Genomic DNA, 115,343 nt, shown 5'->3' on the forward strand with positions numbered 1-115,343 from the left:
TATCGCAGCCGCTCTTCGCGCAGCAAACAAATCACTTGGACCAGTCAGGCGGCATCCACTCTGTCCCACTCCAAACGGCTGTATCTGAATGCTTTCACAAAAGAAAAAGGATTTTTAAACGGACGGCCATAGAGCTTAACCATGTAAAACAGCTTGGTAACAAACAGAGTCTTGGACAAAACCTTTATAATTTACAAAAATGCCGGATGATTTGAAAAAAATCGTCCGGCATTTTTGTTCCTGAGTACAAGCACACCATCTGCACACCGGCGTTTACCGCTGTCCAGCACTCTTTTTTGTGTAATCATAAAAAACTATGAAATAATGTGGTGGAATGTAAAGGTTATTTTAAGAATGTTGTTATAATTAATATACAGCTTACTCCTGCATCAGGAAGGAACGATAATCATGTGGAAAAAGGGACTGAAAGCCGTCATTATCTTTGTGCTGTGTTTTGCTGTGGTAACAGTTTGGTCTGTTGAAAAATGGTCTCAAACCATGCAGGGGGACCTGCCTTCCAAAACCGCCGTTATTTTACATGCCATCAATCATAATCTTGTCTCTCTGGATACGAATATTTCTGTGCCGGATTTTCTCACTCCCGAAAGCTCAACAGATGACGGAGTGACGATGAAACGAAAAGATACCACAATAGCTGCTGGAAGTAATACCGAGATTCCGGTGCGGGTGTACCGCTATTCCGATACCGAAAACGCTCCAGTCATTGTTTACTATCACGGCGGAGCTTTTTTAGAAGGGTACGGCAGTCTCGATACCCACGAGAATATCATCCGCTCCCTTGCGGCCAGAACCGGTGCTGTTGTAATCAGTCCGGAGTACCGTGTCGCTCCTGAATATGAATTCCCGACCGCTGTCGAAGATAGTTATAAAACACTGGAATGGGCCGGTCGTCATGCTGCTGAATACGGAGGAGACCCTGACAAAATTGCCGTTGCAGGGGACAGCGCTGGAGGAAACCTTGCGGCTGTAACGGCCATGAAAGCAAGAGATGAGGGTGGGCCGGATTTGTTTGCACAGCTGCTGTTTTATCCGCTGACCACATTCCAGGATGTTAACTTCGAATCGAGAGACACGTATGACAGTGGATATTATCTTCTTTCCCGGCAGGTGATGTTAAAAGCGAGAGAAGAATATACGCCGCAGCAGCAAATGTGGGATAACCCTTACACATCCCCGCTTCATGCGAAGAATTTAAGCGGCCTGCCTCCAGCCCGTATCATCACCGCAGAGTATGACCCACTGCGCGATGAAGGGGAAAAGTACGGGGAAAAGCTTCATAATGCAGAAGTTCCTGTCCAAACCGTGAGATACCAGGGAACAATGCACGGTTTTATTTCATTCTTTCAAATTATGGCCAGGGGAGACCGTGCGCTGAATCAATCTGCCGACTTCCTCGATAAAGCCTCCTCCGGCAATGTTTCCCACTCGGATACGTACACCGTCTCAAAGTATGACGGCCCCTCTGGACTGACATGGTTCCTCGAAGAAGCAGAAGCTCTTGCGATAGGGGCATTTCTAGTAGGAAAAAGCACATATAACAGGATGATGAATAAGTGATAAGGAAGAAGGTGTCTAAAATGACACCTTCTTTTTAATCCCCTTTCACTTCATTCTCAACAAAGAATAGAAAGCATTTAAAAGCCTGAATACCATTCAGGAAGGAAGAGAACCAAATACGTCAAAAATAGTATAAAAAACTTTTAAATACTCGGTTTTCTTTTTTATACTGGTATGATACACTCATTTTTGGAAATCGACAGAACGGTTTTGTAACCGCTGTGGCGGGTGTAGAGAAAATAAGAGTGGAGGGAGGCTTTCAAATGTTGAAGGCAGTAAAAGAAAAGGCAGCCCACCAAAATCTTGTCCGGGCAGAAGGAACAACTCAACGCATGGAAAAGTTCACAGAAAATCAGACACGCCTTAGAATCAAAGAAGAAGAAAAGTGGAACCATTTTCTTCATCAGGAAATAAAAATGTACCTTTATACCATTCATCCATCGTTTCTACTTCATCCTGATGCTGCCCGGGCTCTTCAAAATAGATTGCTTGCCCGTTCGGAAGGAAAACGGATGATTTCCCTGCACGTCAAAAGTGAAGTGTGCCTGGCCCTGGATTTTTATCAGTCTGATTTAGCTTTCTTTATCCAGGATCTTGAGACAAAAGGCTTTCAGCTTTCGGAAAACGAAGAACGTTTCATGAAGGCTCTGCATAATAAGTTGAGCGAGAACAATTATTACCTCTATTTTGAACGTTTTGGAGACTTTGCTGCACAGGCTGAAACCCTGGAAGAAGCCCTTCTGTGCTATCTGGAGACTGCCGGTTCTCAAAACAAATATGGAAGCGGGAGAATTGATTTTCTCCTGAAATATTTAATAAATAAAGAACTTCTCGTTCCTGAAATGAACCATAAAAAAATGAGAAAACTGATAAAGTCATTGGATCGCAGCTATTCTAAAAATACAAGGAAAATCCCTCAGGAAAAAGGAATAAGCCGTATCAGCTGATAAAACAGGAAGATCCGGGCCGCTTAGGGTCTTCTTTTTCAGTACAGAAATATCTTTTCGTCTAATCCGTGTTATGGGAAAATAAGATTAAATACGAAATACACTGGAGGAGGGAGAACCATGCAGCAGCCGTCGTCTGAATTTTTTGCGGAAAAACTCCAGCAGTCCAAAGAGCAGTTTGAGCGGACCATAGACTGTAAACACACGGAATTTGATGACCTGTACCCGTATATGAATGAGCAGCCTCAGTTCTTCTGGTATAAACGGTATGTCGCCTGGCAGGATCTTCTTACTATCGTCCGTATGGCAGAGGAGCTTGACATAGACTGGCAGTACCAATTTCAGAACAGCCAGATCTCTTTTATCAAAAATAAAGTTCTTGACGCTAAAGTACTCGATGAATGGTATGGTAAAAAACGAACAGAAGCGTAAAAAACCCGGATGCCGATGGAGGCATCCGGGTTTCGTTTAAAAGATAAGGTGGGCGCAGCCGATGATAATCGGCAGAGTAATGATGGTGCGTTCCAAAAAGATGAGCACCAGATCGGTAAAGCTGATCGGGAGTTTAGAAGCGAGCAGAAGACCGCCGACTTCCGACATGTAAATCAATTGCGTTACAGAAAGCGCAGCAATAACAAAACGTGTTAATTCGCTTTCGATGCCTGCTCCAAGAATGGAAGGAAGAAGCATGTCAGCAAAACCGACAAGCATTGTTTCAGACGCTTTCGCAGCTTCAGGAACCTGAAGAAGATCAAGAAGTGGAACAAACGGAGCCCCAATGATAGCGAAGAATGGTGTATTCTCTGCAATGACAACGGCTATGGTACCAAGAGCCATCACAACCGGAAGAACGCCGATCCACATATCAAGGACGTTTTTCACGCCTCCTGATAAAATCGAAGAAGCTTTATTCCGGGCCGCCTTACGGGAAGCCTCCATGAACCCGTACTGAAATACATTCATCGATTCCGGGCGCGTCTGCTCCTGTGAAACCGAACGTCCATCCGTATACAGATCTTTTTTCCGGGATAAAGGTGGTATTCTCGGCATGATCAAAGCCGCAACAAAACCTGCTGCCACGATCGTGGCGTAATAAGGGATGATATGGGAAGTCAGGTTCATATCGGACAGGATGACAATACTGAACGTAATGGACACAACAGAAAAGGTTGTTCCAATAACTGCGGCCTCCCGTTTCGAGTAATGTCCCTGTTCGTACTGCTTATTCGTTAATAAAACGCCGATTGTTCCATCGCCAAGCCATGATGCTGCGCAGTCAATGGAGGATCTTCCGGGCAGAGTGAACAACGGCCGCATAATTGGAGATAACACCGCTCCACAGAATTCCAGAAGACCGAATTGAAGAAGAAACGGCAGAAAAAGCCCGGCAAATAAAAATACGGTAATAAGCAGAGGAATAAGATCTTCAAGCATCAAACCGCCGGTAGCCCCTGATATAAGCCACTCCGGCCCTAAATCAAGCACCACAAGGACAGAAAGAATAAAACCAAGGATACGGATAAACAGCCAGGTGCGGTCGACAGCGAACAGGGATTTCATGAAATCCCTGTCCGGAGGCCGAACCGCTGCGATCAGAGAACCAACCACTGCAATTCCCATAAAGAGAGAAGCAGCGGCAGGAAGAACCGGGCCAGCCCAGGTCCCAAGAAGATCGGCTAAGAAAGCCACTGCGATGGTGATTTCCCCATCGATACGCATCGGAATCATAAACAGGAAAATGCCAACCGCTGAAAACAAAAGAAAGCGTAAAGATGACGTCTCTTTTGTTGTATGTGTATTATTGTTCATTTCATGTTCCACCTCTTACTCTAATATCGTTATGATTGTATAAATACATATCACAATGTATAAATTTACAAACGTAATTATATAGGAGGTGGGCACGGTATACAATAGGAAATATAAATTTCAAACAATTACCGGGCAACGTAACATCACAAGACAGTAGAAAGATCTGTTAGAGACTGAATTTCATGATCGAAATAAATACTATGCTCAGGTTCTTTTTCTGTGCGGTTGAGCCATATGCTTCGTATGCCCGCCTTATTGGCGCCGTCGATATCAGTCAGAAGATTGTCACCGATCATAACTGCATCTTCCGGTGCGGTATCGAGCAGTCTTAATGAGTGTTTGAAGATGGACGGATCGGGCTTGCCGAAACCAAACGCACCGGAGACGACGATGTAGTCAAAATACGGAACAAGCTGCGGGGTCATTTCCAGTTTGGTGTTCTGAAGCGAAGGCGCCCCGTTTGTAAGAAGCAGCAGGTGGTGGTCTTTTTTCAGTTCTTCCAGCATTTCAAATGTATCCGGATAAACGTAAGGAAGGTGCCTGCGGTGATACGGAAACCGCGCTGCAAGCCGGATTCCAAGTTCTACATCCTCGATACCGTGCCGGCGCAGGGATTCGATCCATGTCCGCTGCTGATAATCGGGCATTTCCCTGTTCATTTTGCGGAATCCTTTGTCTGTTTTATCTGGAAACGTTCCCCAGAGACCTTCAAATGGATTGATCCCGATTTTTTGAGTGAAGGGATAGAAATCGTATTCTGCATACAGCTGCCCTGCCGTTTCCCGTACCGTATTTTCAAATACTGCCGGATCTATGCCGGTTACTTCTCCGGCTTCCATGCAGACAGCCCTTAATGCTTCCTTTACGCTTTTTTTATCCCAGAGCAGGGTATCGTCCAAATCAAATAATAGAGCATTTGCCATGATAGATTCTCCTTTCTTATTCTTTTTGTTATTATAACCTCCGAAGTCTGCTCAAGCATCAAAGAATTTTGACAGGGGTCTTTTCATATAAAGGAAATGATGTACAATATGATTAGACATTTACCTGCTGCCGGATGTCTTATATTGTTAATGAAGCAGAAGGCGTTTATCCCGGTTGGCAGCGGCATTGGATTAACGGATGTGTATCCGGTTACCCCAAAAAATTTTTTATACAAAATTACACCTGGTTTCTTCATATTTATCTACTTGGTCAATGTGACCTTATTATTAACTGCACAGCTTTTGAGAAGCCTTTACCCGCATGTTAAAATAAATTGTAGCGTTAAAGAAAGCAATGAAGCAGGTTTGTAACCAGCGAGAGGGGGGAGTGGAAAACATCCGCCTTGTATACTGTCATCATGCCAAATCGTCTACATACTTTTCAAAATCCAACTATCACGTACCATTTGGAGGTAGAGCCAGATGAGCAAAAACGAAGCCAGGCAGGAACCATGGGAAGAATTTTTTGGTCCAAACCTGGGCTATTTAATGGACCTTTATGAACAATACAAAGAAAACCCGGAATCAGTTGAGGAAGAAACACGGAAATGGTTTGACACCTACGGGGCTCCTAAAGAACAGGGTATGCCTACGAATGGAGCAGCCATGCCGGCACCTTCTGAATCAACAGCGTCAGAAAGAGACATTATTAATAAAACAGCAGCGGCTGTAAGATTGGCCGATAATATCAGAATACACGGGCACCTTTCAGCTGATGTTAATCCACTTCAGGAGCCCGGCGGTGAAACATCATTTCTGAAAAGTGAAGAATACGGCTTATCAGAAGAAGATCTTGAGCGGATGCCTGCTGATTTATTCTGCCCGGATGCACCTGATCATATTGAAAATGGACTGGAAGCGGTGAACCACTTAAAGAGAATGTACACGAGATCGATTGCGTTTGAATTCGATCATGTCCATGACGTGGAAGAACATCAGTGGCTGAATAAGCAGGTGGAATCCGGCGGGATATACCAATCCCTTTCTGAGGAAAAGCGGAGAAAAGCGCTGCAGAGTCTCACTGATGTTGAAAGTTTTGAGCAGTTCGTCCACAAAACATTTACAGGACAGAAACGTTTTTCGATTGAAGGATTGGACACTCTCGTTCCGATGCTGGATGATTTTTCTGAGGATGCCATTAAGGACGGCGCCCGCGATGTGATGATCGGCATGGCGCACCGCGGCCGGCTGAGTGTACTTGCTCACGTGCTTGGTAAACCTTATGATCTTATCTTTTCGGAGTTTCAGCATGCACCGAATAAAGATCTTGTTCCATCCGAAGGGTCTATCGGAATCAATTACGGATGGACAGGGGATGTGAAATACCATCTCGGTGCTCACAAAAAAGTGGAGCAGGAAACATTTGAATCCCGAATCACTCTGGCGAACAATCCAAGCCACCTGGAATTTGTCAATCCGGTAGTTGAAGGTTACGCCCGGGCTTCCCAGGATGACAATTCCCGTCCCGGTTTCCCGCAGCAGGACACTTCCAGAGCGGCAGCTGTGCTGATTCACGGCGACGCTGCTTTTCCGGGAGAAGGTATTGTGACAGAAACACTGAATATGAGCCGTCTGAAGGGATACCAAACAGGAGGTACCCTCCACATTATTGCCAACAATCAGCTTGGTTTTACCACAGATACTCATGATTCCAGATCAACAACTTATGCAAGCGACCCTGCAAAAGGTTTTGAGATTCCTATCGTTCATGTCAATGCAGATGATCCTGACGCCTGTATGGCGGCTGTGAAGCTGGCTTATGAATACAGAGATCGTTTCAGCAAAGATTTTCTGATCGACTTGATCGGCTACCGCAGATTCGGCCACAATGAAATGGACGAGCCGACAGCGACACAGCCTCACATGTATGATGCGATTAAACAGCATCCAACCGTACGGAAAGTTTATGCAGATGAACTCGAAAAAGAAAACATCATGAGCAGTGAAGAATCCGACAAACTGAAAGAGGATGCACAGCAGTTCTTATCCTCTCAGTATGAAAAAGTAGCCGACGCCATGCAGGAAGAACCGGAGGAAGAAGAGATTCCGGAAGAAGTGGAACGCAGACTTCCTGCTGTTGATACCTCTTATGATGCTGACGAATTGAAACAAATCAATGAAGAACTGATAACCTGGCCGGAAGGATTCAGTGTCTTCCCGAAGCTGAAAAAAATACTGGAACGCCGCCATGGACAGTTTGAAGAAGGCGGAAAAATTGACTGGGCACATGCAGAAACACTTGCGTATGCCACTATCATTGCCGACGGGACGCCGGTACGCCTTACCGGACAGGATACTCAGCGGGGAACGTTTGCCCAGCGTCATCTCGTCCTGCATGACTATAAAAATGGAGATATTTATTCGCCGCTTCATACTCTCTCCAAAGCGGAGGCCTCCTTTGCCATTTACAACAGCCCGCTTTCCGAGGCTTCCATTGTTGGTTTTGAATACGGATATAATGTTCACGAACCGAGCACCCTTGTTTTGTGGGAAGCGCAGTTTGGGGACTTTGCCAATGCCGCTCAGGTAATTTTTGATCAGTTTATTTCCGCCGGCCGTGCGAAGTGGGGACAGAAATCCGGCATTGTATTTCTACTTCCGCATGCCTATGAAGGACAGGGACCGGAACACTCCAGCGCCCGCCTGGAACGTTTTCTGACACTGGCTGCTGAGAACAACTGGAATGTAGCAAACCTTACAAGTTCAGCCCAGTACTTTCATCTGCTGCGCCGGCAGGCTGCGACGCTCGGAACAGAAGAAATGAGACCACTTGTGCTTATGACACCAAAGAGCCTTCTTCGGAACCAGAATGTTGCGTCTGCTCCGGAAGAATTGACTAACGATTCCTTTCACCCGGTAATGGAAGAACCTCTTACCGGGAAAGAAAAAGACAATGTGACACGGATGCTTTTTGCTTCCGGTAAAATAGCTGTTGATCTTCATGAAGCAATAGATGAAGAGAGTGTCCCGGACTGGGTGCATATTATCCGGGTGGAAGAACTGTATCCTTTCCCGGAAGAAGAAATACAGCAGATTCTGGCGCAGTATCCAAATGTCGAGGAGATACGATGGGTACAGGAAGAACCAAAAAACATGGGAGCCTGGAGTTATATTCAGCCGCTGCTGCGCGGCATCGCACCGGAAAATGCAGAAACCGGGTATATTGGAAGAAGAAGACGCTCCAGCCCGTCTGAAGGCGATCCAAAAGCACACAAGAAAGAACAAAGCCGTATCATTAACAATGCCCTGACAGGAAAAGAATAAGGAGGACTCATTCATGGCGGAAATTAAAGTACCAGAGCTTGCGGAATCCATTACCGAAGGAACGATTGCAGAATGGTTGAAACAGCCGGGTGACGCAGTCGAAAAAGGCGAAAACATTGCTGAGCTTGAAACCGACAAAATTAATGTGGAGATAACATCCGAACATACCGGTGTCATCCAGGATTTGTCCAAAGAAGCTGGGGACACAGTGGAAGTCGGCGACGTTATCGGTCATATCGATGAAAACGGACAGGCATCCGGATCTGCCGGAAGCGGTGCGGCTTCTGCAGAGGAAAGTGCTCCGGAAAAAGCAGCGGAGCCGGCTGAAACAACGTCAGCAGAAGAAGAAAGCAGCGACGAACCGGATGATAATTCCGGTGAACGCCCTGTAGCATCTCCTGCAGCACGTAAAATGGCCAGAGAAAAAGGTCTGGATTTAAACGCAGTACCGACGAAAGATCCTATGGGACGGGTTAGAAAAGAAGACGTAGAAAACTATGAAAGCAATAAAGCCGCAGCTTCTGCTGCCAAGCAGCAGGCACCGGCCAAGGAAAGCGCCCCAGCACCAAAAGACGAATTTGACGGAAAACCGGTGGAGCGCAAAAGAATGTCAAGACGCCGCCAGACGATTGCAAACCGTCTTGTTGATGTCCAGCAGAATACAGCGATGCTTTCCACATTTAATGAAATTGATATGAGTGCCGTTATGGATGTCCGTAAGCGATGGAAAGAAACATTTCAGGAACAGCACGATGTCCGGCTCGGTTTCATGTCCTTTTTCACTAAAGCGGTCATTGCTGCACTCAAGCAGTTCCCGCTTCTCAATGCCGAAATTGACGGCAATGAGGTTATTGAAAAACAGTTCTATGACATTGGTATGGCTGTTTCCACCGAAGACGGTCTCGTTGTACCTGTTGTAAGAGAAGCCGACCGTAAATCGTTTGCTGAACTGGAACAGGAAGTCGTAGATCTTTCCCTGAAAGCGCGTGACAATAAACTTGGACTGAAAGACCTGCAGGGAGGTTCCTTTACGATTACAAACGGCGGTGTATTTGGATCGCTTCTCTCCACACCGATCCTGAATGCTCCGCAGGTTGGTATTCTCGGCATGCACAAAATCCAGTGGCGTCCTGTGGCAATCGATCAGGAAAACATGGAAAACCGGCCGATGATGTACATCGCGCTGTCCTATGACCACCGCATCGTAGACGGAAAAGAAGCTGTCAGCTTCCTTGTTAAAATCAAGGAACTTCTTGAAAATCCGGAATCCCTCATGCTCGAAGGCTGATATACTCCCCGGGAAAGTATGGGACAAAACTTTTAAAGCAGCAAAAATGCCGAACGATTTCCTGAAATCGTTCGGCATTTTTTATTCCTGCTTGATATCAACAATGGATTCTAAGGCACTTTAGGGTATCACGCAGCCTCTTAAACGTCGTCATGAATGATTCATAAGGCACTTTAGAGGTTTTCGTGTCCCCGTAAACGTCATCATGAGCAGATCGAGATGCGTTCAGCGGGGGAAACGTACGAGCTGACGCAGCAAAAAGCCCGCGTCGCTACGTGAAATGAGAGATGAATAGTCATAAGGTAACCAACGCTCCCCCCAAACGTCATTATCCTGTGGAAGTATGACACGTGCGGACGCCGTCCCTGACCGCACATCTGTACCGGGTGTAGAATGTTGTCCGACCCTCTTTTTGCTGGGTACTTTTTCTCTGCCTGGGAGGCGCAGCTAAGTGATGTTTAAACTATCTATAACTATCTTTTAATCTATATCAAGCTTCTATATGAGTGACATATATCGATGAAAAGTCACATTACTCGATGAATAGATAATATGTAAAAATAAATTAAAATTCCTCGTTGTATCTATTGATAAATAGGTGTATCTCTGTGTTATAATCATAGTACACAAAATAATTGTGACGATTTGCAAGGGGGAGGTCCTGAAAATGAACCGCATCAATCTGGACAAAAAATCGGCGGCGTGGATAAGTAAAAATGGTGGTGTCGTTTGTTTATATCCATTTTACCCTTTCAGTCATAATAAAGAGCGCGGACCTCTGGACGTTATGATGTCATTTGAAAGTCCTGTTACAGAAATGGATTATAAAGCAACTACCTGCCACAGCGGAGTCGTACTTTATATTCACCGTGACTTGGAGATTAAACGCGAGCTTCGAATCAGAATAAACGGGTTCGGACCGTTTCAACACCTCAGCTGCTCAGGAATTAAGCATTTTAAAAAGAAATCAGGAGCCTGAAAATTGTTAAAAAACAAACATTTCTGCTTTTTGGCGGAAATCAGAGAGGATTTCTTCTTAGTGATCCTCCCGTAAAAAAGACTGTTCCTGCCTGGGTGGGAAACAGTCTTTTTTTTACGCAGCTAAAAGCACCATGCAGCAAAGTGGTTCTGTACTGAATACGTCAAGACTTTATCTTTCCTCTATATTTGTATAAAATAAAAAAAGCGAACATATGATTTCCGTTGGTTTTACAATACCTCAAGAAATCGGGGGGAAGAATCATGACCATTCGTTTTTTTACAGGAAGAACGGGAACTGGAAAAACGTCCACCATCCAAAATGAGATGATTCATTCATTGCAGAACAAAGCGGCACCGGATACGTCGATTATTTATCTTGTGCCGGATCAAATGACCTTTCAGGCGGAACAGAGTCTCGTTTCAGCGCTGGGAACCGGATTTACCAATCTGAAAGTGTTGAGTTTTTCCCGTATGGCCTGGAACGTGCTGCAGGAGACCGGCGGAATTACCCGTACATATCTGCAGCAGCATGGGATTCATGTACTGATTCGTAAGATCATCGAAGAAAACAAAGAGAAATTTCGTCTGTATGAGTCCGCTGCCGGAAAATCCGGTTTTATCGAGCAGATGGAACAGTTTATTACCGAATGCAAACGACAGATGGTATCCATGCCGGGACTTCATGAAAAATTGGAGGAACTCGATAACAAGGAAGATAAATCCAGCCGGGACAACGTACTTTCCGATAAAATTCATGATATTGTGACCATCTGGGAAAACACCGAGGAAGTTCTCGAAGGGCAGTATGCCGGCGCCGAAGAATACCTGCAGCTGCTGGCTGAAAAGGTGAAAGACTCTGCCTTTCTGCAGAATGCTGAATTATACATCGATGGCTTTCATTCTTTTACACCGCAGGAATACAGCGTGCTGCAGGCCCTTTTTCAATGTTGTTCCCATGTGACCACTGCCTTGACGATGGACAGGCCTGAACCTGACCAGATGCCGTCAATGCTTGACTTATTTTATCAACCAGCGCGCACCTATCAAAAACTGTCGGCACTGGCGGGAGAGCTTACATCAGACGAAGGACAGACCATCCATTTTTCTGTAAACCAAAAACACCGCAGCGGAGGACTTTTGCATCTGGAACAGACATTTGAAAAAAGACCCGCACAGCAAGGTCCAGTGGATGATGACATTTATCTTGCGACGGCGGTGAACCGGCGGACAGAAATCGAAGCATCGGCCCGTGAAATTAATGAACTTGTCCGAAGCGGATACCGCTATAAAGACATTGCCGTTGTGACCCGCAACTCGATGGACTACAGCGAAATGCTGCAGTCTGTATTCCGTGATTACGGCATCCCTTTATTCATGGATGAAAAACGTCCGATGCTCAACCATCCGGTGGTGGAATTTCTTCGTTCCTCCCTGGAAGCTTTATCGCAAAGGTGGAGATACGAACCGTTGTTCCGGGCATGGAAAACGGATATGTTTTTTGATCTGGATGAAGATTGGAGAGCGGCGAAAGAAGAGCTTGATCGTCTCGAGAATTATGTCCTGGCATATGGTATTCAGGAAAAACACTGGAAACAAAAAGAAGATTGGTCCTATACAAAAACACACACCTCTGCCGAAGAAGGAACCAAAGCCGTACAGGACGTTTCCGCGGAAGAGCAGTTGAACCAATCCAGAAGACGCCTCACCTTCCCGCTTTTAAACCTTGAGAAGCAAATGAAAAAAGCCAAAACAGTAAAAGACTACTGTGCCGTTCTGTATACCTTTATGGAAGAGCTTTCGATTGCTGAAAAAATTGAAAAGATACGGGATGAAGATCTCGCAAAACAGAACCTGTCAAAAGCGGGCGAACATGATCAGGTCTGGAACGCGGTGATAGATTTACTCGAACAGATGGTAGAAATGGCAGGAGAGGAGAATGTTTCATTTGATACATTTTATCAAATGATGGAAACCGGCTTTGATTCCATGTCTTTTGCGATTGTTCCTCCTGCTGTCGACCAGGTGACGGCCGCTGATATGGAACGTTCCCGCGTAGGAGACGTCCGTGTATGCTTTATTCTCGGAGTAAATGAAGGGATTCTTCCCGCCTCCTTTGAAGAAGAAGGGCTATTATCGGATGAAGAGCGGCAGTGGTTTGCGCGCGAAGGAATAGAACTTGCCGATGACGCGGGGACAAGACTGTTGAATGAATCCTTTCTCATTTACCGGGCACTCACCCTCCCTCGTGAGAAACTGTATATCAGCCGGCCCCTGGCAGATGAAGAAGGGCAGTCGCTGCAGACATCGGGACTCATCACCCAGATTCAGAACCTGTTTCCAGAGCTTGAAGATAAGCTCCTTTACAATGAACCACAAGAGTACCCGGAAAAAGAACAGGAAGCTTTCGCCGGCGCCAACCGCAAAACCCGCTCCTTTTTGACGTACCAGCTGCAGCGCTGGAAACAGGGATATCCTGTTGCTCCTGTCTGGTGGGAGGTATACAACTGGTTCACTGCCAATGCCGACCGTCCTTCTTTGCAGATGATGGTCGACAGCCTGTTTTTTACGAACAAAGCAGAACCCGTTCCCCCGCATTTAACAAAGCAGCTCTACGGTGAGACACTGAAAACAAGTGTCTCAAGGTTCGAGCAGTTCGAGTCTTGTGCGTTTGCCCAATTTGCATCCTACGGTCTTCGGCTGCAGGAACGTGAACTGTACAAATTGGAAGCCCCTGATATCGGGCAGTTGTTTCATGGAGCGCTTAAGGAAATGAGCGAACAGGTCCAGGAATCCGGACAAGAATGGGGAAGGCTCTCAAGAGAAGAATGCCGCTCCTATGCAAAACAGTCTGTCGGACGTGTTGTACCATCGATACAAAAAGAAATTCTTTTAAGCAGCAGCCGCTACCGTTACCTGCAGCAAAAACTTGAAAATACAGTAGTCCGGGCAGCTGATATTCTGCGGCAGCAGGCTGGCGTTTCAGGGTTCACACCGATGGGACTGGAACTTGGATTTGGTCCTGGAGAAACACTGCCTCCGCTCAGCTTCATGTTATCAGACGGTACAAAGATGGAAGTCGCAGGCCGCATTGACCGGGTGGATGGTGCCGAAGGAGAAGACGGGTTCTACGTTCGTATTATCGACTATAAATCCGGAGCCAAGGATATACGTCTGTCTGAAGTGTATTACGGGCTGGCGCTGCAGATGCTTGTGTACCTCGATGTCGTGCTTTCCTTTTCAGAAGATTGGATCGGCAGGAAAGAACTGAAACCAGCAGGTGTGCTTTATTTTCATATTCACAATCCATTTCTGCAGGCTGCCGGGACGATGGATTCTGATGAGCTGGAACAGGAATTTTTTAAACGGTTTAAGATGAAAGGTCTTCTAATGGCTGAAGAAGAGCCGGTACGGCTGATGGACACTTCTCTTTCAACCGGATATTCGAATGTAGTACCGGCAGCAATCAAGAAAGATGGTTCGTTTTACAGCAATTCCTCTGTTCTTCAGGGCGGGGAGTTTGAAGCGATGCGAACGTTTATCCGTTCCAAACTCCAACAGGACGGCGAACAAATCATGGGAGGAGCTGTTGATATTCAACCATTCAAAAGCGGACAAACAACGGCCTGTGCGTATTGTTCCTTCCGGCCGGTCTGTCAGTTTGACACTTCGTTTGAATCGAACAGTTACCGCCAGCTGCGCACGAACCAGGAGGAGATTGTGTCTCACCTTTTCTCCCCGGAGAAGGAGGATGATGTAGAAAATGAATAGATCTGAAAAGCCGCTTCATTCCGGCTGGACTGATGCCCAGTGGGAAGCTGTGTCTGCATCTGGAGCGGACATGCTCGTTTCGGCAGCAGCCGGAAGTGGAAAAACCGCCGTACTCGTCGAGAGAATCGTTCATAAAGTCACCGATCCCGAACAGCTTGCCGATGTGGACCGGCTGCTTGTCGTTACCTTTACAAAAGCAGCAGCAGCAGAAATGAAAGGGCGGATTTCAACAGCACTGGGCCGGGAACTCAACAAATATCCCGGATCTCTTCACCTTCAGCGCCAGCTCTCCCTTATAAACAGGGCCCAGGTCTCCACTCTGCATTCATTTTGTATGAGTGTAATCCGCAAGTATTATTATAAAATAGACATCGATCCCCAGTTCCGCATCCTCGATGAAACCGAAGGCGAATTAATGCGGGATGAAATACTGGATGAAATACTGGAAGAAAAGTTCCAAGAAACAGAAAACGAACCATTTCTCGAGGCGGTGGAGCGGTTCAGCAGTGACCGGAGCGACGAAGGCGTGCGCCGTGTTATCCGCCAGCTCTTTCAGTTTTCAAGAGCTCACCCGGACCCGGAGGAGTGGCTCTTTCATACCGCCGAAAATTATAAGATTCCATCCGGAACCAGCCTGGAAGCGACAAAATGGGGCAGAGAGATACTCGAAGATGCTTCCATCCGCCTCCGCTCCTCTGTGGAAAAGCTTGAACAGGCGGAAACTCTCTGCCGGCAGGCGGGAGGACCTGAATCCTATCTTGCCAACCTGGAAGAGGACAGGCAGATACTTCAACGTCTCCTTGATACAACAGACTGGCCAGGTTTATATGAAGAACTTCAGGCTGTGGTATTTTCCAAACTGAAGACGATAAAGAAAAATGAAGATGTGGATGAAGACATCCAAAACCGAGTCAAAGCACTTCGCGATGAGGTAAAAAAAGAAATCCGTGCGCTGCAGAATGAAGCGTTCTCCCGACCGCCGGAAGATCTTCGCAAAGACATTCATGATATGGCCGGTTCCATTTCGGTTCTAACGGAAATGGTCAACGAGTTTTCCGAAAAATACCAGGAAGCAAAATCAGCGAAAAACGTCGTCGACTTTGCTGATCTGGAACATTTATGCCTCCGTATCCTCCGCATGGAAGGGTCAGAAGCAGCGGAGGAGTACCAGCACTGGTTTGACGAAATCATGGTCGACGAATACCAGGACACAAACCACACCCAGGAAGCCATTCTGCGGCTTATCGCAAAAGGAGACAATCTGTTTTATGTCGGGGATGTGAAACAGAGTGTCTACAGGTTTCGTCTGGCTGACCCCGGCCTGTTTCTGGAGAAATATAACTCTTATACACGCAGTGGAGACACCCCCGGCCGCCTCGTTCATCTGGATCAAAACTTCCGCAGCCGCAAAGAAGTCATTCAGGCTGTGAATTTTGTGTTCCGTCAGCTGATGGACGCATCCACTGGCGGAATGGATTATGATGAAACAGCGGAATTGAAAACAGGAAATCAAGATTACCCGGATACCGCAGCGGTACCGGAACTTGCCGTCATTAATAAAGGAACCCCTCTATCCGAAAATACAGAGACCGAAACAGATGACATGGAAGATCTCGAGACAGCCCAGCTTGAGGCAAGGTGGACCGCACAGAAAATCAAGAAGATGCTCGACGAAGGGTATCAGGTGCTCGATAAAGAGACCAAGCAGATGCGGAGCATGACATTCCGGGACATTGTTATATTGATGCGCTCCATGAGCTGGGCATCCACTTTTATGGAAGAATGCAGGCATGAAGGTCTTCCGGTTCATGCAGAACTGAGAGGCGGCTATTTTGAAGCAGTAGAAATTAATATCATGCTGTCGCTGTTAAAAGTGATTGATAATCCCAGACAAGACATTCCCCTCGCTTCGGTTCTTCGTTCGCCGATTGTCGGCATGAAGGAAGAAGATCTTGCTGCGGTGCGGACGATGGACAAACAGGGAAGTTTTTACGATGCCCTTACAAAATCCGCAGCTGCACCGGCGGCTTCGGTCTGGAAAGAAAAAGCAGCATCCTTCCTTGAAAAACTCCAGGACTGGAGAGAACGGGCCAGAAGTGAAGCATTGTCGGAATTCATCTGGGATTTGCTGCAGGAAACGGGATATTATGACTTTGCCGGCGGACTCCCGGGCGGCAGACAGCGTCAGGCCAATCTACTGGCCTTATATGACCGGGCCAGAACGTATGAAAAAACCTCGTTCCGCGGCCTTTTTCGGTTTCTCCGGTTTATCGAACGCATGCAGGAACGCGGGGATGATCTTGGAACAGCACGCGCTTTGAGTGAGCAGGAAGATGTCATACGGCTGATGACAATTCATAAAAGCAAAGGACTGGAGTTTCCAATTGTGATACTGGCGGGAATGAACAAAATGTTTAATTTCCAGGATTTGAATCAACCTGTTCTTTTTCACAAAGAGCTTGGGATCGGCACCCGTCATATTGACCCCGAAAACAGAGTCATGACAGAAGCTGTCCCCCGTTTGGCCGTTAAAATCAGAAATCACAAAGAAAGTATTGCCGAAGAAATGAGAATTCTCTATGTCGCGATGACACGAGCGCGGGAAAAGTTAATCATGACTGGCACATTGCGTAAAGCCGAAAAAACAATCGACGAATGGGCGGCGGGATACAATCATGATAAAACCGTTCTTCCGGAATGGAAACGGCGGAAGGCAAAATCCTTCCTGGACTGGGTCGGGCCGGCTGTTTTCCGGCACCGGGCTGCCGCAGACTATCATCCCGGACCATCAGAGGAAGCACACCAGGGACTGTATCACGACCCAGTCCCCTGGAACATTCAATTGGTAGAACGAGCAGAACTTCCATCGCAGGAAGAAAGCGCACCGGAAGCAGATCAAATCGTGGAAGATGCTCTTTTAAACATGGAAGCCGTGCCGATTTCATCAGGCGTCCGGCACCGGGTGGATGAACGTTTATCCTGGAAGTATCCGTACCAAAGTGCGCTCCAGACCCGTTCCAAACAGACAGTCAGTGAGTTCAAAAAATCCGTGCAGGATGAATACAGTGAACCGGTGTACCAACCGGCGTTTCATTCGCAGTACGCGCACCGCCCATCGTTTATGCAGGAGACTGACCTCCGGCCGGAAGAAAAAGGAACAGCGCTTCACACCTTGATGCAGCATCTTCCACTCGATAAAGAGTTAACCCCGGCATTGTGCCGCACATTCGCAGAACAGCTTGTTGAAAACGAGCTGTTAACCGAAGAACAGGCGGCTGTCATTAATACGGAAGAAGTGTCCGCCTTCTTTCAGACGGTTATCGGCCGGCGGATGCAGGAGGCAGCCCATGTTTTCCGGGAAACAGCTTTCACGTACGGTAAATATGGAACCCCGGAACACGATCTTGTTCTTTTGCAGGGGGCGGTAGACTGCATTTTTCAAGAAGAAGACGGCACAACGGTTCTGCTGGATTATAAAACAGACGCCCATGCGGGACGATTCCCCGGGGAACCTCAGAAAGCCAAAGCAAGGATGAAGCAAAAATATCAATCTCAGATAGACCTTTACCTTGAAGCCGTGTCGGCTATCTGGGAGACAACGATTCAGGAAGCATACATTTATGCCTTTGATGGAGGAGAATGGATCGATATGAAAGAACAGGAGTCCACTTTATGAGAATACTTCATACGGCAGACTGGCACATTGGGCGGATGCTGGAGGGAAGAAGCCGCCTGACAGAACATACCGCCTTTCTCGAAGAACTTGAAGTCATCATCCGGGAGGAAAAAGCAGACGTACTCCTCGTTGCCGGAGACGTGTTTGACTCGGTCAATCCGCCTGCCGACGCGGAAAGTCTGTTTTATGAAAAAATGGCGGCCATCAGCAGCCGATGCGGCATTCCTATCGCCGTCATCGCTGGAAATCACGATCATCCAGAACGGCTGGAAGCACCGCGCCAGCTGGCTGCCGCGCAGAATATCCATATTCTCGGCTATCCCGGCCGAAAACCGCTTATGATTCCAGTGAAGGAGGATATCCTTCAACTGGCGGCCCTGCCGTATCCATCTGAAGCCAGGATGAAAACGCTCTTCACAAGCGATCCAAAGGAGACGAAAATACGACAGGCCTATCAGAAGAAGGTGCGGGAACTGTTTGATGCGATGACGGCTTCTTTCCATCCCGGACACGTCCGTATGGCTGTCAGTCACTTATTTGCCGCCGGTGGAGCAGAAAGTGATTCCGAGCGGCCTATTGAAGTCGGAGGTGCTTATACCCTCTCTTCCACCAGTTTTCCCGCCGATATACAGTACATGGCGCTCGGTCATCTGCACCGTCCACAAAATATTCATCATCCCGATTATCCTGTTCGTTATTCCGGATCGCCGCTTGCCTTTAGTTTTTCCGAAGCCGGCCATCAAAAGTCGGTAACAGTGGTAGATGTTCAGGCGGACGATAAGATTGCAGATATTCGCGAGGTTCCAATCTCAAGCGGCAGCCCGCTCGTTCAATGGAAAGCCGAAGGGGGAATGGACCAGGTGAAAAAATGGATAGACGAGAAGAAAGACCGGAATGCATGGGTGGAACTGCAGCTTCATCTTGACGACTCCCCGTCTATGGAAGACATTCAGCTTATAAGGAAACATCATCCCGGCATCGTGCATATCTATCCTGTTTTCCCGGAAAAACAGATTGCTTTGTCAACTGAAAACAGAAGCAGCCTGCCGATAGATGCCCTGTTCCAGAAGTTTTATGAAAAACAGACAGGAGGAGCCTCGCCGGACGAGGAATTGGTTCAATTATTTATGGAACTGGTCGAGGAAGGAGACGAAGAGTAATGCGTCCGCTGGAATTATCACTAAAAGGTCTGCACAGTTTCAGAGAAAAACAGACCGTTGACTTCACCAGTCTTACCGAGGAAGGGATTTTTGGCATTTTCGGGCCTACCGGAAGTGGAAAATCCTCCATTCTGGATGCGATGACACTGGCATTATACGGAAATGTCGAAAGAGCTCCGAATAATACAAATGGAATCATCAATCAGGGAGAAGATGAGCTGTATGTCTCTTTCACGTTCCAGCTCGGGAACGGAGCTGATTACTCGGTATGGAAAGTAGAGCGGAGCTATAAACGCTCCGGCGGCCATCATGTCAAAACGGCTTCGGCGCGGCTGCATGATTTAACCGGCACTCCGTTAGTACTTGCCGATAAAGCCAGTGACGTGAATAAAGAAGTAGAAAAGCTGCTCGGACTATCCATCGATGATTTCACACGTGCCGTTGTGCTTCCTCAAGGAAAATTTTCCGACTTTCTGACGCTTCGGGGCAACGAACGGAGATTAATGCTGCAACGTATCTTTCAGCTCGAAAAGTATGGGGATCAGTTAATAAAGAAGGTAAAAACGGGATTACAGAATGCCGTCCACGGCAGGGAAAAAATAGAATCAGAACAGCAGGGACTCGGTATGGATGCGGCCGCTCTGAAAAGGGCGGAAAAGGAAACAGCTTACTGGGATGAGCGGATGCAGTCAGTACTCACAACAAGAGAAGTATTGGAAGAAAAGTGGAAGAAAAGCAGACAGCTCCGGGAATGGGAACAGGAGTGGAAAGAGAGCGCCCGGAATATCGAAAAACTTCTCGCCGAAAAAGAAGCAGTAGATCAGCAGCGCAGACAACTCGAACTTTCCGAACAAGCGGACATGCTGATGCCTTACGCAGATGGTGTGCTCGAGGCGGCTTCAGAAAAACAAAAGTGGATGTCAGAAGAAAAACAAACCCGCAGCCGCCGCGATCAAGCGCGCGTGCAGCATGAAAACGTATCTCAGGAAATGGAAACGTTCAAAACGAAAAAAAAGCAGGCAGAAGAACGGCTTCGTCAGCGCGAAAACGAAGTAGATAAAGCAGAAGAACTGCAACGAAACACAGCCGATTCTAAAAAACAGGAAGAGACCCTTCAAAAACAAAAAATGGGAATAGACGAACGGCTGCAAACCCACAGAACAGAAGAGCAGCAAATGCAGCAGGACCTGGGGAAATATGAACAGGCAGTGCGGCATTTTCAAAATGAGCTGGAGCAGCTGGACAAGACGATGGAAAACCTTTATACACTGATGGAAGCTAAAGATGCCAAACAGCATATTGTTCAGCTCGAGTATCAATACGAGACGGTGTCCAGCGAAAAGCAGGAGGAAAACAAACAGGAACTTTCTCTGAGCGGTGCATTAAAAGAGAAAAACCGAGAGACGATAAGCAGTCAGAATCGGCTTCTGGACCGATCCGGTCAGCTTCTCTACTGGTACAATAAATGCTCGGACGAACGCCAGTGGCTGGAACAGACGATCCATCGTCTCGGAAAGTGGTCCGATTCATGCCAAAGTGAAGCAGATTATATTCAAAAACAGGCGGCAGCGGCCGAGCTTGCGCTTCAGTTAGCGTCCGGTGAAGCCTGTCCGGTCTGCGGATCTGTTCATCACCCCGACCCGGAACATCAGGGAAATACCGAAAAGGATGTACAGCCTGTACTGGAACAAAAGAACAACCTGGATAACTGGATCCAGCGCTTAAAATCGATGGAAGTACAATGCAGAAGCCGGCAGCACGTGCTCCAGCAGTTATCCGAACAAACAGCCGGCATGGTTCTCACTCCGGTAAATGAAGCACAAACGCCGGGAAATCTGGAAGCAGACTGGTTTCTTCCGGTCATAGAACAAAATGACAACTGGGAGCAGGACCTACAAAAGAAGATGCAGGAGTGGGAACGGGAAGAAGACACGATAGAATACATCCAGCGGGATATTGAAGCGAAAAAAAGCCTGCTCCAGCAGCTTTCGGTGGAAAAAAAGGAACTCCGCCACCAGTGGATCACATCAGGTATGTCGCTTCAGGAAAAACTGGATCAGGCCAATACGCTTTGGGCTCAGATCCAGGAAAAGAAAAAAGAGTGGCATCAGATGTATTCCCGTTTTGACTATGAAACCGTGGAAGAAAAGCAGCGGGAACGAATGCAGCAGGATGAACAAAGACAAACGCTTCAAAAAAGAGTGGAAGAAGGTACCACCTACGTACAGAGCCACCAGCAGAAGCTTCAGGAAAAAAGAAACGCTATTCATACTGTCACAATAGAACAAAAAGAGACAGACACAAAGCTTGAACAGGTATCTTCGTATATCCGGCAGCAGGAACAACAGATTTATCAGTATCTGCAGGACGAATCTGTCAAAGATGCACGTGCGGCCCTTGAACAAGAAAAACAGACATGGGTGGAACAGGAACAAAGTCTCTCCAAGAGGCTCGAACAGACAGCTTCTGAAAAACAGGAAGCTGAACATGCTCATTCCATCGCTCTTCATGCCGTCCAGGAAGCAGAAAAAAGAGAAGAAAATAACATGCGGAAATGGAAAGAACAGACTGCGCTTTACGACGAAATGCCAAATGAACCATCCAGTATTAAAGAGTATGTGCTGCCCGAAGATGAAAAAACAAACATCCAGAGAAGAATCAAAAATCATGACCATTCGCTGCATTACTGGAGAAGAGCCAAGGAAGAGCTGGAACCGAAAATTTCCGGCCGGACCGTCTCCGACGAAAACTGGAGGAAACTTGATAACGCCAGAAACAGCGCGGTCGAATTGGTCGATTACACCCGGGAAAGACGTGCAGCCGCACACCAAACACTAAAAACAATTGAACAGAAAAAAGAACGTTATGAAGCATTGGAGAAAGAGCGGAAAGAATGGGAGAAGGAGGCGGAAAAATACCGTAAACTGGACCATGTTTTCCGTGGAAAAGGGTTCATTGATTTTCTGGCAGAAGAACAATTGGAGCAGGTAACCCGGACAGCGTCCGAGTGGCTGCGGCAGCTGACCAGGGGAAGGTACACTGTAGAACTTGACGAACAGGGCGGATTCATTATCCGGGATGAAACAAATGCCGGTTTAACACGACCTGTTTCCTCTTTATCCGGTGGCGAAACGTTTTTAACAAGCCTTGCGCTCGCTCTTGCATTATCATCTTCCATCCAATTAAAAGGGCGCTATCCGCTTGAGTTCTTCTTTCTGGATGAAGGATTTGGCACACTGGACCAGGAACTGCTGGACACAGTGATGACAGCACTGGAAAAACTTCAGATGAATAACCTGGCTGTCGGAATCATCAGCCACGTACCGGACATTCAGGAACGCCTTCTTCATAAATTGATAGTGAAAGAAGCACAGGCCGGCGGAGAGGGGAGCAGCATTGAAAAAGTATAATTCTCTGAAAGGAACGCACGATGTTAACTGTAATTTCATTATGTAAACCTGGAGATTGAAATCACCTTTTTTAGAAGCCGGCTGTATCTTCATGCAGCCGGTGATTCTGAAGGCGGGGAAATCACTTCATCACAAATGATGGGCGGATTGAATAATTTATACATGCAGAAGGGGAGAACACACACATGAATAATAACAAAGTAGAGAAGAGACTGGCCGTTGTCTGCCTTGTCGTCGCAGCTTTGCTGTTCATCTCCCTTGTCCGCAGCTTTCTGGGCTTTCTTTGAGATTTTTCTGAATGTGTAATAAGCACGAAAATGATGCTGTTCAGCCGTCTTATTCTGCGGAACGTTTTTGATGTTACTCAAAGTACAGAGAATAATGATACCGGCATCCGGGATTGAAAGGGGCACTGCAGGACGGGCACTGATAACCGCTTTCCAGATAATCTCGTATGGAAAGGTGTGCAGCACATATCCCGCACAGTACAGCTTCCAGATGAAACTCATCCTGCGGCCATCTCTTGGGGGGTGCGCCGCAGAGTTCCTTGTGACACTCATAACAGCAGTAATAAGACTTGCAGCAGTAGCACTTTACAGCGATCACATCGTGATGCTCGTGATAGTGGGTGCATCTTGTTTCATGATCCATGTTGATTCCATATACGACATCATCTTTTATCATGATTTTCATAAAAACCTCCTGAAAGCAAATGAATAAAAGGTTTAACGATGTAAAATCAGGGTAATATAATTGTGGAAAATATACAATCCCGGACGTTTTTTTCAGGTGAAATTTTATAAAAAAATTGTTGACCTTCTGGATTAAGTGAATTATCATGTAACAGTAGACACTTTTACCCCTTTGATGTGTGACAAAAGTTAGAATTTTTGTTCAATTAATCGACAATGTTTCTCAGCTGTGCTATAGTACAGATGTGAAGCGTTGTTCAGAGTTTACAAAACGCCCGTTTCAATCGCAGATATATCCGGTGTAACACAATAATTAAGGAGGGATACGATGCCTGTTAAAGAGAATCAGGAAACGCTCGTACGTACGAAAGCAAGAGAGCTCTGCAGTGCAATGGAGCTTAGAGGATGGGCAAGTACAAAGTTTGTACCGACTCCTCCTTATGGATATACACTGATAAGCACAACGGGATGCCGCGCATGGTTCGGTAAACGGTGGGGAATGATCTGTGATGATATGGAAGACCATCTCAAAGTTGTGCTGGATGTTCCACGGGGTAAAGTAACGGAAGCGGAGTTAAGCCAGAGAACCGCTTTACCGATCACCGGAGAAAAGGAAGGCATCAGTTCGGTTGAGATTATTGACAACAGAGACCGGGATACTATTGTCCTTTACCTTTACGTCTCTGAACTCAAAAATCTTGAGTTTAAAAATAGTGAAATAATGGAAATTGTCAGTGATGTACGCCGCTGGGCATGCCTTTGATCGTTTAAACCATGCGTCACCCTTCCATGGGTGCGCTTATTTTTTGTTACATGATGCTTCAAAAAACTTTCATCCTGTGAATGACAGGACATCAGAAGATATGATTCCCGGATCCGGATCACCCGTATGCCCGGAGGACCACATGCCGCATAAGTTATCAGCGGAAGCTCCTCCATTATACAGGCGGGCTTCAACTGTTCAGGGCACTCGCGTTTTTCTTATCAAAAGAGTAGGAAACTGTTTTTAAACATGTTACAATAATTTAAACTATATTTTTAGACAAAAATCGAAAGACGGGGTGCGGAATGAAAGCGTATCGTCGTAAATTTTTCTATTTAGGAATAAACAATAAAACACTGGAACCTATGAGCATGGATAGAATCCGCCAAGCCGGGTTTGATTTAACGGTCAGTAAAACGGATCTTCCTTACATGATCAGTTTCTGCAGAGAATGGCGCGGTTTTTTTGAAGAAGCTGCCCGCGGTGTCCATCCGTTGTACCGTCCTTATATTGAAGAGGCTGCTTCCTTTTTTGATGAACAGGTGGAGCAGATGACACTCTGTACAGCCCCTCACCATGATTCCACGTCATATATCCTTCCGTTCACCGACCTTGTGGCATCGCTTATGCTTGCCTATAACGTTTTTGACACGGTGCTGGAAGAATACGAAAACATGCCGGCTCATTTTGAAACAGCGTTGAAATACTACAGGCAGTTTGCTGTGAAGTCAGATTCCGACAAATCCCAATTTATCTTGAACAATCTGCCGGACCTTCGCCTGAGTGTCGAATAAGCAGCGGTCGGCCTCTGATATAATCAGAGGCTTTTTTTATAGGTAAAGGAATTTTAAAAAGATACGAAAGGGAGTCACGAGGTGTCTGTCTCAAAAATTAGGGCGCAGGCTGGAAGATGGAATCTTCCGTTTTTTATAGAATGAAAGAAATATCTACGAATTCATAAGAATTTCCCGGTTAATATTCCGTATCCCATACCAATTGCTTAAAATGGTGAAGTTTTCTTCCGTACCTTTTTCCTATACATTATTTACTTTTTCGTGGAAATTTGATAAGTTATCTATGTCCTTTCAAAAAGAGGGAAAGCGTTTCCTTATGCGGAGGGGATAATCAAAAAAGAGGGGTGAAACAATGAATTTTTTATGGGGACTCATGGGTATTGCTTTCATTCTATTTCTGGCATTCCTTTTTTCCGACCGTAAAAAATCAATAAGTCCGCGTACCATTCTCGGCGGACTGGCTTTCCAGGTTCTGTTTGCGTTTATTGTACTTCAGTGGGAATGGGGACGTAAAGCACTGGAAGCATTGACAAGAGGGGTTCAGGCTGTTATTGACAGCTCCTATGAGGGAATTAACTTTCTCGTAGGTGACCTTCTTGCGTTGGATAACGTCGGCAGTGTGTTCGCTTTTGAAGTGCTTCCTATCATTATATTCTTCTCATCCTTGATAGCAGTTCTCTATTATATTGGTGTTATGCAGATTTTAATCAAGATTATCGGAGGCTTTTTGTCTTATATTCTTGGAACAAGTAAGGCGGAATCCATGTCGGCGGCGGCGAACATTTTCGTCGGCCAGACGGAGGCTCCGCTTGTTGTACGGCCGTATCTTTCTGATATGACCCGTTCCGAAATTTTTGCAGTCATGACAGGAGGACTAGCATCCGTTGCCGGCTCTGTACTGTTCGGTTATTCCCAGCTCGGTATTCCGCTTGACAACCTGCTTGCCGCGAGTTTCATGGCAGCGCCGGGCGGGCTGATTATGGCAAAAACGATGATGCCTGAGACCGAAATTTCGGCAACGAGCGATACTATTACAATCGAAAAGGATACCGAGTCCCAGAACGTGATCGATGCCGCAGCACGCGGCGCTTCTACGGGTGTACAGCTCGCATTGAACGTCGGAGCGATGCTGCTTGCGTTTATCGGATTGATTGCGGTGATTAACTTGATTGTCGGCCTTCTCGGCAGCGCAGTCGGTATCGAAAGTTTGACACTGGAAATGATTCTCGGTTACATCTTTGCTCCTATCGCTTTTATGATCGGCGTGCCATGGGGAGAAGCCCTGCAGGCCGGAAGCTTTATCGGACAGAAACTGGTTGTGAACGAATTCGTTGCCTACGCCAGTTTCGCACCGGAAATTGAATCCTTTACTGAAAAATCCCGCGTCGTCATCACTTTTGCGTTGTGTGGGTTTGCGAATCTATCATCAATGGCTATTATCCTTGGCGGCTTTGGTTCTCTCGTACCGGAGAGACGAAATGAACTTGCCCAGCTGGGGCTTAAAGCGGTACTCGCAGGTGCCCTTACCTCCCTTCTCAGTGCCGCGATTGCCGGTATGTTTGTTGCCTGATAAGTGACCGCAGCAGCGCCTCTACGGAGAGCGCTGCTTTTCTTGCCAAAAGATTTGATTCCTGATATGCTTTTAGAAAATCGACTGGAGGGATCACCCTTTGGAAGAGCTTTTTGATGAAGAAGATGTGCGCAGCGTTTTCTTTCTTATCCGTCAGCTGCGTCCCCGGCTGCACGAAGAAGAGTACATAAAAGCAGTCCGCCGGATGCAGCAGGAAGGATACCGCCTTTTCGCATGGAAGGAAGAGGGAACGTTTACCGCAGCAGCTGGGCTCCGTTTTCAGGAAAATTTATATAACGGACGGCATGTGTGGCTTGACGATTTTGTCACAGATGAACGAAAGCGTTCCCAGGGTATCGGCAGAAAAGCTCTGTCGGACATCGAATCGTTTGCCGCATTACATGGAGCAGAGCGTGTCGTATTATCTTCAGGGCTTGAGCGGACGCAGGCTCATTCGTTTTACGAGAATAAGATGAATTACGGGAAGAAAAGCTTTGTTTTTACTTCCGCACGCTTGGACGAAAAGGGGGGACGACAGTAATGATCCATCTAAAATGGACTGAGACAGAAACGATAAAGCAATTGCGCTGCCGACACGTTAACGCAAAGAAATATCAAGTGCATAATGTCCTGACTCCTGGAGAGGTATATGATGTCAAAAATGAAACAGAAGAGTTTTATTTCATTATCGACGATACCGGAAAAATCGGGGGATTCGAAAAATACTATTTTGAAGAAATCTAAAACGATAAACAAAGGATGTTTTGAACAAACTTATAAATGAAAAAGGTTGATGTAGATGAGTGTCTGGTACAAAATCAGCAGAATCTTCAAACCAAGAGAAGAAACATCCGAAGAACCTAAACACCAAGGTTTGAAAACAAGATATTACGCCGCTGGTTTCACGAGAGTCTTCCGAAACCTGGAGCAGCTTCCGGAAACGAGCGGAAAAATCAACAAAGTCATTAAAGCAGACCAGGAGCGGGGGGAACTCTTTCTGGAAGCCGCTGAGGGGAGAGACCGATTTGATGTGATTATCACCATCGTACAGGTCGGTCCCAATGAAACGGCCGTGGATATTGTATCGTCCATCCAGAAAAAATCGGGGGACTGGGGAAAAAATTACCCTGTCATCCAGCATGTTCTTCAAAAGCTCGATCAGTCGTTTCCTTCCATCAAAAAGGCAAAATGAAAAGGTCCGATGAAAAACTGTCCTGTACCTACAGGGCAGTTTTTTTGTGTTTATCCTCAAAAACCCTTGTGCACCAACTGTTTCACAGGTGTGTATTCCTGACAAGGACACGTTTTTTAAAGTTAACTATTGTGGTATAACAATAATACTATAGAAATGATATATTAGTATAGAAATAAAGGCAGGTGTATGGACTACCTGTTATGTTGTATAGTGGAGACAGGGGAAGAATAAAGGAGAATGGCATGAAAAGAAGACATAAAGATACATTGGAAGAAATGCATGATGAAGCCTATGAAAATCTTTCCTATGAAGAATTTCAGGAGGCGCTTGAAGAAGAGCCGAAACAGCGTACGAAAGAAAAACGAAAGCGTAGAAAAAAGCGTAAAGGCATAAAATGGACGGCTTTTGTTATTGCAGCCATGCTCATTTTTCAGACATCCGCAATGTTATTTGATACATTCCGTCTTGATGTGTTCAGCTTCCTGCAGACGTCCTACCGGCTGTCGCAGGACGAACAGATTCAGGACTGGAAAGAATCGGTCGTAACAGTGCAGGGAGATGGGAAATATATCCGGACGCAGGGCACAGGGTTCTTTATTTCTGAAGACGGCCTGGCATTGACGAATCATCATGTGATTGAAAACCAGGATGCCATCGCGGTAAGTGCCCGGGGCGGGGAGATACACGAAGGGGAACTTCTGGCTGCTGATGCCAAAAAAGATCTCGCGCTTCTCGATATAGAAGGAAACGGATTTTCCCCGCTTCCTCTTCAGGAAAAAAACGATACTCCGGGAGACCATATCTATGTCATAGGGAACCCGCTGTCTTTTACAAAGATCGCGAATGAAGGAAAAGTGTTGAGTCGGGAGGAGACCGGTAGTGATGATATGGGGCTTTCCGCCCCTATTTATCAAGGGAACAGCGGAAGTCCAGTAATTACAGAAGAAGGCAGGGTAAGCGGGGTCGTGTACGCCAGAAGAACCGGATCCGGAACCGGGCAGGAAACAATCGGACTGGCGGTTTCTGCTGAGAAAGTACATGCTTTTCTTGAGCAACATGAAGAACACCTGGAATAAAAATGTGCAACCACTTAAAAGGCTGTCTATCCCGGTACCTGCGGGATAGACAGCCTTTTGACAGCAGTTATTTTTTTTGAAGCTTCTGGTCTTCAATATATTCATCATACGTCGTCTGCTTATCGATAACGCCGTCCGGAGTAAATTCGATAATCCGGTTGGCAATGGTCTGGACGAATTCGTGGTCGTGGGAGGAAAACAGAACCGCGCCGTTAAAATTGATGAGCCCGTTGTTCAAGGCCGTAATGGACTCCAGGTCCAAATGGTTGGTCGGTTCATCCATAATCAGTACATTGGCACCGCTCAGCATCATTTTGGAAAGCATACAGCGTACTTTTTCCCCGCCGGACAGTACTTTTGCTTTCTTGAATACTTCCTCGCCGGAAAACAGCATTCTGCCAAGAAAGCCGCGGATGAACGTTTCCGTTTGATCATTTGGGGAGTACTGACGAAGCCAGTCCGCAAGATTCAGATCCACTCCATCGAAAAATTCCGAGTTGTCTTTTGGGAAGTAGGAAATCGAGGTCGTTAGTCCCCACTTATAGGAACCGCTGTCCGGCTCCATCTCACCGGAGATGATTTTAAAAAGCGTTGTTTTCGCTATTTCCTGATCTCCAACAAAAGCGGCTTTTTCATTCCCCCGCAGCGTAAAATTGACGTTATCAAGAACCTTCACCCCGTCAATCGTTTTACTGAGGTTTTCCACGACAAGCAGATCTTTCCCGAGTTCACGATCCGGTTTGAACTGAATGAACGGGTAGCGTCTCGAAGAGGGCTTAAGATCATCAAGTGTGATGTTATCAAGCATTTTCTTTCTTGATGTCGCCTGCTTTGACTTTGACTTGTTCGCACTGAAACGCTCAATAAACTCTTTCAGCTCTTTAATCTTCTCTTCTTTTTTCTTGTTTTCTTCTTTGGCCATCTTCTGGGCAAGTTGGCTGGATTCATACCAGAAGTCATAGTTTCCGACATACAGCTCGATTTTACCGTAATCAATATCGGCAATATGGGTGCAGACCTGGTTTAAAAAGTGACGATCGTGGGAAACAACAATGACCGTGTTTTCAAAGTTGATTAGAAACTCTTCCAACCACTGCACTGCTGCGATGTCGAGGTTGTTGGTCGGCTCATCGAGCAAAAGGACGTCCGGGTTGCCAAACAGAGCTTGAGCCAGAAGGACTTTCACTTTTTCAGAGCCGGCCAGTTCCGACATTTTCTTTTCATGCAGATCTTCGCTTACACCGAGACCACGCAGCAGTTGAGCAGCTTCTGTTTCCGCTTCATAACCGCCGAGTTCGGCAAATTCACCTTCGAGTTCCGCCGCTTTCATTCCGTCTTCATCAGAAAAGTCAGGCTTCATGTAAATCGCATCTTTTTCCTCCATTACTTCATGAAGGCGGGAGTGTCCCATGATGACAACATCCATCACCCGTTCTGATTCATAAGCAAACTGATCCTGTTTCAGTACAGCGAGCCGTTTTCCCTTTTCCATTTGAACGTGGCCGCCCGTAGAATCAATTTCGCCGGAAAGTATCTTAAGAAACGTCGATTTTCCGGCTCCGTTTGCACCTATAATTCCGTAGCAGTTTCCGGGAGTAAACTTAATATTTACGTCTTCAAAAAGTTTTTTATCTCCAAAACGGAGCTCTACATTCTGACAGTTAATCAACAGCATTCATCCTTTTCATTAAACTAATTTTTATGATAACACATTTCCACCCGGGAATACGAAGGGGGGAACAAGATTACCTTTTTCTTTTTCAATCTCATGTTTTGACATGAGAAAAGTAGACCTATAGAATATAGTAGGTTGTTGAACTGATCAGTACTTAAATGACTAAACGGTCAGCGCAAGTAAGAAAGGGAGCAATGCGCAGATGGATAAGCATGAAGCCATTATACAGACAGCACTGCAGATGTTTTCGGAGAAGGGGTATTTTTCCACATCCGTCCAGGAAATTGTCTCCTCCTGCGGTATATCAAAAGGTAGTTTCTACAATTATTTTGCCTCTAAAGAGGATCTTTTAATGGAAGTGTTCCGCTACAATCACCAGCAGATTTTAAAAAAAGCGGAAAACCTTCATATGGATGAGACACTCTCCGTGAAGAAGCAGTTAATCAAAATGATCAGTATGGAACTGGAAGGGATGGCCGACAATCGAGAGTTTTTTCTTCTTCTTCAAAAGGTGGTATCCGTGCAGGAACACAAAAAGCTGATGCCTCTCATGAAAAGGACAAAAGCAGCCATGATCCGCCTTCATAAAGACTGGCTGCTGAAAGTTTACGGCGAAGATATCCGGACGCAGATATGGGACCATGTGCTGTTTCTGCAGGGAGCGATGAAAGAATATATTACACTGCTGAAAGAACACAATACGTCTGTCGATCCGGAAAAGTTTGCCGGCGGCATCATTGCAAAACTGGATGTTCTGGTTAAATACGGAAATCATCTCGATCCTATTTTAACTGATGAATGGATGAGCGAATACGAAAAGATAGCCGAGCATCCGGATATGAAGACATCAGAAGAAAAACGAGAAGACCAACTGGCCGCTGTGAAAACCCAGATCCATCACCTTTCTGAAAGCATAGGCATTAAAGAAGAACTGACAAACGCCATTCTTCTTCTCGAAGAAGAATGGAAGACCCCGGATCCCCGGTCCTTTTTGATGAACGCTCTTTTTGATTTTTTAACCCGGCCGGGGCTGGAGAAACAGGTGGAAACACTAAAAGACTTTTATTATCAAAAACAAAATGAGAGTAAAGAAGGAAGATAGTATGACGAATCAAAATGAAGAAAACAGTCAACAAGGAATTAAAAAAATCCCCATTATGGCCGTCCTTTTGGTCGGAGCCTTTGTGGCCATATTGAACCAGACGCTGCTTGCCACCGCTCTGCCTCCGATTATGGAGGATTTGAACATTACCGAGAGTACAGCACAGTGGCTGACGACCATTTTCATGCTTGTAAACGGGATTATGATTCCCGTCACCGCATTTTTAATTGAGACATTTACGACAAGGCGCTTGTTTATTACAGCCATTTCTACATTTGCTGTCGGTACACTGATCTGCGGCATTGCACCGAACTTTTCGATATTAATGGTCGGCCGGGTAGTTCAGGCTTCTGCTGCAGGTATCATGATGCCGTTGATGCAGACAGTTGTTCTGCTTATCTTCCCAATTGAAAAAAGAGGGCAGGCGATGGGATTTCTGGGGCTCGTTATTGCTTTTGCGCCCGCTATCGGCCCGACATTGTCCGGGTTCATGGTCGACCACTTCCACTGGCGGACGCTCTTTTATATTGTGTTCCCAATTGCTGTTATTGATATCTTCGTTGCATATTTTGTTCTGAAAAACGTCACTGAGCGCCACTTTCCGAAAGTGGACATTACATCCATTCTTTGGTCCACTCTTGGTTTTGGAGGCGTTTTGTACGGTTTCAGTACAGCCGGGAATACAGGCTGGGCGAGTGCTCCCGTTATTGTTTCCATGGCAGTCGGTGCAGTGGCATTGATCATTTTTGGTACCCGGCAGCTGAAACTTGAAGAACCAATCTTGGAAATCAGGGTTCTCCGGTACAAAATGTTTACGCTCACGACAGCGGTCGGTATGCTTGTCTTTATGGCCATGATCGGCGCAGCCACGGTTCTTCCGATTTATATGCAGAATTACCGTGATTTCACTGCTACCGAGTCCGGGTTGATGATGCTTCCCGGCGCTGTGTTGATGGGATTGATGTCTCCAATTACAGGGCGTATTTTTGACAAAGTGGGAGCAAAATGGCTTGCTGTTATCGGTCTTTTACTTGTCACAGTATCCAATGTAATGTACACCGTGCTTTCGACAGAAACGTCCTTTGTCTACATGACCACATTTTATGCCATGCGGATGTTTGGTGTGGCGATGGTTATGATGCCCGTTACAACAGCCGGATTAAATGTACTGCCAAGACATTTGATTCCTCACGGTACGGCAATGAATAATACTTTGAGGCAGGTAGCCGGTTCTATTGGCACCGCACTTCTTGTTACGGTCATGAGTACCGCAGCACTTAATCAAGGCGGTCCTGCACCGAATGTGGAAGGGTTGATTCATGGAGTGAATGTTGCGTTCTGGGTAGCTTCTATTCTTGGGGCTCTCGGTTTTGTCCTCAGTTTCTTTATTAAACACCAAACAGCTTCCGAATAAATACACCAATAAACAAAGAGCCGGCCCTGCAGAAGAGTCGGCTCTTTATTTATCAACATTTATAAACAAAAGAAAAAACCTGAAAAACGGCGATAAACTTCAGAATGCGGCTGTCTATATCAGCAAAAATGGTACAATAGAAACCAAAACCACCAAGCGTCCTGATAGTTATTTATCGTGACGTTTCCAACGTTTGATCGAGGAGGAGATACCATGGCGGAAAAACTGAAAGGCAGAAAAATCATGCTCGCCGCTTCCAGAAAAACAGAAGAAATGACGGCATTGATTGAAAAGCAGGGGGGAGAAGCAGTCGTCTGCCCGTTACAGGGAACAACATCTCCAGCAGAAGACGAAGTCAAGCCGGTGCTGCAGGAAGTAATCGAGAAAAAACCAGATTGGTTCATTTTCATGACTGGTATGGGAACCGATAGTCTGTTCGAATTCGCAGAGAAAGCGGGGGAGAGGGAGGCACTTGTTATCTCTGTAAAAAGAGCAAACGTTGCCGCAAGAGGATATAAAACAACTTCCGCCCTGAAACAGATACAGCTTGTCCCGGACGCACGGGATGATGATGGCACGATTGACGGACTGATCCGGGCGCTTGAACCAATGGATTTCCACGGTAAAACAGCCGCGGTTCAACTTCACGGCATCGCGTCGCCAAAACTGAATGCGTTTCTTTATGATAAAGGAGCAGCGGAGATCGTGGAATTATATCCATATAAATATTCCGCCCCGGAAGAAGCTGTCCTTGAGCCGGCACTCACCAGCATTTTGGCAGGATCTTATGATGCAGTTTGTTTTACGACACAGATGCAGGTGCACTCTCTGTTCCGCTACGCCAAACAGCAGTATAAAGAAAAGGAGCTCGCCGGGATGCTGATGAGCACTACCGCTGCAACAGCTGTTGGAAAAGTGACGGCAGAAGCGTTAAGAGAAGAAGGAGTGACAAGAATTGTGGCGCCTGAAAATGAACGAATGGGAGCAATGATCATGGAACTCGGCTCGTTCTATTCCTGAGAAGGGTTCCAGTCCGTTTTTCTGTTAATATTAATAAACACAGGTTCTGTGTCAGAAAAAGAAAGATAGAATGGACGGATCTGCTCAAGAAGCGGCAGCATGCTTCGCTCTCCTTCCTGCAGCACACACTCGGCCTGTGCATATACACTACGATGGTAAATACCGTGGACAGGGTGGATGCGTCCGCCCGATACAGGGATGAGGGCATTATAGTCCGGAATCCTGCGGGAAGCATGGCCAAGCATGTGCCTCACAAATCCGGTATGAACCCAGGGAACATCGGCGGGAAGCATAAAGATGGATTCAAACGCAGGAAGCATCTCTATCGAGCTGTACAGACCGTACAACGGTCCTTGATATTCCTCCTTTTCAACGAGAATGCGCGCTGCGGGTTCACGGAATTGGGAGGAAAGTATCCTGTTTGTCAATAGATACGCCGTAAGGTCCGCCGACAAAAAGGAATGCAGACTCCGTTCATACAAGTGCTGCCCTTGAAACGTCTCAAAGATCTTCTGCGTGCCGTAACGAGATGATTTCCCGCCGCACAATACCACACCAGCTGTTTTCATGAAGCTCCCTCCTTAGATGCTCCATTTCCTCAGTACAAACAACAGAGAAAAAGATAGAACCACCACCGACGCCACCCAGGCCCATGCCAGCGCCATTTGATTTGATTCCATTGCTGTAAACACGGCAATCGGTACGGTCCGGGTGACGCCGGGAAGGTTCCCGGCAAACATAAATGTCGCCCCGAATTCACCAAGCGCTCTCGTGAAACTGAGAATAACGCCGGAGAGAACCGCCCGGAAACTGAGTGGCAGAGATATATATAGAAATACCTTCCATTCATTGGCACCGTCGGTCCGTGCGGCATGTTCAATATTTTCATCGACCTGCTGAAGACCGGTTTTTACCGATTGATACATAAATGGAAAAGCTACCACAGCTGCTGCCAGTACCGCAGCCCACCACGTAAACATCAGGGACTGATTAAACAGCGTTTCAAAGATACGTCCGACCACATGCTGGTTTCCAAAAATAATGATAAGCAGAAACCCTGTTACTGTAGGGGGAAGGACCGTTGGCAGCAAAAAAATAGTTTCGAAAAACGTTTTTCCAAAAAATGTTCTGCCTTTCATGAGACCAGCTGCAGCAATGCCTCCAAGCAGCACAACGACCAGAGCAGCTGCTGCGGTTTGAACGGAAAGAAGTACGGGGTCCCAAAAAGAAATCGTATACAGCATTATTTAATCGTCTCCGTTTCAAACCCGTACTCCGAAACAATGTCCGGTATTTTATCACTGGTCAGAAAAGCAAGCAGTTCCTGCGACTCTTTTTTATGTTTTGTTCCTGTTACAATGCCTGCCGGATAAATAATCGGCGTGACAGCGCCCTCTTTTATTTCTTTCACTACCTGTACATTACCGGACACCAGGGCATCGGTTTTATAAACAAAACCGGCATCTACATTTCCATTTTCCACGTAGGTTAAAACTTGACGGACATTTTTTGCCCGCACAAGCTGGTTTTCGATCTCGTTCCATATTCCGTAATACTCGAGTGCCTCTTTAGCATAAGCACCAGCTGGAACACTTTCCGGAACACCGGCAGCCGTTTTCAACCCGACGGTCGTCAGATCCTCGACACGGGTAATAGATGAAGAAACCTCTGCCGGGGTGATGAGTACCAGCCGGTTTTTCATTATCTTTTGTGTATCTGCTTTTCTCATCCGTTCTTTTTGAATCAGCTCCTTGACGTGATCTTCAGAAGCCGATATAAACACATCGACAGGTGCTCCGCGCGCAATCTGCTGTTTCAGCGAGCCTGACGATCCAAAGTGAAAGGTAAGTTCTACATCGGGATGCTCTTTCTCAAACGTCTCTCTTATGTCTCTCATAACATCCTGAAGACTGCTTGCTGCTGCCACCACTAATTCCGTCTGATCATGACCTTGTGCCGGTTCCCCGGCCCGGCAGGCAGAAAGCATCAGCAGGATCCCCGGCAGAAACAGAGCATTCCTTAACAATCGTCTCCCAGCCAATAGCGGACCTTCTTTCCTCCGGATTTTTCTAAACGTTGCTCTACATCTAATCATATCTATCACCATGTTTCAACCCCCCAGCCCCGTTGAAAAGGCTTTACTGAACAAAAAAATCACAAATAGTGTGAGTATTTCTCAAATTTATCTACATTTTAGTCCGGGGATTTAGTATGATTTGAATATACATCGCAGGGAGGAGGGGAAGTAAAATGGCAAAAAAGTCTGTCATCATTATTTCTATCTTCCTTTTCAGTCTGCTTTGGACAGGCAGGATCGCAGCATCAGTTGAGCTGGAAGAGGGGAAACACCGCTACGAAATCCCGGAGAATATGGAAGTTCTCGAAGACGAGGACGGAGAGTGGACGGTGGAAGACGTCACCTCACCACCGGTTGCAAAGAGGTTTAAAAACAATTCGGCAGCCATACCAAACTACGGTTACACCGATTCAAATTACTGGGTTCGTTATGAGGTGTACAATACGTCCACGAAAACAGACTGGGTACTGGAAATCGCCTATCCTCCGCACGATTCCATCTCCCTGTACCAATCAGAAGGACGGGATTTCAAACTGATTGAAAAGGCAGGCGACCTTCATCCATTCCATGACCGTACCCGCAGCCACCGCAATTTTGCGTTTGATCTATCGGTTCCTTCCGGTTCCAGTGCCGTCTACTACCTGAAATTTGATACTCAAGGAGCAATGCAGCTTCCCATTACATTGTGGGAAAAGGACGCTTTCAGCGAGAAGAGCCAGATGGAATACCTGATTCTCGGGTTATATTACGGACTGGCCTTCGTCATGATTTTATATAACTTATTTTTATATTTTTCCCTTCGCTTTCACAGTTATTTATGGTATGTCCTGTTTATTTTAAGTCTTGTTTTTACTCATTTGACGCTGAACGGCACCGCCTATCAGTTTCTGTGGCCGGAAAGCAGCTGGTGGAACAACCGGGCCATCGTTTTTTTTATGGGAGCGTCGCAGGCGTTTGCTCTCCTGTTTGCTAAAAGCTTTCTCCATGTAAAAGGATCAATGCCCCGCCTCAACACACTGCTGTCGGTCACAGCTGTATCTCAGTTTATGATTCTCGGCCTGTTAATGATAAGTTATACGGCAGCGTTGAACCTCGTCATTTTCTCTGCGGTGCTGCTTGTGATTATCGTACTGACTACCACAGGATTACGCTGGAAGGACGGGTACCGTCCCGCCCGCTTCTTTTTTATCGGATGGGTCATTTTTTTGACAGGGGTGCTGACCTCTTCGCTTGCTGATGCCGGTCTGATACCCGTGACCTTTTATACGAAATATGCGTCCCAGATCGGAGCGGCGCTCGAAGTTGTGCTGTTCTCCCTTGCACTTGCCGATAAGTTCAATACGCTCCGCACGGAAAAAGAGAAGGCTGAACGAGAAGCCAGAGAAAGCCGGGAACAAGCTGTGGAACAGTTAAAAAAAGCGAATAAGCTGAAAGACGAATTTCTGGCTAATACGTCCCACGAGCTGCGAACCCCTCTGCACGGTATAATAGGAATTGCTGAATCGATTTACGAGGGGGCCGCCGATACTTCCACCACCGGACTGCAGCAGCATGTATCCATGATTATCCGAAGCGGGAGACGCTTGTCCAGTCTCGTTGACGATCTGCTGGATATGAGCAGGCTGCGGCATAAAGAAATGGAGATTCACCGCACGCCGGTTTCGTTATATGATACCGTACAAGTAGTACTTTCCATATCCGAACCTCTTCTGCAGGGAAAGCGCGTCTTTGTTATTCATCGTATTCCGGAACGTCTCCCACTCGTTTCTGCCGATGAGAACCGTCTGCAGCAGATTCTTCATAACATCATCGGCAATGCCGTGAAATTTACGGAACAAGGCACAATCACCATCAGTGCAGTAAGAAGCGGCAGCGAAATCAAGTTAACCGTTCAGGATACCGGAATCGGTATGACAAAAGAAGAGACATCTAATGTGTTTCAGGAATTCGAACAAGGGGCTTCAACCCGGGAACAATATCCCGGAGGCACCGGCCTGGGGCTTAGTATTACAAAAAAGCTGGTGGAACTGCACGACGGTTCGATCCATCTGGATTCAGAGAAAAACACAGGGACAACCGTTACGGTTTTTCTCCCGGTATCCCGTGAATCCGGATCCACATGCACTGTCCGTAAAACTCCTGCGCTGCTTGTGGGAGATACCGGCGCAGCCTCTTTTACAATGACACATTCTGTTTCACTGGAAAAGGGCCGCATTCTCATTGCCGATGATGAACCTGTTAACCTTCAAGTCCTTTGGAATCAGCTCACCTCAGACGGTTATCAGGTAACAGCAGTGAGCAACGGGCGGGAGGTCATGGAAATAATGGAAGTAGACAGCCGTTATGATTTACTTATTCTAGATGTCATGATGCCGGAACTATCCGGACTTGAAGTCACCCGCCGGCTGCGTGAACGTTTCACCCTGACTGAAATGCCGATTCTCATTCTTACTGCCCGCAACCAAATGGAGCATCTTGTCGCAACGTTTGCCGCGGGTGCCAATGATTATCTGGCCAAGCCGTATAATAAAGAAGAATTAGCGGCCAGAGCGGAAACACTGGTCGTTCTATCCCGGGTAATGAAAGAAGTGAAAGAGAAACAGGATTCTCTCAAACAGGTGAATGAAGAATTGGCTGTTCTGAATCTGGAACTGGAAGATCGTGTGAAACGAAGAACTGTCGAGCTGGAACATAAAACGGATGAACTACTGCGTATGGAACAGTCACGCCGCCATCTCTTAACCAATATTTCACATGAACTCGGAACACCGATGACGTCACTGCAGGGATATGTCAAAGCGATGATGGACGGGGTTATTGCTGCAGGGGACTTCCACTATTTACAGCTTATATATAAGAAAACCTTATTTCTTGACCGTTTAATTCAGGATTTATATGATTTATCAAAGCTGGAAGCCAGACAGGTCCGCTTTCACTGGGAATGGATCAGCATCCCGATATTTACGTCCAGGTTTTTATCAACATTCAAAGAAGAAGTGGAATCGCGCAGGTTGAGCTTTTCGCTCGAAGACAAAACGGATATTTTTAATAATAAGGAATACCTTTTCACTGACCTGGATCGTCTTGAACAGGTGATGCTCAATCTTATCCAAAACGCCGGTAACTATACAAACGAAGGGGATTCCGTTCACATTGAAATCATGCCATCGGTCTGTTTTATCAGCGGAAGTAGTGATACAAAACGGAGTCGGACTGGAGTGGAAAACCGGCACATTATCATTGGAATCCATGACAGTGGGAGCGGTATTGCACCGGAATCGCTTCCTTATATCTTTGAACGTTTTTTCCGCGGCGGATCGACCGGAAATAAAAGCAGTGAAAGCTCCGGCACCGGCCTTGGTCTAGCTATCTCCAAAGAAATCATCGAGTATCATAATGGAATGATCTGGGCCCGGAGCAGGGGTGGGGAAGGTAGTTCCTTTTTCTTCATGCTCCCTCTGTACCCCGGTCCGATGACAACATAAGCAAAGGATGGATAACGAGATGGAGAGGAAAAAGATACTGATTGTAGAAGACGAAGAGGATATCCGCAATTTAATAACACTGTATCTGGAAAGCCGGTATCAAATAATCAGCACTTCCAACGGCAGCGACGTTCTTTTGCTGCAAAAGGACCACCGTCCGGACCTGATCCTCCTGGATGTCATGCTTCCCGGCAAAAGCGGCATGGAAATCTGTGAAGAAATACGGGAACAGGATAAGGAAACGCCGATATTGTTTTTAAGTGCGAAACGGGAATTTGAAGATAAAATACAGGGCCTTGAAACCGGAGCCGATGATTACATTACCAAACCTTTTGATCCCGGAGAGTTAATGGCAAGAGTACAGGCCCATCTTCGCAGAAATGACATCAATAATCAGCAGGGCAGCCAGCCGGATAACATACTGAGCGCAGGGAATCTGGAAATTGATCTGGACAGTTTCACACTGAAACGCAAGGGAGAAGTCCTCCACCTTTTCGCAAAAGAAATGCAGCTTTTGCTTGTGCTCGCCCGGCACCCGAACCAGGTGTTCAGCATTGAACAATTGTATGACAACGTGTGGGGCGCCGACCGTTTCGGTGATTTAAAAACAGTCTCCGTCCATATAAGCAGGTTAAGAAAAAAAATTGAAGAAGATCCGTCCCGCCCCTTATATATTAAAACGGTCCGGGGATTTGGATACAAGTTCCATAAACCGTGAAGAAAATTTAAAATTTTTATTGCTGTTTTACCCCATTTTAACCTGTTTTCTTTATTATTAGAATGAGAGAAAAGAGAGCTTCGTGAAAAAAGCAGCAGGATAGAATTCAATCATTCGGAGGAGAATAGAAATGAGTCAATCACATTATCATACTCCTTTAGACAGGGAATGGGTGGAATTAATGAAAATGGCAAGAGACGCCGGTATTACGAAAGAAGAAGTACAGGACTTCCTGCAAAAACAAGGTGTCTCCCGGAAGACATCCACCGTCCGGTAACATAGCTTCCTGTTATTTTTCAGAACCCTTAAAGCTGCTGCATCAAGGGGTTTCTTGATGTCCGGGGAACGCTGGACGGGCCTGTCCCAGGCGTTATTTTTTTTGATTAATACAAAAGAGATCAGGGTATATTCCCTGTAATGAAAGGAGGAGTTCTCTCATGGCTGCAAGCATGCAGGCTTATTTTTTCACAGAGAATGACGCCGAAGATGTCCGGATGAAGCTGCAGAAATTAAAAGTTCAGCAAGTGAAGGTGGATGAAATCCCCGGGGATACGGATTATAATCTGCTCATTCCACTTCAGAGCGGAAGTACCGGTTCCGGGGGTCGAAGTATCATTCCGGGAGCTGTACCATTTAAAGAAGGCGGGGATGAAGAAACCGACCCCTCATCCGTCAGCGGGAAGTTGAACTATATCGTTGAATTTGAGGTGGATGACAGTGAAGTCGAAGACGCTTTGGCTCTCATTCAGGAAAACAACGGTTACATGGACAAAAACACAATGCCGGGCGCTGAATGATGTTTCAGCGCTTCTTTTTATTTACATTTGAACAGGAAGTAAAGAGTGATAAATGTGGAAAAGCAGAAGTTTACGCTGACAACAAAAGAGTGGAACGACTCCCTTGGGGGAGAAGAAAGGACCTTGCTGCAGGAGATAGGAAGAATTCCAAGCGAAAGCGGCAGCGAAAAGAGAATCCAGCTGTTTCTGGCAGATTACCTGGAAAACAAGCTTGGAATGGAGATGGCTGGGTCGATTTAAATACCGTGAAAGAAGTAAGAAAGAGAGCGGTAAATAACTTCCGCTCTCCTTTCTATTCTTCATGCCATATCTCCAGTAAAGGACCTTCTGTCCCAAATACAGGATCCTGATCAGGAAGCGTCACTTCTTCGATATCCTTCAGGACACCGGGGCGCTCTTCCGGTTCTCCGGTTTTCAGGTTGTAATCCATGCCGAATGGATAAGCTCCGACCATTTCAAACTCAAAACTCGAACTCATTTCTTTGTGCCCGGTTCCGGCCGGCAGAACAATTACATCTCCTTTTTCAAGATCAAATGTTGTTCCATCTCTGCCGCCAATTTTAATGGAAACTTGTCCGTTCAGTACACCAAGAACTTCATGGGCATTGCTGTGATAGTGGTGATAGTCAAATACGCCGCCGACCCAGCTGTTGGTCCAATTATGGCGTTCAAACGCGGGGCGGATGTCATTTGGGTCTTGAGCGAACACACCGGAATATAGAATGACGGGAAGGTTCTCATTGTTGGGGATTTCACCGTCATCTTTAAACCGCATCGGTGTTACTTTTTGGTGTTTCATCGTCTGCTCTCTCCTTTGGAAATAGTTTTTAGGGACTATTTCCTTTTTCTCCGTGCATCAAACGGATTATTTCTTCGTGTAACGGGATGCCGTGTGAGCAAGATCATCATTTCCATACAAAGAAAGCACACCAAATAAGGTATCGTCAGCAATTGTTTCGGATTCTTCTTTTGGAACGGTTAATTCCAATGCCTCTTTTAAGAGGGGATTATCTTTCTGCTTTGGATACGTCTTTGTATAGAGTTCAAAAGCATCGAGATCCTTATTGACACACCACTGGGCAAAGACAAGAATCATCATTTTTTCGTCCTGTTTGTAACTTTCTATTATCTGCTCTTCCATATCTTCACGTTTCATGATTTGACTCCTTTTTCTCCAGCATAACAGCTGCAGTCCTGTACCGCCAGCATCGATGAACAGCAACAAAAAAAGCAGCGCGGCCGCTGCTTTTTCTCTGTCGATCCTACACATGAGTGAATAAATGTTTGATGTCCTGCACGGCCTGTCTGGAATCGTGTCCAATGGCGCGGAGTGTCACATTCTCGGAAGGTCTCAAAAAAGAGGATAACCCTAAAATGCTTTTGCCGTTTACCGTTTTGCTCTCCGACTCCAGGACAATGTAACTTTCGTATCGATTGGCCCGTCTGGCTACCATTTTTAAGTTGTCGAAATACGTCTTTTCCTCCAGCTGGATGGTGGCCGTGGATTCCAGTTTATTGCTCATCGTATCACCCTTCTTTTGTATAATTTTTCAGGAAGGTCGATCCTTCCGTTTTGCAGGAAAATACCACCAAATACCGCAGGAAACGTTTCGACAATTACATAGTGATCCCCCCTTTATCTGCAGGCATACGACACACGATATGCTCCATGTTCGGCATGTAGAATCAAAAAGGAGAAGCATCCTTTTGCTGCTGTTATTATATAACAGCGTTTGTTCTTTATCTGCTCTGTTGTCACATAATCTTCTATAAAAAATGCGCAACTGTACGTTTTCTTTCGTGCAGACGTCCCTTTGAAGAGGTTATGTGACAAAAGTAAAACAGAAATAAACGAGAGCCGCTGCATTCATTTGGCGGAAGACTTTTTTTCTATGCTATGATCAAGAGGATGGGAGAGGAGAAAATGAAAAATAACCACGTTCTGTTTATAGACGGCATGGCTCTTTTGTTCCGAGGTTTTTACGCCACGTCGGTGTATGGAAATTATATGTATAACAACGAGAATGTACCGACTAATGCCGTTTTCGGCATGCTGAAACATTTCCTGAAAGCGGTGGATACGTTCCGGCCCAGTCATATCATCTGCTGCTGGGATATGGGGAGTACGACGTTTCGAACCTCCATGTATCCCGAATATAAGGCGAACCGTTCCAATCCGCCGGAAGAACTTATTCCACAATTTGATATGGCAAAACAGGCGATGTCCGCTTTTGATGTTCCAAACATCGGAGTTCATTCGTTTGAAGCCGATGACTGTATCGGGACGCTTGTCAAACAGGCTGCTCCTTCGTCTAAGGTTACCGTTCTAACAGGCGATCAGGATCTACTGCAGCTTATCGGCCCTTCTATCGATATTGCCGTTATGAAAAAAGGACAGGGACATTATGCCATGTTCAATGAGAACAATATGATGGAACAAAAAGGCTGCCACCCTGAACGTATCATTGAGATGAAAGCACTGATGGGAGATACTGCCGATAATTACCCGGGTGTGAAAGGAATCGGCGAAAAAACGGCTCTGAAACTTCTGAACGAATATGGTACACTTGATGCCCTGCTCGAACAGATGGATGAACTGCCTCAAGGAATCAGAAACAAAGTAGAAACTCATCTGGACATGCTTCACCTTTCGAGAGAACTGGCCTCGATTCGTACGGATGCTCCGGTGGAATACAAAGAAAATGAAGCCCTCTGGACGGCAGAAAAGGATCAGGCTGTTGCCATTTTAACAAGACTGGGAATAAACCTATCCGTGGATGCTGCCTTTCAGAAGGACGAAGAAAGCAGGTTGAATATTGATGAAACATGGAACCATCGCAAAAGCTTACGTAAACAGAAAACAACATAACGGGTACCTTGTGGAATTGGAGGGAACCACGCTTGAACTTCCCGCTGCGCAAGCGGTGCGCAGTCTTTCTGTTGGAGAACATACAGACATTTTTATTTATACCGATAAAAAAGGGCAGCCGGCAGCCACCATGAACCTCCCGGAGGTCACTGCGGACACGTATGGTTGGGCTGCAGCGGCCGAGGTGGTGCCGGAGCTGGGAGTATTTATAAACTTAAATCTCCCTCATGATATTCTTGTGCCAAAAGATGATCTTCCCTTCATGAAGAATGTATGGCCGGAGCCCGGGGATCAGCTGTATGTCATACTGAGCACGGATAAGCAGGGAAGGCTCCTGGCCAGAACCGCAGGAGAAGAAACAATGCTCGAAACAGCCGTCCCGGCGCCGGCATCTCTTATCCATCATAACCTTACCGGATGGGTGTATCGTGCGGGCAAAGCAGGTTCTTTCATCCGCACCGAAAACGGACACCGTGCGTTTCTCCATCCAAGCCAGCGGATAAAAGAACCAAGAATGGGGGAACGGGTGGACGTCCGGGTCGTTGACGTAAAAGAGGATGGAACCATTAATGTGTCCATGTTTCCTTCTGCAGCAGAAAGCATGGACAAAGATGCCCATGCCATTATGCTGTATTTATCCAGAAACCGGGGAGAGATATCTTTCAGTGATAAAAGCAGTCCAGAAGATATACAAAACACGTTTCACATCAGCAAAGCGGCGTTTAAACGCGCCCTCGGGCAGCTGATGAAAAAAGATTTGATTGAACAAACCGATCGGGGCACCATCCGAACCAAAGAATGAAGCTCCGGCGTATTTCATAAAATTCCCCACGTATCAAATACTGACTACAAAGAGTATTTGGAGGGATACGTATGAGGATTGCTATTATGGGCGCGGGGCTGTCCGGTTTATCCTGTGCCCTCATGCTGGAGAAACACGGCATCAGCGCCGATATTTTTGAAAAACGAAGCCGTGTTGGTGACCGATTCGTAAACGGAGAAGCATTTATGTCTTTTCTGACAAAACCGATTGATGACGTTGTCCGGTATTTATCTGAAGAATTTCATCTGTATGTGAAGCCGGCTTCGGCTATAAGTTGTTTAACTTTTTATTCCGGGAGACAGAAGGCTGTGATTGAAGCGCACAGCGGATTTATTACGCTGCGCGGCAGACACCGGCATGCTCTTGAACAGCAGCTTGCAGAACAGGTGAGCTCCCCGGTGCATTATCACTCCGAGCGAACGTATGAATCACTGCAGCAGGACTATACCCACGTCATTCTCGCTACAGGAGATGCTTCCTATGCAGCGAACCTCCGTAATTTCCAGGAGTATTTGTCGGTATCTTTAAAAGGAGCCATCATAGAGGGGAATTTTGAACGGGACCACGTTCGGATCTGGCTTGATAACAATATAGCACCGCAGGGATATGCTTATCTTCTGCCGATTTCGTCAACAAAGGCCAATCTTGTCATGGCTTATCCGGATACCTCTGCCGGATCGAAAGAACAGACAGAAAAACGGTGGCAGCTGCTTCTGGAAGCTGCCTCACAAGCATTGCAGCAATCCCTGCCCATTAACGACCAATTTCAGATTAAAAACTACAAAATAGGGATGTGCTGCTCACCACGAATTGGCAATACGTTTTTTACCGGTAACTGCTTTGGTTCCATTATGCCGTTTTTAGGTTTCGGACAGCTTGAATCCATTCTCACCGGTATATACGCGGCCTTCGATTTATGTGGATACGGAAGATATGAGGAGTTCACGAAGCCGTTACGGAAAAGTTTTCACGACTCTATGGTCCTCCGGCAGGGGATGGAGACATTAAATAACGACGGCTTCAGTTTTATCGTGAAACAATTGAATACCAGCGTAGGAAAACGGCTGTTCTCCTCCAACGTCAATGTTATGCGGGCTGGAAGTATGCTGCTTCGTCCATTCACCGGTGAACGAATGCGCAGGTGAACCTGCATTTCCTGCTCTGCATACATCAAATAAGGCACCTCGAAACCAAGGTGCCGTCATACAGGTTAATACCCGGAATTCTCACTGGTCAAATTGTCGAGCATCGTATGAGGATGCTTTTGCAGCGGTTTTTCAGCAGGGCCCTCGATAACTTCGCCGGTGCAGGAAAAACGCGAGCCGTGACAGGGACAGTCCCACGTGCGGTCCCCGTGGTTCCATTCTACTTCACAACCCATGTGCGTACACGTTGTATCCACGATGAAAAGCTCCCCATCTTTATCTTTGTAGGCCCCTTTACGCTGCCCGTCTGCCATAAATACGGCAGCATCATCCCTTTCCAGCCCCTCGATGGAAGCATGAGGCATCTCCAGTTTTCCCTTTATTAAATGTTTGGCAACGTCAACGTTTTCTTTCAGAAAGTGTTTGATACTTGGATCAGCGTAAAACCGTGCCGGAGTATACAGTTCACTGTAGGGATTTTCTTTTTTCAGCACGAGATCCCTCAGAAGAAGAGCGGCACAGGTGCTGTTGGTCATACCCCATTTGTTGAATCCGGAGGCGATGTACACATCAGGCCGGGAGGTTGTCACTTCACCAACGTAAGGAACTTTATCTATCGTCGTTAAATCCTGGGCAGACCATCGGTACAGAATTTCAGGGCGGCCGAAAAGATTGCCGGCAAACTGCTGGAGGGCCCGGTAATGATCGAGAGTGTTTCTGCCTTGGCCGCTTTTATGGTTTTCACCGCCGATCAAAACAATTTCTTTTCCGTCCATAGAGGCAGAGCGCAGCGAGCGGACAGGATCTCCGGCACTTAAATACATACCTCCGGGGTACGTTATATCGGTTTGAACAGCGAGGACGTAGGAGCGGTCCGCATGCATCCGTCCCGAATAAAAGCCTGTTCCTTCATAAAAAGGGAAGTGGGAGCAGCATACAATCGAATCAGCTGTAACCCGGCAGTCATTTTCTGTTAACACTGCTTCCTTATGCTTTTGTCGTGCAATATTGACAGCTGTCGTTTGTTCGTAAATCCGGCCGCCATGCTTCACAATCTCCTGAACAAGGTGCTCCACGTACTGCAAAGGATGAAACCGGCCCTGTCCCGGCATGGCGAGAGCACTTTGCACGTTTATGGATAACGGGATGCTGTCTTTCATTTCCGTATCGATATGAAGACTCTGACAGGCTTCGTATTCTTTTTCAAGTGTGCGTGCGTCCTGATCGGTTTCGGCATACAAGTACGCAGTCTCTGTCTGAAAATCGCAGGTGATCTGCTGCTCTTTTATATTCTGTTTGATGAATTGCAGCGCCTCGATCTGGGATTCATAATACAGCCGGGCTTTCGTTTTACCCATGTGTTGAATCAGTTCGTCATAAATCATTCCATGCTGGGCGGTAATCTTGGCCGTCGTGCGGCCGGTTGTACCATTTAATAAATAACCGGCTTCCAGTACAACAACATCCAGTCCTTCCTTTATTAATAGAGAAGCCGTAGTTAGTCCGGTTATTCCACCACCGACGACCACCACATCCGCTGCGGTATCTTCCTCCAGTTTCCCGAACGAAGGAAGATCGGTATCATCTCTCCAGTAAGACTTTGTATGTTCCGGCAGCTGTGCAGCCATGTTTCATCCCTCCAATTTCTTTACTGCATTTAGTTTGGCAGAGAGAGGAATGTTTTATGCCGGATGCCCTTATGTTAACTAATTAAAAGCCGGATACCGCCAAATACGGTCAACAGCATAATAATAACTCGAAACACCTGCTGTGGAATAAGCGGCAGAAACTTGATACCAAGGTACGTTCCGATAAGAATAGGGGGAACAAGCCAAAGGTTAAAGGTGAGCGACTCAACCGTGATCAATCCAAGAGCAGCATACATAGGAACTTTAATCAGATTCACTGATATGAAAAACCATGCACCAGTCCCGATAAATTCCTGCTTCGGCAGGGCAAGCGCCAGTAAAAATATCGCCATTACAGGGCCCGAGGCATTACCAATCATCGTCGTGAAACCAGCCAGGGTTCCCATAACCGCAACAAACCAGGTCGACTGCGGTATTTTTTCCGCCCAGGAGGTTTTCTGTCTGTCCCCGTAAAGCTGGAGACTGATTAACAATAGAATAAGAATGCCGAGTACGATTTCAATCGGACGGCTTGCCTGCACATAAAACAGCATAATAAAGCCTGCTGCAAGTCCTCCCAGCACCCACGGAAACATGAATAACAGTGTTCGCCAATTAACGCTCCGCCTGTAATACATCACCGCTATGACATCAGCGGTGATCAGCATCGGCAGCACGATGCCGAGTGATTCCCTCGCAGGGAAAATAGAGGCCATTACAGCCACGACAAAAATCCCCATCGTCGGAAGTCCCGTTTTAGAAATTCCGATAAAAATGGAACAAATAACCACAAATATGATAGCTGCTACACTCAAGTCAAACATATGTATCCTCCTTCGACCATTAATTGTACTACTGCAGCAGAGAACCGGAAAGCAAAAAGGGTGAAACAGGGAGTAAATTCGATTTGATAGCCCTTTCATTTGTTGGAATATTTAAAATCTGTTGTTTGGTATTTACCGTACGCCGGGTACATGAAAGTAGACTATATCAGCGAAGGAGGCTGCACATAATGAGCAACGATCGTAAGTCGACCAGCAACCGTAAAGATGAGCAGCTTGAACAGTACCGTACCTATGACCAGGGGAAAAAGATGACGACCAACCAGGGACAGAAGGTATCCGAAGATGAATTTTCGCTCAAAGCAGGTGAACGCGGACCAACGTTGATGGAAGACTTCCATTTCCGTGAAAAAATGACCCACTTTGATCATGAGCGGATACCGGAGCGGATTGTTCACGCGAGGGGATATGGTGCGTATGGTGATTTTCATGTGTATGATGATTCCATGAAAAAGTATACGAAGGCCGACTTTTTAACGGACCCTCAAAAAACGACGCCCGTATTCGTCCGTTTTTCTACGGTGCAGGGATCAAAAGGTTCCCCGGATACGGTCAGGGATGTGCGCGGCTTCGCGACGAAATTCTATACCGATGAAGGAAACTTTGACCTTGTCGGTAATAACATCCCGATTTTCTTCATTCAGGACGCTATGAAATTCCCCGACCTGGTTCATGCCGTAAAACCCGAACCCCATAATGAGATGCCGCAGGGAGGTTCTGCGCATGACACGTTCTGGGATTTTGTTGCGAATAATCAGGAAGCGGCACACATGTCGATGTGGGCAATGTCAGACCGCGGCATTCCGCGGAGCTTTCGCATGATGGAAGGATTCGGCGTCCACACCTTCCGCCTGGTAAACGAAAAAGGGGAAGCACATTTTGTGAAGTTCCATTGGAAACCGAAACTCGGTGTTCATTCGCTTGTATGGGATGAAGCACAAAAACTTTCCGGAAAAGATATAGACTTCCACCGCCGCGATTTATATGAAGCGATTGAAAACGGTGATTATCCGGAATGGGAACTCGGATTTCAGATCATCCGGGAAGACGAGGAATTCAACTTTGATTTTGACATTCTCGACCCAACAAAAGTGTGGCCGGAAGAAGAAGTGCCGGTGCAGATTGTCGGCAAGTTAACCTTGAATCGGAATGTAGATAACGTGTTTGCAGAAACAGAGCAGGCAGCGTTTCATCCAGGACATGTAGTCTCCGGTATTGATTTTTCGAACGATCCGCTGCTGCAGGGAAGACTTTTCTCGTATACAGATACCCAGATATCAAGACTTGGCGGACCGAACTTCCACGAACTTCCGGTCAATCGTCCGGTCTGTCCGTTTCATAACAATCAGCGGGATGCCATGCACCGTACGACGATTAATACCGGACAGGTCAGTTATCACAAAAATTCGCTTGCAGACAATACACCGGAACCGGCCAGTGAAGAAGAAGGCGGTTATGTTCATTATCAGGAGAAAGTGGAAGGGCACAAAATCCGGGCCCGGAGTGAAAGTTTCAAAGACCACTTTTCACAGGCAGCACTATTCTGGAACAGCTTGAGCGATGTAGAGAAAGAACACACGATTAACGGCTACAGTTTTGAGCTGGGTAAATGTGAAAGTCGTTCGGTACAGCAGCAGATTGTTGATATGCTGAGCAGCATTTCTCTGAATCTGGCCCAGCCGGTGGCAGAAAATCTGGGTATAGAAGTTCCGCAGGAAGGCGGATCAAACATCACAAAATCATCCCCGGCCTTGAGCCAGAAGAATACCTCGTTTAAAGCGGAAACACGGAAAGTCGGTGTTATTGTTGGTGATGGCTTTAACGGAAAAGAAGTGAACGATGTCATTGCCGGCCTGAGAAAAGAAGGACTCCATCCGGAGATTATCAGCAGTACACTCGGCACCTGTAAGGCGGTCGACGGTCCTGAACTGGAGGTGCAGCACACCTTCCTGACAGCAGATTCTCTGTTGTTTGATGCATTGTACTGCGCAGGCGGCCAAAATACAGATGAAGCGTTCCGTAAAAAAGCAAAAGACTTCATTGATGAAACATTCTTCCACTGTAAACCAATCGGTGCTACCCATGAAGGAAAAGCCTGGGTTGAGGAGCAGGGAATCGACACGGCGCCCGGGGTGATAAAAGGAGAGGACCCCGATGCCTTTACCCCGGCCTTTATTGAAGCTGTCGCCTGTCACCGTTTCTGGGACAGACAAGTCATCTAATAAAAAAATATGTAGGAACACCGCTCCTGCAGGCGGTGTTCCTTTTTATCGAAATGTGTTATCCTTCATAAAGCAACCTGATAGCATCTGCTAGCAATTTGCTAGCTTTAACAGGGAAAGAAGGTGAAGACTGTGCCGGAGGACAATAGAATCCAGTTGAACGTACGGGTGGAAAAAGATACGGCCGCAAAATTAGATGAGCTGACCGCGTACTATCAGAAACACACAAAGTACGGAAAAGTTTATAAAGGAGATGTAATAACCGACATCATCGAAAAATCCTATGAAATGATGGAAAAACAGGTTTCCATGGAGAAACGTTACAAATAACAGCGAATCTTAACATTTAAAAGAAGCAGCGAAGGAGGGTCCTTATATCCCGCTCATCTATATCATCGGAGCTGGTGCTGTGCTGTGGTTCTTTAACTGGTTATCAGGGTACCGGAAAAATGTGATATCGTTCACCCTGAATCACCGTTATGATCAGTTGGATGAATACGGTACAGCAGTGGAACAAGAACTCACCGCCAGAGGATATGATGCGGTGTATGAAGGAGATAGATATTTTCTTATAGACGGCCGAAGCTATCTGCTCCAGGGGTATACCCTGCCGATGGGTGGAGTTCCCATGCAGCGAACTGTTTTAAAACCAATGTAAGGAGCTGTATCAAAAGTCTACTACCAGCCAGTAAATGTTTCACTAACGTGCTGGGCATGCGCTACAGGCGGACGCTTTCCGCTTCTGCCCGTTGCCCGTGATTATATTCTTTTTATCACAGACAGAGTCTGGAATAAAAGTAAAATAGGTGGAGGACAACACGAATGTCCTGCATCGTTGCTCAACAGTCGAATGGCAGCGGAGCCAAAATGCTTCGACTCCTGCTCAGAACAGCACGAGTCTCGGGGACCCCGCAGGAAGCGGTTTTCTTCCGAGGAGGCTTGAGCCGTGCCCGCGGCAAAGAAGACACGATGAGCCCCGGCGAATCGATGTCGCCCTTGTGCTCTGGAGTAAAAGCGAAGCATTTTGGCGTAGCGGTTTGTCTCAGCAATGAAAAATGCCGAACGATTTTAAAAAATCGTTCGGCATTTTTCTATCTTATACAGGTTTTGTCCCAGACTCATAGCTGCTAATAAAGATAATCCTGATATCGTTTATATGATATGGATGTTTCATTGTGCTGGATGACGATAACAGAAGGTTTTTGAATCCAGCTGTTGTTTCGGACCGTTGTTTGTGAACGTCTGTAGAGACGGCGGGTGTCAGCTCTGGTGACGACGTTGGTGATATAAGCACTCTGATCACTGCCTGGTTGACGCAGCTCATTTAAGACTCGGATCATCTCGTTTGCTGTTGTTATCCCTATACCGTGCCCGAAAAACAAATCATTCATTAATACGACAGCATTTTCACCCTGCCACTGCGGAGAATCGGAATGAAAATCCGGATTGTTAAAATACACGACGTCGCCCGGGATGTAGAAATCCGTTTGTATGGACTGCAGCCCAAGATCTGTGTCCATATGCCAGCTGTACAAATAAAGATTCGGGAAAAGCCGGTTAAACGCCGTCTGTCCGATTGTCTGCAGCGCAGCATAATAAAAAACGATGATCATGGCTGTCGCACATTCAAATCCATAGGCACTGCCGTTGCGGTAAATATCCTGAAGAGCTTCAGCAGGGGAAGTGCCGTACCGCAGACGGAGACCGCCGGCACTGGTCACATTCCAGTAATTTGGATCAGCGTAAGTATCCGCGAAAATCTCAAACGATGCCCCGCTCTTCTGTAATGCTTCAGCTGCTTCAATGGCGTGCCTGCGGTAACGAAGATCAAATTGTAACTCTTCATAGGAGTTGTAAGAATGAGAGACAGCATCCTGCTGAAGGTATTCGAGAATCTTTTGTTCTACTTCGTCCAACACCCACCCGGCAGGAGGGTGGAACGGCTCACCGGAAATAACAATCATTCCGTTCCCTCTTTTCTCCGACCCAATTACTACATTCTATGGAACACCTTGACCCCGCATGCACAAAAGCAGAAAAAATGTCCGGGTGACTCCGGACTCCGTTCCTTTACTGCGGTGTAAATAAAGGCAGTTTTTCTAAAAAGGTAATGCCGGGCATGTCTGCTGCATTTCCTTCGGCAAGAATAGCTGCTTTCGTCTTCACGTCACCGCCTGCTTTCTCTACAAGGGTTTCAAGTGCCTGCAGCGATTCTCCGGTACTGATCACATCATCGACAAGAGCAATACGTTTTCCGTCCAGCAGGGCAGCATCGTTTTCATCAAGCACAAGCTGCTGTTCTTTTTGTGTTGTAATCGAGGTGGTGGAGGTGATAAGCGGTTCATTCATATATGGTTTCACACTTTTTCTTGCGACTACACAGCGGCTCATTCCAAGTTGCTTGGAAAGCTCGTGAACAAAAGGGATCCCTTTTGCCTCTGCTGTGACAAGCATATCCACCTCTGGAAGTTTTGCGGCCAGAAGCGGCGCTGCTGCCGTGATTATTTCCGTATCCCCCAAAACGACAAAACTCGCGATACTCACCTCAGGCGAAACCTGAATGACAGGAAGTTCCCTCGTCAAACCGGCCACCTGCAGGGTATACGTAGACATAAAATCTCCTCCTTAAAAGCCGAATATTCCAATCAAAAACTCCATAATGATACCTGCCAGCATACCAAGAAATGGATCGGTTACCGCTGTAACAACCATCGTCATTCCCCCGACAACACCGGTTCCGGCTCCTTCTCCGGCAAGCGCAGCTGCTGCATTGGAAGGCAGCGTAACAATAGCGCCAAGAACAAATAAAAATCCTGAAATAGAAGCACTGGGAACGTATCGTCCTATTTTTGGAAGCCATCCGGCAAATAGAATAACAGCCATCAGTCCCATCATGAGAACCCCCGACCAAACAGCGTGAGGGGCGCTTGCTGTTGCCGAAATAATCACTTCCACCGGAGCTCCCCCAAACAGAGAGGACGCCATATCAGCAAGGCTGCTGATGATCGTAAGCGTATCAATATCAACGTCCATGCCGGAGATGTCCTGATTAATCCGTCCGAACGCGATATTGGCTCCAATATTCAGACAAACCATGGCGAGCGCTCCGCGGAGAACCATGGGACTGAAGATGATCTTCTGCATGGCAAATCTTTCACTTGGAAGTGCTTCTTCTTTCGGACCGGCTGCATTCCGTTTTTGAAAATGCGAAGCGATACTGGCGAGAATGACAGAAACGGTAATCGTATACACTAAATCCTGAAGCGCCATGTACACGATCAGTGCACTGACAAATGAAACAATTCCTGCGAGGCGGTCGTTCTTGGCCATGTCCCAGGCTACTTTGGAAAGCATAATGCCGACTCCGGCCATCATTCCATTGGTAATCACCGGACCGATCCAGTCGATCACCCATTCGAGCACACCCAACAGTCCAATGACAAGCAGAATGAAAGCTCCTATAAAAATCATGGACAGCCTCTCCCGCATACTGCGGCCCATTGTACCTGCGACTGCAATTGACTCCGCCTGGTAGGAAATGACGGCGGCATTGCCGGCGGCAGGACTTCCGGCAGCTCCAACGACAAATGCCAGAGCCGTGGGCACAGAGGCAAATCCAAACGCCAGGGCGAGCAGACCCTGCGGCAGACCATTCAGCACTCCGCTGACTGCAGCCAAGATATCCTTGAAAATCTCCAGCATATTAAATCTCCTTCCCCTGCAATAAATGTTCGGTTTTCACGGAACATTTATTGCAATATATAAATAAAAGTACGTCATTTGATAAAGTATCACACTTTCACTCGTTCGACAATATTCGCAGAAAGAAATACGGAATTGTCTATGAGTAATTCTTGAAAAGAAACGTCTTATTTATTATAATATACTTAATTAAAGATATTTTAATTTGAAATATTATTAAAGGTGATGGTACGAATGAGTCACCCCGAAAACAACGTTGACGTTTCGTTAAAAATGATGGTTGTGTTATCCAAAGCTTACCACTCGATAGAGAAGACCCTGGTCCAGGATATGAAAAACCATGGGTTGAATCCCAATGCCTTTGCAGTGCTTGAACTGCTGTATCACAAGGGGAGTCAGCCGATTCAGCATATCGGCAAGCGTATCTTAATGACAAGCGGCAGTATGACGTATGTCATCGATAAACTTGAAAAACAGGATCTTCTAACGAGAGAGCGCTGCCCAAACGACCGACGGGTTATTTATGCCGTGATTACACAGGAAGGGAAAGCACTGATGGACCACATTTTCCCAAAACACGCGGCACGCATCCAGGAATTGTTTTCTGTTTTATCCGACGAAGAAAAGGAACAGCTTATCCCGATGCTGAAAAAATTGGGAATTGCTGCGGAAGATTATTCTGCATAGGAGGTGATACGTACTATACCGGTTGTAAGAAGAATGTAAAGTATTCCATTGAGGAGGACACAAACATTTACCATGGGATTATTTGATATGTTTAAAACGAAAAGGAGCGATGAATCAATGACAGCAGTTAACATAGCAATCGTGTATTACAGTTCCACAGGTACAAACTACCGGATGGCCAAATGGGCCGAAGAAGCCGCTAAAGAAGCCGGCGCCAACGTTTACGTGGCCCGTACAGCGGAACTTGCACCGCAGGAAGCCATTGAATCCAATCCAGCATGGAAAGCACACCTGGAAGAAACCAAAGACATACCGGAAGCAAAACCGGAAGACCTCGACTGGGCGGATGCGATTCTTTTCAGCATGCCTACCCGTTTTGGGAACGTACCGGGACAAATGAAACAGTTTCTTGATCAGACCGGCGGACTCTGGGGAGAAGGAAAACTCGTCAATAAAGTCGTCAGCGGCATGAGTTCTGCCATGAACGACCACGGTGGACAGGAAGCTACCGTGAAAAGCCTGTACACGACGATGATGCACTGGGGTGCGATTATCGCAGCGCCTGGTTACAGTGATCCTGTCACATTCAGTACCGGCGGCAACCCGTACGGCACATCGGTCACTGTTGATGGAGAAGGTCAGATGAAAATGGATATTGAACCTGCTGTAAAACACCAGACGAAGAGAACCATCCAGGTGGCATCCTGGGTAAAAAACGGACAGGAACAATAAACTCCGAACCACCGCTTTCCTGAGGGATTGTGGTGGTTTTTTATGTTGGTAAAAAAGGCGGTTTACGATTTATTATCTTTTGTTATAAGTTTATTTATAACTTTAAATAGAAGGAATTTCGGCAAAGCCCGAAAACCAACTTGACAGATAGGGATAATGAATATAGCATGAACACTAATCAAATTGCTTCTATCATGGTATTTCCCCCTTTCATATATACATAGTGAAAGAAAAACTGGATTATCCGTTAATCCTTTGTGAGGTGTATAATCATTGGATCTTCAAGTGAACAACAGTCCGTTCAACCAAGATCAAATCGATCTTTTAAACCGTCTGCTGCCAACACTTACTGAACAGCAGAAAATCTGGCTCAGCGGTTATATAGCAGCTTCGCCTGCCGCGTTGTCCACCGAAACTGCCGCTGCAACGCAGGCACCAGCCGCCGAGGCGATTCTGCAGGCCGAGGCACAGGGGTCTGAAGTGTCAAAAGAGGCGACTATTTTGTTTGGTTCCCAGACCGGTAACGGGCAGGGGATTGCGGAAGAACTTTCCAAAAAGCTGGAAGACCGGGACTTTACTGTCACTCTTTCTGCGATGGATCAGTTTAAAACCAATGCCCTGAAAAAGGTGGAAAATCTCTTTATCATTGTCAGTACACATGGAGAAGGAGATCCACCTGACAACGCCATTTCGTTTCATGAATTCCTGAACGGCCGGAAAGCGCCGAAACTGGAAAATGTTCATTATTCGGTTCTTGCGCTCGGCGACACATCGTATGAGCATTTCTGTCAGACCGGCAGGGAATTTGATAAACGCCTCGAGGAACTTGGCGGAGACAGGCTGTATGACCGGGTCGAGTGCGACGTGGATTTTGATGAAGATGCTGCGGAATGGGTCGATGGTGTCGTTGAAACGTTAATCAAAGAAGTGGAACAGAGTAAAGCCCAGGTTTCCCAGGCAGCACCCCAGCCGGTGGGCGTAGGTGCTCCGGCGCCGGCTGAATCAAAACCAGCCCATTCCAGAACCAACCCTTTTCAGGCAGAACTTCTTGAAAATATCAATCTAAGCGGCAGAGGATCCAATAAAGAAACGAGACATCTGGAACTGTCACTCGAAGATTCCGGTCTTGCATTCGCTCCCGGCGACAGCGTCGGGTTGTATCCGGAGAATGAACCGGAGCTCGTGGAAAAGCTCATGGATGAAATGAGCTGGGATCCGGACGAACTTGTGGTTGTCAACAAAAAAGGAGATACAAAAACCGTACGGGAAGCTCTTACAGGCACGTATGAAATTACCGTCCTCACGAAACCGCTTCTTGAAAAAGCAGCTCCGCTTTCAGATAATGAAAAGCTGCATGAATTGGTAAAAGAAGGAAATGAAGATGAATTACGTGAGTACATTTATGGAAGAGATTTAATAGACCTCGGACGGGATTTTATGCCTTGGAATGTACCAGTCAGCGAATTCCTTCCGATCCTCCGTAAAATTCCTCCGCGCCTTTATTCCATTGCAAGCAGCAGTGCGGCCAATCCGGAGGAAGTGCATTTGACAATTGGAACTGTACGGTATGATGCCCACGGCCGCAGCAGGACAGGAGTCTGCTCTGGTCAATGTGCGGAGAGAGCTGAAATCGGAGAAAAACTCCCGGTTTTCATCCAAAAAAACCCGAATTTCAAACTTCCGGAAGATACAGATACGCCTATTATTATGATCGGTCCGGGAACTGGAGCGGCACCGTTCCGTGCATTTCTTGAAGAACGGGAGGAACAGGAAGCCAAAGGGAAATCATGGTTCTTTTTTGGAGAACAGCATTTTTCAACTGATTTTCTGTATCAGGTAGAGTGGCAGCGCTGGTTGAAGGAAGGCGTACTGTCGAAAATGGACATGGCATTCTCCCGTGATACGGAGGAAAAAGTTTATGTGCAGCACCGCATGCTTGAAAAGAGCCGGGACTTCTATGCCTGGCTCATGGAAGGCGCGATTGTATACGTATGTGGAGATGAGGAATATATGGCAAGTGACGTGCACGAGGCGATGAAAACCATTCTGCAGCAGGAAGGCAGCATGAGTGAAGAGGATGCAGATGCCTATCTGGAAGATCTGCAGCAGCAAAAACGCTATCAGCGTGATGTGTATTAATCAGTGAGGGAAGGAGAACCATCATGGAAAACAAACAGACAACTCCGGCCAAACAAGGCCCGCCCAGTGACAATGAACGAATTAAACGGGAAAGTAATTACCTCCGCGGTACGATCGAAGAGTCTCTGGCCGATCCTCTCACGGCTGATATATCGGCTGATGATGCCCAGTTAACAAAGTTTCACGGCAGTTACATGCAGGATGACCGGGACCTCCGAAACGAAAGGCGTAGACAAAAGCTCGAACCAGCCTATTCCTTTATGGTGAGAGTACGGCTTCCAGGGGGAACGGCCACACCGGAACAGTGGCTTACAATGGACCGTATTGCACATGACTACGGAAATGGTACGCTTCGGCTGACTACAAGGCAAACCTTTCAGATGCATGGTATTATGAAGTGGAATATGAAAAAAAACATGCAGGCCATGAATGAAGCCATGCTCGATACGATTGCGGCCTGCGGCGACGTAAACCGTAATGTGATGGCTGCTCCTAATCCATATGAGTCAGACATTCATGAAGAAGTACAGGAAGCTGCCAAAAACATCAGTGAACATCTTCTTCCGCAGACGAAAGCCTACCATGAAATCTGGCTCAACGAAGAGAAAGTAGTGGACAGCTCAGAAGAAACGGAACCATTATACAAAGACGTTTACCTGCCGCGTAAATTTAAAATCGGCATTGCTGTACCGCCTTCCAATGATATTGATGTATTTTCTCAGGATATCGGGCTGATTGCGATTGTGGAAAACAATACACTGCAGGGCTTTAACATTGCTGTCGGAGGCGGTCTTGGTATGACGCACGGAGAAACAGACACCTACCCGCAGCTGGGACGGGTGATTGGATTCTGTCCGGTGGACCATATCGTGGAGGCATGCGAAAAACTACTGACGATCCAGCGCGATTACGGCAACCGGTCCAACCGCAAAAATGCGCGCTTTAAATACACGATTGACGCCCACGGGATTGACTGGCTGAAAAACGAATTAAAAGAACGTCTCGGCTGGGATCTTGAAGAAGAACGCAAGTACCATTTTGATTCAAATGGGGACCGCTACGGCTGGATGAAAGGAAGTAACAACCGCTGGCACTTGACGCTCTTCATTGAAAACGGTCGTATTAAAGACACAGAAGAGTATCAGCTCATGACGGCCCTTCGGGAAATCGCCAAGGTTCACACCGGTGAATTCCGTCTCAGTCCCAACCAGAACCTTATCATCGGGAACGTGACGAGCCAGAAAAAGAAAAAAATTAATGAACTCGTCGAGCAGTACGGTCTATCCGACGGAGAGAGAGACTCAGCTCTGCGTCGTAACGCCATGGCATGTGTAGCATTCCCGACATGCGGACTTGCAATGGCCGAATCCGAACGGTATCTCCCGTCCCTTCTTGAAAAACTGGAAACGACGATGGATGAAGCCGGGATCAGGGATAATGAAATCACGATCCGCATGACCGGCTGTCCGAACGGCTGCGCCCGGTCCACCCTTGGAGAAATCGGCTTTATCGGGAAAGGACCCGGCAAATACAATTTGTATCTCGGCGGCGGTTTTGCCGGGGAACGTCTAAATAAACTGTACCGGGAAAATATCGGCGAAGAAGAGATACTAAACATTCTTCAGCCTATGCTGCATGAATATGCCAGAGAACGGCAGGAAGGTGAACCATTCGGCGATTACGTCATCCGTGCCGCATACATTGACGCTGTGCACGACGGACGCGAATTTCACGTATCCACTTAAAAAATGGATCAATGCAGGGTTCCAGATGGAGCCCTGTTTTTTTGTATAGGAAAACCTAAAACGAACAAATCTAAAACGAAAGGAGGTATCAACATGACTAGAGGACAGTCACGAAATAACCAGCATAAACCAAAGGATAAATTATCCCAGACCCCCGAAAAAGACATTCAACGGGAGGGAATGGATGTGGAATTTGCGGAAGATACCGCTGATCTGGAGGATAAAGAAGCTCAATCAAGGTCCCGTGCTGCAGATAAGCGCGCTCACGAGCACGATCAATCGTAAGACTGTACCAAAAGCGGGAGAACCCGTCCATGGGAATATAAGGTATGATAATCCCGCAGATGTCTGTTCAAACTACAGATGTGGGGACCTATTCTCCATGCTTCATTTCGAAGAAAAAGGGGAATAAAAGGATGAATAACTTTCGCTGGAATGTTCCTTTCATGCAGATGGGCCGCCGACGAGGCTTTATGGGATGGAACAATAGAAGAAATCAGAACTGGGGAAGATGGAGTATGTTCATGACATTGCTCGGAGCTGGTGCAGGGGCAACCTGGTTCGGTCTGACCCGGCAGGATCAGGGCAATGGTGAAAAAACAGTTCGGGAACGATTCACAGACGTTCCTGACCGTACAGAAACGGCTTTTGCACGCGAATTCCTGACAGATGAATCAGAGTGATACGGCAAAAAGAACAGAGATCAGGACTGACTTCCTGGTCTCTGTTTGTTACCCATCATTTTATTATGTTAACTAAAACGTGACACATCATTAATGTATAAAAGTGGAATCAAAAAACATAATAACGACAAGGAAGGAGGAAGGAGAAATGAAAAATAGTGCTGTCGGATGGGTTTTTTATATAACAATTGGTATTTTGGTTTTGGCAGTGATTCTGGGAGCTTCCGCACCCCATGTACTTGAAGGTGTAACAGCAGCAGTCCAGGCTTTTATATCTCAGCGGTTCGGCTGGTATTATTTAATTGTTGTTTCTCTCTTTGTCCTTGTTTGCCTGTATATAATAGTCAGTCCCTACGGACGAGTAAAGCTTGGAAAACCGGATGATAAACCGGATTATAATATGTTCACGTGGTTTGCGATGCTATTCAGTGCAGGGATGGGGATAGGGCTTGTTTTTTGGGGAGCAGCAGAACCTATACACCACTATGCAGTGAACTCACCTACAAGCGATGTGAAAACGCCCGAAGCCATTAAAGAGGCGATGCGGTACACTTTTTTTCACTGGGGCATTCATGCGTGGGCTATTTACGCGATTATTGCCTTATGTCTTGCGTATTTTAAATTCAGACGGGGGGCAAGTGGAACCGTGAGCTCCTCATTAAATGTTTTGATGAATACAGACGGAGCACTTGGTAAAACCATTGATATTATCGCTGTTACAGCAACAGTAACAGGTGTAGCAACGACACTTGGTTTCGGAGCCGTGCAGATTAATGGAGGGCTGTCGTTTATCACCGATCTTGGCATCGGATTTTGGAATCAGTTTGCGATTATTGCTGTTGTCACTGTTTTGTTTCTGATCTCGGCTTCGACCGGCCTGAACAAAGGAATACGGATATTAAGCAACACCAACATGGTTCTTGCCCTGTTGTTATTCATCTTTATTCTCATCGTCGGTCCGACATTATATATGCTGAACTTATTCACCAATACGCTTGGAAAATACATTCAAACCCTGCCTGCTATGAGTTTCCGAATTGCACCGCTTACAGAGAACGCAAGGGAATGGATAAACGACTGGACGATTTTTTACTGGGCGTGGTGGATTGCCTGGTCCCCCTTTGTAGGTACGTTTATTGCACGGGTTTCAAAAGGCAGGACCCTGCGGCAGTTTACCGCCGGGGTATTGGTCGTACCTCCCCTTGTCAGCTTTTTATGGTTCTCGGTATTTGGAGGTGCTTCAATTTTACTGGAAGCAGAAGGCACAGCGGCCATTTCAAAGTTGTCTGAAGAGGAAGCATTATTCGGTGTTTTCGAGCATTATCCATACGGCTTGGCAATGTCCATACTGGCGATGGGGTTGATCAGCGTCTTTTTTATCACGTCAGCTGATTCGGCTACATTTGTACTCGGAATGCAGACTTCAAACGGAACAATGAATCCCGCCGTGAAAGTGAAATTCACCTGGGGGGTTATGCTTTCTGCCACTGCTGTCATTCTACTTTATTCCGGTGGACTGCAGGCGCTTGAAAATACAATGATTGTTGCTGCTTTCCCGTTCTCCATTATTATGATTATGATGGTGTTCGCGCTGCTTAAGGCATTAAAAGAAGAAAAGCCCGCGTTGCAGGCTGAAAAAGAATCTAAAAGAAGTAAGAAGAAATGAAAGGGATAACAATAAAAAAGAATATCCTTTATTATAAGGCTCGTACATTTATCCTTTCCTTCTTCAAATAACAGGGTTGAAGGAAGAAAGGCGGAGAAAAAATGGAAGATAAAAAATGGGACTTAATGGCGCTGGCTTCCATTCCTTTAATGATGACGCTGGGAAATTCAATGTTTATCCCCGTTCTGCCGGTCATTGAGCGCGAAATCAATATTACTTCGTTTCAATCCAGTTTAATCATATCGGCATATTCTATTACAGCTATTCTGTGTATTCCGGTATCGGGATACCTTTCGGATAAATGGGGCAGGAAAAAAATAATAGTTACCAGTCTGATGATGGTTGCTGCAGGAGGCGCGGTGTCGGCTGTTGCTGCCTGGCAGCTGGATAAACCTTATCTACTTATTCTACTCGGCCGGATAGTCCAGGGAATTGGTTCAGCCGGCGCATTCCCGGTCGTTTTACCTACTGTCGGGGATATGTTCAAGCAGGAAGAGGAAGTAAGCCACGGACTGGGGATCATTGAAACAGCGAATACGCTCGGAAAAGTATTAAGTCCTATCATCGGAGCGCTGCTGGCTGTCTTGGTGTGGTATATGCCATTTATGGCTGTGCCGGTGCTTTCGTTGATGTCGATGCTTCTCGTATGGTTTCTGGTAAAAGTTCCCCGAACGGATCAAAAAAAGATAAATCCTTTTCTGTTTTTCTCACAGGTATTAAAAAAACTTTTCATTTTAACGGACGCTGGCTGTATGCTGTTTTTTTCATCGGCGGTATATTGATGTTTGTTTTATTTGGCGTACTGTTTCACTTATCTTCTCTTTTGGAAGATCAATATCACATAAAAGGATATATCAAAGGCCTGCTGTTAGCCGTACCGCTTCTTTTCCTATGTTCGACTTCGTATTTAAGTGGAAAACTAATTGGAGAAAACAAACAAAAAATGAGACGATTTATCCTTATCGGCGCTGCTCTTACTACCATTTCTCTCGTTTTTGTAAGAGAGGATGTGACCTTGATATGGCTTTTGACACTGTTATCTTCTGCCGGCATCGGCATTGGATTGGCTTTGCCTTGTCTTGACGCGCTTATCACCGAAGGGATTGAAAAAGAAGAAAGAGGCCTGGTCACTTCCTTTTACAGCAGTATGCGGTTTGTTGGAGTAGCTGCCGGCCCTCCAGTGACCGCCTTACTGATGAAGCATCAATCTTCTATCATTTATTTTGTTCTAGCCGCTGCTTCCTTCCTTATCATTGCTGCTGCTTTTGCCGGGATTAAACCCTCAAAAACTTCATAACGTCCATGCCAGGGGAACACGATAAATGCCGTTCACATTCAGCCGGATTCGTTTCACAATATGGCCGATCCTCAGCTTATGGGTTCTTAACGAACAGCAGAGCGTATAAAAAAATGTAAGACTTACTTCTTATTTCTGTTTCTAAAGCCGAATTCATGTTTATGAATAAAGAAAAAAGGGGGATAGGTTATCGAAGGAGGTTGATGATATGAAAAAAATCATTTCTACAGGTTGGACTCTTTTGTTTTTATTCGTTTTTGTTCCGCAGGCGGCAGCACAGGAAGATTTATTGCAGCAAGAGGAAGAAGGTCCAGAAGTGAAGGAGCTGCAGCAGTCATTGGTTCATATGGGATATTTACATACTAATCCGACCAGCTATTACGGTCCCTTAACAAACAACGCGGTTCAGGAGTTTCAAGCTGACTTCGGTCTGGCTGTCGATGGGAAGGCTGGAGAGAATACCCTTCACAAATTAAAGGAAGTCGATAAGCTGGCCCGGGTCGTTCACGGGGAAGCCAGAGGAGAAACGTTTGAAGGACAGGTGGCTGTGGCTGCTGTCATTCATAACCGGCTTCAATCTTCTGAATTTCCAGGAACGGTAGAAGAAGTGATCAAAGAAAAAAACGCGTTCACGGCTGTACAGGATGGCCAGTATCATTTAGCACCCGGACAAAGCGCCTATCGTGCCGTGAAGAAAGCTTGGAACGGGTATGACCCATCCAAAGGATCGCATTACTATTACAACCCTGTACTGGCTACATCAGATTGGATTTGGACGCGGTCGACGAACCTGCAAATTGGAAAACACGTGTTTGCTGATTAAAACTAAGACACAGGAAAGGAATGAAAAACACACCTTCCCTGTGTCTTTCCCTTTGTGCGCGAAAAATCAGAGCATATATATTTACATGTAAAAAAGTAGTCGTACAAGCTTCTATCCATAAATATACTCTAAATAAACACTGTATAGAGTAGGAGATGCTCCAATGAGTGTATTCTTTAGTTATATTTTATTAGGGATAACGCTGGCGGCTCCTATCGGCCCGGTAAATGCAGCTCAATTAGACAAAGGGATTAAAAATGGGTTCTGGCACGCCTGGGTTGTCGGAGTTGGGGCTATGATCGCCGATGGATTTTACATGCTTCTTGTGTATCTCGGTGTTGTTCACTTTCTGGAAGTCCCGCTGGTGAAAACATTTCTCTGGTTGTTTGGATTTTTTATTTTGGTCTATATCGGAGCGGATAGCTTAAAAGCAGGAAGCGGAGCGCTCACGGTTACCACCCGGCGCAGTAATCCGCCCTTGATCCATTCTTTCAGTTCTGGTTTTTTTATGTGTTTGTGCAACCCATTATCCATCGTTTTCTGGATTGGAATTTATGGTTCCATTGTAGCAAAATCGTCAGCTCATCAAAGCATAGAACAACTGTGGCTGTACAGTGCTGCCATTTTCATCGGTGTATCCTTATGGGATGTCACAATGGCGGGAATGGCAAGTGGTTTTCGAAAATACTTATCAGAACGTATGCTGCATTTGATTTCGACCGCCTCGGGCATATGCTTGATTTTGTTCGGTATTTATTTTGGGTGGGAAGGCGTGAAAGCCTTGCTGGAATTTCGTCGTTATTAAAATGGTGGAGGAGATTGACGGGTCCAGATTCTTTTCATGATTAGTACCACTACGGCAAGAATGATAAGGAACCCCACACTGACAAAAAAACCAGGCCGGCTGGATTTATCCAGCAGCGTTCCGGTGACTGCGCAAAGGATGAGAGCAAGTCCGCCCAAACGCTGTACATGGCTGAACCCTTTTATAACAACCAAGCGGTTTGCATACAGCAGAATGAAAAACCAGTTGTATAGAAGCATCAACCCGGCGGCAGTGGTCATATATTCGTATATTTTTTCAGGCAGAAGTAGAGAGAAAAAAATGGATACAAGCATCCCGGCGACAGTCAATCCCAGGGCAGGCAGATGAAGATCTATCATATTCTGCCCCTTTTTTTGAAAGAAAGAAGGGGCATCACCATCCTCTGCAAGGGTGACAAGCATGCTCGTTACGGCAAACAGGGAGGCAGCCATAGTGGAAAAGCCTGCTATGATTAACGCGCCGTTAAACACATCTGCAACGTACAAAAAATCATACTGATTCAGCGCCGTAACAAATGGACTTTCATCGGCATGGAACGCTTCCGACGAAGCTAAAAGAAGAGCCATTCCCAGGGAAATGATATAAATAGAAGTGATAACAGCGAGCATAATTTTCCCTGATTTAGGAGCATCTTTTTTATCATTCAGCCTGACGCCCATCATACTCATTATTTCTATACCTCCAAACGCATAAAAAGCATAAATCAGAGATGCCCAGAGACCTTTTCCTCCATGCGGGATAAATTGCTGCCCTGTTTGAGGAAAGAAAAGCGGGTCGCGAGGACTGTGAAATGAGCTGAATATCGCAATCGCAGCCACAACAATAAACATGAGAATCGCTGCAATCTTCACCACGCCAAAGATATTTTCAATCCGGTCAAATCCTTTCGCTCCCGTTAGGACGACAAGAATTCCAAGAAGAGAGTAACCCGCGGCAAATATCCATAATGGAACTCCAGGAAACCAGTATCTCGAGAAAATAGATACAGCGGTCATCTGACTTCCCATGATCAGCATTTCCGCTCCCCAATACACCCATCCTGAACTGAATCCCGCCCAGCGCCCATAAGCTTTTCTTGCATATGTATGAAAGGCTCCTTTTTGCGGATCCTTTCTCATAAGTGCCGCCAGAAAATGATACACCGAATACGTTCCAAAGCCAGCCAGTACAAAACTAATAAGGACTGCCTGTCCTGCCATGGATACAGCCAGACTTGCTCCTAGAAAAAAACCTGTTCCAATGGTGCAGCCCACACCAATCAGTGACAGCTGCCACCATGTCAGTCCGCTGTCTTCTTTGTTCTTCATTGTCATGTTTCCTCCTTACCCGTCCACTGATATTAGTGTTGATGTTTTGTGATTCTTTATTCGATTTTGTTTAGAATAAGAGAAGCAGCACCATTTCATTGTTTTCACACATAAATTTGCTGTTTTAGAGTCAATCTAGTAAAGGAACGACATTCATTTTTCATCTTGAAGCTGATGTAAAAGGTGGTTGTATGCTTTCTTTTATTGGATCCCTGCTATTTTTATTTTTTACAGCGATTCTCGTTGTCCGACTTATGGGAAAAACAGCGCTTGCCCAATTCACGCCTCATGATTTCACAGCTATATTTTTCATCATTGCTATGGCGATGAACCCAATTGATGCTGACAGTATAGGAAAAGCCCTTGTTGGTATTCTGCTCATCATCACCCTTCATCTTTCTTTTGCGAGGTTGAGTTTATACAACCACCTTAACCGTTTTCTCATCGGAGAACCTGCGATATTAATCAAGCACGGGAAGCTGAATCGTTCGAATCTAAAAAAAAGCCGATTTTCCCTTGCTGAACTGCTTTCGAGTGTAAGAAGTCAGGGGTACAAGGATTTAACTACTATTCAATACGCCATTCTTGAGCCAAACGGTGCCATCAGCGTGCTGCCAAAAGAAAGTACAATCCCCGTTACAAAACACGACGCAGGTATCGAACCTTATTACCAAGGTTTTCCTGTTGCTGTTATCGTAGAAGGAGATATTCAGCATGAACATTTAAAAATGATTGATAAAGACGAAACATGGCTGAAGCACGCGGTGCAAAAAGCAGGTTTTGGCAGTATCCGACACGTGTTTTTTGCCGTCGTTAAGGATCCGGAACATTCCTTAATTATAGATAATGGACACGGAGCGATCCGGGAGTATTAATCATGCTGAAATAAGGACCTCCATGCACCCTCCCTGGGCGTGCAGCATATGATATAGAGACTGCCGAAAAGGGAGGGATCAAGTATGTACTCTTATAGAGATACGCACGATTATGGATCCAATCCATATATCGTTAATATCAAAGAAGCAGCGATACAAAATCGGACATTCCGGACAGCATTGTGGACAGGGAATCATCTACAGGTAACGGTCATGAGTATTCCTGCAGGAAGCGATATCGGGCTGGAAGTACATCCTGATGTGGATCAGTTTTTACGGATTGAAGGCGGAGAAGGCCTTGTCCGGATGGGGAATTCAGAAAATAATATTTTTTTCCAGAAGAGAGTGTTTGATGATGACGCTGTCATGGTACCAGCCGGGATATGGCATAATTTAATTAATACAGGAGATAAGCCGTTAAAACTCTATACCATTTATGCACCGCCGGAACATCCATTCGGAACCATTCATCACACGAAAAACGATGCCGCAGCAGACGAAAACAAATATGACTGAAAAACTCAGGGCAGGAGTGTTATATAAAATCGACTCCTGCCGTTCAATAAAATGATAAATGTTATAGGGAGGCAGGGGAGTTCAAAGAACAAAGCAAATATCTTAAAGATCTATTTTTAGTTTACATAATATATATTATAGGAAGTCGCGGAGTGTGTTTTATTATTGTATCAAAAGTTAAGTTTACTTCAGTTTTTGAGACGGAACGAAATAATATGGATTCATTAATTTTATTTTTTATTCAACCAGCCATCTGGCTTCAAATATAACTACTTTTTCATCCTTGTTAATGATACGCTTTCGATGTTCTTCTTTATACCAGTTGTTTGATATTTGATCCCCTGATCTCATAATGGCCAGTGGCGATACGCCGCCTGCTTCAATGGGAATGTTTTTCACATTCGTATAAGTAGTCGAATCAAACACGAATGGCAGGTTCACTATATTCTGCGCCATCCCTTGAGATACCGTTTCCTTTTCTTTCACTTTTTTATCTCCTATGATCAGCTTCAGCGGAGTAACCTCTTCTTCCCTGCTCTGTTCCCGGTCTATACCAAAAACGATTTCCTCTAATTCCTCCTCTTCCCTGTTCATTAACCCGTACTTGAAACCACTCGTGGATGCTTCATCCAGTTTTTCTCCATTCCTGTAAACATTCATAACGAGCTCTACTGCCTGAATCTGTTCAGGAAACGTTCCCGATACATTATACGCCTCGGAATAGTTCAGCCCCATGTCAAGGTATCTTTGTTCATCACCTGTCAGCTCCTTATGTTTGAGCTCCGGCTCTGACTGTGTTCCGCCTGCACTGCAGGCTGCCAAAAAAACTGCCAGCAATGCAGCAGTAAAAACGCCTCGTTTCATCTCCAAAACTCTCCTCTTTTTTTATCTATTTCTTCCACTTATTAGAATAACAGGAATGGAGTAAAAGCATAAACACTTTCTTTTAAAAAAGCAGTAAGGTTGATCAGCTGCATTCCCGTGCGGACACTTCAAACGTCATCATGAACGGCTTTGCGTGACGTTTATCCGGCAATCTGTTGTAAAAAAATACGTAAGCGCCCACGCCTGTTGATTTACCATATAAAGGAATGGGAAAGGGTTCTATGAGGAGGGTGCATCTGTGATCAAAGCATGTATCCCCCTTTCTTTTTCGTTGGACGGAGCCGTCTGCCCGACTCCAGCGGGAGAAGCGTCAGCCGAAGATCACCGGGTGATTTTCCCGGTAGCTGAGGCGACGCCCGCGGAAAGCGGGCAGGAAAGGCGGAGTCCAACGAAACGCTACCTATATTTGGATAATCAACAGCCGTGGTAAGCGCCGGGTCCCGTTGTCCGCGGCAAAAACCAGGTGGGCACTGACGGAGCAATACCTCTCCCGCACGCTGGAATTCAAGGTACAATAAAAATTCCGAACCATACATGGAAGAATGGTTCGGAATTTTATTATCTATTCCTGGCGGTAAACCGGTATTAGATAAAATGTACACCGAAATACACAATCCAGCAGAGCATGAGAAAGGAAACAGCTCCCTCGCCTGTTTTCGACCCAGTTTTTGTCGTCAGGGGAAAAGAAATTTTCTGTTTCACCGGATAGAGGAGATGGATGCCCTGCGGGGTCATCATATCGAGAAGCAGATGACTGACTGCACCGATTGTGAGCCCGTACTGAACAGCCATGCCCCAGTCGTAGGGAATTAAACCGGAGCAGAAATAAAGGAACACCATAAAGAGTATGCTGTGTGTGATGCTCCGGTGCCCGAATAATTTCTGTATCATCGTAGATACCGGACGGGTCCTTCTTCCAATCCATGAAAACGGCTGACAGATATCTGGTAACAGCCCTCCGATCAGAACGGCAGCTGTATATACAGCTGCTTCCGGGCCGGCCAAAGAAAAGGATCCAGCCCAGTATACCGCAGTTCCTGCAGCTAATGCGCCTATAGTGTGTGTACCTGCATTCATGATGTCGTATCCTTCCATTGTTGTATTGCGGTATTTTGTTTTTAGTTATTCGACTCTTTATTCCCTTCGTTTGCTTTCTGCAGGGATTGATAATCCAGAGCCGGCCAGGCATCGGTGACTGTCCCGAGTTCTTTGGTGTCGATAACAAACGAACCATTACTGTACCGGTCACTTCGCCGCATACTTCCGACGTCTTCGGTCTTTAAAGCGCCCGTTTCCGTTTGAATCCGCAGTCCATTTTCCTTTCCATCCCACGGCTGCAGGCTTGAAATAAGATGCGGATTCTGTTTCAATTCACGAAGCATAACAAGGCCCCGCTTCGCACGGCTGGATGTATCAAATTCTTTCAGCGGCATCTTCTTCACCGCACCACGATGCGTAACAATTACTGTTTCGGGCGGACCATCCGGGGATATCGAGAATCCGTTCACCACAGAATCTCCGGTTTTCAGATCGATTCCTTTTACCCCGGCGGCACGCTGTCCTACCGGTGTCACTTCTTCCTCTGCAAAGCGAAGGCCGTAACCAAAATTTGTAGCAATAAATATCTCTTTTGATCCATCCGTAATATCTACATTTACAAGTCTGTCGTTTTCTTTCAGCTTCACAGCCACAAGGGCTCTGGAATAACGCTGTGCCTGGTAAGCGGAAAGCACTGTCTTTTTCACCACGCCGTTTTTTGTGAAGAATGTGAGATAATGCTCATCGGAGAATTCAGAGACCGGGATTACCCTGACAAGCGAATCATCCGCTTCAAGTGGTACAATATTGCCGATATGCTGACCGTTGTCTTTCCAGCGGATATCAGAAAGCTCATGAACCGGCATGTAAACATACTGTCCTTTTTCCGTGAACAGCAGCAATGTATCTGTCGTATTCCGCTCCGCCGCATACAAAAGATCATCCGATTCCTTCATCCCGGGCGGTTCCTCATTAGAGGCGGAATAAGACCGGTAGCTGGTTCGTTTAATATATCCTTCTTTTGTGGCACTGACAATGACATTCTCTGACGGTACTATGACTTCCAGATCTATTTTGAGTTCTTCAATTTCCTCTTCAATGACACTGCGCCGTTCCTCATTATATGTTTTTTTCACGTAGGCAAGCTTGTCTTTAATGACGTTAAGCAGTTTCGATTCACTCGCTAAAATGCCCCGCAGTTTCTCGATTTGTTCTGCCAGGTCTTCCGCCTCTTTTTCCAGCGTCGTAATGTCTGTGTTTGTCAGCCTGTAAAGCTGCAGCGTGACAATTGCTTCGGCCTGTTCTTCGGTGAAATCAAAGGACGCTGTCAGGTTTGTTTTGGCATCCCGTTTATCATTGGATCCTCTAATAATTTCAATAACCTGATCGAGAACCGAAATGGCCTTTTTCAGTCCTTCCACGATATGCTGCCGTCGTTCCGCTTTATTGAGTTCATATTGGGAACGATTGGTGACAACCTCTTTTTGGTGGGAGATATAGGCCTGCAGTAATTGTTTCAAGCCGAGCAGCTGCGGCGTTTTATTGTGGATGGCTACCATGTTGAAGTTGTAGGATACCTGCAGATCGGTGTTTTTATATAAGTAATTCAACACTCCCTGCGGATCTGCTTCCTTCTTCAGCTCAATCACGATACGAAGGCCGGTCCGATCCGTATCATCCCGGACTTCCGCAATCCCTTCCACCTTTTTGTCAAAACGAATTTCATCCATCCGCTTTACCAGGTTGGATTTCACGACTTCATACGGAAGTTCTGTTACAGCAATCTGCTTTCTTCCGCCTTTCAGCGTTTCAATCTCGGTTTTCGAGCGTACGACCACTTTTCCTCTGCCTGTTTCATACGCTTTTTTGATACCGTCGGTTCCCTGAACAATACCGCCTGTCGGGAAATCCGGTCCTTTCATTACTGTCATCAGATCATCCACTGTACAGGCTGGATTATTAATTTCCATCAGCGCAGCATCGATGACTTCTCCCAGCTGATGAGGCGGGATATCCGTCGCATAGCCCGATGATATTCCCGTGGATCCATTTACAAGCAGGTTCGGATACATCGCAGGAAGAACAACAGGCTCTTCAATCGAATCATCAAAGTTCGGAATGTATTCCACCGTATTTTTTTCGATATCCTGCAGCATTTCCACTGATATGGAAGAAAGTCTTGCTTCAGTATAACGCATCGCCGCCGGCGGATCTCCATCAATGGAACCATTGTTTCCGTGCATTTCGACAAGCGGATGACGGCCCTTCCAGTCCTGACTCATCCGCACCATCGCTTCATACACAGACGAATCTCCGTGCGGATGATAATTCCCGATAACATTTCCTACTGTTTTTGCCGCTTTCCGGAACGGTTTATCAGCAGTATTGCCGTCCTGCAGCATCGCATAAAGAATACGACGCTGCACCGGCTTCAGTCCGTCTCTTGCATCAGGAAGCGCCCGCTCCTGAATAATGTATTTACTATAACGGCCGAAACGGTCGCCGAGCACTTCCTCCAGTGGTAAATCCAGGTGTTTTTCTGCCTCAGTCACGATTTACTCCTCCTCCGTCACATGAAGGTTCTCATTTTCCAATATATTTTCGTTTTCCTGCATGCCGAATTCAACATGGGATTCAATCCATTTACGTCTTGGTTCTACTTTATCCCCCATGAGTGTGGTGACACGTTTATCAGCACGTGCAAGATCATCCACCGTAACCCGGACGAGCGTTCTCGTTTCCGGATTCATCGTTGTCTCCCAGAGCTGAGTGGCATCCATTTCCCCCAGCCCTTTATAACGCTGAATAGCATAGCCTTTGCCGACGTTTGATATGGCTTCGGCCAGACCTTCTTCGTCCCATGCATATTCAATTTTTTCTTTCGCTCCGCTGCCTTTGCTGACTTTATATAATGGCGGCAGAGCAATGAATACTTTGCCGGCTTCCACAAGCGGCCGCATGTAACGGTAGAAAAAGGTGAGAAGCAGCACCTGGATGTGAGCCCCGTCCGTATCCGCGTCGGTCATGATTACAACTTTATCATAATTACTGTCTTCCAGAGAGAAATCCGTGCCTACACCGGAGCCGAGTGCATAAATAATTGTCCGGATTTCTTCGTTTTTCATAATGTCATCGAGCTTTGCTTTCTCCGTATTGATGACTTTCCCGCGAAGCGGAAGAACCGCCTGAAACTTCCGGTCCCTTCCCTGTTTCGCTGACCCGCCGGCAGAGTCCCCTTCGACGAGATACAGCTCATTGTTTTCGGTATTTCTGGACTGGGCCGGCGTCAACTTACCGCTCAGCAGTTCTTTTTTGCGGCTTTTTTTGCCGTTGCGGGCTTCTTCTCTTGCTTTGCGCGCAGCCTCTCTCGCCTGAGCGGCTTTCATCGCTTTTTTGATCAGCATCGCACTGGTGGTTGGATTTTCTTCAAAGAAATACGTCAGTTTTTCCGAAAAAATCTGGTCTACGGCGGATCTTGCTTCGGGTGTACCGAGTTTACTTTTTGTCTGTCCCTCGAACTGAAGCTTCGCCTCCGGAACACGGATCGCAATAACCGCCGTGAAACCTTCCCTGATATCCGAGCCATCAAGGTTTTTATCTTTTTCTTTCAGGAAGTTCATTTTTCTCGCATATTCATTAAACGCCCTCGTGAGAGCTGTTTTCGCGCCGGATTCATGGGTCCCGCCGTCTTTGGTGCGTACGTTGTTTACAAAAGACAATATGTTATCTGTGTAGGCATCGTTAAACTGAAAAGAAAGTTCGAGCTCGATGTCCTGGCTAACTCCCTCAAAGTATACAACGGGATGGAGCACTTCCTTATCTTCATTCAAATATTCGGTGAATGCTTTAATCCCCGTCTCATAGACAAATGTCTCCGATACCGGTTCCGCTTCACGCTCATCGGTCAAACGGATGGAAACGCCGTTAAGCAGAAAAGCAGCTTCCCGCAGACGTTCGGCAAGCATTTCATATTGATAGGAAGTGGTTGTAAAAATCGACCGGTCCGGCTTAAAGCGAATCGATGTTCCGCTCTTTTTCGTTGTCCCCTCTTCTTTCAAAGTACTTACCGGTTTCCCGCCGTCTGCGAATTCCTGCCGGTACACACCGCCGTCTTTGTGAATAATGACGGTGAGCCATTCTGATAGTGCGTTGACAACAGAGGCTCCTACACCGTGAAGGCCGCCGCTTGTCACGTATCCTCCCTGTCCGAACTTCCCGCCTGCGTGAAGCACGGTAAAGATGACTTCCGGGGTGGATTTACCGGTCCGGTGCATTCCGGTGGGAATTCCCCTTCCGTAATCGGTGATGGAAACACTGTGATCAGCGTGAAGGGTGACATCTATCACGTTTCCGAAGCCTGCCAGTGCTTCGTCCACGGAATTATCCAGGATTTCAAATACCAGGTGGTGCAGACCGCGGCTGTCGGTACTCCCAATATACATCCCCGGCCTTTTACGGACCGCTTCGAGTCCTTCAAGAACCTGTATCGCATCATCATTATAATCAAAGGTCTGTGTCAATGACATGTTCCCCTTTCTCTCCAAGCAAACCTGTATTCTACACTATAACACATAAATCCAGAACGTACGTTTTATTTTTTTATAATCTGAAAATAAAACCCCCGGCGGAAAACGTAATCTATCCACCGGTATATTATTCTTTTTCCGCTGTGCAATGAGAAACGCTCATCTGCAAAAAGGATGAGCGTTTGTCCATCATCAAGATAACCGCGCAAGTTCAACCTTGATACACTTATCCATAATGACCATCATCCCGGCCTGCTCAGCAGTACGCGCAGCTTCCTCGCTCACCAGTTCCAGCTGGGTCCAGAAAACATCCGGAACATCAGGCATCGCAGCAGCTTCAGCCGCAACTTCCGGAAGATGCTCTCTACGCCGGAACACATTGACGATATCAACGTGTTCCTCAATATCACCAAGGCGGGCAGCTGCTTTTTCTCCGAGCACTTCGCGGGCGTTGGGATTGACGGGGATAATGCGGTACCCCGCTTCCTGTGCCGCCTTACTGACCTGCCAGGAGGTCCGGGAGGGTTTATCGGAAAGGCCGACAACTGCAATGGTGGTGCTTTTGTTCAATATAGCAGCTGTTCTGTCTTCGGAAGGATTCTGAAATGTAACCATTTCTTATCTTCTCCTTTTCTATAGATTAGTCAAAAAATCCATTATCCGTCAAGTACTCTCTAGCAACAATGCTTGGATCCGCGTCATTATAATCGACCATATAGTTCATCTGCTGCATTTCTTCATTGGTGATTTCACCGGAAAGCTGGTTTAAAATACGATCCAGTTCCGGATGGGCATCCAGAGTTTTCTGTTTCATAAGCGGAGCACCTTGGTAAGGCGGGAACAGATTTTCATTATCTTCGAGAACGCGCATGTTGTATTCCACGATGTCGGCACTGGTGAAATAGGCGTCAATAATATCGACTTCTCCTGCTTCCAGCGCACGGGCGCGCAGTCCTGCATCCATCGTTTCCACATTCTCAAACGTTAAACCATACACGTCCTGAATACCCAGATACCCATCTTGGCGGTCGGCGAATTCAAACGTGAATCCCGGCGTTAACTGATCCGTATACGGTCCTAAATCTGAAATGGTTTCAATGTCCAGTTCCTGTGCCTGCTGTTCTCTCATAGCAAGAGCATACGTATTGTTGAACTGCATCGGTTCAAGGTATGCCATATTGTATTCCCGGGCCATGCCCTTGGCAGCACGTTCATATACTTCCTCTTCCGTACTTCCCGATGAAGCAGTCTGATCCAGCAGGGCTGCCATGGCAGTGCCGGTGAATTCGGGGTAGATATCTATTTCATCAACCTGCAGTGCATTAAAGGCAGCATCGGTACTGCCAAAGCCGGACTGCACTTCTACATTCAAATCTGTCTCATTTTCTATCAAATGATGGTACATATTGGCGATAATCTCCGGTTCTGCCCCCATCTTACCACCGATGACAAGATCGGGTTTTTGATTAAAGGAAAAAAGCGGGACCGCGACAACAAGAAGAGACGCACCGAGCACAGCGGCAACCGGGGTCAAGGCTTTACCCTTGGACGTTTTTTCAGTTACCCGGAGTATAAAATCAAAAAACAGTGCAAGTAAAGCAGCAGGTATAGCTCCAAGCAGAATATAAGCGTTATCCGCCCGATCGATGCCGGTCATAATAAAGTCACCGAGTCCTCCCGCGCTGATCAGTGCAGCCAGGGTGGCGGTTCCAACGATAAGCACCATGGATGTTCGGATACCAGCCATAATAACCGGGATCGCCATCGGGAGCTCTACTTTGCGCAAGCGGCGGAAGGAAGACATTCCCATACCGGTGGCTGCTTCTTTAATCGCGGGGTCGACTTCGCTGATTCCCGTATACGTATTTCGCAGAATAGGCAGGAGTGCATAAGCCGTCAGAGCAACAACGGCCGGCAGCGTACCGATTTCATTAAGAATAAGAATCATAAAGCCTAGCAATGCAAGACTTGGAATTGTCTGAAGTACCGCAGCAGCACCGATAACCGGTTCTGCCACCCGTTTTTTCCTGGATAGGTAGATACCGAGTGGCACCGATATAAAAACAGCACATAACAAAGCAAGCAGTGACATATGTATGTGCTCCCAAAGCAGTGTCCAGAACATGTTCTGCCGGTTCTGGAAAAGGTCCAGCATCTCCTGGAAAATTCCCATCTATACAGACTCCTTTCCTGATTCCATATGAAACTGCTGCATGTACCGTACGATATCTTTATAACTCAGCACACCGATCAACTTCCCGTTTTCGATAACCGGAAGTGCATCGACATCGCTTGTTTCAAAGTACTCTACCGCTTTTTTCAGCACCGTCTCCGGTGACACTGTGATGGAGTGATCTTCTATTTTCCCTTCTCTGCTGCGTCCAAGAAATTGGTGATCGCTGTCGAAAATATAAAGCGGAGCCGGGTATAGTGGGATGTTCGGAAGATCGGCCACATTTGCGCTGTGTTCGCTTTCCCGGCTCATCATCCTTTTGACAGGCGTATCCCACTCATTGGTCCGGTCTCCAATAAAGTCCCGGACAAAGTCATTGACAGGATGATGAGTGAGCTCATGCGGTGTCCCTGTCTGAATGATCCGGCCTGATTCCATCAGGCAGATACGATCCCCGATTGCCAGAGCTTCGTCCATATCGTGGGTGACAAAGACAATGGTTTTCTGGATCCGGGATTGAAGATCCTTAATATCTTTTTGAAGCTGTTCTCTGGTTATTGGATCAAGTGCACTGAAAGGCTCGTCCATGATTAAAATTCCGGGGTCGGCTGCCAATGCGCGGGCAACCCCGACACGCTGCTGTTCCCCGCCGGATAATTCCTTTGGCATCCGGCGCCTGTAAACGGATGGATCGAGTTCCACCATGTTCATCAGTTCGTCCACCCGCTCGGAAATCTCATTTTTGCTCCACTTACGCATTTCCGGAACGACAGCGATATTTTCTTCGATTGTCATCGTCGGAAACAACGCAATCTGCTGGAGGACGTATCCGATATTCCAGCGCAGTTCCTGCAGGTTCCAATCTTTTAACTCGTTTTCCTCGATGTAGAGCGTACCCGATGACGGTTCTATCAACCGATTGATCATTTTCAGCGTCGTTGTTTTCCCGCATCCGCTGGGACCGATTAAGACAAACAGTTCCCCTTTGTTTATTTCAGCCGTGAAATGATCAACAGCTTTTGTTCCATCTGGAAAAGATTTTGTAATGTTTTCAAACGTAATCATCATACCGTTCCCCTCTTGTCAACAATAAGTAATCCGTGATACCTGTTCATATCACGTTTTTGGATTTTTTAAACCCGCTGCCGTACAGGCAGGTGAAATATACAGCTGCTTTCCGGCAGCTCATGCTTACAGCGAATACAGGTTTCGGTATTTTGTTTCAAGGTAATCAAGCAGGTAATCCGGATTAATGGATTCACCTGTTGCCTCTTTTATGATTTCGGCCGGTGTCTTCTTTTTTCCGTATTGGTGTACGTGATTTGTCATCCACTGTTTAACCGGGGCAAGGTTTCCTTCACGCAGATGTGTATCAAACTCAGGAATATCACGGCGGACAGCATGATAAAATTGAGCGGCGTACATATAGCCGAGCGCATAAGAAGGAAAATAACCAAATGCACCAAACGACCAGTGTACATCCTGCAGCACGCCGCTGCTGTGGTCGGGCGGTGTGATACCGAGATATTTCTGCATCTTTTCGTTCCATATCTCTGGCAGATCCTTCACTTCAATGTCTCCGTTTATCAGTTGTTTTTCTATTTCATAACGAAGCATAATGTGGAGCGTGTACGTGAGTTCATCGGCTTCAATTCGAATGAGGGAAGGTCCTGCTGTGTTAACCGCGCGATAGAATGCATCCAGTGTCACACCGTCAAATGCTTGGCCTGCTTCTTCCCGGAGCATCTCGTAATTATTTTCCCAGAAGGCTTTGGAACGCCCGACAATGTTTTCCCAAAACAACGACTGCGATTCATGAATACCCATGGAAGCACCATCACTGAGTACCGTAGACTTCCATTGCTGCGGAAGATTCTGTTCATATAAAGCATGACCGCCTTCATGAATGGTTCCAAAAAGCGCAGTTCTAAAATCCCTTTCGTCATAGCTTGTCGTCACACGGACGTCTGAAGGATTCAGGCCGAGAGCAAACGGATGGGCCGTTTCATCGAGCCTTCCTGCTTCAAAGTCATACGTCATCTGCCGCAGAATGTTACTGCTGACAGCCGTCTGCTTCTCTTTGGAAAACGGTTCAAACAGAAAGGATGTATCCGGTTTGACCGGTGAAGAAGCAACCTCATCCACAAGCGGCTGCAGCCGTTTGTGCAGGCGGCTGAACACATCATCGAGCACCTGGGTTGTCATATCCGGTTCATAATCTACCAGAAGAGCATCATAAGGGTGCTTCTCGTATCCCCAATATTCGGCAAATCTTCGGTTGAAATCCACCAGTTTTTCAAGGTACGGGCGAAGCATCTCAAAGTCATTGGCTTCTTTTGCTTTTTCCCATACCGCTTCGGATTTCGCTGTTAAAATACTGTATTCCCGATACTCTTCCGACGGAATCTGGACGGAACGATCATACTGTTTTTTTAGTTCCTCCGCAGCTTTGCGGATCCAGGGCGTTACTTCTTCCTCGTTACAGGCCAGAATATTTTCGAGAAAGTACGCAGTTTTATCAGAAGTCGTTAATTGAAAAAGCTCCGTCGACAGTCTGCCGACGGCTTCTGCGCGGTCGTCTGCACCTTTATCCGGGATTTTTGTCCTCGCATCCCATTCCATCAAGCCGAGAGCTTGTTCATAAGCATTCATTGTATACATGTGTTCCAGAAACTGCTGTTCGAGTTGATCGTTGGTTTCACTCATTATGCCATGGCTCCTTTTTCCTTGTGTTACGGTAAGCGTATCATAAACCTTTATCGTTATCATTTTTGAAAGACCACGGATTCCGTGTTATAACAGACAAGGAAAGGGAGGAGATATGTAGTGGCCTCGTTTACGGTAAAAAAAGAAGCAGCCCGGTTGTACAAACAGGAAATGGAACTAGAAGAAGGGGATTATGTGCGGCTCTTTGTGAGGGTTGGAGGCGTAGGGTCAGGAGGTTACTCCATGGGGGTTGCCAAAGAAAAACCTGAAGCAGGATCCGATGTGCTTCAGGCAGATGGCATTTATTTTTTTGTGAATCCGCAGGATCAGTGGTATATGAACGGAATGGTGATATCCTATGATCCACAGATCGACTTACTGACATTTGAAAATCCCAATATACAGGATGTCACCAATCCGCGTTAACATCATGACCATCTTCGGTGCAGGTGGTAATTCCACGCTCGGTCAAGCTGTTTTTTCGCCTGGTTGATGGCCTGTTCCTTCGGTTCAGGCGACGCAGGTTCTTCCGGAACGTTCAACACTTTTTCGGCGTTTCCGATCGCCTGTTCAATCTTCAATAACGATTGCAGCTCCTCTGCGTTCTGAATATAATGCAATCCTGTTCCCCTCCCTGAAACATACTACTCTATAAGCATATACAAAGAAGGGGCCGATTATGCTATTCTTTTGGCGGACGCTGTCCCCAGAATTGATAATAGTCGGTCTTGATTTTCCCGTTATACAGCTTTCTCTTTTTTGTGGCACTGCTTCCGTAAAAACTTTCAAAAGCTTCGTTGGAAGTCAGAATGTAAACAGACCAGGTATCGAGTGGACGAAATACTCTTCCAATGTCTTCGTATAACGTTTCCACTTCTTCCTTTCCGCTGAGGCGTTCTCCATACGGCGGATTGGATACAAGACAGCCGTATGGTTTGTCCGCTGTGAAGTCAACAGCCTGCATCTGTTTGAAATTCACTACCCCGTAAAGCCCTGCTTCCATGGCATTTTCCCGGGCCAGTTCCACAATACGATGGTCTATATCTGATCCCTGTATGTCGAGCGGCTGATCATAATCTGCTTTGTCTTCGGCCTCTTCCCGCGCCTCTTTCCACATATCCGCCCCAAGCCACTGCCAGGACTCAGCGGCAAATTCCCGGTTGAATCCAGGTGCAATCTGCTGGCCGATCAAAGCGGCTTCAATCGGTATTGTTCCCGACCCGCAGAATGGGTCGGCAAACGGACGATCCGGATGCCAGTTTGTCAGCATGACAAGGGATGCCGCCAATGTCTCCTTCAGCGGGGCGGTGTTTTGAACACTGCGGTATCCGCGTTTATGCAGACCTGCTCCGGAGGTGTCAATGGTAAGGGTGACGGTATCTTTATGGAGTGCAGCTTCCATTTTATATAAGCCGCCGTTTTCGGGAAACCATTCTTTTTGATACGTTTGCTTCAACCGTTCGACCACGGCTTTTTTGACGATGGACTGACAGTCCGGCACACTATACAATGTTGATTTTACCGAACGGCCGACGACCGGAAATTCCGCATTTGCCGGAAGAAAGGTTTCCCATGGAACGGCTTTTGTTTTTTCAAACAGTTCATCAAACGACACGGCTGTAAATTCGGCTGCTTTCAGTTTCACCCGGTCCGCTGTCCGAAGCCACATGTTTGTTCTTGCTATCGCTTGGAGCGGGGCCTGAAATTCAATCCGGCCGTTCTCCACCTGAACGTCTGTATAACCGAGCGCCTTCACTTCCCGCGCAACCAAAGCCTCAAGCCCCATTGTTGCGGTTGCTATTAAGGTGACGTGTTCACTCATTGCATCTGCTCCTCTATTTTACGGCTTTTCTCATCTCGTTTTTCTGTTCCTGTTATAAAGAAAAAACCCCTGTAACAGGGGTTGACCAATGCCGTGACATTCATATAAGCCATGTTCTGTCCCGTTGTGCTTCATGCGGTTGTTCACCTCGCACGCCGGTGGCAGTCATCTATCTGCAGGGAGGTTATCCCTGCCCTTTCGTTCCGTTGCATTCCTTCTGAAAGGTTCCCCTACCAATATTTGGGTTTCCCGCTCGAGGGGTTTACCGCGTTCCACTCTGTTTGTTTCCAAACAGACTACGTCACTGTGGCACTTTAAAGGTAATACGGCCATATCCAGTCAGGACACAGGCCGGTTCCCCGCCATCGGTCCGGAACGCCGGACCGTCCCGGCTTATTTTTTCGCCGGGCACGAACACTACAGCCGTCTCAGGCTGTGCGAGCATGGACTTTCCTCTACGCATGTCAGCGCAGCGACTGCCCGAATGTCATCAGCATCATTTTACGGCACAGATTATTATATCCTTTTATGTCCGGTTTGACAAGCCATATCAGTAAAATTCAGAAGGAACTGTTATTCATCCGTACCGCTTCTTTGGACAACCGGTCGGCGGTACGGTTACGGGTGGATGGAATCCATTTAACAAAACAGAGGCTGCACTGCTCAAATAGTTCCAGCACTTCTCCCAGCAGCGGCCTGTAAAGCGGATGTCTGGTGTGCTGCTTTTCCACTGCTTCATCCACGAGCTGGGAATCCGTATGAATCGATACACCAGTCCATTCTCTTTCCACACATATTCTCAAAGCTTCCCGTAATGCAGCAAACTCGGCTTCGTGATTAGTCATTGTTTCAAGCGGCAGGACGTGATGTTCGCTGTCTTCTCCCGGACGTACAATAAAAATGCCGGCACCGGACGGACCGGGATTTCCTGCACTGGCTCCATCAATGAAAAGTTTAATCAAACCTGATCCCCCGCCGCTTCCTTATTCATATGATTTTTTTCCGAAGACCTCTTTTTCAAGATTTGAAAGACGCTTTAAAATATCATAATTCGTGCCGCCAGCCTGGGCCATTCCCTGGGCAGATGTTTCTTCCTGGGACTGCCCGTTACCGCGGGTTTCACGACGGGAACCGGAGCGGGCCTGTTCCAGCTGCTGTTCCAGATCCCTCACCCGTTGTTCATACGCTTCATAATCCTGAATAACGGTGTCAAGAAACTGATCCACTTCATCTTTATTATAGCCCTTCATGCTGCTTTTAAAATCCTGATCCAAAATATCTTTTCCGGTTAATTGTATATTACTCATTATATCCTTCACCCCGAATACCATAGCATTTTGATAGAAGTTGATATTCTACATTTTTTCAAACCTTCACTGAAAAGTCAATTTTCATTCGTTTTACTATTCCATGTCATCAGACATCCGCAGCATTTCTTCTTCCACTGTCTGCTGCAGATCATCCGGAGTGATGCGGTACACAAGATAATGTCCGGAGGCTGCCTTACGCTCTGCCGCTTCCAGATAATATTCCGGACTGCCCGGCTGTTCTTCTGTGTATAACACAAGCAGTCCATCGGTTTTCCTAATGATAAAGTCGTTTTTGGCGCGGAGCTGTCCTGGGTTTTCATATTCTTTTTTCGAAACGGCTTCAACATAGTCAGCCTTGGCAATGATTTTTTGATACCGCTCCCGGGCGTGGTCGGGCCATATGCTGTCCTGGTGAAGAAACGGCGGCAGGACAGCAAGGCGGATGTTTTGCCCTTCTTCTTTCAACTCTATCACCACTTCCGCTGTCCATTGTTCCACTCCTGGCTGACCGGATACCACAACCCATTCCAGCCCTTCTTCCAGGAAGCCGCCGATTTTTGCCTGTATGGTTTTCTTTATATAAGTAATTTCGTCGGCATCCGGGCTGAAAATTCCCAGTTCACGTGGTTTATACCCGCTTACCGCAAGCACCTTCATTCTTATTTCCCCCCGTTTGTCATCCTGCCACAGCGGAATGTTTTCTTTTTCGACAATACTTTTCACAATCGGCGGAGTAAAGAGAGAGCGGCATTGTCCAACAATGCCGATTCAGCACGGATAACAGAAGTTTATGCGCTTGCCCGGGAAATAATCAAATGAACGATTTCCCCGGACGTATTTTCCCGCTGAGCCGTCTTCTTCGTTTCTCCAGATCATCCCGAAGGTCCGTGTTCCGGGAAAGAGTGTATGCTTCCTCGGTATAATGAAAAGCTTTCTCTGCGTCTTTAAGCTCATGTTCCATATATTTGGCCAGTTCCACCGCTGCATCGGCAGCATGTTTGCCCCGGTTCTGCCATACGCTCACCAGATAAGGCAGAGCTTCAGCCATCTGTTTCTGTTTTTTCAGAACAAGAGCAAGAGCGTACACATAGACCGCATTCCACTCCCTTGAAGTACGGATCGCTTTGTGATAGCACCAGGATGCTTTATTCCACTCTTTCATCTGTTCAAACCAGCGTCCGATTTCATATGTTTCCTCCGGGGTCGTCCCTCCTTCGAGAACACGTTCGGACAATTCGATATAAAGTGAAATGAGAGAGAGCACATCCTGCTCGTTATGTCCGATAACACCTTTAATAAAGACAGGGTTCTGTTCTTTTAGGTAATCGAAGTACAACATGGGAGCAAGGTAGCCCGGCGTATCATTTTCCCGGTGGAGACCAAGAATTTCTTCTTCCACGACAGACAAACGGCAGGACGGGAGCACACGCTTAAACAGGCGGCGTGCGGCATGGAGCAGGTCAAAATGCCCGAATTCAGGAAGCTTCGGTACTTCATGACGGACGAATGTATGCCTTGTTTTTACCTGCGGCCAGTCGAAGGCCTTTCCATTATAGGTAGCGAGATGGTGAATGGAATGTTCCATCTCTGTTAAAAAGTGATAGTAAAAAGCGGCTTCTGACTCCGGTCCGGGCAGAAAATACTGCGTCACATGCACGCAGTCCTCTGAAAGCCATGCGCCGCCGAGCAGATATATCATATTCCCGGCACCGCTGTTCAGCCCCGTCGTTTCGGTATCAAAAAAAAGAAGATCCTGAGGCCGGCGCCCGTCCGGCTTCAGAGGATGATCCGCTGTTTCCTGCGCCCACCGTCTAAACACCTGAAAAATGTCACCAAGACGGCGGCTGCCGTACCGGTAATCAAGACTGTACTGTATCTCCCGGCGAAGCACGTACTGGTCATCGAGATACAACGGGACAGCATTCATTTCCTCCCATTCAGCTTGAAACGGAATGTCCTGCCGGCCCTCCTGCTGCTGGTTCTTTTCCTGTTCAGGCTCTGCCGATGTCTCTGCCCCGTCATGGCTCATATGATGCTTCATACGTTTCAGCTTATGCTTTTGCTTCAATCTGCTGTTCCTCCTCTAAGATACGGATCAGGCGCAGCGACAGCCATTTGGCTTCTTCATCAAGGTTCAGATCAGAACCAACACAGGACGGACATCCGGAAGTACACGGACAGGAGCGAATCAGCTTTCTGCAGTCGTTCAGAATGTTTTTCATGTCTTTGTAGACAGCCGAAGACAAACCGACCCCTCCTGGATACCTGTCATATAAAAAGATAGTGGGACGTTCAGAATGGGTCGCTTTCATCTGCGGAACAACATGAAGGTCACTTCGGTCGCACATGACGTGGATAGGGGCAGTATGACGGAGCACGTTGGCGCATCCTATCAAGGCCTGTTCAAGAGAATTCCTCCCAAACTCCTTTACTGTCTCCCCGGGAAAGCTGATCCAGCATGCGTTGGTATGCAGTTCTTCTTCCGGAAGATGAATCGGACCGGACCCGACGTTTTCAAAGGTCGTCATTTTGATTTTTTTGAAGACTATGGCTTTCGCATTGACCATGACATCCCCAAAGGCTGTCGTGAAAGACGTGTGTTCAGATTTTCTGTCTTCTTCCAGCACTTTCAGATCAACAGCAAGGTTGGCATCGGTGTAGTATTCCACCTCCACCTCTTCCACGTAAGCCTTCTTTTCCTCCCAGTCAAGTTCCCGGACCTGGTACTGAATGCCCTGATGCAGGTAAATGGCGTTGTCATGAAGAAGCGTCATTGCGCTGAACCGGTCCATTTCTCCAATCACTTTGGCTGATCCGGCTTGTGTCTGGTCTATAATGACCACATTTTCCTGGGAAGCCGAACGAAGGCTGACGCCATGAGCCGGAAAGGCATCATTCATCCAGTACCATTTATGTCCCCGCGGGTGAAGCACTTGTTCCTCGGATAGATAATCCAGCACCTCCCGTATATCAACGCCGTCGAATGTTTCTCCATCTTGAAACGGCAGTTCAAATGCAGCACATTTCACATGATCGACGAGAATAATGAGGTTGTCCGGATCAATCCGTGCTGACTCCGGATTCTGTTCCAGAAAGAAATCCGGCTGCTGGATCATATACTGATCGACCGGAGTGGAATTTGCCACCATTACTATCAAAGACTCGTCCTGTCTTCTGCCGGCACGTCCGGCCTGCTGCCAGGCACTTGCAACAGACCCCGGGTACCCCGTCATAAGACATACCTGCAGCTGGCCGATATCTACGCCAAGCTCCAGTGCGTTGGTGCTCACAACACCCATCACATCACCTGTGCGGAGCCCGTTTTCAATCTCGCGGCGCTGTTTTGGCAGATAGCCGCCGCGGTATCCCTGTATCGATTTTGGGCCAAGTTCCCTTTTTACAAGCTCCTGCAGATGGGTTAAAATCACTTCCACCGTCACTCTGCTTCTTGCGAACACAATCGTCTGAATGTTCTCTTTTAGAAAGCGGGAAGCAAGAGCATGGACTTCCGATACCGCCCCTTTTCTGATATTCAGTGCTTCATGAACCACAGGGGGGTTATAGAATACAAAATGTTTTCTGCCGCGGGGTGCCCCGTTTTCATCAATTAAGTGAAACGGTTCTCCAGTCAGCGTTTCAGCCAGTTCGCGCGGGTTCGCAATGGTAGCGGACGTGCAGATAAACACCGGGGAGCTTCCGTAATACTCGGCGATCCGTTTCAGACGGCGGATGACATTGGCGGTATGACTTCCAAACACACCCCGGTACGTGTGGATTTCGTCTATAACAATGTATTTCAGATTTTCAAAGAGGGATACCCATTTTGTATGATGCGGAAGCACTGCCGAATGAAGCATATCCGGGTTGGTCATGACCACGTGTCCTGCTTTTCGGATCACCTGTCTGATACCCGCATCGGTGTCCCCGTCATACGTATAGCTTCTGATATCTTCCCCCATGTCCGCGATTAATTCATTCATCTCACTCTTCTGGTCCTGGGCAAGTGCTTTTGTCGGGAATAAATACAGCGCCCGGCTCTCTTTGTCCTGAAGAATAGACTGAAGTACAGGAAGGTTGTAGCAGAGCGTTTTGCCTGATGCGGTGGGAGTAACCGCCACAGTATTCCGGTCCTGCGTGCCACTTTTTTGCAGCGCCTGCGCCTGATGAATATACATCTCAGATATACCACGCTGTTCAAGCGCCTTTTTCAGTCTGCTATCCAGTGTGTCCGGAAACGGCGACGTTCTGGGCGGTTTTTCTTCTATTGTATGCCAGTATTCGATCCGGCTGCTGATCTCCGGGTCGTTTTTCATCCAGTTCATTACTTGTTGAAGGTTCTGCTTCTGCATTCATTCGTTCACCTCTATCATTACATTATACCGAATATACGTTTGATTTCCAACGCATCCACCCCACTAAAGGAATATTTATATAAAAACCGTTCTTTTTCAAATCATTTGTTCTGTATTAGTACAGTGAATAAAAAAACAATAACGGGCGCCCGTTATTGTAGAAGATTGTATCTTGGTTTTATCTAAGGGTGTGATAGTCGTTGATCATCTCGAGAACGGTTTCTTCCTCTTCCTGAACTTTTTCTTCCTGTTGTTTCATCCTTCTCTCCATCCGTTGCATCACGCTCATCACGCCTCCATCTTTTATAATTGTTATAGTGTACTTCTCATTATACAAAGTTGTTATAAAACAGTCAACTTATTTTTCAGAAATTTTCTACTATACATAGAGGGATTGTTTTATGTTGGTTATTCCATGATGCTTCGTATGAAAACACCCTGCAGCGGTATGCTGCAGGGTGTTTTCATACGAATAATTTATTCTTCACTCAAAATCATGGAATCAATATGGTCTACCAGATTTACAATTTCCGGTTTGCTTATCTGGGCATCTGCTCCGACTTTTTCTCCTTTATGATAAAGATCATCTGTGATCAGAGAGGAGAAAATGACAACGGGCAGCTGTTTTAGAGCCGGGTGATTTTTTATTTTGTATGTTAAATGATGTCCGTCCATTTTGGGCATTTCAAGATCTGTAATTATAAGATCCGGAAGGGCTGGTGCATTTTCCTGCATCGATTCAATAAAGTCCCAGGCTTCTTTGCCGTCTTCATAGATATGGGAATTCACGTAACCGGACTCTTCCAGAACATCTTCAAGCATCTGCCTGAGTATCGGGGAGTCTTCTACAATCATCAGCTGCTTCTGGGTCCGGTCTTTGTATTGAATGCTTTTCGCCTTAGGCATACTGATGCCGGATTCCGGTGCAATATCCATTACGATTTTTTCATAGTCCAACAGCAGAGATATGTTATCTTCCATCTTCACGATACCGATTGTATTAGCGTCATGACCTTGGGACAGTTCACCCGGTTTTTCAATCTGTTCCCATGAAATCCGGTGAATCCTGGAGACAGAATGCACATGAAAAGCTACTTTCAGCTGATTCAGCTCCGAAATAATAAATTTATCATTTTCAGGATCTTCCGACGGAGGATACCCGAGCACTTTGGCCAGGTCCACCACTGGAATGACTTCATCCCGCAGACGTGCTACCCCCTCGAGGTGTGCGTGACGGTTCGGCGTTTCGGTTACTTCCACCGGCTGTATAATCTCTCTCACCTTTAAAACATTAATCCCGAACATGCCGCTTCCTACGTTGAACATCACAATTTCCAGCTCATTCGTTCCGCTTTCGAGCAGAATGTCGGTTTGATTTGTAAGTGCCATGCTTTTACCCCCAACTGTTCATACAGCATTAGTACTTTTGTCTCTATTTTACCGGATTGACAGCGAACTGCAAGATATATTTTTATTTTCTTTAGTAAAATAGAACTTTTCTACTGATTTTTCAGCACTAAAAAAGTGTTCAGGGGCTGAATTTTATTTTAACTGATTGTCAGGAGAACTGGTTTCTTATAAGAAGCCAGGGGCGCTCTTCTTCCCAATGCACTCTGCCGTTCACTTCAAAGGTGTTTTTGATATTCCTGTCATTCAACACCGTTTTTTTCTCCCCTTTTTGAACGATTTCAGCATTTTTTAATAATATGATGTTGTCCACGGAAGCGGGTATTTCCTCTATATGGTGAGTGACATATAAAAGGGCTGGAGCGTCTTCAAGGGACATGAGGGCCTCAACAGAGGATAAAAACTCTTCCCGTCCTTTGACATCGAGTCCGGTACAGGGTTCATCAAGCAGTAACAATTTTGGTTCAGCCATCCATGCTCTGGCAAGCATCGTTCTTCGTTTTTCACCTTGTGACAGGCTGGAAAACGCTCGTTGCTGCAAACCTTCAATTCCGAAAAAAGACATCCAGGAAACTGCTTTTTCCCTATCTTCTTCCGTTGTTTTTTCAAAAAGGCCGACCGAAGCATAAAGACCGCTCAGCACAACATCAAGCGCGCTGTCGCTTGAACGGGTCCGGTAACGATCATCCAGTGCGTCGCTGACCCATCCGATGTCACGGCGTAAAGCGGGAATATTTATTCTGCCGTACTGTCCTTTCCAGCTTGTCACCGTTCCTGATGTCGGCCACACGTAACCTGCGATAATCTGGAGCAATGTTGTTTTACCAGAACCATTCAGTCCAAGCAGCCCCCACTGTTCTCCTTTGTTCATTTCAAATGTTATGTTCTTGAGTCTGGATTTGCCTCCGGAGGTGACATCGACGTGGTCGAAGGTTAGAAGCGGTGAAGAATCATTCATAGTATCCCTGCCTTATTGATTGCTGATTTTTTTCTAAGCGTAACAAATTCAAGTGTTGATTTACAGAACAACCCTCTTTGAATAAGAATTAAAATTTTTCTATACTCTATCATGAAGGAACTGAGAATCTATTTCCCTTGTACATCTATTTGACTTTTATTGAAATCGTGTTAAATTAAAAGTGTTAAAAAAATATTTAATTAATCTAACAATCTTAACAACAGGAAAGGGTGAAATGTTAACAGATGTGTTAAGATTATCATTTCCGGGTGATTGTTTAGACATCACACTGTCAACTATTGTATTTTGCTGCACTATGTACATCACCAAATTGAAGGAGGATCCATAAATATGTGGAAACGTACTATGCAATCTGTAACAGCTGCATTGATGCTGACTGGACTGGCTGCCTGTGGCAGTGATAGTTCAAGCGGCGAAAATGAAAATACAAATGAAAGTGCAAATGAAAGTGCAAATGAAAGTGAAAGTACAAATGAGAGCGCAAATGAAAGTGAAAATAATCAATCCAGTTCGGAAACGGAAAACAGCAGTGAAACCCTGCAGATGGGCCAGATCAACTGGGCTGAAAATATAGCCGTTACGAATATGTGGAAAGTTATTCTGGAAAACAGAGGATACGACGTGACATTCAATAACCTGAATATGGGGACAACCATGAAAAGCGTGTCTGAGGGAAGTCTTGATATCAGTCTTGAAGTATGGCTTCCTGTTCAGGATCAAAATTACGTGGAAGAATACGACGATCAAATTAACTTTGCTGATGTGTCCTGGTATGATAACGCCAAAGTCGGTCTCGTCGTTCCAGAATACATGGAAGACATAAACAGTATCGAAGATCTTAATGCAAATGTGGAAAAATTCGAGGGTGAGATTGTTGGTTTTGACCCGGGTGCCGGTACAATGGAAGTAACAGAAGAAATGATTAACGAATATAACCTGGACTTTGAACTGTTCCCAAGTTCAGAGCCTGCCATGCTGGAAGAAATCAATCAGGCAATTTCCAGCGAAGCACCTATCGTTGCTCCACTATGGAAGCCTCACCGGGTTTTTTCCCAGCATGATCTGAAATTCCTTGAGGATCCAAAGAACGTGTACGGCGAATCCGAACAGATTTATCATGCGACCAGACAAGGGTTTGCGGAAGATTATCCAAAACTGGATCAATGGTTTAAAAACTGGAAAATGAACGATGAGGATATAGGTACACTGATGACGGCGGTAAATGAGGCGGAAAAACCGCTTGACGGCGCCGAAAATTGGGTGGAGAATAACCAGGATCTCGTTAAAGAGTGGGTGGAAGAATAATAAAACGGGCCAGGCGGTACGAATACTCCGCCGGGGCCGTTTTTATTGATTAACAGCAGTCGCTGCCGGGAGCGCCGCTCATAACAAGCCCAGGTTCCCCATCTTCAGACGATTCTATATCGAGGGTGACACCCTCCACGTGGGAAAGAATCTGCTGCTCAATTGCTACCTGGATGCCATTAATTTCTCTTTTTTCGTCGTCTTCTGCCGGCTCATCCAGAGCCAGACCAATATTCGGACCGCTTCAGCCCATCCCGGAGAATACGACACGAATCGCATCCATGTCATGTTCTTCCATAACACCTTCGAGAAATTGTTTTGCTTGATCAGAAATCTGCATGTGTACTCACCTCTTTCTTGCTCCCATTGTAGAGGAAACGCACCCGTTTGAAAAGAACAACGCCTATAAAGCGCGCCGGTGCCGGAAACGGTTAAAATTAACTCCTGCTATCCCTTTTACCGTGTCCTCATCAAAACGCTGCAGCAGCCATTCCAAAAGAGCAGGAAAACCGGCTGGAGATTCCATGCCGCTCACCGTTTTGGCAATACCGTCAAAATCAGAACCAAAACCGGTAATAGAATCTGCCCCTAAACTGCAAAGATGTTCCACCTGCCTGCCAACATCTGAAAAATCAGCCTGGTCTGTTCCATTAATAAAATACGGATAAAATGTGAGACCAATAAATCCTTCCTGATGTACAAGGGCACGGATCTGCTCATCCGTGAGATTGCGGGGATGGTCATGCAGGGATCTGACGTTCGTATGACTGACTGCTGTTTTACCTGCATATTCAAGAGCCTGCCAGAAACTCTGTTCATTCAGGTGGGCTGCATCCAGTACAATAGCGTGATGATTCATCCATTCAATGATGTTTTTACCTTTATCCGTCAGTCCAAATTTATTGGACTGTTCACTGCCGGCTGCAAGCTGATTTTTTTCATTCCAGGTCAGCCCGGCCATCTCCAGTCCGGCCTCCTTCAATCTGGCCCACTCTTTCAGATCGTCTTCAATAAGGGAAGCTCCTTCAAGAGACAGCATATAATCCGGATTCTGGTCATTCGAGTTCTGTTCCGGCTGTGTCATTTGCTGAAAAATCCGGAGTTCTTTATTCAACAGAGCATACTGTCTGTTCTTCGGCAGAGAAGGAGGAACAAACAGAGCGGCATTCTGGAGATTCACTCCTCCTTGACGAAGAGTGTCCACGTTGACAACAGAAGCAGCATTCTCCGCTGCTTTCCAAAGCACATCACAATGCGTGTCTGCAGTAAACATCATTTATCGAATCCTTTTTTAGTCATGGTATGCAGAGAGGACTCAAACCTTTCTTATCACTTTCAGGCCTGCTGCCACCACTTCGTTCTTATTTTTCACCATCCAGCCGAGTGTTGGGTGATACTCAAGAAACGGCTCCGGTTTAAGGTGAAACAAAGAAGCTTCATCCGTAAAAGCATATACCGGCGTTGATGTGTCACTTTGTGCTGGTTCTTCCAGAACCAGGCGTACATCTACGTCACCAGCTCACGAGCCGGACCACGCTGCCTCGATTCTTATGGCAGCCGGAACACAGAATGCTGCTGCAGCATGCTCCGCTCTGTCTGTCATATTCATACGTATCATCTTTCATCTCCTCCTTCGTGCAACAGGAATAAAAAAGCCGCCTGCAGTGCAGACAGCTTTTCTGCATTTATGAAAATGTCAACGGCAAAGGTCTTAACGTTACTTTTACCCTTTCAGGTAAGGTGCCTTTTCTTTTTCCTTCGAGTAAGTGCTGGTACATTTTTTTCCCAGCGGCAGCATTCGCTGAATGTATTGTAATTCGATCTGGGTATTGATTATTTTCCAGCAGATATAAAACAACTTCAAATCCATTACTTTTCTTACTGCCAAGATCATGGTCAAGTGACAGATGAGAAACATGCTGGTCATCCTCGAGCAGCAGTATACATTCTTCCGCTATTTTAACAAGAATATGGTCTTCAGGTCCAGGCCTCACATCGTCAAGGAAAATGTTACGTCGTTCCATTTCAATCATCCTTTACTACCTTGATAACCCTGGGAACGGACCGATAATGATACCTTTTCTCTTTATTCTATCAAAATTCCGACGTAAATCCAACCAGCCTATAACAATTTCTGGAGACCTTCGACGGCTTTTGTCAACTGTTTTTGCATGTTGGCGTCCTGCTTCTCATAAAACGACTGGTAAAGGTCATCTGCCAATCGTTCATACCATTTCAAAGCATCTTCCCACTCCAATGTCATCCAGTCTGCATAACGCTTTTTCAGTTCATCCTGATATTTTTTTATATATGCATCTCCGTGGGGGCGCAGCGCCTGTTCCAGTTCATCCTTAAGCTGTTTGTACTCTCCCTGGGTGAAAAAATCACGGTAAGAACGGTATTTCTGTATAAACGAAAAATTCTTCACGGCATCAGGAGGAAAAGAGTGAACATCTGCTTCTGGTATCTGCTGCTCTTTGTCTTTTTTTACAAAGGCTTCTGCAAGCTCTTTCGGAAATGCGTGGGCAGCGTCTTCCTGCAGACTCTTCCATTTGCGGTTCAGGAAGTATTCCATGCGTATCATCGTCGCACGTACTTCCTCAGCAAAAAGATGGAATAACAAAGTAATGAGCTCGTTGACATAACGGTGGAGCTGCGAGGAGAAATATTCTTTCTGAAAACGGCCTGCATGCAGCAGTTCCTTATATTCATCAAAATACCTGTAAAATACGCGCTGCTTTACGTAAAACATCAATTCATCCAGTTCCTGCTCCACTTCTTTCCTGTCAATCGATATATCATATTGCTGGATCCACGTTTGAAAGGATAGGGTTTTCTTCCTTACCTTTTCTTTTTCGATCTCCTTTTCGTTCTCTTTCTGCTGGAGAAAGAGCTGATGATTTTTCAGGGCTCCTGCAGCAGATTCTATTTCCCCGTACAGCTCGTTCTGCAGCGTTTCCTGCAGACGTTCTTCAGTGAAAGCGTGGAATAAGTCGAGAAAATGCCGCAGACCGGATGTCCGCTGTTCTCCCCGGACGGCTTTTCCTGCCGAAACCGGGTAGACCCGCGGGGAAGCAATTCCCAGCCGTTCGAGCTGATTGAAGGCATAGTTCAGCACATCCTGCAACTCCCTTTCAGAAGAAGCAAGGTCCGCTGCATTAACGAGAAAAAACATTTTATCATAAGAGAAATATTCTTTCGTCCGGCCGATCTGTTTTAAAAATTCCTGATCCGCCTTAGAAAAGGCATGGTTGTAATAACTGACGTAAAGGAGAGCATCTGCTTCTTTCAGTTCACGAAATGCGGTCTCTGAATGTCGTCTGTAAACCGATCCAATGCCTGGGGTATCTGTCAGTATGCAGCCGGAGCGGGTAAATTCACAGTCGTAATATATCGTAGCCGAATCAATGAGCAGTAGTTCTTCCTGCCTCCCAATTATGTTCCTGTATGTTTCTTCATCCGTTACCTGATGCAGGCCCATCCGGCTCCTGTTCATCAAAGCCGTATGGTGATACATATCGAGCAGCTCTATTTCATCGGGATCTAACAGGTCCAGTACAGAAGCGGTTTCCACTGTTTCATGCTTTTTTTCTTTCTCATTCTCCTCAAAAAGCCGGCTGTTCCTCATATTTTCCTTTTGCTCCGGCCAGTCCTGGAATGTTTGCAGTTTATATCCGGCTCCGCCCAGAATATCATTCATGTCGTTCGTGATTCCGTCCGTTGACTTGTATACGAGTTCAACACTTCGATGAGGATGCTCACGGTCCGGGAATTGAATCCGCTGCACACAGGCTGTCGTAGGATTCGCGGCGACACCCAGCACCTGCTCACCCAGGATGGCATTGGCAAGTGTGGATTTGCCCGCACTGAAACTTCCGAAAAGGGAGACACGCCAGTCTTTTTCCCGCATCCGTTCCGCTTTTTTATGCAGAGAATGCGTCCGCTGCTGCATCTGCGGCATGTCCTGTATAAGGGATACGGCCTGATCTGCCAGATGCGCTGTTCCAAGACTGGATTGCCGGTGGAAAAGACCGGTTCCACCTGAAACAGCCGGGTATAATGCCCCGATGTTAATGGAGGGAGCGTCGTAAAACGTTGAAACAAAACGACTGTCTTCCTTCTCTAATGTATCATAAGAAACAGCCGCCCGCGGCACGGCACTGCTTAACAGCCGATTTAGATAATAACCCGATCTGTCTTCAAGCCATGATATCTTTTGGTCGATTCGAATGCGCATTTCCCGGGCTTCAAGCCAAAGTCTGTATTCTGTTTGCAAACGTTCTGTTTCTATCTTTTGGATTGTACCAAGAGCGTGTTTCCATTCGGGTATCCATTCCCGCAGCATTGCTTTATAATTTTTTCTCACCTGCTCCGCAAGGCTCCGGCAGAATACGGCGCTGTAGTTTTCCCCGTGGCGGGATCCGCTGCGGCGCGCTTCGGTGATTAACGTTTCATCCGGTTCCCAGTATAAGGAGAACAACGTTTTTTTATGCTTCTGCTCTTGCAGATTGTAATGCTGCATAATCTTTTGCATTTCCTGCTGAAGCGGAATATCGATATAGCTCTGTACATTTTCCCGGAGGTTATCCAGCAGCCGTTTTTTGGCTTCTTCGAGTGCTGCATTCACTCGTTTGGGCTGCAGCCATTTTCTCCATACAGAGGTTTCCTGAAGAGAAGTGAGATAATCTTTTGCTGCATCTCTCGTATGATATGGAGTGATTTTGGCATTTTCGAAGAGACGGTCCACCATCTTCATGACATAATATTCGAACTGCTGCGCCCAGAAAGGCACCGATTGAATCCGGGTATCCAAGTCCGTTATCACCTGATCGATTTCACGTGCGCTGTGTTTGGCTCTCTCGTTTTCATGATGCGAGGTTTCTTTTGATTTGTGATAATGGACTGCCTCTTCCACAATGCGGTATGTTTCAAGGGCAGCGCGCTGGTTCATCAAATATCCGGCTTCTTCCTCACCAGGATGAAAAAGCCGGCAGAGAGAAGCCCATTCCCCGGGTGAAGCATCGGGAAATTTGGCGGAAACGTAATACACTCCTGACACGTAAACCCGGCGCCTGCTCCACGAATCCATAATGTTTTGGTGAAACGTTTCAAAAGACTGCTCCTGCTCATCGTGCTTATCCACTTGGTTCACGATCAGCTTGGGAGACATGCCGCGTTCATTGATTTCTTTTAAAAGATCTTCGTTGCCGGCGGATTCCACATGCTGATAATCAGTGACACAGCAGACGATATCTGCCTGGCTGAGCGAAGAGAGGGCTTTTCTGCGGTGCAGTGGGTCTGTTGAATCCATACCGGGCGTATCCATGATTTTGACATGTTCCGGGAGGTGGACATGTGGTGATTGAATGGACAATTCCTCCACGTGATCTGAAAGAAACCAGGTGTCAAGATCATCACCAGGCGGGATCTCATTCCAATGCCGTGTTTCTGTATCACGATATTGATAGAGTGTTTTGGTGCTGTATTGCAGATGAACGATATTTGCACTCGTCGGCACAGGATGGGAGGGCAGAATGTCCGAGTTCATGATTTGGTTAAGAAGCGTGGATTTGCCGGCGGAAAAATGCCCGCAGCAAGCAATCGTCAAAAAGGAAGCAGAAAGTTTCTCCACGGCCGACGCTGCCTGCTGTTTCAGTGCCGGTATGTGCTGAATGAGCGGATCATGCGGCAGTTCATAAAGCAGGCTGATTAAAACGTCTTTTGGAAATTGACAGCGTTCAAAGTAATCCATGCGTTCCTTTTTTCCCATCCACTTTTCTTTTCGCGTCATCGATTTGACCCCTCCTGCTGTCTGCGTTCTGACAATAGTAAAACCGGCTTGTGCTGCACGCCGGTTTTACAGTAAAAAATCTTTTTCAAAGAGGTAGGAATAGGGGATATCAACAAACACATACAGATTTTCATTGATTGGATAGGAATAGGTGCGTATACGCTCTTCCTTATGAATGTCTGTATAAAGGTCTGACAGAATCCCCTTTTTCTCAATGTTCATCCGTACGATATTTTCAAGAAAATAAGGGCGCCAGCTCCAGTTCCGGTTCTTTTCTTCAAACTGATACTGCCACGCTCCTTCTTCATCGAGAAATGCATTCCCTGACTGCTGGAACCCTTCATAATTACACAGGTATACCCGAAACGAAAGGTCCTTTAACCCCTCAGCGATATGAAGGGTTAATTCATCAATGTCTTCCGGGTTCTGTTTATCATGTACCGCCTGCTTCAGGCGTTTGGATAATGTATCCGTCAATTCTATCTGTGCTTCGATTTTCTTTTTTTCAAAGAATAGAAAATCATTAAAATGTTTTCTCAATGTTTCAGCAAATGTCATTTTATCAAGAAATGAAGATGCCGGACGTCCGAGGTAGGAACCTTGAAAATAACGGGCTCCATGCTTCCATGCAAAATGCAGCTGATTGAATTCATTGATATTTTCAAAAAGAAGCGATGCACCGATTTTTCCGGAAAGGACAGAAAGAGAATGCAGGGCTTCCCTGTACATTTCAGGAAAGGATTGATCAGCAAGAAAACCGAGATCCACCTTTACAATATCGGGGTTCAGATAAGCAATCTCTTCAAGCGGCGTACTGCTCCCCCCTACATCATCAAGAGCTGTACGTATTCCCATGCTTTGTACGTATTGGATAAAATGCTTCAGCCGGGAGAGATCTCCTTCGAACTCGTGTTCTTTACATTCAAGGACGAGCCGTGAGAAAGATAAGCCATGTTCTTTGTAGGAGGAAAGTCTTTCAAAGAAGTGCTCGCCGCCATCGGCCAGAATCAAGTCTACATCTATGTTCAGAAAAATTAATTCGCTGCGGTGCTCTTCCAGAAAATAAGTGAGAGCCTGATGATGAATCTGTTCTTCTATTTCCCGTCGATATTCTTCGGGTATCGATTTATCCTGAAAAAATGGACGGAGACTCACCGTGCTTTCTTCGTCCTGATAACGTCCAAGGACTTCATATCCTGTAATTTCCTGCCTGTCCGCACTTATAATGGGCTGCAGGTAAGGTATGACGTTCTGTTTATTCATAACAATATCAAGTGCATCCATCTTGATCACCTTTACTTTTTGTACAATCTGTCAATCTGAAAAACAGAAAGGTCTGTATAATCGTGCTGTTATACAGACCAAAGGAGAAACAAGTCACGCAAAATCATACGGAGTCTGCTGGTACACAAAGTAGTTCAGCCAATTTAAAAATAATAAATTGGAATGCGCACGCCAGCGCAGCGGTGGATGCATCAGATGATTGTCTTCCGGGAAATAATTGTCAGGAAGTTTGGTGGAAATACCCCGCCTTGCATCTCTTTCAAATTCGTCCCGAAGCGTCTCTGCATCATATTCGCTGTGCCCCGTAATAAAAATCTGCCTGCCATCCTTGGAAGCGGCCAGATAAACTCCTGCTTCATCGGATTCAGATAAAATGTCAAGCTCGGGAACCTGCTCCACATCTTCTCTTCTCGTTTCGGTATAACGGGAGTGCGGGGCGTTGAATATATCATCAAACCCCCGCATCAGACTGTGATACGGTTTGTTTATATGATGCTGGAAGACGCCGAACAGTTTTTTATCCATCGGATGTTTTGGAATTCCGTAATGATAATACAGTGCTGCCTGAGCCCCCCAGCAGATATGCAGGGTGGATGTCACATTGGTTTTGCTCCACTCCAGGATTTTTTTCATTTCATCCCAGTAGTCCACCTGTTCAAACGGAAGTTTTTCAACCGGTGCTCCCGTTATAATCATACCGTCAAACGTGCTGCTGCTTATTTCATCGATGGTTTTGTAAAAAGCAGCCAAATGTTCCTGAGGTGTATTTTTGGAGCGGTGGGTGTCCGGGTGAAGCAGAGAAACATCAAGCTGCAGCGGTGTATTTCCAAGCATTCGTAAAATCTGTGTTTCAGTCGTTTCTTTTAAGGGCATCAAATTTAGAATAAGAATTTTAAGAGGGCGGATGTCCTGGGTGTAGGCACGACTTTCATTCATCACGAAAATATTTTCCTGAGTTAATATATCTTTTGCCGGTAAATGATCGGGTACTTTAATTGGCATACGTCTCTCTTACTCCTTATTCTTTTTCTATTTCCGTTATCTTCTGCAGGATCAACTTTCTTAATTCTACAAAATATCATGAAATAGAAAAAGAATCAATCGCCGCGAAATAAGCATTATATAACTGCAGACAGCATCAGGATCCAGCAGATCTGTTTTCAGGGATTGCGAGATTCCATGCAGCCAGTCCGCTTCCGCTGTGATTGGTATAAGACAGTTCGTAATGGCTGGAATCATCCACTTCAAACGCAAGGGTCCCTCTCCGGAGTCCCCCTGCACGGATTTGTCCGCCGACGAGCCGCTGATCGTCATAGGAAGACAAATTTTCATACGTATGTCCATCTCCGTCAGTCACGAGTATATTAAACAGCGGAATCTCCTGCGGATCTTCCGCCAGATTTTGAAATGAAAGATCTGCGACTAGAACTTCTGAGTTTTGTTCACTGGAAACGTAGGCATCATGGACCGTAATGTTGAAGTTACCGACTTCAGCAGTTTCACCAATCTCAAGAAGTCCGCTGGAACTGGCGGAAGCTGTCTGTTCAAACGATTGCTGATCCCCCGCTGTACGCTGGGACTGAATAAACATCCCGCTGAAAAAACCCAGGATAAGAATAAGTCCCAAAAGCAGCCATAATTTTTTATCCATTTCCTTTTCTATCCATTTCTCCTGGTGTATCTTTAGCATGCATGCATAACACAGCGCATGTTACTTCCCGTCCTGCGCGTTATTTCCACCAGTTATCGTGAACCGTGACCGGAAGCTGTCTTTTATGTTCGGTTTGTCTGTACCGGCGGATAATCTGGTTTTTCACGTCTGCGTCAATGTCTCTGCCTTCAAGAAAGTCATCTATCTGATCATAGCTGAATCCAAGGGCTTCTTCATCCGGAAGGCCGGGTTTGTCACTTTCAAGATCTGCTGTTGGAACCTTTTCAAATGTAACAGCGGGAGCCTCCAGTACTCGAAGAAGCTCTTTGCCCTGCCGTTTATCCAAACCATATAAAGGAGCTACATCGCAGGCCCCGTCGCCATGTTTTGTATAAAAGCCTGTCAACGCTTCCGCTGCATGATCTGTTCCAATAACGAGGCAGTTGAATGCAGCGGCAATGTCATATTGCACTTTCATACGCTCCCTGGCTTTGGTATTTCCTTTGGTGAAATCGCTCATTTCCTTTCCTACTGCTTCGCGAAACGCTTCTTCCGATGCATCAACAGCTTTTTTTATGTTGACGGTAATTGTTGACCCGGGATTGATATATTCCATCGCAGCTGCAGCATCTTCTTCATCAAACTGTATGCCGTATGGAAGACGAAGGGCTGCGAAAGTATAGGACTTTGTTTCTTCTTTATTCAGCTCTGTCACAGCCATCTGTGCTATTTTTCCAGCAAGCGTAGAGTCCTGTCCTCCTGATATGCCGAGCACATATCCATCCATACCTGTATGTTTCAAATAGGTTTTAAGAAAGTTTTTTCGTTCTTCTATTTCTTTTTCAGGATCGATAGAAGGTTTAACTTCCAATTCCTGTACGATTGTTTTTTGATCAGCTTCCATCCTTTTCCCTCCTGTTTCCTTCTCTGTTTATTTACCTGTTGTGGTCATATTTTAAACATAATCGGCAGATGTTTCTGTAAAGCGGTGAAGTTGGGACAGCATTCCTTCTTTTTTCATAATATCGGTTTGGGTGCTGCCCAGCAGATCAAAATGAGGATACGCTGCGCGGTGATGAATCCATTCCGGTTTCAAACCGTACTGTTCCCCCCATTCCGCTAATTTACAAACATCGCTGCAACCTGCCTTTGTCACTGAATCATATTCAGGGAAGCGTTTATCATACCAAAAATGTGTAATGAACGAGATCTCCCCGTTCTGTACGCTTTCTTTCCATTCGTTCAATTCACTTCTTGTAATGCCAAACGCCAAGGTTGTTCCCCCTTTCTGTTATATCACATGTGAGATGTGTCTTTGCTGTGAAAGGCAGAAAATATGACATGCCCATTATTTCTTATACCATTCATACGCTTCATGCCAGGCGGGCAGATGTTTTCTTATCGACAGCGGCCGGAAAGATTTCTGATCCACACACACATGAGTGCTCGTCCCTTCTGCACAGCGCCGGCCTTCCCCGTTGATAATGGAATAACCGTAAATGACGCGGACGCCGTCATATTTTTCAATCCACGTATGGAGCTTGACTTTGTCTCCGTAACGGACCGGAATCTTATAATGCAGATCGATGTTAGTAACGGGAGAGATGATCCCTGCGTCTTCAAGTTCTTTATATGTAAAGCCCAGCTTTTTTATTAAATGAGTACGTCCAAGTTCACACCAGACGACATAGTTGGAGTGGTGTACAATGCCCATCTGGTCCGTTTCTACGTACCTTACTTCAATATCAGTCACTGCTTCTTCCATGAAGTAGTCCTCCCTTTTCCTATTGCTTATTATCCCAGGCAGCATCGACATCATCTACAGTAAGGAGACGGAGTTTTCGTTCCGTATCCGCCTGCTCCTCCGAAATGCGAAGGGCCTGCTGCTGAAACAATTCTTCACTTACATCTTCTGCCATTCTGGCATTTCCGGATGTATCCACTTCATTATACATAGCAGCAAGTTTCTGCTGTGCTTTTTCATCCAGTATATATCCATATCGGCTGCAGTATTGTGTGGTGATCCGCAGAAGATCTTCCGGTGGAAATGAAGGGAAATAGAAAGATTTTTTAAAGCGGGACTCAAGCCCCGGGTTTAGTTGAAACAATTCTTCCATAGGAGCGGGGTATCCCGATAGAATGACAACGAGATTTTCCTCGTGTTTAGTCATTTCTTCGACAAGCGTATCGAGTGCTTCCCTTCCAAAATCGGTTTTAGCAGTACCACCCAGTGCATAAGCCTCATCTATAAAAAGAACTCCACCGAGTGCCTCGCGTACTTTTCGTTTTGTTTTCATGGCTGTCTGTCCGGTATATTCTGCTACGAGATCGCTTCTTCCTGCAATAATCAAATGGCCGCGTTTCAACAGTCCCAGTTCTCTCAGGATGCCGGCGTAAATACTGGCTACTGTTGTTTTTCCCGTTCCGGGCGGGCCGCGGAAAACCGTGTGAAGCTGAATTGGTGCAGCGGGGAGATTTTTCTGTCTACGCTGATTCTGGACCTGTATAAAGGCAGCCAGTTTCTTCATTTCCTGCTTTACATCTTCCAGACCAATCAATTCATCCAGTTGCTCCATCGGCTGTTCTTCTTTTTCATTACGTTCTTCCAGAACAGGATCTTTAACATCATCCCCGGTAAGAATGGCAAAGTCATCAATCGAGCCATTAGACGTACGGCCTACCGATGCTCCTTTTTGAAAGATGGCATCCATAATAATGTCTTTCACCGATCTGGCGTTTCCAAAACTTTCGTCCACCTGCACATTCTCGATTCGTTTCTGTAATTCCTGTATGCCGTCCTCTCTCAATACAAAATCGTTATCCAGAGCCGTCTGCTCGGCAATACGTATTAACTCATCCATCGAATAATCGGGCAGATAGATATGATTAGTTTCAGGAAAACGGCTGCGAAGCCCGGGATTTGCACGTAAAAACTGCCTCATCTCATCGGGATAGCCGGCCATAATAACTGCAAACGTACCTGCATATTCACTACTTGTCATTGCTGTTATTAATGTGTCTATGGCAGTCTGCCCAAAATCATTAGAACCCATTCCATCCCGCTTAAGGCTGTAAGCTTCATCAATAAACAATACGCCGCCTACTGCTTCTTTGACAAGATTCATTGTCTTCTCTTCGGTCTGTCCAACGTAAGCACCCACAAGATGAGAACGGTCTGCTTCCAGCACTTCACTGCGCTGCAGCAGACCGAGTCTTTTATATATGGCTGCCAGAAGGTGGGCAAGCATCGTTTTGCCGGTCCCTGGATTTCCGGTCAAAATCATGTGAAGACTTCGTTCATCATGAAGGTTGTATCCTTTTTCTTTTCTGATTCTCTGGTACTGCAGATAATGATACAGGCGGTGTACCCGGTGTTTAACACTTTCCATTCCAATGACCTGATCAAGTGTTGTAAGTGGATCCTCTTCTGCCCGGGAGGACAAACTCTCGTGATTTATTAACTCCTGCCAGCGACGGCTGTAGTCCATCAACTCATTCAAAACCGATTTCATCTTCTTCACCTGCTCCGGGGAGTAAAAAGAACCGGATACAGTATGAAGGTATTCCTCTGCAGCTTCCTTAAGTTGATGGTATCCGGAAAAAGCCTCTTCCAGCAGATCACGAAGCGCAGAAAGATCCACATCATAAGCCAGTGCCGTTTTTTCAAGGTAGTCATCCGGATAATCGACCCATTCCTTTACTACTTTCAGATTTTCTATCTCGTGGTTTGCTGCGTGTTTCAACTGTTCTGCTGCCTTTTTTCTGGCACTGCTCTGATCCGTTTCCCTTATGGAGGGAAGAGGATAGGTGAATACAGCATCTTTCATCGTGAAAAGCTGCTGCACTCTGGAAAGCCTCTGCAGCACAGGTTCATTGCTGAATAGTGTTTCCCCTTTTTGAATCCAGCTTTTCACAAGCGGGTCAAATCGATGATACTGGGAAAATCGGTCCCGCGCCATCAACCCATAAAATTTTGAAGCCAGTTTCCGCTCTTCCTGGTTATCCTCTCTTAACTGCTCAAGCCATCCCTGAGTGTCTTCAAGAGACATGGAAATCCGCCCGGCTTCCCAGTCTTCAGCTGCCGAAACTGCCTGCTGAAATTCCTTTTCGTCCAATCTCTCCCTCTCCTTTCTTTCTGCCGAGTTTCATTTCAAACTGTCACTCACAGTTACATACTATCCTTTTGCAGTTCTCCGGTTCGAAAACGCGGCAGCCATCTGCGAACAACCATAACCAGCAAAAGACCGGTTATTCCTCCAAGAGTATTCAGTAAAACATCGTCTACATTAGCCACGCGGTGGGTGAAAATGTATTGGTTTATTTCAATAAACAATGAAAGAAGAACAGATAACCCCGGCACAAGCCACCATGCTTTTTTACTATGTATCAGAAGCAGCGCCGTTAGTACCCCGAAAGGAAAAAACATCACAATATTGCCACCCAGAATGACGACAGGATCTACTACATCCGAACTGTATACGGCGATACTGTAAATGCTGCGGAAAAGTTCCAAATTATAGTTCCTGTCCCCCGGCCCCACAGGTCCATAAGAAGAACCATAATTCCAGGCAAACAGTGTAACATAAAATAAAACGGCCAGATAAAGCAGAAGCAGTATTATAATGACCGGTTTTGCTTTTAAGACAAGCCGTTCTGTCTTATTTGAGTTATTCATATTTAAACATCCCATTTGTCCACTCCTGAATAATCGCTACCTGTCCCTTTTACTATTATCTGTTCTGCCTGCTTGTTTGACAAGTGAAATGCTGAATTTTATTTTGTTTGGTTCTTTGTTTTGTTTATATTATAAATTACGGTACGTGAAAATTTATAAGGACACAATGGAAAAACCGGGCCCAGTCAGGCCCGGCTTTATTCTGTTACACTCTCTTTTCCTGTCCCACTTCTGCAAGCTTGTCACGAAGGACGAGCTGCAGAATGCCGCCGTGACGGTAATAATCCATTTCAACATCACTGTCAAAGCGGGCTACTGCCTTAAACGTGGTTTTCGTGCCATCCGGTGCGGCGGCTTCCACTTCAACAAGTTCGTGCGGCGTGACATTATTGTCTACCTTCACGTTAAACGTTTCTTCTCCGGTGAGTCCTAATGTTTCCGCATTCTCCCCTTCCTGGAACTGAAGCGGGAGTACACCCATCAATACGAGGTTACTGCGGTGGATACGTTCAAAGCTTTCGGCAATGACGGTCTTAATGCCGAGAAGGTTGGTACCCTTAGCAGCCCAGTCACGGGAACTTCCCATGCCGTAGTCCTTTCCGGCAATAACCATCAGGCCGGTGTTATCCTCTTTGTACTTCATGGCGGCGTCATAAATGGCCATCACATCGCCGGTCGGCCAGTATGTGGTGTACCCGCCTTCTGTACCCGGAGCCAGCTGGTTTCTGATACGGATATTGGCGAACGTCCCGCGCATCATGACTTCGTGGTTACCGCGTCTTGACCCGTAGGAATTAAACTGGGACGGTTTCAAACCTTTTTCTGTCAGGTATCTGCCGGCCGGACTGTCTTTTGCAATTGCTCCAGCCGGAGAGATATGGTCCGTTGTAACCGAGTCTCCGAATTTCCCGATAACACGCAGTTCATTCAGCGGTTTGATGTCATCCGGTTCTTCCGACATTTCTTCAAAGAACGGCGGATTCTGAATGTAGGTGGACTCTTCATCCCAGTCATACAGTTCAGGGTTATCGTCGGACTGAAGTCTGTTCCAGCGTTCGTTATTGTCAAACACGCTGTCATACTCGTCTTTGAAAAGCTGCGGCGAAACATTTTCATGAACAAAGTTCTTGATTTCTTCGGCGGAAGGCCAGAGATCTTCAAAATACACATCGTTTCCGTTTTTATCTTTGCCGAAGGATTCATTGTTCATGTCAAAGTTCACGTTTCCTGCCAGCGCATACGCCACAACAAGCGGCGGGGAAGCAAGATAGTTGGCTTTGACAAGGGGATGAATCCGGCCTTCAAAGTTACGGTTTCCGCTGAGTACCGATGAAACGAGCATGTCGTTATCGGCAATGGCTTTTTCAATTTCTTCAGGAAGCGGTCCGCTGTTACCGATACAGGTCGTACAGCCGTATCCGACAAGGTTAAAGCCAAGTTCGTTCAAGTACGGCATCAGACCTGAATCTTCCAGATAGCGGGTGACAACTTTGGACCCCGGAGCGAGCGAAGTCTTCACATATTCCGGAACATCGAGGCCTTTTTCCACGGCATTTTTCGCGAGCAGTCCGGCTCCGATCATGACGTATGGGTTCGATGTATTCGTACAGCTTGTAATAGCTGCAATCGTCAGAGCGCCTGTTTCCATTTCAGACTCTCTGCCGTTTGGATGCGTGACTTTGACTTTCTTATCCACATCTTCCGGTGCCAGTCCGAATCCCTGGTTGCCTGCAGGGGCGGTAAGCGCCTCATTGAATGTCTTTTTCATTTCGGACATCGCAATGAGATCCTGCGGCCGTTTCGGTCCGGAAAGACTTGGTTCAATGGTGGAAAGGTCAAGTTCCACCACTTTGGTGAATTCCGGTTCTTCGGCTCCGTCTTCATAGAACATGTCGTTTGCTTTTGCATAAGCTTCGACCATATCAATATGTTCTTCGGAACGGCCTGTCAGACGCATGTAATTCAGCGATTCCTGATCCACCGGGAAGAAACCACAGGTCGCTCCGTATTCCGGTGCCATATTGGAAATGGTGGCACGATCTGCAAGCGGCATTTCTTTCAGTCCGGGACCGAAGAATTCAACAAACTTGCCTACTACATTCGTTTCACGTAGAAGTTGTGTCGCTCTCAATGCCAGGTCGGTAGCAGTGGAGCCGTTCGGAAGAGATCCTTTCAGGCGGACACCTACGACTTCCGGAGCCGGAAAATAAGACGGCTGCTGCAGCATGCCTGCTTCCGCTTCGATGCCGCCGACACCCCAGCCGAGAACACCCAGGCCGTTAATCATGGTTGTATGGGAGTCTGTTCCGACAAGTGTGTCCGGGAATGTGTCCACTTCCCCGTTCTCTGTTTCTTTTGTATGAACGACAGAAGCCAGATACTCCAGGTTCACCTGGTGCACGATACCGGTAGCCGGTGGAACGGCGCGGTAGTTATCAAATGCTTTCGTAGCCCAGCTGAGCAGTTTGTAGCGTTCTTCATTGCGTTCGAATTCGAGATTCATGTTCTGTTCCAGTGAATCCGATGTCCCAAACCGGTCTACCTGGACAGAATGGTCCACTACAAGATCAACCGGAATGGCCGGATTGATTTTGTCTGCGCTGCCGTTCATGTCGGCCATTGCTTTACGCAGAGAAGCAAGGTCCACCACAGCAGGTACACCTGTGAAGTCCTGAAGGATGACGCGGGACGGCTTGAATGGTACGTCTTCGCTGCCTCCATCTTTTGTTCCCCAACCAGCAAGACTCTCCACATGTTCTTTTTTGATGACTTTGCCGTCGAGCTGTCTAAGTAACGACTCAAGCAGCACTTTCACTGAATACGGAAGTTTCGATACATTACCGGAACCGGCTTCCTCCAGTGCTTTAATGTCATAATAGTGATACGTTGTTCCGTTGGACGTAAACGTCTTACGGGCGTTAAATACATCCTGATAAGCACTCATATGTAGTCCCTCCTCTTAAACTATGATAGAACAGAAACGAAAAAATGTCGAAATAAATGATTTCCACGTTCTGTTTGTCAAAAAGCCAGGGCTTTCCCTATTTAAGAATAGCAAAACTTCCATCAAATATAAATAATTTTTTTAAGAAAAAACCGTTTTCCTACTGCTGTTGGTTCATTTTTTCAATCCTGGAAAGCGCTTGTGCCGTCACTTTCATTTCTTCTTCTGTCAGCGTACGCATATCAACCAGTATTTTTTCATTTTTTACCCTGACTGCGATAGGAGGATCGGAATACGTACGAAGACACGCAGCCGCTTCCTCGGCAGAGACAGTAGATGGAGTAATGGCGGCAACGGCCGTTGGAAGTTCCACTTCCGGCATCGTTCCACCTCCGACTCTGGAGTATTCATCTTCCACAGCCGCTTCCCACGTCAACAGCTGCAGGGAATCCAGAAATGTTTCGGCACGCTCTTTCACTTCCTCTTTTGTTTCAAGTACCATACGCACAGCCGGTATCTCTGTTTCCCTGTTCCCTGCGTAGGCTTTTAATGTTTCTTCAAGCGCCGCAATTGTCATTTTATCCACACGCAGCACCCGTGCCAGCTGATGTTTTTTTAAACGGTCGATCCATTTTTTGCGGCCCGCTATAATTCCTGCCTGCGGACCGCCGAGAAGTTTGTCCCCGGAAAAAGTCACCAGGTCGGCACCTGTGGCAAGCGCTTCTTTCACAGTCGGTTCCGATCCAATGCCGTGCTCTTTAAAATCATACAGAGCACCACTCCCAAGATCCTCATAAACAATCATTTCCTGCTGCTGTTCGGCAGCCACCTCTGTGAGCTTTGAAAGCGGTACTTCTTCGGTGAATCCAATCGTTTTGAAGTTACTGGTGTGTACCTTCATCAGCATCGCTGTATCCGGACCAACTGCCCTTTCATAATCACTGCGGTGGGTTTTATTCGTCGTGCCTACTTCCACCAGCTTTGCTCCGCTTTCTTCCATGATAGAAGATACACGAAACGAACCGCCTATTTCAACGAGCTGTCCGCGGGAGACGATCACTTCTTTTGTTTCAGCCAGTGCTTTTAACACCATGTAAACAGCAGCGGCATTATTGTTAACAACCATGGCAGCTTCAGCACCGGTGACGGTCTGAATCAAATCTTCCAGAATATCATGCCGTGATCCGCGCCTGCCCGAAGCGATATCATATTCAAGACTGGAGTAGCCCGCAGCTGCTTCTCCGGCTTTTTTGACCGCTTCCGTGCTCATGTTGGCCCTTCCGAGGTTCGTATGGAGAATAGTGCCGGACGCATTAATAACCCGCTTCAACCGGCTTTCACCGAAGGCATGAAGACGGTCGGATACCTGCTGAAACAAATAGGTTTCAACCTCTTCCCGGGAAGAAAGATCAGGGCCTGATTCCTGAAGCCACCCTTCTCTCAGCATCTTTATTTCTGCGCGGAACCAATCTGTCAACAGACTTTCATTTCCCAGTTCTTCCTTTAACCACTGAAACCTATCCTTATTCTGCAAATCGTGCACAGGGGGTATCCATCTCAGCTTATCTTTCACGTTGGGTTCACCTGCACTTTCGGGAGTCATATGCCGGAAAAAAACAGCCGGCTTGTTTCATAACCCGCACCGTCTGTCCGCTTTCATCCATGCTCCCTGCCTATTTCTTCAGCCAGTTTATTTTCATCCGGAAATGTGCGGGTTTCTTTCTTGGAATAAACTTTTTTATTATCCACGGTCACTTCAAATACACCGCCGGAACCGGTGATAAGTTCTATCGAATCGATGGCTGCTCCGTGAACGTTGTATAAAGTATCCGCGAGACCCACGGCTTTTGGAGCATAATTTCACTGCATGCAGAATTCAATGGTGATTTTCATGTTTATCTTCCTTTCTAAACCTGATTTTTAACCTAATTTTAGTGTATTGATTGTGTACATGCAAACAAACCAATTATACTGATGGTAATGAAATCAGCGAGGAGGTGGATGCAGTGAGCAGAGGCGAAGAAATAAAATTAACCAGCCTTTCTACAAAAGCTGGTTGAGGATGCAAAATCGGTCCTGAGGACCTGACGCAGGTACTGCGTCATTTGCCGCAACGAGAAAAAGATCCCAACCTTATTGTAGGGGTGGATACATCCGATGACGGCGGTGTTTATAAATTAACCGATGACATCGCTCTCGTTCAGTCCGTCGACTATTTCACTCCGATTGTCGATGATCCTTATATGTTCGGCCAGATTGCCGCAGCAAATGCATTGAGCGACATTTATGCGATGGGCGGAAAACCGACCACTGTTCTTAATATTGTCGGCTTCCCGATTAACGATCTTCCCGACGAAATTCTAGCCGGGATTATGAAAGGATCGGCCGATAAAGTCGATGAGTCCGGAGCAGCTATTACAGGCGGCCATTCGATTGATGATCAGGAGCCAAAATTTGGATTAGCCGCTACCGGCGTCGTTCATCCGGACAAGGTATGGGCCAACAAAGGAGCCCGGCCCGGTGACGCGCTTGTGTTAACGAAGCCGATAGGTGTCGGCATACTTACAACGGCTATTAAACGAAATCTGATCACCCCCGGACAGGAAGAAAAAGTGACCAATGTGATGGCGGAGCTCAATGATACCGCCGCGGAAACATTACAGTCTTTCCATCCGCATGCCGTAACGGATGTTACCGGCTTCGGACTGCTTGGACACGGTTTTGAAATGGCGGATGCCTCCGATGTAACATTTACTTTTTACGCAGGTGATGTGCCGGTTCTTGAAGGGGCATACGAGCTGGCTGAGGATGGAGTGATGCCTGGAGGCTCTAAAGCCAATGCATCCTATCTGAAAGAACAGATAGGCAGAGACGAAAGCGTATCCGAAATCACCGGCAGCATTCTTTGTGATGCGGTTACGTCAGGCGGACTGCTTGCTGCAATGGACCCTGAAGAGGCAGACCAGTACGTAAAAGCCATGCACCAGCAGGGAAAAACCGACACGGCCGTCATCGGCGTAGTGGAGCAGCAAAAAAACCACCCCATTCAAATAAAATAAGGTTTTAGGGAACGCAAACTGGGATATAACAGCCTTTGAAGAGGTAAAAAACGCTTCCGATTATTGCTATTGATAATCGGAAGCGTTTTTTAGAATTTCCATTTTATATGGACATCGGTCTCTGGTGCCCAGTACAGTTTTTTTCTTCAAGCATGGATCGCTTTTCCATAAATCATTTCCAAATTACGGCTGTCCAGTTTATCCGGCGGGCCGTCATAAATCATTTCCCCGCCGACAAGCCCAATGACCCTTGTCGCAAAGGATTTGGCTAAAGCAACATCATGGACATTAATGAGCGACATCAATTGTTGTTTGTCATGTACGTCTTTCAGTATGCCAAACACTGACCGGGCCGTTCCCGGATCCAGGCTTGCCACCGGCTCATCTCCAAGAAACACCTCCGGTTCCTGCATAAGAGCGCGCGCAATACCAACGCGCTGTTTCTGTCCGCCGCTTAATGCTTCTACCCGGCGCCGGGCCATATCAACCAATCCCACTTTTTTGAGGACGCGTTCAGCTTTTTCCTTTTCCCTCTGACTGAAAAAGCCGGCGGCATTCAAAAATGCCCGGCGTTTTCCAAACAATCCCGTTAGTACATTCTGCTGTACCGTCAATCTTGGAATCAGATGAAAATGCTGAAAAATCATACCTGCCCGGCTGCGCCACGCCCGCTTTTGTGCTTCGGACATCTCATCTACATTTTCCCCCTGGATGAGTACCTGCCCGTATGTGACCGGCTGAAGCGCATTTATAGTACGGATTAATGTTGATTTGCCGGCACCGCTTGGGCCGAGAACGCACACAAACTCCCCGGGCTGAAGCGAGAGATTCACGCGGCTCACAGCCGGCTCCTCTGCTTTTGGGTAATATACTGTCACATCGTCCAGCTCAATCAATCCCATCCCTCTTTTCCATCAGGCTAAATAACACGTTTCCGGACAAAAGCCCCGAACAGGTCCACTGCGATAACAAGCACCATAATAAACAGGACTTCAACGGTCACAGCTGTGTAGTTAAAGCTGTTGAAATCATTAATCAGCTGCTGACCGATCCCGCCGCCTCCGATGAAACCAAGAATCAAAGACGTCCGGATCGCCACTTCAAACCGGTAGAAGTAATGTGATAAAACGTTTGGCCAGATTTGGGGGACCACCGCGAAAAGATTACCGATCCGCCGTCCGGATCCGACCGATTTCATTGCTTCCTGAGGGCCCGGATCAGCCGCTTCAATAAGCTCCGAAATCAGTTTGCCGAGAACACCTATATTGTGAAGCAGAATCGCAATCACCGCCGGAAACGGTCCAAGCCCGAGGACAACGACGAAGATAAGCCCGAACACAATTTCAGGAATAGACCTGAGAATCGACAGAAAAAAACGGAGCAGGTAATACAGAACCGGATTTGCGGCGGTATTTTTGGCTGCCGCAAAACTGAGCGGAACCGCAATCAAAAGTGCAAAAAACGTACCGAGAAATGCAATCGCAAGCGTTACCAGTGCCGGATCAATCAAATTCGGGGATATGTCCCAGGAAGGTGGATAAAACTGTTCGCGCACAAATGTAACAGCATTACCGAACTCCTGGAATTTGCTCCATTCAAATTCGGTTTTTTTCATACTCCACCAAGTAAACACGACAAGCAGAAGTCCGTATACCCACGCTCTTTTTTTTAACCAGGTCATTTCTTCTGCTCCTTTACATCATACGGCCGCTATTCTTCGACACTGTTCATGTTCAGCATGCCAAAGTCTGAAGCTGCCTGGGCAATATCTTCATAACTGCTGTGATCCGTTTCCACAAAGGCCGACGCGCCACCGAAGATGTCAAGAATCTGTTCATCTTCAATGGACGTAAAAGCGTCCTGAAACTGCTGTTTGAGCTCATCACTCATGCCGGACCGCGCCGCCCATGGGTACTGATAAATCTGATCCGACTGCCAGATTTTTTTTACATTACTCTCATCAATCGTACCTGCTTCTACAAGCTCATTGTAAATCGCACTGTCAATCGCACCGGCATCCACTTTATTATTTACTACGGCGTTGGCTGTCACATCGTGGGATCCGGTATAACGAACCGAGGCAAATTCATTGTTTTCCTCCGATTCAAAAACCCCGCGGTCCCTCAGCTCAAGGCCCGGCATTAACGAACCGGAAGTAGAAGATACACTGCCGAACGCAAAATTGACGTCACCCGGCTGCTCCAGCATTTCATCAAGACTGTTCCAAGGCTTGTCAACATGGGAGATAATATAGGAGTAGTAGTACGGCTTGCCGTCAATTTCCTGGGTGAGGATCGCTTCGGCCCCGCTTTCTTCATTGGCAATGACGTACGTGAGCGGACCTAAATAAGCAAGATCGATACGGCCGAAATTCAAGGCTTCCACCACCGCGTTATAGCTTGGATAGTGATCCACCGAGACACCGCTGTCCATCGACTCATTCAACGTGGTCTCAAGAGCATCCAGCCCGTCCTGCATTTCCCCTGCCGACTGGGCGGGGATCACAGCTACCTCCAATTGTTCACCGGAATCACTGCTGCTTGATCCCTCGTTTCCTGCTTCGCCTTCTGTTCCCCCGCCACATGCTCCCAGCATAAGCACAAACGAAGCAAATACTCCGATTAATGGCTTTTTCATTTTTTATGTACCCCCTGTTTTGGTATCTTTGTTTTCTCTATTCGGTCATCGAACAAGAACGCGCAGATAAAGTATCATTATTCAGGATATATGTAAAGAAATACGATGTGCCGGGGAATGGGTACTCACTGCCGGAGCGAATCATACAGCGCCGTGTACCTGGCCGCTTCTTCTTCCGGGTGATGGTACCGGACAGCGTATTTTTCGGCTCCCCCGGCAACCCGGCGGTACAATAAAGAATCCTGCATCAACGCATCAAGAATCTCCACGAAAGCTTCTGGTGATGAAAACAGCCAGCCGTTGCTGCCGGATTCTATAATGCTTTCATTGCCGCCATTTTTTCTCGCAAGAGCAGGAACCCCGAGAACCATACCTTCGAGCAGACTCATCGGCTGCCCCTCCGAAACTGAGGTGTTCAGCACGACATCCGCCCATTCATAAAATGCCTTCATACTCGTTCGTTTAACAGGCGGATGCCAGGAGAACCAGGGCAGCTCCGCTTCCATTTTCTCCACATTCTGCTGCACCTGTTCATCCATCCCCTCTCCTACGACCAGTAACTGAAGGCCCGGGAACCGGGAGATGTTCTCCTGCAGAGCGCCGCATACATAAAATATGTCTTTTACTGGCCGCAGACCGGCCGGAAGGAGTAGTTTCGGTGATCCTGCCGGTAAAAACCGGGGCGCTTCCGGCTCTCCTTCCGGCACATCCACAGCCTGGGGTATGACCGTCACTTTATCTGAAAGCCACGGAAAACCTTTCAGTATTTCCTGCTTTGCATCTTCGGTAAACACTGTTAACGCGCCGGCTCTCATCAGCAGCCATTCCATGTTCTGCTTTTTTTCGGTATCGTGCAGATCAATATTAATATCTGTCCCGCCGCTCGTTAATACAAGCGGCTGTTTGATATGCAGGCCGTACGCTTCCACAAATTCCGCGGTCCGCCGTACATGAAGGGCGTGCACAATATCTGCTTGTTCAAGCTTCTCATCCAATGGCTCTTCCTCTTCTTCAAACGCATGCACCAACACACGGTGCCCTGCTTGTTCCAGGTGGGTTTTCATGCGCTGAGCTGTGGCCGCGTTTCCTCTTCCGGTATAATAATACGGCGTCAAATAAAGAATCTCGAGCGGATCAGACATGGCTGTCATATAGGTTTCTCCAGACTCGTTGTTCTTCTTCCCATTTTGTCCATTTCTGTTCATCAAGCCACTCCAGAAAAGGAACGAGAAACTTTCTCGACACAGGCAGCACCTCTTTTGCCTGCTGCAAGGTAAAGGCCGCCGGATAGGCAGCATGAAGCATGTCCGCTGCCTCCTGCAGTTTCGAAACATCTCTTATATGCCTGTCATCCATGGATGAAGCCTCGCCGGACTGAAGAAGTGCATAGCGAAATTCGCTTCTCAAGTTTTCCGGTATCCCCTGTGCTTCCATGTATTCATCCCAAGGCTTCGGAGCGATGCCGTCCTGATGCCAGCTGCTTCGGGCCTGTTCCATTCTGCGTTCCCATCCTTTTGGATAGGAAGGAGTATGAGAAAAAGCTGCAACGTATTGTTTCTGCCGTGATATTTCCTTTTGTTCCACAGCTTCTTCCAAAAAACGTTCGGCGAGTTCCTTAGGCAGCTCCCCTGACGCAAAAAGAGAGAGCTCCTGTTTATTTTTCCCGATGCGGAGGGGGTATTGCTCGTGGAAAGTATGAAGCTCCGACAGCATGTCCCCGATGTATTCGTCATAAAGCTCCTGCAGAACCGTTTTTTTGTTATCATACGTTTTAGCCCGGCCCTTTTGAGACAGGTTTGCCACAACTGCCTCGGCATCTTCGTGCAGCAGTCCGGTTTCCTTTGCCAGCTGTTCGACGTTCAACCACTTATGCTCGCGGAGCGCTTCTTTCACGTGCTCTTCCGGAGTGCCCTGCTTTTCCTGCTCCAGCTTTTCGATAGACTCCCGGCCAAAACGCATTCGTTCAGCATTTGGATTCAGAACCCAGCCTCCTCCAATCGTTTCCATCGGGGAAGGCCTTCGTAAAATAAAACGATCCGCCCTTTTTGTTACGACCGGATCGTCCAGCACAAGCTGACATAACACTTCCTGTTTTCCGCCGGCATCCAGCGCATTCCGGTCAAAAAAAACGATTGTGCCGAACACCTCGGCCGTACCGAGGTGAAGTTTTACCTGGCCGCGCTGTTTCAGCGCATATACTGCTTCTTTTGAGGTATAAAGCACGACGTTCAACCGTGTGGTCGTTACGTAATGTTCCGCCGAGACAACAACGTCACCCCGCTTCAGCTCTTCTTTATCCACTCCACCCAGGTTCATGGCCAGGCGCTGACCTGCCATCCCTTTTGGTACGCGGACACCGTGACGCTGAAGCTGGCGGATCTTTCCTTTTTTTCGCAGGGGCAGCATCTGCACTATGTCTCCTTCTGCAATCTGACCTTCATACACTGTGCCGCGCACGATGGTTCCCTGCCCATGAACAGAAAACACTTGATCAATCGGCAGACGAAAAGCTCCTCTGGCGTCACGGACAACCAGACGGTCCAGCATATCCGTCATAACCGTCCGCGTCTGTTCTATACCGTTTCCGGTCATACTGTCGACAAATACCATTTCCGCCTGTTCAAAAGGAGTACCCTGCACCTCACTCCGGATATCCTCCCCGGCCAGTTCCAGAAGATCGTCCTCCACTTTATCTGCTTTTGTGACGGCAATCAGCCCCCCGGTTACGCCAAGAAGAGATAATATTTCAAGATGTTCTTTCGTCTGCGGCATAACGCCTTCATCTGCCGCAACTGTCAACACGACCGCATCAATACCCGCTACCCCGGCGATCATCTGCCGGATAAAACGTTCATGCCCCGGAACATCGATAATGGAAACTTCCATATCCTCTCTCAATTGGAGCGGGGCAAACCCGGGTTCTATCGAAACATTCCGCTCCTTTTCTTCTTTTAAACGGTCGGTGTCATAATTTGTAAGTGCTTTGGTCAGCGCCGTTTTCCCGTGATCAATATGTCCGGCCATCCC

98 protein-coding genes, 1 other RNA gene and 3 pseudogenes (2 of these 102 cut by a window edge) are annotated in these 115,343 nt (G+C 46.6%); 49 read left to right on the forward strand and 53 right to left on the reverse strand.

Annotated features, from left to right (window positions below):
- The 4 genes from nfsA to BM058_RS05025 all read left to right on the forward strand — a co-directional run.
- On the forward strand, nucleotides 1–132 hold the final stretch of the coding sequence (gene nfsA, locus BM058_RS05010) for an oxygen-insensitive NADPH nitroreductase (protein ID WP_090925937.1). Its footprint begins 624 nt before the window's first position; only the last 132 of its 756 coding nucleotides appear in the window; its start codon lies off the left edge, out of view; its stop codon occupies nucleotides 130–132.
- A 276-nt stretch (nucleotides 133–408) separates the two neighbouring features.
- Nucleotides 409–1,578: an alpha/beta hydrolase gene (locus BM058_RS05015; RefSeq protein ID WP_090925938.1), complete on the forward strand. Its 1,170-nt coding sequence runs from the start codon at nucleotides 409–411 to the stop codon at nucleotides 1,576–1,578.
- Between the two features lie 263 nt (nucleotides 1,579–1,841).
- Nucleotides 1,842–2,525, forward strand: a complete 684-nt coding sequence (locus BM058_RS05020) for a hypothetical protein (RefSeq protein ID WP_090925939.1) — start codon at nucleotides 1,842–1,844, stop codon at nucleotides 2,523–2,525.
- Nucleotides 2,526–2,645: 120 nt separating this feature from the next.
- Complete coding sequence (locus tag BM058_RS05025) at nucleotides 2,646–2,957, forward strand: hypothetical protein (RefSeq protein WP_090925940.1); 312 nt, start codon at nucleotides 2,646–2,648, stop codon at nucleotides 2,955–2,957.
- A 36-nt stretch (nucleotides 2,958–2,993) separates the two neighbouring features.
- On the opposite strand, the gene BM058_RS05030 is transcribed toward BM058_RS05025, so the two are convergent.
- Both BM058_RS05030 and BM058_RS05035 read right to left on the reverse strand, forming a co-directional pair.
- Complete coding sequence (locus tag BM058_RS05030; protein ID WP_090925941.1) at nucleotides 2,994–4,334, reverse strand: YjiH family protein; 1,341 nt, start codon at nucleotides 4,332–4,334, stop codon at nucleotides 2,994–2,996.
- 146 nt (nucleotides 4,335–4,480) lie between these two features.
- Nucleotides 4,481–5,260 carry an HAD family hydrolase gene (locus tag BM058_RS05035; RefSeq protein WP_090925942.1) on the reverse strand — a complete coding sequence of 260 codons (780 nt, stop codon included), beginning with the start codon at nucleotides 5,258–5,260 and terminating at the stop codon, nucleotides 4,481–4,483.
- A 108-nt stretch (nucleotides 5,261–5,368) separates the two neighbouring features.
- Here BM058_RS05035 and BM058_RS05040 point away from each other — a divergent pair, with 108 nt between their 5' ends.
- From BM058_RS05040 to BM058_RS05075, 8 genes are all read left to right on the forward strand, one after another.
- Nucleotides 5,369–5,632, forward strand: coding sequence for a hypothetical protein (locus tag BM058_RS05040; RefSeq protein ID WP_090925943.1), 264 nt, complete (start codon nucleotides 5,369–5,371; stop codon nucleotides 5,630–5,632).
- Between the two features lie 111 nt (nucleotides 5,633–5,743).
- On the forward strand, nucleotides 5,744–8,584 hold the full coding sequence (locus tag BM058_RS05045) for a 2-oxoglutarate dehydrogenase E1 component (protein WP_090925944.1): 2,841 nt from the start codon (nucleotides 5,744–5,746) through the stop codon (nucleotides 8,582–8,584).
- A gap of 13 nt (nucleotides 8,585–8,597) precedes the next feature.
- A complete protein-coding gene (gene odhB / locus BM058_RS05050; RefSeq protein WP_090925945.1) occupies nucleotides 8,598–9,872 on the forward strand; it encodes a 2-oxoglutarate dehydrogenase complex dihydrolipoyllysine-residue succinyltransferase in 1,275 nt (424 codons plus the stop codon).
- 667 nt (nucleotides 9,873–10,539) lie between these two features.
- Entirely contained in the window at nucleotides 10,540–10,851 is a 312-nt protein-coding gene (locus tag BM058_RS05055) for a hypothetical protein (RefSeq protein WP_090925946.1), read from the forward strand.
- 263 nt (nucleotides 10,852–11,114) lie between these two features.
- Nucleotides 11,115–14,621, forward strand: coding sequence for a helicase-exonuclease AddAB subunit AddB (addB, locus tag BM058_RS05060; protein ID WP_090925947.1), 3,507 nt, complete (start codon nucleotides 11,115–11,117; stop codon nucleotides 14,619–14,621).
- Entirely contained in the window at nucleotides 14,614–18,297 is a 3,684-nt protein-coding gene (gene addA / locus BM058_RS05065; RefSeq protein ID WP_090925948.1) for a helicase-exonuclease AddAB subunit AddA, read from the forward strand. The genes addB and addA overlap by 8 nt, the downstream gene beginning before the upstream one ends.
- A complete protein-coding gene (locus BM058_RS05070) occupies nucleotides 18,294–19,457 on the forward strand; it encodes an exonuclease SbcCD subunit D (RefSeq protein WP_090925949.1) in 1,164 nt (387 codons plus the stop codon). The genes addA and BM058_RS05070 overlap by 4 nt, the downstream gene beginning before the upstream one ends.
- Nucleotides 19,457–22,867 (forward strand): AAA family ATPase, encoded by a 3,411-nt coding sequence (locus BM058_RS05075; protein WP_090925950.1) that lies wholly within the window; start codon nucleotides 19,457–19,459, stop codon nucleotides 22,865–22,867. Before BM058_RS05070 ends, BM058_RS05075 begins: the two co-directional genes overlap by 1 nt.
- Before the next feature lie 360 nt (nucleotides 22,868–23,227).
- Here the strand turns inward: BM058_RS05075 and BM058_RS05085 are convergent, their stop codons facing one another.
- The gene (locus BM058_RS05085) at nucleotides 23,228–23,560 is read right to left on the reverse strand and encodes a CHY zinc finger protein (protein ID WP_322787872.1); all 333 of its coding nucleotides are present in this window, start codon (nucleotides 23,558–23,560) and stop codon (nucleotides 23,228–23,230) included.
- A gap of 327 nt (nucleotides 23,561–23,887) precedes the next feature.
- Here BM058_RS05085 and BM058_RS05090 point away from each other — a divergent pair, with 327 nt between their 5' ends.
- The 7 genes from BM058_RS05090 to BM058_RS05120 all read left to right on the forward strand — a co-directional run bounded on the left by BM058_RS05090 (nucleotide 23,888) and on the right by BM058_RS05120 (nucleotide 28,957).
- On the forward strand, nucleotides 23,888–24,322 hold the full coding sequence (locus BM058_RS05090) for a hypothetical protein (protein WP_090925952.1): 435 nt from the start codon (nucleotides 23,888–23,890) through the stop codon (nucleotides 24,320–24,322).
- Nucleotides 24,323–24,627: 305 nt separating this feature from the next.
- Nucleotides 24,628–25,116 carry a hypothetical protein gene (locus BM058_RS05095; protein ID WP_090925953.1) on the forward strand — a complete coding sequence of 163 codons (489 nt, stop codon included), beginning with the start codon at nucleotides 24,628–24,630 and terminating at the stop codon, nucleotides 25,114–25,116.
- A 352-nt stretch (nucleotides 25,117–25,468) separates the two neighbouring features.
- On the forward strand, nucleotides 25,469–26,686 hold the full coding sequence (locus BM058_RS05100) for a NupC/NupG family nucleoside CNT transporter (RefSeq protein WP_090925954.1): 1,218 nt from the start codon (nucleotides 25,469–25,471) through the stop codon (nucleotides 26,684–26,686).
- A 100-nt stretch (nucleotides 26,687–26,786) separates the two neighbouring features.
- The gene (locus BM058_RS05105) at nucleotides 26,787–27,227 is read left to right on the forward strand and encodes a GNAT family N-acetyltransferase (RefSeq protein WP_090925955.1); all 441 of its coding nucleotides are present in this window, start codon (nucleotides 26,787–26,789) and stop codon (nucleotides 27,225–27,227) included.
- Nucleotides 27,227–27,430 (forward strand): DUF6501 family protein, encoded by a 204-nt coding sequence (locus BM058_RS05110; RefSeq protein ID WP_090925956.1) that lies wholly within the window; start codon nucleotides 27,227–27,229, stop codon nucleotides 27,428–27,430. Before BM058_RS05105 ends, BM058_RS05110 begins: the two co-directional genes overlap by 1 nt.
- Nucleotides 27,431–27,485: 55 nt before the next feature.
- Nucleotides 27,486–27,878 (forward strand): hypothetical protein, encoded by a 393-nt coding sequence (locus tag BM058_RS05115; protein ID WP_090925957.1) that lies wholly within the window; start codon nucleotides 27,486–27,488, stop codon nucleotides 27,876–27,878.
- 245 nt (nucleotides 27,879–28,123) lie between these two features.
- Nucleotides 28,124–28,957 (forward strand): S1C family serine protease, encoded by an 834-nt coding sequence (locus BM058_RS05120; RefSeq protein WP_177195440.1) that lies wholly within the window; start codon nucleotides 28,124–28,126, stop codon nucleotides 28,955–28,957.
- A gap of 67 nt (nucleotides 28,958–29,024) precedes the next feature.
- Here BM058_RS05120 and BM058_RS05125 read toward each other — a convergent pair whose 3' ends face one another.
- The gene (locus BM058_RS05125) at nucleotides 29,025–30,626 is read right to left on the reverse strand and encodes an ABC-F family ATP-binding cassette domain-containing protein (RefSeq protein ID WP_090925959.1); all 1,602 of its coding nucleotides are present in this window, start codon (nucleotides 30,624–30,626) and stop codon (nucleotides 29,025–29,027) included.
- Nucleotides 30,627–30,834: 208 nt separating this feature from the next.
- On the opposite strand from BM058_RS05125, the gene BM058_RS05130 reads away from it, so the two are divergent.
- The 3 genes from BM058_RS05130 to BM058_RS05140 all read left to right on the forward strand — a co-directional run bounded on the left by BM058_RS05130 (nucleotide 30,835) and on the right by BM058_RS05140 (nucleotide 34,168).
- A complete protein-coding gene (locus BM058_RS05130; RefSeq protein WP_090925960.1) occupies nucleotides 30,835–31,734 on the forward strand; it encodes a TetR/AcrR family transcriptional regulator in 900 nt (299 codons plus the stop codon).
- A gap of 1 nt (nucleotide 31,735) precedes the next feature.
- Nucleotides 31,736–33,148, forward strand: a complete 1,413-nt coding sequence (locus BM058_RS05135; RefSeq protein WP_090925961.1) for an MDR family MFS transporter — start codon at nucleotides 31,736–31,738, stop codon at nucleotides 33,146–33,148.
- Nucleotides 33,149–33,361: 213 nt separating this feature from the next.
- Nucleotides 33,362–34,168, forward strand: coding sequence for a uroporphyrinogen-III synthase (locus tag BM058_RS05140; protein WP_090925962.1), 807 nt, complete (start codon nucleotides 33,362–33,364; stop codon nucleotides 34,166–34,168).
- Here the strand turns inward: BM058_RS05140 and mobA are convergent.
- Genes mobA through modA form a run of 3 tightly spaced genes read right to left on the reverse strand, consistent with a single transcriptional unit; the run spans nucleotide 34,159 to nucleotide 36,209 of the window.
- Nucleotides 34,159–34,737 carry a molybdenum cofactor guanylyltransferase gene (gene mobA, locus BM058_RS05145; RefSeq protein ID WP_090925963.1) on the reverse strand — a complete coding sequence of 193 codons (579 nt, stop codon included), beginning with the start codon at nucleotides 34,735–34,737 and terminating at the stop codon, nucleotides 34,159–34,161. The two genes, BM058_RS05140 and mobA, sit on opposite strands and share 10 nt — an antisense overlap.
- A 12-nt stretch (nucleotides 34,738–34,749) precedes the next feature.
- Nucleotides 34,750–35,412: a molybdate ABC transporter permease subunit gene (gene modB, locus BM058_RS05150; protein WP_090925964.1), complete on the reverse strand. Its 663-nt coding sequence runs from the start codon at nucleotides 35,410–35,412 to the stop codon at nucleotides 34,750–34,752.
- Complete coding sequence (modA, locus tag BM058_RS05155) at nucleotides 35,412–36,209, reverse strand: molybdate ABC transporter substrate-binding protein (protein WP_177195441.1); 798 nt, start codon at nucleotides 36,207–36,209, stop codon at nucleotides 35,412–35,414. The genes modB and modA overlap by 1 nt, the downstream gene beginning before the upstream one ends.
- A gap of 209 nt (nucleotides 36,210–36,418) precedes the next feature.
- Between modA and BM058_RS05160 the strand changes: the two genes are divergently transcribed.
- The 5 genes from BM058_RS05160 to BM058_RS05180 all read left to right on the forward strand — a co-directional run bounded on the left by BM058_RS05160 (nucleotide 36,419) and on the right by BM058_RS05180 (nucleotide 41,485).
- Nucleotides 36,419–39,730: an ATP-binding protein gene (locus tag BM058_RS05160; protein ID WP_090925966.1), complete on the forward strand. Its 3,312-nt coding sequence runs from the start codon at nucleotides 36,419–36,421 to the stop codon at nucleotides 39,728–39,730.
- A 19-nt stretch (nucleotides 39,731–39,749) separates the two neighbouring features.
- On the forward strand, nucleotides 39,750–40,448 hold the full coding sequence (locus BM058_RS05165; RefSeq protein WP_090925967.1) for a response regulator transcription factor: 699 nt from the start codon (nucleotides 39,750–39,752) through the stop codon (nucleotides 40,446–40,448).
- Between the two features lie 130 nt (nucleotides 40,449–40,578).
- Nucleotides 40,579–40,725: an anti-repressor SinI family protein gene (locus BM058_RS05170; RefSeq protein WP_090925968.1), complete on the forward strand. Its 147-nt coding sequence runs from the start codon at nucleotides 40,579–40,581 to the stop codon at nucleotides 40,723–40,725.
- 160 nt (nucleotides 40,726–40,885) lie between these two features.
- Nucleotides 40,886–41,245, forward strand: coding sequence for a hypothetical protein (locus BM058_RS05175; protein ID WP_090925969.1), 360 nt, complete (start codon nucleotides 40,886–40,888; stop codon nucleotides 41,243–41,245).
- Nucleotides 41,246–41,290: 45 nt separating this feature from the next.
- Complete coding sequence (locus BM058_RS05180) at nucleotides 41,291–41,485, forward strand: hypothetical protein (RefSeq protein WP_090925970.1); 195 nt, start codon at nucleotides 41,291–41,293, stop codon at nucleotides 41,483–41,485.
- A gap of 52 nt (nucleotides 41,486–41,537) precedes the next feature.
- On the opposite strand, the gene BM058_RS05185 is transcribed toward BM058_RS05180, so the two are convergent.
- From BM058_RS05185 to BM058_RS05195, 3 genes are all read right to left on the reverse strand, one after another.
- Nucleotides 41,538–42,044, reverse strand: coding sequence for a cupin domain-containing protein (locus tag BM058_RS05185; protein WP_090925971.1), 507 nt, complete (start codon nucleotides 42,042–42,044; stop codon nucleotides 41,538–41,540).
- Nucleotides 42,045–42,110: 66 nt separating this feature from the next.
- The gene (locus BM058_RS05190; protein ID WP_090926098.1) at nucleotides 42,111–42,401 is read right to left on the reverse strand and encodes a hypothetical protein; all 291 of its coding nucleotides are present in this window, start codon (nucleotides 42,399–42,401) and stop codon (nucleotides 42,111–42,113) included.
- A 106-nt stretch (nucleotides 42,402–42,507) separates the two neighbouring features.
- Nucleotides 42,508–42,768, reverse strand: coding sequence for an HPr family phosphocarrier protein (locus BM058_RS05195; RefSeq protein WP_090925972.1), 261 nt, complete (start codon nucleotides 42,766–42,768; stop codon nucleotides 42,508–42,510).
- Between the two features lie 401 nt (nucleotides 42,769–43,169).
- On the opposite strand from BM058_RS05195, the gene BM058_RS05200 reads away from it, so the two are divergent.
- The 3 genes from BM058_RS05200 to BM058_RS05210 all read left to right on the forward strand — a co-directional run bounded on the left by BM058_RS05200 (nucleotide 43,170) and on the right by BM058_RS05210 (nucleotide 46,082).
- Complete coding sequence (locus BM058_RS05200) at nucleotides 43,170–44,114, forward strand: 5'-3' exonuclease (RefSeq protein WP_090925973.1); 945 nt, start codon at nucleotides 43,170–43,172, stop codon at nucleotides 44,112–44,114.
- Nucleotides 44,065–44,916: a CvfB family protein gene (locus tag BM058_RS05205; RefSeq protein WP_090925974.1), complete on the forward strand. Its 852-nt coding sequence runs from the start codon at nucleotides 44,065–44,067 to the stop codon at nucleotides 44,914–44,916. Before BM058_RS05200 ends, BM058_RS05205 begins: the two co-directional genes overlap by 50 nt.
- Before the next feature lie 71 nt (nucleotides 44,917–44,987).
- On the forward strand, nucleotides 44,988–46,082 hold the full coding sequence (locus tag BM058_RS05210; RefSeq protein ID WP_090925975.1) for an NAD(P)/FAD-dependent oxidoreductase: 1,095 nt from the start codon (nucleotides 44,988–44,990) through the stop codon (nucleotides 46,080–46,082).
- 65 nt (nucleotides 46,083–46,147) lie between these two features.
- On the opposite strand, the gene BM058_RS05215 is transcribed toward BM058_RS05210, so the two are convergent.
- Together BM058_RS05215 and BM058_RS05220 are read right to left on the reverse strand one after the other, a co-directional pair.
- A complete protein-coding gene (locus tag BM058_RS05215; RefSeq protein WP_090925976.1) occupies nucleotides 46,148–47,710 on the reverse strand; it encodes an FAD-dependent oxidoreductase in 1,563 nt (520 codons plus the stop codon).
- 74 nt (nucleotides 47,711–47,784) lie between these two features.
- The gene (locus BM058_RS05220) at nucleotides 47,785–48,534 is read right to left on the reverse strand and encodes a sulfite exporter TauE/SafE family protein (RefSeq protein ID WP_090925977.1); all 750 of its coding nucleotides are present in this window, start codon (nucleotides 48,532–48,534) and stop codon (nucleotides 47,785–47,787) included.
- Nucleotides 48,535–48,722: 188 nt separating this feature from the next.
- On the opposite strand from BM058_RS05220, the gene BM058_RS05225 reads away from it, so the two are divergent.
- The 3 genes from BM058_RS05225 (at nucleotide 48,723) to BM058_RS05235 (ending at nucleotide 51,432) form a co-directional block, all read left to right on the forward strand.
- Nucleotides 48,723–50,774, forward strand: a complete 2,052-nt coding sequence (locus BM058_RS05225) for a catalase (protein ID WP_090925978.1) — start codon at nucleotides 48,723–48,725, stop codon at nucleotides 50,772–50,774.
- A gap of 132 nt (nucleotides 50,775–50,906) precedes the next feature.
- Nucleotides 50,907–51,104 (forward strand): hypothetical protein, encoded by a 198-nt coding sequence (locus BM058_RS05230; RefSeq protein ID WP_090925979.1) that lies wholly within the window; start codon nucleotides 50,907–50,909, stop codon nucleotides 51,102–51,104.
- 79 nt (nucleotides 51,105–51,183) lie between these two features.
- Nucleotides 51,184–51,432: a hypothetical protein gene (locus BM058_RS05235; RefSeq protein ID WP_245736851.1), complete on the forward strand. Its 249-nt coding sequence runs from the start codon at nucleotides 51,184–51,186 to the stop codon at nucleotides 51,430–51,432.
- Between the two features lie 469 nt (nucleotides 51,433–51,901).
- On the opposite strand, the gene BM058_RS05245 is transcribed toward BM058_RS05235, so the two are convergent.
- The 3 genes from BM058_RS05245 to BM058_RS05255 all read right to left on the reverse strand — a co-directional run bounded on the left by BM058_RS05245 (nucleotide 51,902) and on the right by BM058_RS05255 (nucleotide 54,476).
- Entirely contained in the window at nucleotides 51,902–52,738 is an 837-nt protein-coding gene (locus BM058_RS05245) for a protein-glutamine gamma-glutamyltransferase (protein ID WP_090925982.1), read from the reverse strand.
- Between the two features lie 106 nt (nucleotides 52,739–52,844).
- Nucleotides 52,845–53,387, reverse strand: a complete 543-nt coding sequence (locus BM058_RS05250) for a phosphoribosyltransferase family protein (protein WP_090925983.1) — start codon at nucleotides 53,385–53,387, stop codon at nucleotides 52,845–52,847.
- A 12-nt stretch (nucleotides 53,388–53,399) separates the two neighbouring features.
- Nucleotides 53,400–54,476, reverse strand: a complete 1,077-nt coding sequence (locus BM058_RS05255) for a guanine permease (RefSeq protein WP_090925984.1) — start codon at nucleotides 54,474–54,476, stop codon at nucleotides 53,400–53,402.
- Between the two features lie 225 nt (nucleotides 54,477–54,701).
- On the opposite strand from BM058_RS05255, the gene BM058_RS05260 reads away from it, so the two are divergent.
- The 10 genes and pseudogenes from BM058_RS05260 to BM058_RS05305 all read left to right on the forward strand — a co-directional run bounded on the left by BM058_RS05260 (nucleotide 54,702) and on the right by BM058_RS05305 (nucleotide 65,053).
- Nucleotides 54,702–55,163 carry a MarR family winged helix-turn-helix transcriptional regulator gene (locus BM058_RS05260; protein WP_090925985.1) on the forward strand — a complete coding sequence of 154 codons (462 nt, stop codon included), beginning with the start codon at nucleotides 54,702–54,704 and terminating at the stop codon, nucleotides 55,161–55,163.
- Nucleotides 55,164–55,280: 117 nt separating this feature from the next.
- The gene (gene wrbA / locus BM058_RS05265) at nucleotides 55,281–55,895 is read left to right on the forward strand and encodes an NAD(P)H:quinone oxidoreductase (protein WP_090926099.1); all 615 of its coding nucleotides are present in this window, start codon (nucleotides 55,281–55,283) and stop codon (nucleotides 55,893–55,895) included.
- 273 nt (nucleotides 55,896–56,168) lie between these two features.
- Nucleotides 56,169–58,034 (forward strand): assimilatory sulfite reductase (NADPH) flavoprotein subunit, encoded by a 1,866-nt coding sequence (locus BM058_RS05270; RefSeq protein ID WP_090925986.1) that lies wholly within the window; start codon nucleotides 56,169–56,171, stop codon nucleotides 58,032–58,034.
- Nucleotides 58,035–58,057: 23 nt separating this feature from the next.
- Nucleotides 58,058–59,779: an assimilatory sulfite reductase (NADPH) hemoprotein subunit gene (gene cysI, locus BM058_RS05275; RefSeq protein ID WP_090925987.1), complete on the forward strand. Its 1,722-nt coding sequence runs from the start codon at nucleotides 58,058–58,060 to the stop codon at nucleotides 59,777–59,779.
- Between the two features lie 93 nt (nucleotides 59,780–59,872).
- Entirely contained in the window at nucleotides 59,873–60,064 is a 192-nt protein-coding gene (locus BM058_RS05280; protein ID WP_090925988.1) for a YfhD family protein, read from the forward strand.
- Between the two features lie 131 nt (nucleotides 60,065–60,195).
- On the forward strand, nucleotides 60,196–60,462 hold the full coding sequence (locus BM058_RS05285) for a hypothetical protein (protein WP_090925989.1): 267 nt from the start codon (nucleotides 60,196–60,198) through the stop codon (nucleotides 60,460–60,462).
- 148 nt (nucleotides 60,463–60,610) lie between these two features.
- The gene (locus BM058_RS05290) at nucleotides 60,611–62,128 is read left to right on the forward strand and encodes a BCCT family transporter (protein WP_090925990.1); all 1,518 of its coding nucleotides are present in this window, start codon (nucleotides 60,611–60,613) and stop codon (nucleotides 62,126–62,128) included.
- A gap of 170 nt (nucleotides 62,129–62,298) precedes the next feature.
- Nucleotides 62,299–63,338 (forward strand): annotated as a pseudogene (locus tag BM058_RS18790) (MFS transporter); the annotation flags it as partial.
- 295 nt (nucleotides 63,339–63,633) lie between these two features.
- A complete protein-coding gene (locus BM058_RS05300; RefSeq protein WP_090925991.1) occupies nucleotides 63,634–64,248 on the forward strand; it encodes a cell wall hydrolase in 615 nt (204 codons plus the stop codon).
- 163 nt (nucleotides 64,249–64,411) lie between these two features.
- On the forward strand, nucleotides 64,412–65,053 hold the full coding sequence (locus BM058_RS05305) for a LysE family transporter (protein WP_090925992.1): 642 nt from the start codon (nucleotides 64,412–64,414) through the stop codon (nucleotides 65,051–65,053).
- On the opposite strand, the gene BM058_RS05310 is transcribed toward BM058_RS05305, so the two are convergent.
- Nucleotides 65,050–66,387, reverse strand: coding sequence for an amino acid permease (locus BM058_RS05310; protein WP_090925993.1), 1,338 nt, complete (start codon nucleotides 66,385–66,387; stop codon nucleotides 65,050–65,052). The genes BM058_RS05305 and BM058_RS05310 overlap by 4 nt on opposite strands.
- A gap of 185 nt (nucleotides 66,388–66,572) precedes the next feature.
- On the opposite strand from BM058_RS05310, the gene BM058_RS05315 reads away from it, so the two are divergent.
- The gene (locus BM058_RS05315; protein WP_090925994.1) at nucleotides 66,573–67,256 is read left to right on the forward strand and encodes a DUF421 domain-containing protein; all 684 of its coding nucleotides are present in this window, start codon (nucleotides 66,573–66,575) and stop codon (nucleotides 67,254–67,256) included.
- Between the two features lie 108 nt (nucleotides 67,257–67,364).
- Nucleotides 67,365–67,772 (forward strand): annotated as a pseudogene (locus BM058_RS05320) (cupin domain-containing protein); the annotation flags it as partial.
- Between the two features lie 237 nt (nucleotides 67,773–68,009).
- On the opposite strand, the gene BM058_RS05325 reads toward BM058_RS05320, so the two are convergent.
- On the reverse strand, nucleotides 68,010–68,636 hold the full coding sequence (locus BM058_RS05325; RefSeq protein ID WP_090925996.1) for a hypothetical protein: 627 nt from the start codon (nucleotides 68,634–68,636) through the stop codon (nucleotides 68,010–68,012).
- Between the two features lie 259 nt (nucleotides 68,637–68,895).
- On the opposite strand from BM058_RS05325, the gene BM058_RS05330 reads away from it, so the two are divergent.
- Nucleotides 68,896–69,087, forward strand: a complete 192-nt coding sequence (locus BM058_RS05330; RefSeq protein WP_090925997.1) for a hypothetical protein — start codon at nucleotides 68,896–68,898, stop codon at nucleotides 69,085–69,087.
- Between the two features lie 155 nt (nucleotides 69,088–69,242).
- On the opposite strand, the gene BM058_RS05335 is transcribed toward BM058_RS05330, so the two are convergent.
- The 7 genes from BM058_RS05335 to BM058_RS05365 form a co-directional block, all read right to left on the reverse strand.
- Nucleotides 69,243–69,734, reverse strand: a complete 492-nt coding sequence (locus BM058_RS05335; RefSeq protein WP_177195442.1) for a metal-dependent hydrolase — start codon at nucleotides 69,732–69,734, stop codon at nucleotides 69,243–69,245.
- A gap of 41 nt (nucleotides 69,735–69,775) precedes the next feature.
- Nucleotides 69,776–72,247, reverse strand: coding sequence for a DNA topoisomerase IV subunit A (gene parC / locus BM058_RS05340; RefSeq protein ID WP_090925999.1), 2,472 nt, complete (start codon nucleotides 72,245–72,247; stop codon nucleotides 69,776–69,778).
- 3 nt (nucleotides 72,248–72,250) lie between these two features.
- On the reverse strand, nucleotides 72,251–74,215 hold the full coding sequence (parE, locus tag BM058_RS05345; RefSeq protein WP_407690161.1) for a DNA topoisomerase IV subunit B: 1,965 nt from the start codon (nucleotides 74,213–74,215) through the stop codon (nucleotides 72,251–72,253).
- Nucleotides 74,216–74,413: 198 nt separating this feature from the next.
- Nucleotides 74,414–74,836 carry a CoA-binding protein gene (locus BM058_RS05350; protein WP_090926001.1) on the reverse strand — a complete coding sequence of 141 codons (423 nt, stop codon included), beginning with the start codon at nucleotides 74,834–74,836 and terminating at the stop codon, nucleotides 74,414–74,416.
- A gap of 25 nt (nucleotides 74,837–74,861) precedes the next feature.
- Entirely contained in the window at nucleotides 74,862–76,394 is a 1,533-nt protein-coding gene (locus BM058_RS05355) for an ABC transporter permease/substrate-binding protein (RefSeq protein ID WP_090926002.1), read from the reverse strand.
- Nucleotides 76,395–77,459, reverse strand: coding sequence for an ABC transporter ATP-binding protein (locus tag BM058_RS05360; RefSeq protein ID WP_090926100.1), 1,065 nt, complete (start codon nucleotides 77,457–77,459; stop codon nucleotides 76,395–76,397).
- A 126-nt stretch (nucleotides 77,460–77,585) separates the two neighbouring features.
- The gene (locus tag BM058_RS05365) at nucleotides 77,586–79,100 is read right to left on the reverse strand and encodes a carboxypeptidase M32 (protein ID WP_090926003.1); all 1,515 of its coding nucleotides are present in this window, start codon (nucleotides 79,098–79,100) and stop codon (nucleotides 77,586–77,588) included.
- Nucleotides 79,101–79,220: 120 nt separating this feature from the next.
- On the opposite strand from BM058_RS05365, the gene BM058_RS05370 reads away from it, so the two are divergent.
- On the forward strand, nucleotides 79,221–79,526 hold the full coding sequence (locus tag BM058_RS05370) for an iron-sulfur cluster biosynthesis family protein (protein WP_245736854.1): 306 nt from the start codon (nucleotides 79,221–79,223) through the stop codon (nucleotides 79,524–79,526).
- Between the two features lie 2 nt (nucleotides 79,527–79,528).
- On the opposite strand, the gene BM058_RS05375 is transcribed toward BM058_RS05370, so the two are convergent.
- From BM058_RS05375 to BM058_RS05420, 10 genes are all read right to left on the reverse strand, one after another.
- The gene (locus BM058_RS05375; protein WP_090926004.1) at nucleotides 79,529–79,720 is read right to left on the reverse strand and encodes a hypothetical protein; all 192 of its coding nucleotides are present in this window, start codon (nucleotides 79,718–79,720) and stop codon (nucleotides 79,529–79,531) included.
- Nucleotides 79,721–79,782: 62 nt separating this feature from the next.
- Nucleotides 79,783–80,922 (reverse strand): THUMP domain-containing class I SAM-dependent RNA methyltransferase, encoded by a 1,140-nt coding sequence (locus tag BM058_RS05380; protein ID WP_090926005.1) that lies wholly within the window; start codon nucleotides 80,920–80,922, stop codon nucleotides 79,783–79,785.
- Between the two features lie 100 nt (nucleotides 80,923–81,022).
- Nucleotides 81,023–81,410, reverse strand: an RNA gene (gene rnpB / locus BM058_RS05385) — RNase P RNA component class B.
- Nucleotides 81,411–81,482: 72 nt separating this feature from the next.
- The gene (locus tag BM058_RS05390) at nucleotides 81,483–81,884 is read right to left on the reverse strand and encodes a reverse transcriptase-like protein (protein ID WP_090926006.1); all 402 of its coding nucleotides are present in this window, start codon (nucleotides 81,882–81,884) and stop codon (nucleotides 81,483–81,485) included.
- A 21-nt stretch (nucleotides 81,885–81,905) separates the two neighbouring features.
- A complete protein-coding gene (gene gpsB, locus BM058_RS05395; RefSeq protein ID WP_090926007.1) occupies nucleotides 81,906–82,229 on the reverse strand; it encodes a cell division regulator GpsB in 324 nt (107 codons plus the stop codon).
- Nucleotides 82,230–82,325: 96 nt separating this feature from the next.
- On the reverse strand, nucleotides 82,326–82,889 hold the full coding sequence (locus BM058_RS05400; RefSeq protein ID WP_090926102.1) for a DUF1273 domain-containing protein: 564 nt from the start codon (nucleotides 82,887–82,889) through the stop codon (nucleotides 82,326–82,328).
- A 154-nt stretch (nucleotides 82,890–83,043) separates the two neighbouring features.
- The gene (locus BM058_RS05405; RefSeq protein ID WP_090926008.1) at nucleotides 83,044–84,300 is read right to left on the reverse strand and encodes a ribonuclease H-like domain-containing protein; all 1,257 of its coding nucleotides are present in this window, start codon (nucleotides 84,298–84,300) and stop codon (nucleotides 83,044–83,046) included.
- On the reverse strand, nucleotides 84,284–86,581 hold the full coding sequence (locus BM058_RS05410; protein ID WP_090926009.1) for a DEAD/DEAH box helicase: 2,298 nt from the start codon (nucleotides 86,579–86,581) through the stop codon (nucleotides 84,284–84,286). Before BM058_RS05410 ends, BM058_RS05405 begins: the two co-directional genes overlap by 17 nt.
- Before the next feature lie 480 nt (nucleotides 86,582–87,061).
- The gene (locus BM058_RS05415; RefSeq protein ID WP_090926010.1) at nucleotides 87,062–87,973 is read right to left on the reverse strand and encodes a chemotaxis protein; all 912 of its coding nucleotides are present in this window, start codon (nucleotides 87,971–87,973) and stop codon (nucleotides 87,062–87,064) included.
- 169 nt (nucleotides 87,974–88,142) lie between these two features.
- Nucleotides 88,143–88,949 carry an ABC transporter ATP-binding protein gene (locus BM058_RS05420; protein ID WP_090926011.1) on the reverse strand — a complete coding sequence of 269 codons (807 nt, stop codon included), beginning with the start codon at nucleotides 88,947–88,949 and terminating at the stop codon, nucleotides 88,143–88,145.
- 351 nt (nucleotides 88,950–89,300) lie between these two features.
- On the opposite strand from BM058_RS05420, the gene BM058_RS05425 reads away from it, so the two are divergent.
- The gene (locus BM058_RS05425; protein WP_322787873.1) at nucleotides 89,301–90,275 is read left to right on the forward strand and encodes a glycine betaine ABC transporter substrate-binding protein; all 975 of its coding nucleotides are present in this window, start codon (nucleotides 89,301–89,303) and stop codon (nucleotides 90,273–90,275) included.
- 403 nt (nucleotides 90,276–90,678) lie between these two features.
- Here BM058_RS05425 and BM058_RS05430 read toward each other — a convergent pair whose 3' ends face one another.
- The 14 genes and pseudogenes from BM058_RS05430 to BM058_RS05495 form a co-directional block, all read right to left on the reverse strand.
- Nucleotides 90,679–91,551, reverse strand: coding sequence for a dipeptidase (locus BM058_RS05430; RefSeq protein ID WP_090926012.1), 873 nt, complete (start codon nucleotides 91,549–91,551; stop codon nucleotides 90,679–90,681).
- A gap of 409 nt (nucleotides 91,552–91,960) precedes the next feature.
- Nucleotides 91,961–92,308, reverse strand: a complete 348-nt coding sequence (locus BM058_RS05435; RefSeq protein WP_245736855.1) for a cyclic-phosphate processing receiver domain-containing protein — start codon at nucleotides 92,306–92,308, stop codon at nucleotides 91,961–91,963.
- An 89-nt stretch (nucleotides 92,309–92,397) separates the two neighbouring features.
- Complete coding sequence (locus BM058_RS05440; RefSeq protein ID WP_090926013.1) at nucleotides 92,398–96,066, reverse strand: dynamin family protein; 3,669 nt, start codon at nucleotides 96,064–96,066, stop codon at nucleotides 92,398–92,400.
- 66 nt (nucleotides 96,067–96,132) lie between these two features.
- Nucleotides 96,133–97,350, reverse strand: a complete 1,218-nt coding sequence (locus tag BM058_RS05445) for an EAL domain-containing protein (protein WP_090926014.1) — start codon at nucleotides 97,348–97,350, stop codon at nucleotides 96,133–96,135.
- A gap of 93 nt (nucleotides 97,351–97,443) precedes the next feature.
- The gene (gene metA, locus BM058_RS05450) at nucleotides 97,444–98,352 is read right to left on the reverse strand and encodes a homoserine O-acetyltransferase MetA (RefSeq protein WP_090926015.1); all 909 of its coding nucleotides are present in this window, start codon (nucleotides 98,350–98,352) and stop codon (nucleotides 97,444–97,446) included.
- Between the two features lie 136 nt (nucleotides 98,353–98,488).
- Nucleotides 98,489–99,001: a DUF4352 domain-containing protein gene (locus BM058_RS05455; protein WP_177195443.1), complete on the reverse strand. Its 513-nt coding sequence runs from the start codon at nucleotides 98,999–99,001 to the stop codon at nucleotides 98,489–98,491.
- Nucleotides 99,002–99,080: 79 nt separating this feature from the next.
- Complete coding sequence (gene nadE / locus BM058_RS05460) at nucleotides 99,081–99,905, reverse strand: ammonia-dependent NAD(+) synthetase (RefSeq protein WP_090926017.1); 825 nt, start codon at nucleotides 99,903–99,905, stop codon at nucleotides 99,081–99,083.
- A 51-nt stretch (nucleotides 99,906–99,956) separates the two neighbouring features.
- The gene (locus BM058_RS05465) at nucleotides 99,957–100,274 is read right to left on the reverse strand and encodes a hypothetical protein (RefSeq protein ID WP_090926018.1); all 318 of its coding nucleotides are present in this window, start codon (nucleotides 100,272–100,274) and stop codon (nucleotides 99,957–99,959) included.
- Between the two features lie 75 nt (nucleotides 100,275–100,349).
- Nucleotides 100,350–100,766, reverse strand: coding sequence for an acyl-CoA thioesterase (locus BM058_RS05470; protein ID WP_090926019.1), 417 nt, complete (start codon nucleotides 100,764–100,766; stop codon nucleotides 100,350–100,352).
- A 19-nt stretch (nucleotides 100,767–100,785) separates the two neighbouring features.
- The gene (locus tag BM058_RS05475; RefSeq protein WP_090926020.1) at nucleotides 100,786–103,116 is read right to left on the reverse strand and encodes an AAA family ATPase; all 2,331 of its coding nucleotides are present in this window, start codon (nucleotides 103,114–103,116) and stop codon (nucleotides 100,786–100,788) included.
- Nucleotides 103,117–103,169: 53 nt separating this feature from the next.
- The gene (locus BM058_RS05480) at nucleotides 103,170–103,676 is read right to left on the reverse strand and encodes a VanZ family protein (RefSeq protein WP_090926105.1); all 507 of its coding nucleotides are present in this window, start codon (nucleotides 103,674–103,676) and stop codon (nucleotides 103,170–103,172) included.
- A 205-nt stretch (nucleotides 103,677–103,881) separates the two neighbouring features.
- Nucleotides 103,882–106,620 carry an aconitate hydratase AcnA gene (gene acnA / locus BM058_RS05485; RefSeq protein ID WP_090926021.1) on the reverse strand — a complete coding sequence of 913 codons (2,739 nt, stop codon included), beginning with the start codon at nucleotides 106,618–106,620 and terminating at the stop codon, nucleotides 103,882–103,884.
- A 160-nt stretch (nucleotides 106,621–106,780) separates the two neighbouring features.
- Nucleotides 106,781–108,193, reverse strand: coding sequence for an L-seryl-tRNA(Sec) selenium transferase (gene selA / locus BM058_RS05490; protein ID WP_090926022.1), 1,413 nt, complete (start codon nucleotides 108,191–108,193; stop codon nucleotides 106,781–106,783).
- Nucleotides 108,194–108,276: 83 nt separating this feature from the next.
- Nucleotides 108,277–108,468 (reverse strand): annotated as a pseudogene (locus BM058_RS05495) (Rdx family protein); the annotation flags it as partial.
- Between the two features lie 158 nt (nucleotides 108,469–108,626).
- On the opposite strand from BM058_RS05495, the gene selD reads away from it, so the two are divergent.
- Nucleotides 108,627–109,679 carry a selenide, water dikinase SelD gene (gene selD / locus BM058_RS05500; RefSeq protein WP_090926024.1) on the forward strand — a complete coding sequence of 351 codons (1,053 nt, stop codon included), beginning with the start codon at nucleotides 108,627–108,629 and terminating at the stop codon, nucleotides 109,677–109,679.
- Nucleotides 109,680–109,825: 146 nt separating this feature from the next.
- On the opposite strand, the gene phnC is transcribed toward selD, so the two are convergent.
- The 5 genes from phnC to selB form a co-directional block, all read right to left on the reverse strand.
- Nucleotides 109,826–110,575 (reverse strand): phosphonate ABC transporter ATP-binding protein, encoded by a 750-nt coding sequence (gene phnC, locus BM058_RS05505; RefSeq protein ID WP_090926025.1) that lies wholly within the window; start codon nucleotides 110,573–110,575, stop codon nucleotides 109,826–109,828.
- A gap of 23 nt (nucleotides 110,576–110,598) precedes the next feature.
- Nucleotides 110,599–111,360 carry a phosphonate ABC transporter, permease protein PhnE gene (gene phnE / locus BM058_RS05510; RefSeq protein ID WP_090926026.1) on the reverse strand — a complete coding sequence of 254 codons (762 nt, stop codon included), beginning with the start codon at nucleotides 111,358–111,360 and terminating at the stop codon, nucleotides 110,599–110,601.
- 29 nt (nucleotides 111,361–111,389) lie between these two features.
- The gene (gene phnD, locus BM058_RS05515; protein WP_090926027.1) at nucleotides 111,390–112,316 is read right to left on the reverse strand and encodes a phosphate/phosphite/phosphonate ABC transporter substrate-binding protein; all 927 of its coding nucleotides are present in this window, start codon (nucleotides 112,314–112,316) and stop codon (nucleotides 111,390–111,392) included.
- A 125-nt stretch (nucleotides 112,317–112,441) separates the two neighbouring features.
- Nucleotides 112,442–113,467 carry a glycosyltransferase gene (locus BM058_RS05520; RefSeq protein WP_177195444.1) on the reverse strand — a complete coding sequence of 342 codons (1,026 nt, stop codon included), beginning with the start codon at nucleotides 113,465–113,467 and terminating at the stop codon, nucleotides 112,442–112,444.
- Nucleotides 113,451–115,343 carry the 3' portion of a selenocysteine-specific translation elongation factor gene (gene selB, locus BM058_RS05525; RefSeq protein WP_090926029.1) on the reverse strand. 24 nt of this gene lie beyond the right edge of the window, so the window shows 1,893 of its 1,917 coding nt (coding positions 25–1,917); its start codon lies off the right edge, out of view; it ends in the stop codon at nucleotides 113,451–113,453. The genes BM058_RS05520 and selB overlap by 17 nt, the downstream gene beginning before the upstream one ends.

Origin of the sequence: Salibacterium qingdaonense, assembly GCF_900114715.1 — a bacterium.
In the GTDB taxonomy this organism is placed as follows: domain Bacteria; phylum Bacillota; class Bacilli; order Bacillales; family Marinococcaceae; genus Salibacterium; species Salibacterium qingdaonense.

Excerpts from the sequence above, each read along its gene's own strand:
- BM058_RS05015 (WP_090925938.1), top strand. The coding sequence starts at position 409 with ATGTGGAAAAAGGGACTGAAAGCCGTCATTATCTTTGTGCTGTGTTTT.
- BM058_RS05020 (WP_090925939.1), top strand. The coding sequence starts at position 1,842 with ATGTTGAAGGCAGTAAAAGAAAAGGCAGCCCACCAAAATCTTGTCCGG.
- BM058_RS05025 (WP_090925940.1), top strand. The coding sequence starts at position 2,646 with ATGCAGCAGCCGTCGTCTGAATTTTTTGCGGAAAAACTCCAGCAGTCC.
- BM058_RS05030 (WP_090925941.1), bottom strand. The coding sequence starts at position 4,334 with ATGAACAATAATACACATACAACAAAAGAGACGTCATCTTTACGCTTT.
- BM058_RS05035 (WP_090925942.1), bottom strand. The coding sequence starts at position 5,260 with ATGGCAAATGCTCTATTATTTGATTTGGACGATACCCTGCTCTGGGAT.
- BM058_RS05040 (WP_090925943.1), top strand. The coding sequence starts at position 5,369 with ATGATTAGACATTTACCTGCTGCCGGATGTCTTATATTGTTAATGAAG.
- BM058_RS05045 (WP_090925944.1), top strand. The coding sequence starts at position 5,744 with ATGAGCAAAAACGAAGCCAGGCAGGAACCATGGGAAGAATTTTTTGGT.
- odhB (WP_090925945.1), top strand. The coding sequence starts at position 8,598 with ATGGCGGAAATTAAAGTACCAGAGCTTGCGGAATCCATTACCGAAGGA.
- BM058_RS05055 (WP_090925946.1), top strand. The coding sequence starts at position 10,540 with ATGAACCGCATCAATCTGGACAAAAAATCGGCGGCGTGGATAAGTAAA.
- addB (WP_090925947.1), top strand. The coding sequence starts at position 11,115 with ATGACCATTCGTTTTTTTACAGGAAGAACGGGAACTGGAAAAACGTCC.
- addA (WP_090925948.1), top strand. The coding sequence starts at position 14,614 with ATGAATAGATCTGAAAAGCCGCTTCATTCCGGCTGGACTGATGCCCAG.
- BM058_RS05070 (WP_090925949.1), top strand. The coding sequence starts at position 18,294 with ATGAGAATACTTCATACGGCAGACTGGCACATTGGGCGGATGCTGGAG.
- BM058_RS05075 (WP_090925950.1), top strand. The coding sequence starts at position 19,457 with ATGCGTCCGCTGGAATTATCACTAAAAGGTCTGCACAGTTTCAGAGAA.
- BM058_RS05085 (WP_322787872.1), bottom strand. The coding sequence starts at position 23,560 with ATGAAAATCATGATAAAAGATGATGTCGTATATGGAATCAACATGGAT.
- BM058_RS05090 (WP_090925952.1), top strand. The coding sequence starts at position 23,888 with ATGCCTGTTAAAGAGAATCAGGAAACGCTCGTACGTACGAAAGCAAGA.
- BM058_RS05095 (WP_090925953.1), top strand. The coding sequence starts at position 24,628 with ATGAAAGCGTATCGTCGTAAATTTTTCTATTTAGGAATAAACAATAAA.
- BM058_RS05100 (WP_090925954.1), top strand. The coding sequence starts at position 25,469 with ATGAATTTTTTATGGGGACTCATGGGTATTGCTTTCATTCTATTTCTG.
- BM058_RS05110 (WP_090925956.1), top strand. The coding sequence starts at position 27,227 with ATGATCCATCTAAAATGGACTGAGACAGAAACGATAAAGCAATTGCGC.
- BM058_RS05115 (WP_090925957.1), top strand. The coding sequence starts at position 27,486 with ATGAGTGTCTGGTACAAAATCAGCAGAATCTTCAAACCAAGAGAAGAA.
- BM058_RS05120 (WP_177195440.1), top strand. The coding sequence starts at position 28,124 with ATGAAAAGAAGACATAAAGATACATTGGAAGAAATGCATGATGAAGCC.
- BM058_RS05130 (WP_090925960.1), top strand. The coding sequence starts at position 30,835 with ATGGATAAGCATGAAGCCATTATACAGACAGCACTGCAGATGTTTTCG.
- BM058_RS05135 (WP_090925961.1), top strand. The coding sequence starts at position 31,736 with ATGACGAATCAAAATGAAGAAAACAGTCAACAAGGAATTAAAAAAATC.
- BM058_RS05140 (WP_090925962.1), top strand. The coding sequence starts at position 33,362 with ATGGCGGAAAAACTGAAAGGCAGAAAAATCATGCTCGCCGCTTCCAGA.
- mobA (WP_090925963.1), bottom strand. The coding sequence starts at position 34,737 with ATGAAAACAGCTGGTGTGGTATTGTGCGGCGGGAAATCATCTCGTTAC.
- modB (WP_090925964.1), bottom strand. The coding sequence starts at position 35,412 with ATGCTGTATACGATTTCTTTTTGGGACCCCGTACTTCTTTCCGTTCAA.
- BM058_RS05160 (WP_090925966.1), top strand. The coding sequence starts at position 36,419 with ATGGCAAAAAAGTCTGTCATCATTATTTCTATCTTCCTTTTCAGTCTG.
- BM058_RS05165 (WP_090925967.1), top strand. The coding sequence starts at position 39,750 with ATGGAGAGGAAAAAGATACTGATTGTAGAAGACGAAGAGGATATCCGC.
- BM058_RS05170 (WP_090925968.1), top strand. The coding sequence starts at position 40,579 with ATGAGTCAATCACATTATCATACTCCTTTAGACAGGGAATGGGTGGAA.
- BM058_RS05175 (WP_090925969.1), top strand. The coding sequence starts at position 40,886 with ATGGCTGCAAGCATGCAGGCTTATTTTTTCACAGAGAATGACGCCGAA.
- BM058_RS05185 (WP_090925971.1), bottom strand. The coding sequence starts at position 42,044 with ATGAAACACCAAAAAGTAACACCGATGCGGTTTAAAGATGACGGTGAA.
- BM058_RS05190 (WP_090926098.1), bottom strand. The coding sequence starts at position 42,401 with ATGAAACGTGAAGATATGGAAGAGCAGATAATAGAAAGTTACAAACAG.
- BM058_RS05195 (WP_090925972.1), bottom strand. The coding sequence starts at position 42,768 with ATGAGCAATAAACTGGAATCCACGGCCACCATCCAGCTGGAGGAAAAG.
- BM058_RS05200 (WP_090925973.1), top strand. The coding sequence starts at position 43,170 with ATGAAAAATAACCACGTTCTGTTTATAGACGGCATGGCTCTTTTGTTC.
- BM058_RS05205 (WP_090925974.1), top strand. The coding sequence starts at position 44,065 with ATGAAACATGGAACCATCGCAAAAGCTTACGTAAACAGAAAACAACAT.
- BM058_RS05210 (WP_090925975.1), top strand. The coding sequence starts at position 44,988 with ATGAGGATTGCTATTATGGGCGCGGGGCTGTCCGGTTTATCCTGTGCC.
- BM058_RS05215 (WP_090925976.1), bottom strand. The coding sequence starts at position 47,710 with ATGGCTGCACAGCTGCCGGAACATACAAAGTCTTACTGGAGAGATGAT.
- BM058_RS05220 (WP_090925977.1), bottom strand. The coding sequence starts at position 48,534 with ATGTTTGACTTGAGTGTAGCAGCTATCATATTTGTGGTTATTTGTTCC.
- BM058_RS05225 (WP_090925978.1), top strand. The coding sequence starts at position 48,723 with ATGAGCAACGATCGTAAGTCGACCAGCAACCGTAAAGATGAGCAGCTT.
- BM058_RS05245 (WP_090925982.1), bottom strand. The coding sequence starts at position 52,738 with ATGATTGTTATTTCCGGTGAGCCGTTCCACCCTCCTGCCGGGTGGGTG.
- BM058_RS05250 (WP_090925983.1), bottom strand. The coding sequence starts at position 53,387 with ATGTCTACGTATACCCTGCAGGTGGCCGGTTTGACGAGGGAACTTCCT.
- BM058_RS05255 (WP_090925984.1), bottom strand. The coding sequence starts at position 54,476 with ATGCTGGAGATTTTCAAGGATATCTTGGCTGCAGTCAGCGGAGTGCTG.
- BM058_RS05260 (WP_090925985.1), top strand. The coding sequence starts at position 54,702 with ATGGTACGAATGAGTCACCCCGAAAACAACGTTGACGTTTCGTTAAAA.
- wrbA (WP_090926099.1), top strand. The coding sequence starts at position 55,281 with ATGACAGCAGTTAACATAGCAATCGTGTATTACAGTTCCACAGGTACA.
- cysI (WP_090925987.1), top strand. The coding sequence starts at position 58,058 with ATGGAAAACAAACAGACAACTCCGGCCAAACAAGGCCCGCCCAGTGAC.
- BM058_RS05280 (WP_090925988.1), top strand. The coding sequence starts at position 59,873 with ATGACTAGAGGACAGTCACGAAATAACCAGCATAAACCAAAGGATAAA.
- BM058_RS05285 (WP_090925989.1), top strand. The coding sequence starts at position 60,196 with ATGAATAACTTTCGCTGGAATGTTCCTTTCATGCAGATGGGCCGCCGA.
- BM058_RS05290 (WP_090925990.1), top strand. The coding sequence starts at position 60,611 with ATGAAAAATAGTGCTGTCGGATGGGTTTTTTATATAACAATTGGTATT.
- BM058_RS05300 (WP_090925991.1), top strand. The coding sequence starts at position 63,634 with ATGAAAAAAATCATTTCTACAGGTTGGACTCTTTTGTTTTTATTCGTT.
- BM058_RS05305 (WP_090925992.1), top strand. The coding sequence starts at position 64,412 with ATGAGTGTATTCTTTAGTTATATTTTATTAGGGATAACGCTGGCGGCT.
- BM058_RS05310 (WP_090925993.1), bottom strand. The coding sequence starts at position 66,387 with ATGACAATGAAGAACAAAGAAGACAGCGGACTGACATGGTGGCAGCTG.
- BM058_RS05315 (WP_090925994.1), top strand. The coding sequence starts at position 66,573 with ATGCTTTCTTTTATTGGATCCCTGCTATTTTTATTTTTTACAGCGATT.
- BM058_RS05325 (WP_090925996.1), bottom strand. The coding sequence starts at position 68,636 with ATGAAACGAGGCGTTTTTACTGCTGCATTGCTGGCAGTTTTTTTGGCA.
- BM058_RS05335 (WP_177195442.1), bottom strand. The coding sequence starts at position 69,734 with ATGAATGCAGGTACACACACTATAGGCGCATTAGCTGCAGGAACTGCG.
- BM058_RS05350 (WP_090926001.1), bottom strand. The coding sequence starts at position 74,836 with ATGGTTACATTTCAGAATCCTTCCGAAGACAGAACAGCTGCTATATTG.
- BM058_RS05355 (WP_090926002.1), bottom strand. The coding sequence starts at position 76,394 with ATGGGAATTTTCCAGGAGATGCTGGACCTTTTCCAGAACCGGCAGAAC.
- BM058_RS05360 (WP_090926100.1), bottom strand. The coding sequence starts at position 77,459 with ATGATTACGTTTGAAAACATTACAAAATCTTTTCCAGATGGAACAAAA.
- BM058_RS05365 (WP_090926003.1), bottom strand. The coding sequence starts at position 79,100 with ATGAGTGAAACCAACGATCAACTCGAACAGCAGTTTCTGGAACACATG.
- BM058_RS05380 (WP_090926005.1), bottom strand. The coding sequence starts at position 80,922 with ATGAGTGAACACGTCACCTTAATAGCAACCGCAACAATGGGGCTTGAG.
- gpsB (WP_090926007.1), bottom strand. The coding sequence starts at position 82,229 with ATGAGTAATATACAATTAACCGGAAAAGATATTTTGGATCAGGATTTT.
- BM058_RS05400 (WP_090926102.1), bottom strand. The coding sequence starts at position 82,889 with ATGAAGGTGCTTGCGGTAAGCGGGTATAAACCACGTGAACTGGGAATT.
- BM058_RS05410 (WP_090926009.1), bottom strand. The coding sequence starts at position 86,581 with ATGCAGAAGCAGAACCTTCAACAAGTAATGAACTGGATGAAAAACGAC.
- BM058_RS05415 (WP_090926010.1), bottom strand. The coding sequence starts at position 87,973 with ATGGCACTTACAAATCAAACCGACATTCTGCTCGAAAGCGGAACGAAT.
- BM058_RS05420 (WP_090926011.1), bottom strand. The coding sequence starts at position 88,949 with ATGAATGATTCTTCACCGCTTCTAACCTTCGACCACGTCGATGTCACC.
- BM058_RS05425 (WP_322787873.1), top strand. The coding sequence starts at position 89,301 with ATGTGGAAACGTACTATGCAATCTGTAACAGCTGCATTGATGCTGACT.
- BM058_RS05430 (WP_090926012.1), bottom strand. The coding sequence starts at position 91,551 with ATGATGTTTACTGCAGACACGCATTGTGATGTGCTTTGGAAAGCAGCG.
- BM058_RS05435 (WP_245736855.1), bottom strand. The coding sequence starts at position 92,308 with ATGATTGAAATGGAACGACGTAACATTTTCCTTGACGATGTGAGGCCT.
- BM058_RS05440 (WP_090926013.1), bottom strand. The coding sequence starts at position 96,066 with ATGACGCGAAAAGAAAAGTGGATGGGAAAAAAGGAACGCATGGATTAC.
- BM058_RS05445 (WP_090926014.1), bottom strand. The coding sequence starts at position 97,350 with ATGGATGCACTTGATATTGTTATGAATAAACAGAACGTCATACCTTAC.
- metA (WP_090926015.1), bottom strand. The coding sequence starts at position 98,352 with ATGCCAATTAAAGTACCCGATCATTTACCGGCAAAAGATATATTAACT.
- BM058_RS05455 (WP_177195443.1), bottom strand. The coding sequence starts at position 99,001 with ATGGATAAAAAATTATGGCTGCTTTTGGGACTTATTCTTATCCTGGGT.
- nadE (WP_090926017.1), bottom strand. The coding sequence starts at position 99,905 with ATGGAAGCTGATCAAAAAACAATCGTACAGGAATTGGAAGTTAAACCT.
- BM058_RS05470 (WP_090926019.1), bottom strand. The coding sequence starts at position 100,766 with ATGGAAGAAGCAGTGACTGATATTGAAGTAAGGTACGTAGAAACGGAC.
- BM058_RS05480 (WP_090926105.1), bottom strand. The coding sequence starts at position 103,676 with ATGAATAACTCAAATAAGACAGAACGGCTTGTCTTAAAAGCAAAACCG.
- acnA (WP_090926021.1), bottom strand. The coding sequence starts at position 106,620 with ATGAGTGCTTATCAGGATGTATTTAACGCCCGTAAGACGTTTACGTCC.
- phnE (WP_090926026.1), bottom strand. The coding sequence starts at position 111,360 with ATGACCTGGTTAAAAAAAAGAGCGTGGGTATACGGACTTCTGCTTGTC.
- phnD (WP_090926027.1), bottom strand. The coding sequence starts at position 112,316 with ATGAAAAAGCCATTAATCGGAGTATTTGCTTCGTTTGTGCTTATGCTG.
- BM058_RS05520 (WP_177195444.1), bottom strand. The coding sequence starts at position 113,467 with ATGACAGCCATGTCTGATCCGCTCGAGATTCTTTATTTGACGCCGTAT.